General features: G+C 72.3%; 100 protein-coding genes, 1 pseudogene and 2 riboswitches (1 of these 103 only partly in view). Of the genes and pseudogenes, 36 read left to right on the forward strand and 65 right to left on the reverse strand.

Annotated features, from left to right (window positions below):
* From IH25_RS0124165 to IH25_RS0124175, 3 genes and pseudogenes are all read left to right on the forward strand, one after another.
* Positions 1-136, forward strand: a pseudogene (locus IH25_RS0124165) (ATP-binding protein); the annotation flags it as partial.
* 89 nt (positions 137-225) lie between these two features.
* A complete protein-coding gene (locus tag IH25_RS0124170; RefSeq protein ID WP_030614307.1) occupies positions 226-510 on the forward strand; it encodes a hypothetical protein in 285 nt (94 codons plus the stop codon).
* A 37-nt stretch (positions 511-547) separates the two neighbouring features.
* Positions 548-3,496, forward strand: coding sequence for an NACHT N-terminal Helical domain 1-containing protein (locus IH25_RS0124175; protein ID WP_078844388.1), 2,949 nt, complete (start codon positions 548-550; stop codon positions 3,494-3,496).
* A 61-nt stretch (positions 3,497-3,557) separates the two neighbouring features.
* On the opposite strand, the gene IH25_RS0124180 is transcribed toward IH25_RS0124175, so the two are convergent.
* From IH25_RS0124180 to IH25_RS0124195, 4 genes are all read right to left on the reverse strand, one after another.
* On the reverse strand, positions 3,558-3,749 hold the full coding sequence (locus IH25_RS0124180) for an acyl-CoA carboxylase epsilon subunit (RefSeq protein WP_030614315.1): 192 nt from the start codon (positions 3,747-3,749) through the stop codon (positions 3,558-3,560).
* Between the two features lie 21 nt (positions 3,750-3,770).
* Positions 3,771-5,366 carry an acyl-CoA carboxylase subunit beta gene (locus IH25_RS0124185; RefSeq protein WP_030614318.1) on the reverse strand — a complete coding sequence of 532 codons (1,596 nt, stop codon included), beginning with the start codon at positions 5,364-5,366 and terminating at the stop codon, positions 3,771-3,773.
* A 154-nt stretch (positions 5,367-5,520) separates the two neighbouring features.
* Positions 5,521-7,821 (reverse strand): polysaccharide lyase 8 family protein, encoded by a 2,301-nt coding sequence (locus IH25_RS0124190; RefSeq protein ID WP_030614321.1) that lies wholly within the window; start codon positions 7,819-7,821, stop codon positions 5,521-5,523.
* Positions 7,822-7,855: 34 nt separating this feature from the next.
* Positions 7,856-8,362, reverse strand: coding sequence for a hypothetical protein (locus IH25_RS0124195; RefSeq protein WP_030614324.1), 507 nt, complete (start codon positions 8,360-8,362; stop codon positions 7,856-7,858).
* Positions 8,363-8,576: 214 nt separating this feature from the next.
* On the opposite strand from IH25_RS0124195, the gene IH25_RS0124200 reads away from it, so the two are divergent.
* The 4 genes from IH25_RS0124200 to IH25_RS0124215 all read left to right on the forward strand — a co-directional run bounded on the left by IH25_RS0124200 (position 8,577) and on the right by IH25_RS0124215 (position 12,735).
* Positions 8,577-9,185, forward strand: coding sequence for a YceI family protein (locus IH25_RS0124200; protein ID WP_030614327.1), 609 nt, complete (start codon positions 8,577-8,579; stop codon positions 9,183-9,185).
* A 118-nt stretch (positions 9,186-9,303) separates the two neighbouring features.
* A complete protein-coding gene (locus IH25_RS0124205) occupies positions 9,304-10,056 on the forward strand; it encodes an ABC transporter ATP-binding protein (RefSeq protein ID WP_030614330.1) in 753 nt (250 codons plus the stop codon).
* A 5-nt stretch (positions 10,057-10,061) separates the two neighbouring features.
* Complete coding sequence (locus IH25_RS0124210; protein ID WP_030614333.1) at positions 10,062-11,432, forward strand: FtsX-like permease family protein; 1,371 nt, start codon at positions 10,062-10,064, stop codon at positions 11,430-11,432.
* Between the two features lie 79 nt (positions 11,433-11,511).
* Entirely contained in the window at positions 11,512-12,735 is a 1,224-nt protein-coding gene (locus IH25_RS0124215; protein ID WP_030614336.1) for a sensor histidine kinase, read from the forward strand.
* A gap of 3 nt (positions 12,736-12,738) precedes the next feature.
* Here the strand turns inward: IH25_RS0124215 and IH25_RS0124220 are convergent, their stop codons facing one another.
* Positions 12,739-13,407 carry a response regulator transcription factor gene (locus IH25_RS0124220; protein WP_037655538.1) on the reverse strand — a complete coding sequence of 223 codons (669 nt, stop codon included), beginning with the start codon at positions 13,405-13,407 and terminating at the stop codon, positions 12,739-12,741.
* A gap of 1,423 nt (positions 13,408-14,830) precedes the next feature.
* Between IH25_RS0124220 and IH25_RS0124225 the strand changes: the two genes are divergently transcribed.
* Together IH25_RS0124225 and IH25_RS0124230 are read left to right on the forward strand one after the other, a co-directional pair.
* Positions 14,831-15,652: a helix-turn-helix domain-containing protein gene (locus tag IH25_RS0124225; RefSeq protein WP_030614341.1), complete on the forward strand. Its 822-nt coding sequence runs from the start codon at positions 14,831-14,833 to the stop codon at positions 15,650-15,652.
* Positions 15,649-15,885: a DUF397 domain-containing protein gene (locus tag IH25_RS0124230; RefSeq protein ID WP_030614344.1), complete on the forward strand. Its 237-nt coding sequence runs from the start codon at positions 15,649-15,651 to the stop codon at positions 15,883-15,885. Before IH25_RS0124225 ends, IH25_RS0124230 begins: the two co-directional genes overlap by 4 nt.
* A gap of 2 nt (positions 15,886-15,887) precedes the next feature.
* Here IH25_RS0124230 and IH25_RS0124235 read toward each other — a convergent pair whose 3' ends face one another.
* Both IH25_RS0124235 and IH25_RS0124240 read right to left on the reverse strand, forming a co-directional pair.
* Positions 15,888-17,249: a hypothetical protein gene (locus IH25_RS0124235; protein ID WP_030614347.1), complete on the reverse strand. Its 1,362-nt coding sequence runs from the start codon at positions 17,247-17,249 to the stop codon at positions 15,888-15,890.
* 52 nt (positions 17,250-17,301) lie between these two features.
* Positions 17,302-20,319 (reverse strand): glycoside hydrolase family 3 N-terminal domain-containing protein, encoded by a 3,018-nt coding sequence (locus IH25_RS0124240; protein ID WP_030614350.1) that lies wholly within the window; start codon positions 20,317-20,319, stop codon positions 17,302-17,304.
* 145 nt (positions 20,320-20,464) lie between these two features.
* Here IH25_RS0124240 and IH25_RS0124245 point away from each other — a divergent pair, with 145 nt between their 5' ends.
* From IH25_RS0124245 to IH25_RS0124255, 3 genes are read left to right on the forward strand one after another with little or no spacing between them, the layout of a single operon-like run.
* Positions 20,465-22,330 (forward strand): lectin, encoded by a 1,866-nt coding sequence (locus IH25_RS0124245; RefSeq protein ID WP_030614353.1) that lies wholly within the window; start codon positions 20,465-20,467, stop codon positions 22,328-22,330.
* Between the two features lie 7 nt (positions 22,331-22,337).
* A complete protein-coding gene (locus IH25_RS0124250; protein WP_245172873.1) occupies positions 22,338-22,826 on the forward strand; it encodes a hypothetical protein in 489 nt (162 codons plus the stop codon).
* A gap of 55 nt (positions 22,827-22,881) precedes the next feature.
* Positions 22,882-23,490, forward strand: coding sequence for a GOLPH3/VPS74 family protein (locus IH25_RS0124255; RefSeq protein WP_030614359.1), 609 nt, complete (start codon positions 22,882-22,884; stop codon positions 23,488-23,490).
* Positions 23,491-23,503: 13 nt separating this feature from the next.
* On the opposite strand, the gene cimA is transcribed toward IH25_RS0124255, so the two are convergent.
* The 6 genes from cimA to ureA all read right to left on the reverse strand — a co-directional run bounded on the left by cimA (position 23,504) and on the right by ureA (position 30,924).
* Complete coding sequence (cimA, locus tag IH25_RS0124260) at positions 23,504-25,114, reverse strand: citramalate synthase (RefSeq protein WP_030614362.1); 1,611 nt, start codon at positions 25,112-25,114, stop codon at positions 23,504-23,506.
* A gap of 286 nt (positions 25,115-25,400) precedes the next feature.
* On the reverse strand, positions 25,401-26,723 hold the full coding sequence (locus tag IH25_RS0124265; protein WP_030614365.1) for an MFS transporter: 1,323 nt from the start codon (positions 26,721-26,723) through the stop codon (positions 25,401-25,403).
* A 95-nt stretch (positions 26,724-26,818) separates the two neighbouring features.
* Positions 26,819-27,424, reverse strand: coding sequence for a TetR/AcrR family transcriptional regulator (locus tag IH25_RS0124270; RefSeq protein ID WP_030614369.1), 606 nt, complete (start codon positions 27,422-27,424; stop codon positions 26,819-26,821).
* Between the two features lie 18 nt (positions 27,425-27,442).
* Positions 27,443-28,483, reverse strand: coding sequence for an agmatine deiminase family protein (locus tag IH25_RS0124275; protein ID WP_030614372.1), 1,041 nt, complete (start codon positions 28,481-28,483; stop codon positions 27,443-27,445).
* A gap of 12 nt (positions 28,484-28,495) precedes the next feature.
* A complete protein-coding gene (locus tag IH25_RS0124280) occupies positions 28,496-30,220 on the reverse strand; it encodes an urease subunit alpha (RefSeq protein WP_030614374.1) in 1,725 nt (574 codons plus the stop codon).
* A complete protein-coding gene (ureA, locus tag IH25_RS0124285; protein ID WP_030614377.1) occupies positions 30,217-30,924 on the reverse strand; it encodes an urease subunit gamma in 708 nt (235 codons plus the stop codon). Before ureA ends, IH25_RS0124280 begins: the two co-directional genes overlap by 4 nt.
* Before the next feature lie 164 nt (positions 30,925-31,088).
* Between ureA and IH25_RS0124290 the strand changes: the two genes are divergently transcribed.
* Positions 31,089-32,579 carry a cytosine permease gene (locus IH25_RS0124290; RefSeq protein ID WP_078844389.1) on the forward strand — a complete coding sequence of 497 codons (1,491 nt, stop codon included), beginning with the start codon at positions 31,089-31,091 and terminating at the stop codon, positions 32,577-32,579.
* On the opposite strand, the gene IH25_RS0124295 is transcribed toward IH25_RS0124290, so the two are convergent.
* The 6 genes from IH25_RS0124295 to IH25_RS0124320 all read right to left on the reverse strand — a co-directional run bounded on the left by IH25_RS0124295 (position 32,576) and on the right by IH25_RS0124320 (position 38,705).
* The gene (locus IH25_RS0124295; RefSeq protein WP_030614383.1) at positions 32,576-33,664 is read right to left on the reverse strand and encodes a branched-chain amino acid aminotransferase; all 1,089 of its coding nucleotides are present in this window, start codon (positions 33,662-33,664) and stop codon (positions 32,576-32,578) included. The genes IH25_RS0124290 and IH25_RS0124295 overlap by 4 nt on opposite strands.
* Positions 33,665-33,905: 241 nt before the next feature.
* Positions 33,906-34,949 (reverse strand): 3-isopropylmalate dehydrogenase, encoded by a 1,044-nt coding sequence (locus IH25_RS0124300; RefSeq protein WP_030614387.1) that lies wholly within the window; start codon positions 34,947-34,949, stop codon positions 33,906-33,908.
* A gap of 88 nt (positions 34,950-35,037) precedes the next feature.
* Positions 35,038-35,169 (reverse strand): hypothetical protein, encoded by a 132-nt coding sequence (locus IH25_RS42865; RefSeq protein WP_107058449.1) that lies wholly within the window; start codon positions 35,167-35,169, stop codon positions 35,038-35,040.
* 257 nt (positions 35,170-35,426) lie between these two features.
* Complete coding sequence (locus tag IH25_RS0124310; RefSeq protein ID WP_030614389.1) at positions 35,427-35,966, reverse strand: GNAT family N-acetyltransferase; 540 nt, start codon at positions 35,964-35,966, stop codon at positions 35,427-35,429.
* Between the two features lie 87 nt (positions 35,967-36,053).
* Positions 36,054-37,685, reverse strand: a complete 1,632-nt coding sequence (pruA, locus tag IH25_RS0124315; protein ID WP_030614392.1) for an L-glutamate gamma-semialdehyde dehydrogenase — start codon at positions 37,683-37,685, stop codon at positions 36,054-36,056.
* Between the two features lie 39 nt (positions 37,686-37,724).
* Positions 37,725-38,705 carry a proline dehydrogenase family protein gene (locus IH25_RS0124320; RefSeq protein ID WP_030614395.1) on the reverse strand — a complete coding sequence of 327 codons (981 nt, stop codon included), beginning with the start codon at positions 38,703-38,705 and terminating at the stop codon, positions 37,725-37,727.
* Positions 38,706-38,848: 143 nt separating this feature from the next.
* On the opposite strand from IH25_RS0124320, the gene IH25_RS0124325 reads away from it, so the two are divergent.
* Positions 38,849-40,153, forward strand: a complete 1,305-nt coding sequence (locus tag IH25_RS0124325) for a PucR family transcriptional regulator (protein ID WP_209445362.1) — start codon at positions 38,849-38,851, stop codon at positions 40,151-40,153.
* A 20-nt stretch (positions 40,154-40,173) separates the two neighbouring features.
* On the opposite strand, the gene IH25_RS0124330 is transcribed toward IH25_RS0124325, so the two are convergent.
* Positions 40,174-41,745, reverse strand: coding sequence for an FAD-dependent monooxygenase (locus tag IH25_RS0124330; RefSeq protein ID WP_037655523.1), 1,572 nt, complete (start codon positions 41,743-41,745; stop codon positions 40,174-40,176).
* A gap of 80 nt (positions 41,746-41,825) precedes the next feature.
* Positions 41,826-42,410, reverse strand: a complete 585-nt coding sequence (locus IH25_RS0124335) for a TetR/AcrR family transcriptional regulator (protein ID WP_030614402.1) — start codon at positions 42,408-42,410, stop codon at positions 41,826-41,828.
* A gap of 95 nt (positions 42,411-42,505) precedes the next feature.
* Between IH25_RS0124335 and IH25_RS0124340 the strand changes: the two genes are divergently transcribed.
* Positions 42,506-44,035: an MFS transporter gene (locus tag IH25_RS0124340; RefSeq protein ID WP_030614404.1), complete on the forward strand. Its 1,530-nt coding sequence runs from the start codon at positions 42,506-42,508 to the stop codon at positions 44,033-44,035.
* Positions 44,036-44,091: 56 nt separating this feature from the next.
* Here the strand turns inward: IH25_RS0124340 and serA are convergent, their stop codons facing one another.
* From serA to IH25_RS0124370, 6 genes are all read right to left on the reverse strand, one after another.
* Entirely contained in the window at positions 44,092-45,681 is a 1,590-nt protein-coding gene (serA, locus tag IH25_RS0124345; protein ID WP_030614407.1) for a phosphoglycerate dehydrogenase, read from the reverse strand.
* A 251-nt stretch (positions 45,682-45,932) separates the two neighbouring features.
* On the reverse strand, positions 45,933-46,931 hold the full coding sequence (gene ilvC / locus IH25_RS0124350; RefSeq protein WP_030614409.1) for a ketol-acid reductoisomerase: 999 nt from the start codon (positions 46,929-46,931) through the stop codon (positions 45,933-45,935).
* Between the two features lie 118 nt (positions 46,932-47,049).
* Complete coding sequence (gene ilvN, locus IH25_RS0124355; protein WP_030614411.1) at positions 47,050-47,574, reverse strand: acetolactate synthase small subunit; 525 nt, start codon at positions 47,572-47,574, stop codon at positions 47,050-47,052.
* Between the two features lie 30 nt (positions 47,575-47,604).
* On the reverse strand, positions 47,605-49,455 hold the full coding sequence (locus IH25_RS0124360; RefSeq protein ID WP_030614414.1) for an acetolactate synthase large subunit: 1,851 nt from the start codon (positions 49,453-49,455) through the stop codon (positions 47,605-47,607).
* 243 nt (positions 49,456-49,698) lie between these two features.
* The gene (locus IH25_RS0124365; protein ID WP_030614417.1) at positions 49,699-52,782 is read right to left on the reverse strand and encodes a putative bifunctional diguanylate cyclase/phosphodiesterase; all 3,084 of its coding nucleotides are present in this window, start codon (positions 52,780-52,782) and stop codon (positions 49,699-49,701) included.
* A 385-nt stretch (positions 52,783-53,167) separates the two neighbouring features.
* Positions 53,168-54,145 carry a 2-hydroxyacid dehydrogenase gene (locus IH25_RS0124370; protein ID WP_030614420.1) on the reverse strand — a complete coding sequence of 326 codons (978 nt, stop codon included), beginning with the start codon at positions 54,143-54,145 and terminating at the stop codon, positions 53,168-53,170.
* A 75-nt stretch (positions 54,146-54,220) separates the two neighbouring features.
* Between IH25_RS0124370 and IH25_RS0124375 the strand changes: the two genes are divergently transcribed.
* A complete protein-coding gene (locus IH25_RS0124375) occupies positions 54,221-55,219 on the forward strand; it encodes an aldo/keto reductase (RefSeq protein WP_030614423.1) in 999 nt (332 codons plus the stop codon).
* Between the two features lie 121 nt (positions 55,220-55,340).
* Positions 55,341-56,492, forward strand: a complete 1,152-nt coding sequence (locus tag IH25_RS0124380; protein WP_030614426.1) for a PQQ-dependent sugar dehydrogenase — start codon at positions 55,341-55,343, stop codon at positions 56,490-56,492.
* A 67-nt stretch (positions 56,493-56,559) separates the two neighbouring features.
* Here the strand turns inward: IH25_RS0124380 and IH25_RS0124385 are convergent, their stop codons facing one another.
* The 6 genes from IH25_RS0124385 to IH25_RS42460 all read right to left on the reverse strand — a co-directional run bounded on the left by IH25_RS0124385 (position 56,560) and on the right by IH25_RS42460 (position 62,162).
* Positions 56,560-56,784 carry a DUF6191 domain-containing protein gene (locus IH25_RS0124385; protein WP_394298447.1) on the reverse strand — a complete coding sequence of 75 codons (225 nt, stop codon included), beginning with the start codon at positions 56,782-56,784 and terminating at the stop codon, positions 56,560-56,562.
* A 24-nt stretch (positions 56,785-56,808) separates the two neighbouring features.
* Positions 56,809-59,850 carry a helix-turn-helix transcriptional regulator gene (locus IH25_RS0124390; protein WP_107058452.1) on the reverse strand — a complete coding sequence of 1,014 codons (3,042 nt, stop codon included), beginning with the start codon at positions 59,848-59,850 and terminating at the stop codon, positions 56,809-56,811.
* A gap of 200 nt (positions 59,851-60,050) precedes the next feature.
* The gene (locus tag IH25_RS0124395; protein ID WP_030614436.1) at positions 60,051-60,239 is read right to left on the reverse strand and encodes a hypothetical protein; all 189 of its coding nucleotides are present in this window, start codon (positions 60,237-60,239) and stop codon (positions 60,051-60,053) included.
* 197 nt (positions 60,240-60,436) lie between these two features.
* Positions 60,437-61,087 (reverse strand): hypothetical protein, encoded by a 651-nt coding sequence (locus IH25_RS0124400; RefSeq protein ID WP_030614439.1) that lies wholly within the window; start codon positions 61,085-61,087, stop codon positions 60,437-60,439.
* A 35-nt stretch (positions 61,088-61,122) separates the two neighbouring features.
* A complete protein-coding gene (locus IH25_RS0124405; RefSeq protein ID WP_030614442.1) occupies positions 61,123-61,698 on the reverse strand; it encodes a GNAT family N-acetyltransferase in 576 nt (191 codons plus the stop codon).
* 62 nt (positions 61,699-61,760) lie between these two features.
* Positions 61,761-62,162: a hypothetical protein gene (locus IH25_RS42460; RefSeq protein WP_030614445.1), complete on the reverse strand. Its 402-nt coding sequence runs from the start codon at positions 62,160-62,162 to the stop codon at positions 61,761-61,763.
* A gap of 76 nt (positions 62,163-62,238) precedes the next feature.
* Here IH25_RS42460 and IH25_RS0124415 point away from each other — a divergent pair, with 76 nt between their 5' ends.
* The gene (locus tag IH25_RS0124415) at positions 62,239-63,036 is read left to right on the forward strand and encodes an SAM-dependent methyltransferase (protein WP_394298448.1); all 798 of its coding nucleotides are present in this window, start codon (positions 62,239-62,241) and stop codon (positions 63,034-63,036) included.
* A 68-nt stretch (positions 63,037-63,104) separates the two neighbouring features.
* Here the strand turns inward: IH25_RS0124415 and gatB are convergent, their stop codons facing one another.
* The 10 genes from gatB to IH25_RS0124465 form a co-directional block, all read right to left on the reverse strand.
* Entirely contained in the window at positions 63,105-64,619 is a 1,515-nt protein-coding gene (gene gatB, locus IH25_RS0124420; RefSeq protein WP_030614452.1) for an Asp-tRNA(Asn)/Glu-tRNA(Gln) amidotransferase subunit GatB, read from the reverse strand.
* Between the two features lie 16 nt (positions 64,620-64,635).
* Positions 64,636-64,875 carry a hypothetical protein gene (locus IH25_RS0124425; protein ID WP_030614455.1) on the reverse strand — a complete coding sequence of 80 codons (240 nt, stop codon included), beginning with the start codon at positions 64,873-64,875 and terminating at the stop codon, positions 64,636-64,638.
* Positions 64,872-66,371, reverse strand: a complete 1,500-nt coding sequence (gene gatA / locus IH25_RS0124430) for an Asp-tRNA(Asn)/Glu-tRNA(Gln) amidotransferase subunit GatA (protein ID WP_030614458.1) — start codon at positions 66,369-66,371, stop codon at positions 64,872-64,874. Before gatA ends, IH25_RS0124425 begins: the two co-directional genes overlap by 4 nt.
* Positions 66,372-66,376: 5 nt before the next feature.
* On the reverse strand, positions 66,377-66,673 hold the full coding sequence (gene gatC / locus IH25_RS0124435; RefSeq protein ID WP_004925108.1) for an Asp-tRNA(Asn)/Glu-tRNA(Gln) amidotransferase subunit GatC: 297 nt from the start codon (positions 66,671-66,673) through the stop codon (positions 66,377-66,379).
* 93 nt (positions 66,674-66,766) lie between these two features.
* Entirely contained in the window at positions 66,767-67,261 is a 495-nt protein-coding gene (locus IH25_RS0124440) for a cupin domain-containing protein (RefSeq protein ID WP_030614464.1), read from the reverse strand.
* A 186-nt stretch (positions 67,262-67,447) separates the two neighbouring features.
* Positions 67,448-69,712, reverse strand: a complete 2,265-nt coding sequence (locus IH25_RS0124445; RefSeq protein WP_030614466.1) for a putative bifunctional diguanylate cyclase/phosphodiesterase — start codon at positions 69,710-69,712, stop codon at positions 67,448-67,450.
* 259 nt (positions 69,713-69,971) lie between these two features.
* Entirely contained in the window at positions 69,972-72,167 is a 2,196-nt protein-coding gene (gene ligA, locus IH25_RS0124450) for an NAD-dependent DNA ligase LigA (protein WP_030614469.1), read from the reverse strand.
* A 14-nt stretch (positions 72,168-72,181) separates the two neighbouring features.
* Entirely contained in the window at positions 72,182-73,189 is a 1,008-nt protein-coding gene (locus tag IH25_RS0124455; RefSeq protein WP_030614471.1) for a methionine synthase, read from the reverse strand.
* Positions 73,190-73,261: 72 nt separating this feature from the next.
* A complete protein-coding gene (locus IH25_RS0124460; protein ID WP_030614474.1) occupies positions 73,262-73,960 on the reverse strand; it encodes an SDR family oxidoreductase in 699 nt (232 codons plus the stop codon).
* Positions 73,961-73,967: 7 nt separating this feature from the next.
* Positions 73,968-74,507 (reverse strand): LOG family protein, encoded by a 540-nt coding sequence (locus IH25_RS0124465; RefSeq protein WP_030614477.1) that lies wholly within the window; start codon positions 74,505-74,507, stop codon positions 73,968-73,970.
* Positions 74,508-74,584: 77 nt separating this feature from the next.
* Between IH25_RS0124465 and IH25_RS0124470 the strand changes: the two genes are divergently transcribed.
* Positions 74,585-74,908, forward strand: coding sequence for a DUF427 domain-containing protein (locus tag IH25_RS0124470; protein WP_030614480.1), 324 nt, complete (start codon positions 74,585-74,587; stop codon positions 74,906-74,908).
* Between the two features lie 92 nt (positions 74,909-75,000).
* Positions 75,001-75,804: an alpha/beta fold hydrolase gene (locus IH25_RS0124475; RefSeq protein WP_030614483.1), complete on the forward strand. Its 804-nt coding sequence runs from the start codon at positions 75,001-75,003 to the stop codon at positions 75,802-75,804.
* Between the two features lie 10 nt (positions 75,805-75,814).
* On the opposite strand, the gene mnmA is transcribed toward IH25_RS0124475, so the two are convergent.
* Positions 75,815-76,948, reverse strand: coding sequence for a tRNA 2-thiouridine(34) synthase MnmA (gene mnmA, locus IH25_RS0124480; RefSeq protein WP_030614487.1), 1,134 nt, complete (start codon positions 76,946-76,948; stop codon positions 75,815-75,817).
* An 82-nt stretch (positions 76,949-77,030) separates the two neighbouring features.
* Between mnmA and IH25_RS0124485 the strand changes: the two genes are divergently transcribed.
* Positions 77,031-77,753, forward strand: a complete 723-nt coding sequence (locus tag IH25_RS0124485) for an N-acetylmuramoyl-L-alanine amidase (RefSeq protein ID WP_030614490.1) — start codon at positions 77,031-77,033, stop codon at positions 77,751-77,753.
* On the opposite strand, the gene IH25_RS0124490 is transcribed toward IH25_RS0124485, so the two are convergent.
* Genes IH25_RS0124490 through IH25_RS41730 form a run of 3 tightly spaced genes read right to left on the reverse strand, consistent with a single transcriptional unit; the run spans position 77,750 to position 79,455 of the window.
* A complete protein-coding gene (locus IH25_RS0124490) occupies positions 77,750-78,919 on the reverse strand; it encodes a cysteine desulfurase family protein (RefSeq protein ID WP_030614494.1) in 1,170 nt (389 codons plus the stop codon). The two genes, IH25_RS0124485 and IH25_RS0124490, sit on opposite strands and share 4 nt — an antisense overlap.
* Positions 78,920-78,977: 58 nt before the next feature.
* Positions 78,978-79,259: a hypothetical protein gene (locus tag IH25_RS0124495; RefSeq protein ID WP_030614497.1), complete on the reverse strand. Its 282-nt coding sequence runs from the start codon at positions 79,257-79,259 to the stop codon at positions 78,978-78,980.
* A gap of 31 nt (positions 79,260-79,290) precedes the next feature.
* Positions 79,291-79,455, reverse strand: coding sequence for a hypothetical protein (locus tag IH25_RS41730; protein ID WP_030614499.1), 165 nt, complete (start codon positions 79,453-79,455; stop codon positions 79,291-79,293).
* 145 nt (positions 79,456-79,600) lie between these two features.
* Here IH25_RS41730 and IH25_RS0124505 point away from each other — a divergent pair, with 145 nt between their 5' ends.
* Positions 79,601-80,227, forward strand: a complete 627-nt coding sequence (locus tag IH25_RS0124505) for a TetR family transcriptional regulator (protein ID WP_030614502.1) — start codon at positions 79,601-79,603, stop codon at positions 80,225-80,227.
* A 59-nt stretch (positions 80,228-80,286) separates the two neighbouring features.
* Here the strand turns inward: IH25_RS0124505 and IH25_RS0124510 are convergent, their stop codons facing one another.
* Positions 80,287-81,264 carry a helix-turn-helix transcriptional regulator gene (locus IH25_RS0124510; RefSeq protein ID WP_030614505.1) on the reverse strand — a complete coding sequence of 326 codons (978 nt, stop codon included), beginning with the start codon at positions 81,262-81,264 and terminating at the stop codon, positions 80,287-80,289.
* 163 nt (positions 81,265-81,427) lie between these two features.
* On the opposite strand from IH25_RS0124510, the gene IH25_RS0124515 reads away from it, so the two are divergent.
* On the forward strand, positions 81,428-82,009 hold the full coding sequence (locus IH25_RS0124515; protein WP_030614508.1) for a TIGR03086 family metal-binding protein: 582 nt from the start codon (positions 81,428-81,430) through the stop codon (positions 82,007-82,009).
* Here the strand turns inward: IH25_RS0124515 and IH25_RS0124520 are convergent.
* Positions 81,996-82,856 (reverse strand): thioesterase family protein, encoded by an 861-nt coding sequence (locus IH25_RS0124520; protein ID WP_030614511.1) that lies wholly within the window; start codon positions 82,854-82,856, stop codon positions 81,996-81,998. The genes IH25_RS0124515 and IH25_RS0124520 overlap by 14 nt on opposite strands.
* A gap of 148 nt (positions 82,857-83,004) precedes the next feature.
* Between IH25_RS0124520 and IH25_RS0124525 the strand changes: the two genes are divergently transcribed.
* On the forward strand, positions 83,005-84,255 hold the full coding sequence (locus IH25_RS0124525) for an alpha/beta hydrolase (protein WP_030614514.1): 1,251 nt from the start codon (positions 83,005-83,007) through the stop codon (positions 84,253-84,255).
* Here IH25_RS0124525 and IH25_RS39755 read toward each other — a convergent pair.
* From IH25_RS39755 to IH25_RS0124580, 10 genes are all read right to left on the reverse strand, one after another.
* On the reverse strand, positions 84,164-84,823 hold the full coding sequence (locus IH25_RS39755; RefSeq protein WP_078844390.1) for a trimeric intracellular cation channel family protein: 660 nt from the start codon (positions 84,821-84,823) through the stop codon (positions 84,164-84,166). The two genes, IH25_RS0124525 and IH25_RS39755, sit on opposite strands and share 92 nt — an antisense overlap.
* A gap of 46 nt (positions 84,824-84,869) precedes the next feature.
* A complete protein-coding gene (locus IH25_RS0124540) occupies positions 84,870-86,261 on the reverse strand; it encodes a M1 family metallopeptidase (protein ID WP_030614521.1) in 1,392 nt (463 codons plus the stop codon).
* 99 nt (positions 86,262-86,360) lie between these two features.
* Positions 86,361-87,899 carry a dipeptide ABC transporter ATP-binding protein gene (locus IH25_RS0124545; protein ID WP_051754099.1) on the reverse strand — a complete coding sequence of 513 codons (1,539 nt, stop codon included), beginning with the start codon at positions 87,897-87,899 and terminating at the stop codon, positions 86,361-86,363.
* A complete protein-coding gene (locus IH25_RS0124550; protein WP_030614528.1) occupies positions 87,896-88,987 on the reverse strand; it encodes an ABC transporter ATP-binding protein in 1,092 nt (363 codons plus the stop codon). Before IH25_RS0124550 ends, IH25_RS0124545 begins: the two co-directional genes overlap by 4 nt.
* The gene (locus IH25_RS0124555) at positions 88,984-89,991 is read right to left on the reverse strand and encodes an ABC transporter permease (RefSeq protein WP_030614531.1); all 1,008 of its coding nucleotides are present in this window, start codon (positions 89,989-89,991) and stop codon (positions 88,984-88,986) included. The genes IH25_RS0124550 and IH25_RS0124555 overlap by 4 nt, the downstream gene beginning before the upstream one ends.
* A 72-nt stretch (positions 89,992-90,063) precedes the next feature.
* On the reverse strand, positions 90,064-91,812 hold the full coding sequence (locus IH25_RS0124560) for an ABC transporter substrate-binding protein (RefSeq protein ID WP_455431023.1): 1,749 nt from the start codon (positions 91,810-91,812) through the stop codon (positions 90,064-90,066).
* A 56-nt stretch (positions 91,813-91,868) separates the two neighbouring features.
* Positions 91,869-92,867 carry an ABC transporter permease gene (locus tag IH25_RS0124565; protein ID WP_030614538.1) on the reverse strand — a complete coding sequence of 333 codons (999 nt, stop codon included), beginning with the start codon at positions 92,865-92,867 and terminating at the stop codon, positions 91,869-91,871.
* A 349-nt stretch (positions 92,868-93,216) separates the two neighbouring features.
* Positions 93,217-94,074: an enhanced serine sensitivity protein SseB C-terminal domain-containing protein gene (locus IH25_RS0124570; protein WP_107058453.1), complete on the reverse strand. Its 858-nt coding sequence runs from the start codon at positions 94,072-94,074 to the stop codon at positions 93,217-93,219.
* A gap of 106 nt (positions 94,075-94,180) precedes the next feature.
* Positions 94,181-94,960 carry an enhanced serine sensitivity protein SseB gene (locus IH25_RS0124575; RefSeq protein ID WP_030614543.1) on the reverse strand — a complete coding sequence of 260 codons (780 nt, stop codon included), beginning with the start codon at positions 94,958-94,960 and terminating at the stop codon, positions 94,181-94,183.
* A gap of 66 nt (positions 94,961-95,026) precedes the next feature.
* Positions 95,027-95,695 (reverse strand): AAA family ATPase, encoded by a 669-nt coding sequence (locus IH25_RS0124580; RefSeq protein WP_030614546.1) that lies wholly within the window; start codon positions 95,693-95,695, stop codon positions 95,027-95,029.
* Between the two features lie 177 nt (positions 95,696-95,872).
* Positions 95,873-95,977, forward strand: a riboswitch (glycine riboswitch).
* Positions 95,978-96,091, forward strand: a riboswitch (glycine riboswitch).
* 41 nt (positions 96,092-96,132) lie between these two features.
* Between IH25_RS0124580 and gcvT the strand changes: the two genes are divergently transcribed.
* The 8 genes from gcvT (at position 96,133) to IH25_RS0124620 (ending at position 103,796) form a co-directional block, all read left to right on the forward strand.
* Positions 96,133-97,251, forward strand: a complete 1,119-nt coding sequence (gene gcvT / locus IH25_RS0124585; RefSeq protein ID WP_030614549.1) for a glycine cleavage system aminomethyltransferase GcvT — start codon at positions 96,133-96,135, stop codon at positions 97,249-97,251.
* 136 nt (positions 97,252-97,387) lie between these two features.
* Positions 97,388-97,774, forward strand: a complete 387-nt coding sequence (gene gcvH, locus IH25_RS0124590) for a glycine cleavage system protein GcvH (protein ID WP_030614552.1) — start codon at positions 97,388-97,390, stop codon at positions 97,772-97,774.
* A gap of 4 nt (positions 97,775-97,778) precedes the next feature.
* Positions 97,779-99,044 carry a serine hydroxymethyltransferase gene (glyA, locus tag IH25_RS0124595; RefSeq protein ID WP_030614556.1) on the forward strand — a complete coding sequence of 422 codons (1,266 nt, stop codon included), beginning with the start codon at positions 97,779-97,781 and terminating at the stop codon, positions 99,042-99,044.
* Positions 99,045-99,147: 103 nt separating this feature from the next.
* Positions 99,148-100,515 carry an L-serine ammonia-lyase gene (locus IH25_RS0124600; RefSeq protein WP_030614559.1) on the forward strand — a complete coding sequence of 456 codons (1,368 nt, stop codon included), beginning with the start codon at positions 99,148-99,150 and terminating at the stop codon, positions 100,513-100,515.
* 70 nt (positions 100,516-100,585) lie between these two features.
* Complete coding sequence (locus IH25_RS0124605) at positions 100,586-100,993, forward strand: hypothetical protein (RefSeq protein WP_030614562.1); 408 nt, start codon at positions 100,586-100,588, stop codon at positions 100,991-100,993.
* Positions 100,980-102,122, forward strand: a complete 1,143-nt coding sequence (locus tag IH25_RS0124610; RefSeq protein WP_157847004.1) for a WD40 repeat domain-containing protein — start codon at positions 100,980-100,982, stop codon at positions 102,120-102,122. The genes IH25_RS0124605 and IH25_RS0124610 overlap by 14 nt, the downstream gene beginning before the upstream one ends.
* A 53-nt stretch (positions 102,123-102,175) precedes the next feature.
* Positions 102,176-103,207 (forward strand): phosphatidylinositol-specific phospholipase C domain-containing protein, encoded by a 1,032-nt coding sequence (locus IH25_RS0124615; RefSeq protein ID WP_030614568.1) that lies wholly within the window; start codon positions 102,176-102,178, stop codon positions 103,205-103,207.
* 37 nt (positions 103,208-103,244) lie between these two features.
* Positions 103,245-103,796, forward strand: coding sequence for a glycoside hydrolase family 25 protein (locus tag IH25_RS0124620; protein ID WP_030614570.1), 552 nt, complete (start codon positions 103,245-103,247; stop codon positions 103,794-103,796).
* A gap of 40 nt (positions 103,797-103,836) precedes the next feature.
* Here the strand turns inward: IH25_RS0124620 and IH25_RS0124625 are convergent, their stop codons facing one another.
* Positions 103,837-104,499 (reverse strand): NADPH-dependent F420 reductase, encoded by a 663-nt coding sequence (locus tag IH25_RS0124625; protein WP_030614572.1) that lies wholly within the window; start codon positions 104,497-104,499, stop codon positions 103,837-103,839.
* Positions 104,500-104,614: 115 nt separating this feature from the next.
* On the reverse strand, positions 104,615-105,607 hold the full coding sequence (locus IH25_RS0124630; protein ID WP_030614579.1) for a zinc-dependent alcohol dehydrogenase family protein: 993 nt from the start codon (positions 105,605-105,607) through the stop codon (positions 104,615-104,617).
* A gap of 104 nt (positions 105,608-105,711) precedes the next feature.
* Here IH25_RS0124630 and IH25_RS0124635 point away from each other — a divergent pair, with 104 nt between their 5' ends.
* Complete coding sequence (locus IH25_RS0124635) at positions 105,712-106,635, forward strand: AraC family transcriptional regulator (RefSeq protein WP_030614581.1); 924 nt, start codon at positions 105,712-105,714, stop codon at positions 106,633-106,635.
* Between the two features lie 128 nt (positions 106,636-106,763).
* Here the strand turns inward: IH25_RS0124635 and IH25_RS0124640 are convergent, their stop codons facing one another.
* Complete coding sequence (locus tag IH25_RS0124640) at positions 106,764-107,468, reverse strand: FadR/GntR family transcriptional regulator (protein ID WP_030614583.1); 705 nt, start codon at positions 107,466-107,468, stop codon at positions 106,764-106,766.
* Positions 107,469-107,674: 206 nt separating this feature from the next.
* On the opposite strand from IH25_RS0124640, the gene IH25_RS0124645 reads away from it, so the two are divergent.
* Both IH25_RS0124645 and IH25_RS0124650 read left to right on the forward strand, forming a co-directional pair.
* Entirely contained in the window at positions 107,675-109,360 is a 1,686-nt protein-coding gene (locus IH25_RS0124645) for a 2-isopropylmalate synthase (RefSeq protein ID WP_030614584.1), read from the forward strand.
* Positions 109,357-110,145 (forward strand): ABC transporter ATP-binding protein, encoded by a 789-nt coding sequence (locus tag IH25_RS0124650; RefSeq protein WP_030614586.1) that lies wholly within the window; start codon positions 109,357-109,359, stop codon positions 110,143-110,145. The genes IH25_RS0124645 and IH25_RS0124650 overlap by 4 nt, the downstream gene beginning before the upstream one ends.
* Positions 110,146-110,202: 57 nt before the next feature.
* Here the strand turns inward: IH25_RS0124650 and IH25_RS0124655 are convergent, their stop codons facing one another.
* Positions 110,203-110,415, reverse strand: a complete 213-nt coding sequence (locus IH25_RS0124655) for an EF-hand domain-containing protein (protein WP_030614589.1) — start codon at positions 110,413-110,415, stop codon at positions 110,203-110,205.
* A 59-nt stretch (positions 110,416-110,474) separates the two neighbouring features.
* On the reverse strand, positions 110,475-111,386 hold the full coding sequence (locus IH25_RS0124660; protein WP_030614592.1) for a MerR family transcriptional regulator: 912 nt from the start codon (positions 111,384-111,386) through the stop codon (positions 110,475-110,477).
* Between the two features lie 52 nt (positions 111,387-111,438).
* Between IH25_RS0124660 and IH25_RS0124665 the strand changes: the two genes are divergently transcribed.
* A complete protein-coding gene (locus IH25_RS0124665) occupies positions 111,439-112,080 on the forward strand; it encodes a GNAT family N-acetyltransferase (protein ID WP_030614595.1) in 642 nt (213 codons plus the stop codon).
* A gap of 96 nt (positions 112,081-112,176) precedes the next feature.
* Here IH25_RS0124665 and IH25_RS0124670 read toward each other — a convergent pair whose 3' ends face one another.
* Positions 112,177-112,269 carry the 3' end of an ATP-binding protein gene (locus tag IH25_RS0124670; RefSeq protein ID WP_030614598.1) on the reverse strand. The gene runs 411 nt beyond the window's last position, so the window shows 93 of its 504 coding nt (coding positions 412-504); its start codon lies off the right edge, out of view — the gene reads right to left on this strand; the stop codon is at positions 112,177-112,179.

A 112,269-nucleotide genomic window follows, 5' to 3' on the forward strand; every position in this document is an offset into this window, starting at 1 on the left:
CCCCGACGAAGTCCGCGAAGCACTCCAGATCGGCCCCGACACCCCCATCATCACCACCGACGCCCGCCACCGCGCCGACGCCAAGAGCGCCCTCATCACGCTCGTCGAACACGCCCTGATGGCGCGCCTGCGGTAACTCCGCCCCGCCGGGCAACCGACGCGGGCTCCTGTCGCTCTTCTCTGAGGACAGGAGCCTTTGTCGTGGTACGTACGGGTGGGTCCGGGATGCATGTGATCGAGGTCGACGGCTGGAGTGCGCTGCTGTGGGCGGCGCTGCTGCTGGTGCCGAGCGCGCTGGTGTCCTCGGCCCTGCTGTTCCCGCTGCGGGCGCGGCTGCGCAGCCCGCTGGTCCTCGGCTGGCTGACCACGTTCCTGACCGCCGTGCTGCTGCCGCTGTGGACCCCGGGCCTGCGCCTGACCTCCCTGTGGCCGGCGGTCTGCGTGGCCACCCTGTCCCTGCCGCTGGAGCCGTGGCTGCGAAAGCGGGACGAGACGCGGCACGACGGGTGACAATGCCCTCGTCCGGTGCGTGTCGAGGGGGCGGGAAGTGAGCGCTGAGGCGGCGGCCGCGTTACGGCTGGGTACGACCGTGGCGAAGGCCGCGGCACAGATGTGGCTGGGCGGCAGACGCCGCGAGCAGGAACGGCATCTGGACATGGCCGGGCTGATCCGGCTGCGGGTGTCCGGGCTGCGCTTCCAGCGGGGTGTGCACCGGCAGTTCGAGGAGATCGCGGACGCGGTGTACGACCGGCTGGCGCCGTACCTGGAGCGGGAGTTCCGCGGCTTGGACGACGGCGCCCGGCAGGCCGTGGTCGACGGGGTGTGCGACACCTTCGAGGCGGCGGACCTCTCCGACGAGGCGGTGCTCGCGGCGGACGTGAACCCGGCGGAGATCGTCCGCCGGATCACCCGGGCGGTACGGCCGCCGGCCGGCTTCGGCGAGATGGAAACCCGCCTGTACGAGCTGCTGTTCACCGAGTGCGTCGAGTACTACGTGCGGATCGTGCGCGGGCTGCCGGTCTTCGAGGAACGCGCGCTGACCGAACTCCTCGGCCGTACGACGTCGTTGGGCACGGAGATCGCCCGGGTACTGGAACGGCTCCCCGACCGCTCCCTGTTCGCCCCGGAGGGCACGGACCGGGACGGCGACTTCCGGCGCCGCTACCTGGAGCTGGTCAGCACGACGCTGGACGAGACGGAGCTGTACCGGCGCACCTCCGACCGGGCGGGCGCGCGGGTACGGCTGTCGGTGGCGTACGTGAGCCTGCGGGCCACCGGCGACGACGGCAACCGGCGCCGCCCGGCCCGCACCCTGCCCGTGCTGCGGCCCGACATGAGCGACTGGGAGGAGCCCGGCACGGAGAGCGCCGGCATGCGGGTGGAGGCGGCGCTCGGCGGGGCCACCCGGGTCCTGGTGCGGGGCGAGGCGGGCTCGGGCAAGACGACGCTGCTGCGCTGGCTGGCGATCACGGCCGCGCGGGGCGCGTTCACCGGGGAACTCGCGGACTGGAACGGTCTGACACCGGTGTTCGTGAAGCTGCGCGAGTACAGCGGCCGGGAGCTGCCGAAGCCGGAGGCGATGCTGGACTCGGTGGCCGGACAGATCACCGGGGTCATGCCGAAGGCGTGGGTGGAACGCCAACTGGCCGACGGCAAGGCCCTGCTGCTGATCGACGGCGTGGACGAGCTGCTGGACGGCGAGCGACGCGGGGTACGGGACTGGCTGCGGGGCCTGCTGACCGCGTACGGGTCAGTGCGTGTCGTCGTCACCTCCCGCCCCGCCGCCGCCCGCGCGGACTGGCTGCGCCACGAACGGTTCGCCTCGCTCCACCTGGACCGCATGACCCCGCCGGACCTGGCCGCGTTCGTCCGGCAGTGGCACCAGGCGGTACGCGAGCTGGACGACGACCTGCCCTGCGCGGCGGACGAACTCCCCCACTACGAACAGTCGCTGCTGACCAGCCTCAAGGACCGCCCGCACCTGCAGTCCCTCGCCGGTACGCCGTTGCTGGCGGCGATGCTGTGCGCGATGCACCTCGACCGGGGCAGCCGGCTGCCCCGGGACCGGATGGAGCTGTACCGCGACGCGTTGCACACGCTGGTCCACGAGCGGGACGCGGACCGGAACGTGCCGAGCGCGGTGGACGGCCGGCTGAGCCTGAACGACAAGCTGGTGCTGTTGCGGGACCTGGCCTGGCGGCTGTCCGACAACAACCGCAGCGAGATCGGTCTGGAGCAGGCCGCGGTGCACGTCGGGCGGAAGCTGCGGGGCATGCGGCACCTGGACGAACAGGACGGCGCGCGGGTCCTGCAACAGCTGCGCGACCGCGCCGGCATCCTGCGCTCCCCCGCCGAGGGCCGCGTCGACTTCGTCCACCGGACCTTCCAGGAGTACCTGGCCGCGGAGGAGGCGGCGGAGGAGGACCGCATCGGCAACCTGGTGGAGCGGGCCCACCTGGACCTGTGGCGCGAGACGATCATCATGACAGCGGGCCACGCGAACCGGCCTCAGCGGGAGGAGCTCCTGGGCGGCATCCTGGACCGGGCGTCCGCCGAGCCCCGGTACGCCCGGAAGCTACGGCTGCTGGCGGCGGCGTGCCAGGAGACGGTTCCGGAGGTCTCCGAGGGTCTGGCGGACCGGTTGGAGGAGGCGGTGTCGGCGTTGCTGCCGGCGCGACGGCCTACGGATCCTCCGGCGCTGGCCGCGGTGGGGCCGAGTCTGCTGCGCAAGATGCCCCGCTCGCTGGAGGAGCTGACACCGAAGGCGGCGGCCCAGACCGTACGAACCGTGGCGATGATCGGCGGCGAGACGGCGTTGGGGTTGCTGGAGGGGTATGCGGGGGACCGGCGCGCGGAGGTGGTCGATGCGCTCATTGAGGCGTGGGGGTATTTCGACGCGGAGGCTTACGTCGATCGGGTGATGAACGGGCTGGCGCTGGACAAGCACCAGGTGGTGCTCACACACTCGGCTCAACTGCGGACAGCGGGCCGGCTTACGTCACTGACCAAGTTGTGGGTCAGATACGCACTCGAGGACCTGTCTGACATCCCCGAGTTCCCGGCCCTCGAATGGCTGACGTGCTCCGAGATCAACACACTCGACCTGTCTGCGGTGACGCGCTTCCCCAAGCTCACACTCCTGCAATTCGTCGGTTGCGGGTCGTCTCGGCATCTGGAAGCACTGGCAGAGCTGCCGGCGCTGCGTGTCCTGCACTTGCCGCTGCCGGCCTTCGACGACCTCCCCGACCTCCCGAACCTGCACCAGTTGGGCTTCTCGAGCTTCACGGCGGAGACACGACTGGACGCTTTGGCCCCGTACAAGGGCATCGAGTACCTGTACATGGTCGGTGTTCCGGGCAGTCAGATCCCCGATCTCGCCCCTCTCTCCATGCTGCCCCGCCTACGTCACCTGGCGCTGTACAACTTCGGCGCCTTGGACCTGCCCCCGCAGCACTTCGCCAACCTGCTGCCCGGCGTCGAGGTCACCATCCGCTGAACGCACCGCGGCCCCGCCCTCCCAAAGGAGAACGGGGCCGTGGTCAAGCGAAGCGCGGCGCTCAGTGCCAGCTGTGCGGTGCACGGAAGCCCGGCTCGCGCTCCAGGCGGCGCCAGCCCGCTCGGGCGCGGAGGCGGTGGGTCGGGGCCGGGGCCGGCTGGGCGGCGGCTCGGGCGAGGAGGAGGGCCGTGAGGGCGGCGACCTCCTCGGGCTCGGCGTGGCCCTTTTCGACGCGGATGTCAGGAGTACTCATGGGTGTCGGTCTCCGTGAGGGTTACTGCGGCGGGTTGCCGTGCTTGCGGGAGGGCAGGTCGGCGTGCTTGGTGTGGAGCATCGCGAGCGACTTGATCAGCACCTCGCGGGTCTCGGCGGGGTCGATGACGTCGTCCACGAGGCCGCGCTCGGCCGCGTAGTACGGGTGCATCAGCTCGGCCTTGTACTCCTTGACCATCTTCTGCCGCATGGCCTCGGGGTCCTCGGCGGAGGCGATCTGCCGGCGGAAGATCACGTTGGCCGCGCCCTCCGCGCCCATCACGGCGATCTCGTTCGTCGGCCAGGCGTAGGTCAGGTCGGCGCCGATCGACTGGGAGTCCATGACGATGTAGGCACCTCCGTACGCCTTGCGCAGGATGAGCGAGATCCGCGGCACGGTCGCGTTGCAGTAGGCGTACAGCAGCTTCGCGCCGTGGCGGATGATGCCGCCGTGTTCCTGGTCCACGCCGGGGAGGAACCCGGGAACGTCCAGGAAGGTGACGATCGGGATATTGAAAGCATCACACATCTGGACAAAGCGCGCAGCCTTTTCGCTGGCCTCGATGTCCAGGACGCCCGCGAGGACCTGGGGCTGGTTGGCGATGATGCCGACGACCTGGCCGTCCAGGCGGCCCAGGGCGCAGATGATGTTGCGGGCCCAGCGCTCGTGGACCTCGAGGTACTCGCCGTCGTCGACGATCTCCTCGATGACCTTGGCCATGTCGTACGGGCGGTTGCCGTCGGCCGGGACCAGGTCCAGCAGGACGTCGCTGCGGCGCTCGACGGGGTCCGTCGACTCGACGCGGGGCGGGTTCTCGCGGTTGTTCTGCGGGAGCAGCGAGAGGAGGTAGCGCACCTCGGCGATGCACGTCTCCTCGTCGTCGTAGGCGAAGTGGCACACACCGGAGGTCTCGGCGTGCACGTCGGCGCCGCCCAGGCCGTTCTGGGTGATCTCCTCGCCGGTGACGGCCTTGACCACGTCCGGGCCGGTGATGAACATCTGCGAGGTCTCGCGGACCATGAAGACGAAGTCCGTCAGGGCCGGCGAGTAGGCGGCGCCGCCCGCGCACGGGCCGAGCATCACCGAGATCTGCGGGATGACACCGCTGGCCTTGGTGTTGCGCTGGAAGATGCCGCCGTAGCCGGCGAGGGCGGAGACGCCCTCCTGGATACGGGCGCCGGCGCCGTCGTTCAGGGAGACCAGCGGCGCGCCGGCCGCGATGGCCATGTCCATGATCTTGTGAATCTTGGTGGCGTGGGCCTCGCCCAGCGCGCCGCCGAAGATCCGGAAGTCGTGGGCGTAGACGAAGACCGTGCGGCCCTCCACCGTGCCCCAGCCGGTGATGACACCGTCGGTGTACGGCTTCTTCGCCTCCAGGCCGAAACCGGTCGCCCGGTGCCGGCGCAGCTGCTCGACCTCCTGGAAGGACCCGGGGTCGAGGAGCAGCTCGATCCGCTCCCGTGCCGTCAGCTTGCCCTTGGCGTGCTGCGCCTCGGTCGCCTTCTCACTCGGACCCGCAACGGCCCGCGCACGGATCTCGTGCAGCTCGGCGACCCGTCCGCGCGCGTCCGTCGGCTCGCCGGTCGGCTCACCCGTCGTCTCTTCCAAAACGGTCATGTAGCGACCTTACGAAGGACACCAAGAAAAGCGAGCCGTCGACTCTGTACAGTCTCCGGCCCGTTTTCCTGGTACGAGTGAACAGAACCACCGCGTGATGCAGCCGTTCCGACTGCTCAGCGGGCCATCTCGTTGTAGGGACGTCACAAACCGATCAGGCGAGAGCCACCTCACATTCGTGGGTGGCACATGCCATCCCTGGAGTGACACGGACCCTCAGACGGCGGCCTGCCTCCAGCACCTCGACGCCGTCGCCGGCCCGGGTGACCGCGCGCACGGGGTGGTCCCAGAGCAGTTCCAGGGGGGCTCCGGTGCGCGATGGCTCGCTGATCCGGAGGGCGGCCGTACGGCCCCGGCGCACGACGAGCACGCTCGCGCCGGCCGAGACGGTCAGTTCCCCCACCGTACCGGCCGTCCAGAAGGTGCACGCCGTCACCCCCGGCCGGGGTACGGCGACGGCCTGGACGGTGGTGTCGTTGGCGAGGACGGTCAGCCAGTGCCGGTCACCCGCGCGGGCGGCGGTCTCGGCGCGGGTGGCGCCGGGCAGCAGGACGTAGGCGTAACCGGCGTCGGCCGGGTCGGTGCCGTGGTCGAGCCAGAGGGTCTGCCAGCGCCGGGTGCGCCGTTCGGGGCTGCTGGTGGTGTTGATGTCGGCCCAGGCGCCGGTGCGGTCCTCGCGCAGGGTGCGCAACTCGCCGCCGTGGGGCAGGACCCAGCCGCCGTGCCCCTCCAGGTGGGCCCAGTTCCGGCCGCGTACGAGGGGCTGGGTGCCGTTCTCGCCCAGGTTGCGGTTGTCCACGACCGTCTCGACGGGTACGCCGTCGGCGCAGGTGATCCCGGCGCCGAGGCAGACCACGGCGTCGTCGAGGAAGAACCAGGACTTGCGGGCCTGGAGGGTGGAGCCGAGGCCCTTGAGATGCTGGCCGACGGCCGCGTAGGTGCCGTCGGTGGTGCCGCCGACCCAGCGCACGGCCGGTCTGGGGGCGCCCCACTCGCCGCCGGCCCGGTCGGCGAGCCGTCGGGTGGAGACGGTGGTGCCGGGCAGCCGGTACCAGTCGACGGTGGGCCAGTACCAGTCGGTGTACTGGTCTCCGCTCCCCCGCGGCCACCAGGAGAGCATGCCGGAGCCGGTGTCCCAGCCGCGCGGGTTCTCGCCGTTGCCGCATTCGTAGTGGGCGATGCGGTCGCTGGCCATGGCGAGGGCGGCGGTGAACCGGGGGGTGCGGTGGACGGCACGGTCCATGGCCGGGAAGAGCCGGTGCCCGAGGGGTTCGGGGGCGGCGGGAACGGGCGAGGCGGCGACGGCGTGCAGCCGCGCGAGATCACCGACACCGAACTGACGACTCGTCAGCATGGGTAATACGGTGTCCCGTTCTATCCACCCCTTGATGCGTCCGTACCACCGCTCCCGCTCCTCCGGGCTCGCGCCGTCGGCGAGGAGGGTGATGGCGGCGATCAGGGCCTGACCGTGGTAGTGGTCGCCGCGCATCACGCCCTGGTCGTCGGAGCGCAGGTAACCCCGGCTGATGGCACGGCCGTTGACGCAGTCCATGACCAGGCCGTCGTGGATCAGCGGGGCGTAGGCGTGCTCGACGCTGTCCAGGATGTGCTGCCGGCCGGGGTCGGTGATCTCCCACGGCGACCCGGCGAGCAGCGCGAACAGCCGCCCGAGGCCGTCGAGGAGGACTTGGCCGTAGGTGCCCGAGTAGGCGACCCAGGTGTGCTGGACGAAGGAGCCGTCGGCGTAGAGGCCGTCGCCCTGGGTGACGTACGGGAAGACGGGCGAGAGGGCGTCGCGGGCGAGGGCGATCTTCTGCGGGCTGCGGCCGAGGATGCCGCGCAGGGCGACCGAACGGCACAGGTCGACGCGGTTGGCGCCGGTGCTGGTGCCGGAGTAGTCGGTGAGCATCGTGTCCGGTATGAAGTGGTCGACGGCCGCGCAGGCCGCCGCGACCCGGTCCGGGCCCGCCTGCGCGTACAGCGCGGCGGTGATGTCCATCAGCAGGCGGGGGCTGCCGATCTGCCACTCCCACCAGTTGCCGTAGCGGGTGGTGGCCGGGTTGTAGACGGTGGCGGCGAGGTGGTCGAGGCCGCGTAACACGTCCGTGAGCAGGCCGGGGTCGCCGGTGACGCCGGTGCCGGTCTGCACGTACGCCTGGGTCATGGTCCACAGGCGGTTGTAGCTGAAGGTGACGCCGGACGGCGGGTCGAAGGGGTGGCCGGGCCAGAGGGTGCCGGGGCCGGGAAGCATGGCGGCCTGGAACTCCCGTGCCCGTGCTCCCAGTTGGGCGAGACGGGAGGCGTACGGTTCGGCGGCCGGGTCGTAGCCGGCGCCGAGCGCGATGCCGAGCCAGCGCCCGCGCAGCGTCTCGTACGGGTCGGGGCCGGCCGCCCGTGCGCGCCACCCGGGGGTGGCGGCGAGGGCGGCGGCCAGCAGCAGTGCGCGTCGGGTCATGCGGAGGGGCCCGGTCACCGCCGTCGCCGCCCGGTCAGCAGCCGCCGCAGTTGTAGTAGAGGACGTCCCAGTGGTTGCCCTCGTCGGCGTAGATGTTGCCGGAGCCGGACTGGTACTGCGGGGCGCCGTCGCCGCGCAGGCCGATGTACGTGAAGGTGTTCTTGACGTACGAGGTCACGCACGTGTTCTTGCCGTAGTCGAGCTTGTAGCCGTTCCAGTGGGAGTAGGTGCCGGAGGCGTGGCCGGTCTCGGTGCCGCCGGTGATGTTGAGCGCGCAGCCGCTGGCGCTCTTGAGGGTCTGGGCGCCCTGGGCGGTGGCGAGGTTGAGCTGCTCGAAGGATGTGCAGGTGGGGTTGTTCCGGTCGGAGCAGTTGCCGGAGGACGACCAGGTGATGCCGGACTGCCGGAACATCGACGTGGCGGTGGCGTGGCTGATCTTGGTGACGGCGGTGGTGGCGGAGGCGTCGGGGGCGGTGCCTACGAGGGCGAGGCCGGGGGTGGCGACGAGGGCGAGGGTCGTCAGCAGCGAGCGGATCTTCATAGGGGGCCTTCCTGCGATGGGCCGGGCTCTTCCGGGGCGGCTGTGCAGGTGGTGCAGGCCGCATCGTGCCCGAGGGAGAGGGGGGTGCACCAGAGGCACGAACGGGTGACTGTGCGTGTGCGCGGTGACACGGCGAGGTTTTAGTTGAACGCTAAACAGAATAGAGCTATGGTCGGAGGCGAGAGTTAGTTCAACGTTCAACCAGGAGCACGTCATGGGCATCTTCGGCCGCAAGAACACCACCCAGCCCACCGCCGCCGCGCCGGCCGTCGCCGGGCCTGACCTGACCGCGCTGACCGGTGACTACGCCATCGACCCGGCGCACAGCACGATCGGGTTCGTCGCCCGGCACGCGATGGTCACCAACGTGAAGGGCGGCTTCGGTGACTTCACCGGCACGCTGCACCTGGACGGGGCCGAGCCGGCGAAGTCCACGGCCGCGCTGGACGTGCGGATGGAGAGCATCGACACGGGTAACGCGGACCGGGACACCCATCTGAAGTCGGCGGACTTCTTCAAGACGGACGAGTTTCCGACGATGACGTTCCGGTCGACCGGGGTGGAGGTGCTGGGCGGGGAGGAGTACCGCGTCACCGGTGAGCTGTCCCTGCTCGGTGTCACCAAGCCGCTGACCATCGACCTGGAGTTCAACGGCTTCGCCAAGGATCCGTTCGGCAACGAGCGGGTGGGTTTCACGGGCAAGGCGGAGATTCTGCGGTCCGAGTGGGGTCTGACGTGGAACGCGGCGCTGGAGACGGGTGGGGTGCTGATCTCCGACAAGGTGAAGCTGACGTTCGACGTCTCTGCGATCAAGCAGGCGTGAGGGACGAGTAGTCCAGTACCCGCCGCCGGGCGGATCGGCCAGGGGTTCGGTTTTCCGAACCTCCGGTTCGGGGGTGGGCACGATCGATCGGTGTGCCTCGTCCGTCGAGGATGAGGACATGGCTGAGATGGCGATGGATGTCGCGGGGGGAACCGCCGTTCGGGCGGAGGGCCTGCACCGGGAGTACGGGCGTGGCGGCGCCGCCGTACGGGCGTTGCGTGGGGTGTCGGTGGCCCTCGCGTCCGGCACGTTCACGGCGGTGATGGGGCCGTCGGGCTCCGGCAAGACCACCTTGCTGCACTGCCTCGCGGGGATGGACCGGCCCACTCGGGGTGCCGTGTGGTGGGGTGGTACCGAGGTTTCGCGGCTTTCCGAGCGGCGGCTGGCGGCCCTTCGGCGCAGCCGGGTCGGGTTCGTGTTCCAGGCGTTCAATCTGATGCCGGGGATGACGGTCGCGCAGAATGTCGAACTTCCCGGCCGGCTGGCCGGTGAGCGGCCCGAGCGGGGCCGGGTTCTGGACGCGCTCGACCGGGTCGGACTGGCCGGACGCGAGCGGCACCGGCCCGGGCAGTTGTCCGGTGGGCAGCAGCAGCGGGTGGCGATCGCGCGGGCGCTGGTCTCCCGCCCTCGGGTGCTCTTCGCCGACGAGCCGACCGGCGCGCTCGACCGGGCCACCGGCCACGAGATCCTCGCCCTGCTGCGCACCGGTGTGGACCGGGAGGGCCAGACCTGTGTGATGGTGACCCACGACCCGGTCGCCGCCGGGTACGCGGACCGGGTGCTGCTGCTCGCCGACGGCCTGGTGGTGGACGAGCTCGACCGGCCCACCGCCGCCCGGGTCGGCGAGCGGCTGAGCCGGCTGGGCGGGTGACGGCGATGGTCTCGGTCGCCCTCGGGCAGATGCGCCGGCGTCCGGCGGCCTTCGCCGGCCTGGCGTGCGCGCTGTTCCTCGCGATCGCCACCCTGACGCTGTTCGGCTCGCTGTTCGCCGCCGATGTCACCGCGCCCGCGTCCGCCCGGAGGGCGGCAAAAGGGCCGGGAGTGGCGGTGATCGCCGGTGCCTTCGGTGAGATCGCCGTCCTGGTGGCGTTCTTCGTCGTGGTCAACGCGTTGGGTTTCGCCCTCCGCCAGCAGCACCGCGAGCTGGCCCTGCTGCGCACCATCGCGGCGACGCCCCGTCAGACGCGGCGGCTGGTCCGCGGCCAGGTCGTCATGACCGTGTTGTCGGTGGCCTTGCCCGGCTGGGTCGTGGGCGGGGCGGCGGCCCGTCGCTTCCTCGCCGAGCTACGGCGACTGGGGCTGGCGGCGCCGGGCGTGCGGGTGCCGGGGACACCGGTGCCGATGCTGGTCGCGCTGGCCGTCACACTCGCCGTCGGCCTGGCGGCCTCGGCCGTCGCGGCCCGGCGGATCTCGCGGATCGCGCCGTCGGCCGCCCTCACGGCCAGCTCGACCGAGCACGGGCGGACGGGCGCGCCACGCCTGCTCGCCGGGCTCGGCGCTCTGGTGGGGGGAGGTCTGCTGCTGCGACTGTCCGCGACGCGGCCGACCGAGGAGATGGACAAGGCGGGGCAGGCGGCACTGCTCGCCACGGTGGTCCTGCTGGTCGCGGTCGCCCTGCTCGGACCGCTCGCCATACGCTTCCTGGTGGCCGTGCTGGGGGTGCCGGTACGGGCTGTGGCGCCCGGTGCGGGGTGGCTGGCCCACGCCAACCTGAGCGGGTACGCGCGGCGGCTGTCGTCCGCGGTGGTGCCGGTCGCACTGCTCGTGGGGCTGTCGGGCACCATGCTGATCATGACGGAAACCGCCGAGCACGCCGCGCGGGCGACGGCCACCGGTGTCACCTCCGCCACGGACGTCTGGCTGCGCCAGGCCGAGGTGGCGCTGCTGACCTGCTTCGCCGCCGTGTCCACCGTCAACACCCTGGTCGCCGTGACCGCCGAACGGCGCCGCGAGTTCGCGCTGCTGCGGCTGGTCGGCGCGCACCCGTGGCAGCTGATGCGCCTGCTGGCCGTGGAGGCGGCGCTGACCACGGCGGTGGGTGTGCTGCTCGGCGCGGCGGTCGCGGGGGCCGCGTCGGCGGCGTTCAGCACGTCGTCGACCGGCTCGGTGGCACCAGCCGTCCCGGTGGCCGCCTCCTTGTACATCGTCGCGGGCGCGGCGGCGCTGACCTTCCTCACCGTCCTCGCCACCGGCCTGCGGGTGGTGCGCGGTCCGGCGGCGGAGCTGGTGAGCGGTGACCGTGACTGAACACGGCGGTGGACCGGCTGCCGAGAACGGCCGTAGTCACCCGACCGGCGCGGATCGCCCGGGCGCCCCCACTTCGGAGGTGGCCGAGCCCCGGCGGTATCTGTCCGTCCGGGGCGGCGAATGGGCGTTCGCGGTCGTCGGGCTGCCGTTCGCGCTGCTCGGCGGCGGCTACGCCCTGGCCGTCCTGTACGCGGGAGCGCTGCTGTCGCTCACCGTGGTCGGGCTGCCGTTCGTGGTCGCCGCGCTGCTGGGCGCGCGTCGTCTCGGCGCGCTGCACCGGTGGCTGGCCGGCCGGCTGCTCGGCGAGCACGTCGAGGCGCCGGCCGGGCTGCGCCGCCCGGCGGGCCTGTTCGCACGTGGCCGTGTCGTACTGACCGATCCGGTCGCCTGGCGGGCTCTGCTCTATCTGGTGCTGCGCCTGCCGCTCGGAGTGCTCGGCTTCACCGTGGCCGTGGCGCTTCCCCTCGGCTGCGGCTGGCTGGTCGCCTTCCCGCTCTGGGTCCGCGCCTGGGACGGCGCGCGGCCGGCCGGCTGGCTGGACGCGGCGTCCGTCGTCATCGGCCTGGTGGTGCTGTCCGCCGTGCCCGGCGCGGTGCGGGCGCTGAGCGGAGTGAACCGCCGGCTCGCCCGGCTGCTTCTCAGCCCGGCCCGTACCCAGCAGCGGGTCCGGGAGCTGGAGACCGCCCGGGCCACCCTGCTCGCGGACAACACCGACCAGCTCCGGCGCCTGGAGCGCGACCTGCACGACGGCACCCAGGCCCGGTTGGTCGCTCTGGCCATCACCCTCACGCTGGCCGAGGACGCGCTCGTGCCTCCCGCCGGTCCGGACCTCGGGCGGCTGCGCACCCTGATGAGCCGGGCCCGCGGCCAGACCGACGACGCCATCACCGAATTGCGGCGGCTGACCCGGGGAATTCATCCGGTGGCGCTGGACGGCGGCCTCGGCGAAGCGTTGCCGGGCCTCACCGCCACGTCGCCGGTGCCGGTCACCATCCGCCTGGACCTGGGAGAACGCCCGCACCCGGTGGTCGAGCGGGTCGTCTACTTCTGCGCCGCCGAGCTGCTCACCAATATCGCCAAGCACAGCGGTGCCCGCTCGGCCGAACTCACCGTGAGCACGGCTGACGGCCGCGTGCGTCTGCGTGTGCGCGACGACGGTCGTGGCGGTGCGGCGCTCGGTGGCGGTACCGGTCTGACGGGGCTGGCCGAGCGGCTCGCGGCGGTGGACGGAGTCCTGCGGGTGGACAGCCCGCCCGGTGGACCCACCGTGATCGTGGCGGAACTGCCGTCGCGTCTGCGGTGAGCGTCAACCCCGGGTCTCGGACAGGTAGTTGAGAACGGCTTTCACCCGGCGGTTGTCGGTGTCGGTCGCCCGCAGGCCGAACTTGGTGAAGACGGCGGCGACGTGCTTCTCCACCGCCCGCTCCGACACCACCAGCAGCGCGGCGATGGAGCGGTTGGAATGGCCTTGTGCCATCAGCTCCAGCACGTCACGTTCGCGCGGCGTCAGGGTGTCCACCACCCGCCTGCGCTGTCCGCCACGCATCAGATGAGTGACCACTTCCGGGTCGAGCACGGTGCCGCCGCCGGCGACACGGTGCAGGGCGTCGACGAACTCGCTGGTGCGGGCGACGCGTTCCTTCAGCAGGTAGCCGATGCCCGCCGCGCCGTCCGCCAGCAGCCGGGTGGCCCAGGCCGTCTCCACGTGCTGGGAGAAGACGAGGATGCCGACCTCGGCCGTCCTCGCGCGGATCTCGACGGCGGCGCGGATGCCCTCGTCGGTGTGTGTGGGTGGCATGCGGATGTCCACCACTGCCACGTCGGGTCGGTGTTCGGCCACCTCGGCGAGTAGGTCTGGTGCCGTTCCTGCGGTGGCCACGACCTCGCAGCCGCGGGCGCCGAGCAGTTCGACCATGCCGTCGCGCAAGATGACGGAGTCCTCGGCGAGTACGACGCGCAGGTGCCTGTTGATCACGGTCGCCATTATCGGGTGGGGTTGGGGGCGCCGCCGTGGGTGTGGGGACCGGTGTTCGTCAGTGGCCGTTGGGCCGCTCGCTTCTCGGTCAGTGTCGGGCTTCCGCGAGGTGAGTCAAGGGCGCTGCGCGTCGCCTTCGGCGATGGCCCTTCGGGCCACCCTTGACACACCTCGCTCCAGCCCGGGGTAGAAGCGAGCGAGCGGCCCGAAGGAACAGTGGCCCACCCCGGCACCGGACCCCTGGGCGAGCTATGAACCCCTGTCGGCAAGGGGGCGCGCTCGCGTCTCGCCAGCACGCCGGGCCGGTTAAGCGGCTTCCGGCCCGGTGGAGCATGATGCGCCTTCGCGTCTCGCCTGCACGCCGGGCCGGCTTAGCGACTTGCGGCCCGGGGGCGGGTGCGCGGTTGCCTCTCGCCTGCACGCCGGGCCGGCTCGGCGGCTTGCGGAGGGTGGGTGGGCTCGGGGGCGCGGACACGCGGGCGGCGCATGCCCCCGAGCCCACCGGCGTATCGGTCAGCGGCTCACCGGAACGCCGGGCCGGTGGCCTGGTGGTGGGGGCGGCACTCGGCGGCCAGGGCCAGGGCCAGGGGGTGGTTAGTTATGGGCAAGCAGTCCAAAACGAGCCCCTCGGCAGCCCGCGCCCACGGTTGCTTTCGAGGGGGCGATGCTGCTGGCTTGGCAGGGCTGGGGCCAGGGGGGGGTTGGTTATGGACAGGTATTTCCAGAACTAGCCACCGGCCGTATCGGCCAGCGCCCCGTGGCGAGGCCCCGGCCATCGAAGGACCGGAAGGGCACCGTGTGGCCGAGGCCCCTGAAGGGGGGCCTGTTTGGATGGTTGGTCCGCCCGCCGTGACGGCCGTCAGACGCCGAACCGGCCCGGCGTGCAGGCGAGACGCCAGCGCGCACGCCCCACCGGGCCGGAAGCCGCTAAGCCCGCCCGGCGTGCAGGCGAGGCGCGAGCGCGCATCCCCGACCCACGATGCGAACGCAGCCGACGGTAGAGGCCAACCAAGTCCAGCCGGCCACTTTCCCCTGGCCGCCCGCTCGCTTCTCCCCCGTGCTGGAGTGAGGTGTGTCAAGGGTGGGCCGCAGGCCCATCGGCGGGAGGAGAAAACCGCGGCCCGCCGGGACCCCGTGCAGAAGGGCGTTCGTCGCCAACTCGCTTACGCAGAGCAAGACGTCGTCTCCGCGCTCGGCCGCCGCCCAGTCGGTCAACGTCCGCCATGCGAACTTCCGTGCGAGCCCTACCGATCTACGGTCCCGACGGTAGAACGCCTGGCGTGTGTGGGGGTGTTGAGTTTGTGCATTCACAAGGCCACTGTCACTGAGCGTCACTACAGTGGGGCAGCGAGTGAAGTCGTAGTTCTCATTACTACGAGTCCACTACGACAGATCGGTGGGCACATGGGGGAAAGGAACGGCCATGCACGAGGCACCCAGGCCCAAGAAAGTCGGTTCGTGGTACGCGGTCGGCGCGCTCGTCGCCCACTACCGCAAGAAAGCACGCCTGACCCAAGAACAGTTGGCCGAGATGGCCAACATCTCCGTCGACACAGTGAGGTCCATCGAACAAGGCCGACTCGCCCTGCAGCCCGACCGAGCCGAACAGTTCGATGAGCTCCTGAACACGGGCGGTGCGCTGACGGTGGTCGTCGCGCGGCTGCCGGTACGAGACCGGATCGTCCAGTTCGCGCAGGGCTTGGTCGATCACGAGCAGGAGGCAGTAAGCGTCCTTTCGTACCAGAGTCTGGCTGTGCCTGGACTTCTCCAGACGCCTGAGTACTGCCGCGCAGTGTTCGACTACCGTTACCCGGCGCTCGGCAACGAGCGGGCAGAGCACTGGGTGCAGGCCCGCATGGATCGACAGTTGATCTGGCAGCGGGATCGCCCTCCCGTCGGACATTTCATCCTGGAGGAGAGCATCCTGCGGCGGCCGGTCGGCGGACCAGAAGTCATGCGGGCACAAATCCGGCAGATCCTGGAGTACACCCGGCCAGTCCATATGAGCTTCCAGATCATGGCCATGAAAAAGACGCCTCACGCGGCGCTCGACGGACCCATGGTGCTTTTGGAGACTCCCGAGCACGAACGGCTCGTCTACCTGGAGGTCCAGCGTGCGAGCTTCCTCGTGGATGATCCCGAAGAGGTCAGCGACTACTACCACAAGTATGGGATGCTGCGGTCACAGGCCCTCCCTTGTGACGAGAGCGAGGACCTTCTGAAGGAACTGCTAGGAGAGTCATGAGCACCGCAGCACTGGCATGGTTCAAGTCGAGCTACAGCGGTAGCGAGGGCGGCGACTGCGTCGAACTTGCGTACAAGTGGCGCAAGTCCAGCTATAGCAGCGACGAAGGCGGCAACTGCGTAGAGGTGGCCGCCCACCCCACCACCATCCACATCCGCGACTCCAAGACCCCTACTGGCCCCACGCTCAACCTCTCCCCCACCACCTGGAACACCTTCCTCAAGGGCATCTAGCCTCAGAAGTTGCCCCCACCGAAGTCCCCGCCCCCGCCACCGTCGAAGCCGCCCCCGTCGCCGAACCCACCCCCGAAGTCCCCGGGGTCGAAGTCGGTGCCGGACATGTCTCCGCCCTCGTAGCCGCCGCCGTAACCCGCCTGGTCACCGAAGTCCCCGTACCCGGCCCCGTAGTCGGCGGCATACGTGGGCGTCGCCATCAGGCCGCCGAGCATGGTGCCGACGAGGAGCCCCGGCAGCAGGCCGCCGCCGAAGTAGCCGCCTGCCCAGGGGCCGTAGGCGGGGCCCGCGTCCCAGTAGGGGCGGCGGCCGTAGTCGGTGTCGACCTCGCGGATCACGGGGTCGCGGCCGTCGGCCAGACGAGTGGCGTCCGCCGCGCAGACCGGGACCTGGCGCGGGGCACCGCCACGCGGGGTCCAGGTGGCGTCGGAGACCGAGGGGCCGTGGCGAGGGTCGAAGAAGCAGGGTGGGCGGCGCTCCGGGAGCGGGCGACCCTCGCGGCGGGCGGCCAGGCTGGCCAGGGAGAAGCGGCCGTCCTCCAGTGCCTGGGTGACGCCGCGTACGTCATCGGGGCGCTCCGCCATGGCCATGCGCTGTTTGGCGGTGTCGTAGGCGTCGAGCGCGTGCTCGTAGTCGGCGCGCATGGCGTCGTCCGCGCCGGGGGCCGCGGGCTGGAAGTCCAGGCGGTCCAGTTCCTCGCCGAACGCGGTGATGTCCTCGTCCACGACCACCCGCAGCCGGTCCAGCGCGGCCCGCTGCTCCTCCTCGCGGCGGCGGCGGTTGCGCCGGACGAGGGTGTACGCGCCCGCGCCGGCGATCACCAGGACCGCCGCCGTGGTGATCAGGGCCGTGCCGGAGACGCCGTCGCCCGTGCCGCCCCAGCTCTTGGGGGCGTGGCCGCCCATGTTGAGCAGGGCGCGGTCGGTGAAGTCGGCCAGCTGGGTCCTGGTGTCCTCGCCCTGGACGCTGCGGACGAGGTTCTGCCGGGCCGTGGGCGACATGACGGAGGAGTCCGCGCGGGCGTCGAAGCGGTCGCCGAGGCGGATGCCGTACAGGCCGGTGACGCCGGTCGCCGCGCGCAGGTCGGTGAAGAGGTTCGCGGTGGGGTAGCCGGCCGGCAGGACCGCGATGAACAGGGGTTTGTCCGCGCGTTTGATCCGGGCGGCGAGCGCCTCGGCGGTGTTGGCGGGGAGCTGGTCACGGGCCGCCGGGTCGACGTAGACGGGGCTCTTGCGCAGGGCCTGGGCGATCGTGGAGACGCTGGTCTCCGCGCTCGCCGGGGGTGCGTACAGGGTCGCCAGTACGAGGGTCAGGGCGGCCAGCAGCAGGGCGGGGAGGCTTCGGGTCCGCGGTACGGCCTTCATACCTAAAAATTACCCGAAACCTCCCCAAAGGGGGCGTTCTCCTGCCGTCGGATCAGGCGGCGCGGTACGCCTCCGCCAGCTTCTCCACCGCCTTTCCGTACCGGCCGGTCAGCAGCAGGTGGTCCGCGTCGGCGAAGGGCTTGGAGACCGCCTGGGTGAGGTGGCCGGCCGCCTTCTGCTGGACCAGGAGGCGGGCCCGGGTGACCAGGGCACGTCCCGTGCGGTCGTCGCCGTGGCGTTCGGCCCGCGCCGCGCCGGCCGCCAGGGCGCGCAGGGTGGACATGCCGCCCTGCGGGGGCTCCGCGAGGGTAGTCAGGCCCCAGCCGTACGGGAACTGCGGGTCGTACGCCGTGTCGCCCACGTTGATCGGGAGCTGCGCCTCGGACTTCGGCCAGCTGACCGGGAGCTGTCCGGTGAAGGGGCGCTTGCCGTACAGCACGTCCGCGACGCCGTCGCCCTCGGTGCCGGGCAGCCAGGAGGCCACCAGGGCGTCGATCTCGTCCAGGCGGTCCCCGACGAGCTGGGGGCGGCCGGAGACGACCAGGACCGCGCACTTCATGGCCGCGCAGACCTTGTCCACGGCGGCCTGGTCGGCGGCGGACAGGGTGAGGTCGTGGCCGTTGTTGCCGACGTCGCCGACGCCCTCGGCGTACGGGGTCTCGCCGACGACGACCACGCCGACGTCGTGGCCGCCGGTCGGGGCCGAGGCGTCCTTGGAGTAGGTGACCTGGCCGCCCGCCTTGCGCAGGCCCTGGAGGATGGTGGTGCCGGGGACGATGTTGCCGGAGGAGCCCTGCCAGGTGACGGTCCAGCCGCCGGTCTGGTTGCCGATGTCGTCGGCGTTGGACCCGGCGACGTACACCTTCTGGCTCTTCTTGAGCGGCAGCAGCCCGCCGGTGTTCTTCAACAGCACCTGCGACTCGGCGGCGGCCCGGCGGGCGACCTTGCGGTGCTCGGGGGAGCCGATGGCGGCGGCGTGGGTGGTGTCGGCGTAGGGGTGCTCGAACAGGCCCAGCTTGAACTTCTCGGTGAGGATGCGGGAGACCGCGTCGTCGATCCGCTTCCGGGTGATCCGGCCCGCCTTCGCCTCGTCGATGAGCGCGGTGCTGAACTCCTTGTACGAGGACGGCACCATCATCATGTCCACGCCCGCGTTCACCGCCGTGCGGACCCGGGTGGGCAGGTCGCCGGGGAGCTGGTCGACGGCGTTGTAGTCGCTGATCACGAAGCCGTCGAAGCCCATCCGGTCCTTGAGCACCCCGTTGATCATGTCGCCGCGGGCGTGCATCTTCACCACGCCCTTGCCGTCGCCGGTGATGTCCAGCGAGGAGTACGACGGCATGACCGTGCCGACGCCCCGGTCCACGGCCTCCTGGTACGGCGCGAGGTGGATGTCCTCCAGCTGCTCGCGGGTGACCGTGGTGACGCCCTGGTCGATGGTGTACGAGCCGGTGGTGGAGGAGCCGTACGCGGTGCCGCCGTCGGCGGCGAAGTGCTTGGCCGAGGCCAGTACCTTGTCGTTCCGGCTCAGGTCCTTGCCGTTCGCGCGGCCCTGGAGGCCCTGGATCACGGTCTCCATGGACTCCACGAGGGCGGGGTCCTCGCCGTAGGACTCGTAGGAGCGGCCCCAGCGTTCGTCGCGGCTCACGCACAGGCAGGGCGCGAAGTCCCAGGGGACGCCGGTGGCGCGGACCTCGGAGGCGGTCACCGCACCCGTCTCATAGGCCAGTTGGGGGTCGCGGGAGGCGCCGATGCCGATGTTGTGCGGCAGGATCGTGGCGCCGGTGAGGTTGTTGTGGCCGTGGACCGCGTCGACGCCGTAGACCAGCGGGATCTGGAAGCGGGTGGCCTGGGCGCGCAGCTGGAAGGCGTCGATCATCCTCGCCCAGGCCTCGGGGGTGTTGGGCGTGGGGGTGGAGCCGCCGCCGGACAGCAGTGAGCCGAGGGCGTAGGAGGTGATGTCGGCGCCCTGGCCGACGGCGCCACGCTCGGCCTGGGTCATCTGGCCGGCCTTCTCCGCCAGGGACAGCCGGCCGAGCAGGTCGGCGACCCGCTTCCGGACGGGCAGCTTGGTGTTCAGGTACGGCAGTCCGTGCGCGTCGATCACGACCTGCGGGGACTCCGCGGGGGCCTTGGCGCCGGTGACCGTGAGTTTCAGGGGGATGGTCTCGGCGGGTTCGGCCGCGCGGTCGCGGCGGGTGGGCACCTCGATGGTCCGGGTGGCGCCGGAGGCGGTGCCGGCCGGGAAGGTGAGGGTGCCGGAGACGGGGGTGTAGTCGGTGCCGGAGGTCGCGGTGCCGCCGGCCGTGGTGTAGGTGACGGTCACGGGGTCGGCCAGGGGTGCCTCGCCGGTGGTGGCGACCGACACCTTCACCTTCGCCGTGCCGCCCTCCTTGACCGGGCGGACGGGCGCGTCGGTGGTGACGGAGGCGCGCAGGGCCGGGTCCGCCGTGCCGTACAGCTCCACGCCGTCCAGGGCGAAGTCGCCCTTGGCGCCGGGCGGGAGGGTGATGGAGTAGCCCCACATCTCCTTCAGGCCGAGGACGTGGTCGATGCCGCCGACGGGCTGGTAGTCGGTGCGGTAGGCGAAGTCGGTGAAGGGGAGTTCGACCTGCTTCCAGCCGGTGAAGTCGTCGGTGAAGGAGGTCGTCCAGAGTTCGGAGGCCTCGCCGTGGGCGCCGCCGTCCTTGATCTCGACGGTGATCTTGCGGCCGTTGTTCCGGCCGTCCCACCAGAGGCGGATGCCCCGGTGGGCGGACCAGTCGTGGGCGGGGGCGGTGGCGGCGTAGTCGTGGGTGAAGCCGCCGTAGCCGCTGATGTCGTAGGTGCCGGTGAGGACCTTGGCGCCCTCGGGGGCGTCGGCGCGGTCGGCCAGCCGGAGGGCCGGCGGGTCGTCCGTGTCGCCGCCCCAGGTGAAGAGGCCCTCGGCGGGCTGCTTGGCGAAGGGCACCTCGCCCTCGAAGCGGTCGACGGTGGTGGGGGGCGACTCGTCGGCGGCGCGGGCGGTGGCCGCCCAGGGCAGCAGACCGGCGAGGAGCGCGGCGGAGGCGAGCAGGGCGGTTCGTCGCATGGACCTTCCCTTGACTCTCACGGTTCACTCATGGACTCTCGTGGTTCACTCATGGCTTAGCTCACGCCGTGAGTTAACTAGGGGCTCACACGCCCGTCAAGACGACCCGTCAGCCCTCCCCACACCGCAGAAAGGGCGACGCACCATGAGGAGAACCCCCCGCGCGCTCCGGCTGCTGCTGGCCGGACTGCTCTCCGCCGCCGGGTACGGCATGGCCGCACCCCCCGCGCACGCGGCCGGTGAGCAGGTCACCGCCTGGCTCACCACCACCGACGACTCCGCCGGCCGGCATGTCGTACGCGGCCTTCAGCCGCAGACCCCGTTCGCCTTCCAGTCCGGGGCGGGCGGGAGCGGCGAGAACATCACCGTGGACGAGAACACCCGCTATCAGACCTTCACCGGCGGCGGCGCGTCCTTCACGGACACCGCCGCCTGGCTGCTGAACAGCAGCGGGGCGCTGACGCCGGCGGCCCGGGACGCGGCCCTGCGCAAGCTGTTCTCGCCCACCGACGGCATCGGCCTGTCGTTCCTGCGCAACCCGATGGGCGCCTCCGACCTGGCCCGCTACGGCTACACCTACGACGACGTGCCCGCCGGGCAGAGCGACCCGTCGCTGGCGAAGTTCTCCCTGGCGCACGACCTGGCGGACGTCGTCCCGCTGACGAAGCAGGCGCTCCAGCTGAACCCGTCCCTGACCGTGATGGCCTCGCCGTGGACGGCGCCGGCCTGGATGAAGGACAGCGGCTCCCTCAACGGCGGCTGGCTGAAGGCGGAGGACTACGGCGCGTACGCCTCGTACTTCGTGAAGTACCTCCAGGCGTACAAGGCACAGGGCGTCGACGTCCGCTACGTCACCGCGCAGAACGAGCCGACCTGCTGTTCCGGCTATCCGTCGATGAGCTGGAACGCGAGCGGACTCGCCTACTTCACGAAGAACGAGCTGCTGCCCAAGCTCCAGGCGGCGGGGCTGGGCACGAAGGTGCTGGCGCACGACTGGAACTGGGACGTGTACGACTCCTACGCGGCGCAGACCGTGGACGACCCGGCCGTGCGCAGCCACCCCAACTTCGGCGGGATCGCCTGGCACGGCTACGGCGGTGACGTCGGCAAGCAGACGGCCGTGCACGACAAGTACCCGGCGCTGGACGCCTTCGGCACCGAGCACTCCGGCGGCACCTGGATCGCCAACCAGCAGCGCGAGGACATGGGCAACATCATCGACTACACGCGCAACTGGGCGAAGTCGGTGACCAAGTGGTCGCTGGCCGTGGACCAGAACATGGGCCCGCACAACGGCGGATGCGGCACCTGCACCGGGCTGGTCACCGTGCACAACGGCGACGGGGCCAGCGGCACCGTGGACTACACCGTCGAGTACTACGACATGGGCCACCTGACCAAGTTCGTCCGGCCCGGCGCCCAGCGGATCGCCTCCACCGCGTCCACCGCCGTGCCGAACGTGGCCTGGCGCAACCCGGACGGGAGCAAGGCGCTGATCGCGTACAACGACTCCGCCTCGGCGCGGACGGTCACCATCGACTGGGGTTCCCAGCACGCCACTTACTCGCTGCCCGGGAAGACCTCGGCGACCTTCACCTGGTCCGGCACCCAGTCCGGGGGCGGCGACCGGACCGGGGCCTTCGTCGGACTGGCCGGCAAGTGCCTGGACGTGGCGGGCGGTTCGAGCGCCGACGGGACGGCGGTGCAGCTCTACGACTGCAACGGCAGCACCGCCCAGCAGTGGACCGTCCAGGCCGACGGATCGGTCCGGGCGCTCGGCAAGTGCCTGGACGTGACCTCGGGTTCGACAGCGGACGGGGCCAAGGTCCAGTTGTACGACTGCAACGGAACCGGTGCCCAACGGTGGTCGTACAACGCGGCCACCGGTGATGTGGTGAACACGGCGGCCGACAAGTGCCTGGACGTCACCGACAACGCGTCGGCGAACGGGACCCGGGCCCAGATCTGGTCGTGCACCGGGGCCGCCAACCAGAAGTGGACACTGCGTTAGGCGGGACATGCGACACACGGGGGCCGTGGCGGCCGGGATCGCCGGCGGGATGCTGCTGCTGAGCGGCTACTCGGCCCTCGATCTGCCGCTCGCCGGGGTGCGGGCCGCGCCGGACGGGACGCCGTACGCGGTGTTCCGTCCGTGCGGCGACGACGGCTACCAGAACCCGTACCTGGACGGGCGGCCGCACGGTGGCGACGACGGGCCCGTCACCACCGGCTGGGACGTCGACAAGGAGGGGCTGCGCGGCGACGCCGACTTCCCCCTCTTCGCCCCGCCCGCCGGCTGGGACGCCCGGCACCGGGGCCCGCGGCGGCTGCTGCCCCGGCACCACTACGTCCTGCGGTTCGGGCAGTACAGCGGCGGCGACGCCCAGAACGGGACGGTCGAGTTCACCACCGAGCAGGTGGGGTGGCTGAAGCCGGGGCAGGTGTGGGCCGACGGGCGGGTGATGAGCGGGCGGGAGTTCGAGCGGCTCGCCGAAGACTCGTGCTGACGCCTGCCGGTGTGCCGTGCTGCGGATCGGGCGGGGGCGGACCAAGGTGGAGGGCATGACCACACCGCAGGATCTTTTCCTCGTCAGCCTGGACGTCCCCGGTGAGCACCCCGTCGAGCAGGGCGACCTGTCGCTGGCCCTGGCCGGGGCCGAGCTGATCGACCTGCTCGGCGCGCGGGCGCTCACCCTGGACGGCGAGCACATCGTGCCGGGCCCGGTGCCGACCACCGGTGACCGGATGCTGGACGAGGCCGGGGCCCGGCTCCGGCGCGAGCAGCCGTACGAGACGGTCGCGGACTGGCTGTGGCGGCGCGGCGAGGGGCTGGCCGTGGCCTACTACGACGTGCTGGAGGCGGCCGGGCAGCTCGCCGGGGAGCGGCGCCACCACTGGCTGCCCCGGCGCGGCGGCAAGGCCACGGCGCCGGCCGACACCGCCGCCCGGCGCCACGCCACCGACCGCTGGGAGTCCCGCGACCCGGTCCTCACCGGGCTCGCCGCTCCCCTCGGCATCGGCGCCGACCGCCCGGCCCGGGAGGCACCCGAGGACGAGGCGGTCGTCACCGTGCTGATCGCGGTCGGCGACGCGGTCACCGAACTGGGGGCCGTGCGCGAACGCCGCCGCATCGAGAACGTGGCGTTCGACAACATCTGGCGGGCGCCGTGAGCGCCCGGCGGGGCTACTGCGCCGGGTCCACGCCCGCGCGGAGCAGGCCGTAGGTGTAGGCGTCCTCCAGGGCCTGCCAGGACGCGGCGATGACGTTCTCCGCCACGCCGACCGTGGCCCACTCGCCGGAGCCGTCGGAGGTGGAGATCAGGACGCGGGTGGTGGAGGAGGTGCCGTGCTTGCCCTCCAGGATGCGGACCTTGTAGTCGACCAGTTCCAGCTTGGCGAGCTGCGGGTAGATCCGCTCCAGCGCCACCCGCAGCGCCCGGTCCAGGGCGTTGACCGGGCCGTTGCCCTCGGCGGTGGCGACGATCCGCTCGCTCTTGGCCCACAGCTTGACCGTGGCCTCGTTGGCGTGGGTGCCGTCGGGGCGGTCCTCCACGATGGCCCGCCAGGACTCCACGTCGAAGTACTTCAGCGGCCGGCCCTCCACCTCGGCGCGCAGCAGGAGTTCGAAGGAGGCGTCGGCGGCCTCGTAGGTGTAGCCCTTGAGTTCGCGTTCCTTCACGCGCTCGACCACGCGCCCGACCAGCTCCCGGTCGCCGCCCAGGTCGATGCCGAGCTCCTTGCCCTTCAGCTCGATGGAGGCGCGGCCCGCCATGTCGGAGACCAGCATGCGCATGGTGTTGCCGACCAGCTCGGGGTCGATGTGCTGGTACAGGTCGGGGTCGACCTTGATCGCGGAGGCGTGCAGCCCGGCCTTGTGCGCGAACGCGGAGACGCCCACGTACGGCTGGTGGGTGGACGGGGTGAGGTTGACGACCTCGGCGATGGCGTGGGAGATGCGGGTGGTCTCGCGCAGTTTGCCGTCGGGCAGCACCTTCTTGCCGTACTTCAGCTCCAGCGCGGCGACGACCGGGAACAGGTTGGCGTTGCCGACGCGCTCGCCGTAGCCGTTGGCCGTGCACTGCACGTGGGTGGCGCCCGCGTCCACGGCGGCCAGGGTGTTGGCGACCGCGCAGCCGGTGTCGTCCTGGGCGTGGATGCCGAGCCGGGCGCCGGTGTCGGCGAGGACGGTGGAGACGACGGCGTGGACCTGGGCGGGCAGCATGCCGCCGTTGGTGTCGCACAGGACGACGACGTCGGCGCCGGCCTCGGCGGCGGCGCGGACGACGGCCTTGGCGTAGTCGGGGTTGGCGCGGTAGCCGTCGAAGAAGTGCTCGCAGTCCACGAAGACCCGGCGGCCCTGGCCCTTCAGGTACGACACGGTGTCGCGGACCATCTCCAGGTTCTCGTCCAGGGTGGTGCGCAGCGCCAGCTCCACGTGCCGGTCGTGCGACTTGGCGACCAGGGTGATCACCGGGGCGCCGGACTCCAGCAGGGCCTTGACCTGCGGGTCCTCGGCGGCGGTGGTGCCGGCGCGGCGGGTGGCGCCGAAGGCGACCAGCTGGGCGTGGCGGAAGTCGACCTCCTGGCGGGCGCGGGCGAAGAACTCGGTGTCGCGGGGGTTCGCGCCGGGCCAGCCGCCCTCGATGAAGCCCACGCCGAAGTCGTCCAGGTGCCGGGCGATCGCGAGCTTGTCCGCGACGGTGAGGTTGATTCCCTCGCGCTGCGCTCCGTCGCGCAGCGTGGTGTCGAAGACGTGGAACGAGTCGTCGAGCTCGCTGGTTGCCGTCTCGGTCATGGTCTCAAGGCTCCTGTTATGGATCTTCGGTCTTACCGGAATGACCGGCTCCACCATCCCCCCAATACTCCCGCGCGCTCCGTTCCCGGCTGAAGGTGGGCCGGAAAACGAAAAAACCTCTCGCGGGTAGCGAGAGGTCTGCGCGCGGGTCGAGGACGACGATGGCCACCCGCACCTGGTCGTACGAGGTGGTCACTGCGGACCGGCGCGCCTGCTGCCAATAATCGTGGCGAACGAGAGCACGGGGGCAGTCTGGCACAGCCCCGCCCCCGGCTCGCGGACTGTCTCAGGATGCGGTCGTCAGGCTGGACTCCCCGTCGCCCGCCCCGGTTCCCTCGCCGGCCTTCACCCGGGCCAGGTCCAGGTCCTTCGTCTCGCGCATGGACACGTACACGACGAGGGAGACGGCGGCGCAGGCGGCCACGTACCAGTAGAAGCCGGACTCCATGCCGCCCTTCTTGAACCACAGGGCGACGTATTCGGCGGTGCCGCCGAAGAGGGCGTTGGCGATGGCGTACGGCAGGGCCACGCCGAGGGCGCGGATGCCGGTCGGGAACAGCTCGGCCTTCACGCAGGCGTTGATCGAGGTGTAGCCGGTGACCACGACCAGTGCGAGCAGGGCGAGGCCGAGGGCGGGCCAGTAGCCGTCCACGTGCTGGAGCAGCGTCATGATCGGCACGGTGAGGAAGGTGGAGCCGACCGCGAACGTGATCAGCAGCGGGCGGCGGCCGATGCGGTCGGACAGGGCGCCGGCGAGCGGCTGGAGGCAGGCGAAGACGATCAGCGCGGTGAAGGAGACCAGGGTGGCCGTCTGCTTGGACAGGCCCGCCGAGTTGGACAGGTACTTGGTCAGGTAGGTGGTGTACGTGTAGTAGGCCACCGTGCCGCCCATGGTGAGGGCGATGACCAGGAACGCCTCCCGCTTGTGCTGCCACAGGGCGCGCAGGGTGCCGCGCTCGGCGCTGTGCGAGGTGTCCTCCGCGTACACCTCGGTCTCCAGCATGGAGCGGCGCAGGTAGAAGACGACGGCCGCGCCGAGCGCGCCCACGATGAACGGGATGCGCCAGCCGTAGCTGTGCAGGGCGTCGTCGGACATGGTCCGCTGCAGGATGATCTGGAGGCCGAGGCCCACGATCTGGCCGGCCGTCATGGACACGTACTGGAAGCTGGAGGCGAAGCCGCGCCGGGCCGGGTCGGACGCCTCGGTGAGGTAGGTGGCGCTGGCCGCGTACTCGCCGCCCACGGACAGACCCTGGAGCAGGCGGGCGACGAGCAGGACGAGGGCGCCGCCGTAGCCGGCGACGCCGTAGGTGGGGGCCACGGCGATGAGGACCGCCGAGGCCGACATCAGGGTGACGGTCAGGGTGAGGGCCGCCTTGCGGCCCTTGCGGTCGCCGACCCTGCCCAGCAGCCAGCCGCCCACCGGGCGCATGAAGAAGCCGACGGCGAAGATGCCGGCGGTGTTCATCAGCTGCGCGGTGGGGTTGCCGCTCGGGAAGAACGCGCCGGCGAAATACGTGGCGAAGCTCGCGTACACGAACCAGTCGAACCACTCGACCATGTTCCCCGCCGAGCCGACCCAGATCTTCTTCCAGTGTTGACGTCCCATGGGCCGGTACATGCCCCGCGGCAGAGCCGACGATTCCTCTGCCGCGCCCCGAAGGGGCGCGGGGAACTGCGCGACCAGCCACGACGGCGCCGCGGCTACACGACGAGCAACGCGTCCTCGAAGAACTCCCGCACATGCCGAAGCACCTGCGAGCGATCGGTCCCCCGCAACCCGATGGCCACATGGATCGAGAACCCGTCAAGCAGCGCACGCGTCCTCGTGGCGAAGCGGTCCGCGTCCACCCCCCGGAACTCCCCCCGCGACACCCCCTCCGCGATCAGCGCGACCAGGTCCCGGTGCCAGGCGCCCTCGATCGCGGCCTGCCGGGCGCGCGCGTCGTCGTCGGCGTTCTGCGAGCGGTTCCAGACCTCCAGCCAGAGCGTCCAGTGCGGGTCCCGGTGGCCCTCGGGGACGTACAGGTCGACGTACGCCTCCAGCCGCTCCCGCGCGGTTACGGGCCCGGCCAGCAGCCGGCCGCGTTCCGCGCCGAGCCGGCCCTCGCTCCACTCCAGGGTCTGGAGCAGCAGCTCGTCCTTGGAGCGGAAGTAGTACAGCAGGTGGCCGCTGCTCATCCCGACCTCGCGGCCGAGCCCCGCCATGGTGAGCTTCTCCAGACCGCGCTCGGCGATCATGCCCATGGCGGCGGCGAGGACCTCCTCGCGCGGCGGCGCGTTTCGGCGCGCCCGGCCCGCACCGGCCATCTGCTGCTCCTGTGTGTGTCAGACCTTCGGCTGCTGCTGGGTGATGCAGTGGATGCCACCGCCACCGGAGAAGATCGTACGGGCGTCCACCAGGGTCACCGTCCGCTCCGGGAACAGGCGGCGGAAGATCCCGGCGGCGATCTCGTCGCGCGGGTCGTCGAAGCCGCACAGGACCACGCCGCCGTTGCAGAGGTAGTGGTTGATGTAGGAGTAGTCGGCCCAGTGGCCGTCGGCCTCCAGGACGGTCGGGGCGGGGACCTCGACCACTTCCAGGGCGCGGCCCCGGGCGTCGGTCGCCGACCTCAGCAGGCCGATGACCTCCTTGGTGACCTCGTGGTCGGGGTGGGCGGGGTCGGGCTGGTGGTGGGCGACGACGACGCCGGGGCGGGCGAAGGCGGCGACGATGTCGACGTGGCCGAGGGTGCCGTAGCCGTGCGGGGGGTAGTCGCCGGTCAGGCCGCGCGGCAGCCAGATCGCCTTCTCGGTGCCGAGGTGGGCGTGGATCTCCGCCTCGACCTCCGCCCTGGACCAGTGCGGGTTGCGCTCGGGGCCGAGCTGCACGGTCTCGGTGAGCAGGACGGTGCCCTCGCCGTCGACGTGGATCGCGCCGCCCTCGTTGACCAGCTTCGAGGCGTACGTCTTGGCGTCCGCGAGGCCGGCGACGAACGCGCCGATCCTGGAGTCGTGCTCCCAGCGGGCCCAGTGCTGGGCGCCCCAGCCGTTGAAGGTCCAGTCGACGGCGGCCAGGCTGCCCTTGCCGTCGGTGAGGAAGGTGGGGCCGATGTCCCGCATCCAGGCGTCGTCCAGCTGCCGCTCGACGGTGTCGATGCCGGGGCCGAGGAGCTCGCGGGCCTCGGCGGACTGGCCGGGGCCGCACACGACCGTCACCGGTTCGAAGCGGCGGACGGCGCGGGCGACGGACGCCCAGGCGGTGCGGGCGGCGGCGAGGTCGGCCGGGTCGTCGAAGGTGGGGTTGGGGCCCGGCCACGCCATCCAGGTGCGCTCGTGCGGGGTCCACTCGGCGGGCATGCGGAAGCCGTCGGCGGCGGGGGTGCTCATGGGAGGAGGTCCTTAGAGGAAGTAGAGGCGGTTGAGGGAGACGGAGTCGGCCGGTTCCGAGCGCAGCGGTTCGCCGTCGAGGGTGACCAGGCCGGTGCGCTGGTCGACGTCGACCGCGCCGGTACGGGCGTTCAGGCTCAGGTCGGCGGGGCCGATGCCGCGGGTGCCGCGCACGGCGACCCGGCGGCGCCGGGTGGGCATCGTGTCGTTGCCCTGGTCGACGGCGGCCTGGGCGACGAACGCCACGGAGATGTCCGCGGCCGTGGCGCCGTACGCCCCGAACTGCGGCCCGAGCACGAGGGGTTCGCAGGTGTCGGTGGCCGCGTTGGGGTCGCCGACCACGCCGTACGCCGGGAAGCCGGCCTTCAGCACGAGCTGCGGTTTGGCGCCGAAGTACTCCGGGCGCCACAGCACGATGTCGGCGAGCTTGCCGGTCTCGATCGAGCCGACCTCGTGGGAAAGGCCGTGCGCGATGGCCGGGTTGATGGTCAGCTTGGCCATGTAGCGCAGCACGCGGGCGTTGTCGTCGCCCTCGCCGTCGCCCTCCAGCGGACCCAGCTCGGCCTTCATCTTGCCGGCCATGGCGAAGGTGCGGCGGACCGTCTCCCCGGCCCGGCCCATGCCCTGGGCGTCGGAGGAGGTGATGCCGATCGCGCCCAGGTCGTGCAGCACGTCCTCGGCGCCCATGGTGCCGGCCCGGATGCGGTCGCGGGCCATGGCGGCGTCGCCGGGCAGGTCGGGCTTGAGGTCGTGGACGGAGACGATCATGCCGTAGTGCTCGGCGACCGCGTCCCGGCCGAAGGGCAGGGTGGGGTTGGTGGAGGAGCCGATGACGTTCGGGACACCGGCCATCTTCAGCACGTTGGGCACGTGTCCGCCGCCGCAGCCCTCGATGTGGAAGGCGTGGATCGTGCGGCCCTCCAGCACCTTCAGGGTGTCCTCGACCGACAGGCACTCGTTCAGGCCGTCGCTGTGCAGGGCCACCTGGACGTCGTGCTCCTCGGCGACCCTGAGCGCGGTGTCCAGGGCGCGGGTGTGGGCGCCCATGTCCTCGTGCACCTTGAAGCCGCTCGCCCCGCCCTCGGCCAGCGCCTCGATCAGCGGCGCCGGGTGGGAGGACGAACCCCGGCCCAGGAAGCCGATGTTGACCGGCCAGGCGTCGAAGGCGTTGAAGGCGTGGCGCAGCGCCCAGGGCGAGTTGACGCCGACGCCCCAGACGGGGCCGAACTCCTGCCCGATGATCGTGGTCACGCCGGAGGCGAGGGAGGCCTCCATGATGCGCGGCGACAGCAGGTGCACATGGGTGTCGACGGCGCCGGCGGTGGCGATCAGGCCCTCGCCGGAGACGATGGAGGTGCCGGTGCCGACGACGACGTCCACGCCGTCCAGGGTGTCCGGGTTGCCGGCCCGTCCGATGGCGGCGATGCGTCCCTCGCGGATGCCGATGGACACCTTGCGGATGCCCTGCACGGCGTCGATCACGACGACGTTGCTGATCACCACGTCACAGGTGTCGCGGACGGCGGCGGCCTTCAGGTGCAGTCCGTCGCGGGCGGTCTTGCCGAACCCGGCCAGGAACTCGTCGCCGTACTTCTGGGCGTCGGACTCGACCCGGATCGTCAGCCCGGAGTCGCCGAGGCGGACCCGGTCGCCGGCGCGCGGGCCGTGGGTGGCCGCGTAGGCGTGCGGGTCGACGTGGATCGACCGGCTCACCTCTCGTCCCTTCGAGCGGCTCATCGCTCCTCGTCTCCTTCCGGTCCTTGCGGGGTCACTCCCAGGTAGCCACAGGCGGCGGCCCTGCGCAGGGCCTCTTCCTTCGCGCCGGGCGCGTCCAGCGGCCCGTCCACCAGGCCGGCGAAGCCGATCGCGATCCGCTCGCCGCCGATCGGCACGAGGGGGACCTCGGCGCTCTCGCCGGGCCCGAAGCGGACCGAGGAGCCCGCGGGTACGGCCAGCCGCATGCCGTAGGCGGCGCGGCGGTCGAAGTCCAGGCGCGGGTTGGCCTCGAAGAAGTGGAAGTGGGAGGTGACGGAGACCGGCACGCCGGCGGTGTTGGTGACGCGCAGCCGGACGGCGGGTCCGGGGTCGGCGTGCTCGGGGCCGGGCAGCAGCGCGCCCGGGGCGTCGGCGCCCAGGCCACCCCCGATCGGGTCGGAGACGACCGCGAGCCGGGAGCCGTCGTCGAAGACGGCCTCGACCATCACCTCGGTGACGACGTCGGCGACGCCCGGCAGCACGTCGTCGGGGCCGAGCACCGACCGGGCGGCCTCGATGGCCTCGGCGAGCCTCCTGCCGTCCCGGGCCGCCTCGCAGACGGTGTCCGCGATCAGCGCGGTGGCCTCCGGCACGTTCAGCCGGAGGCCGCGCGCCCGGCGGGCCCGGGCCAGCTCCGCGGCACCGAAGAGCAGCAGCCGGTCACGTTCGGTGGGGGTCAGTCTCACGACGCGGCACCTCCTTGTCCTCCACGTCTTCCACAGATTAGAACACCACTCTAAACAGAGAATTCGTGCGGCCGAAGCATTGACCGACCAAGCTGCTTCACGTCACATTGAACGCCGCTCTAAATCTGCCGTACGCCCGTGGCCGCCGTCGAAGGAGACCAGCCATGCCGATAGAACAGCGCGGAGTCGACACCATCCCGGAGGCGGAGCGCACCAGCGGTCCGCGCGACCTGGTGTCGATCCTGCTCGGCTCCAACCTCTGTCTGGGCGTGATCGTCTTCGGCTGGCTGCCGCCGTCCTTCGGGCTCGGCTGGTGGGCGTCGGTGAGCGCGGTCCTGGCGGGCACGGCGGTCGGCACCCTGTTCACGGCCCCGCTCGCGCTGATCTCGCTGCGCACCGCGACCAACCTGTCCACCTCCTCCGGCGCCCAGTTCGGCGTGCGGGGCCGGCTGGTCGGCTCGGTCGTCGGACTGCTGCTCGCCCTCGGCTACACCGCGCTGACGGTGTGGGTCGGCGGGGACGTGATGCTGATGGTCCTCGGCCGGCTCCTCGACGTGCCGGCGGACGGGGTGTCGTACGCGCTGGTCTACGGGGTGCTCGCGGCGGCCACGGTGGCCGGGGCGGTCTACGGCTACCGGGTGCTGCTCGCCATGTCCCGGGTGCTGGCCGTCGGCATGACCGCCCTGCTGCTCCTGGGGATCGCCGCCTACGCGCCGCACTTCACCACCGCCGCGCTGCCGGAGGCGGGCGGCTATCTGCTGGGCTCCTTCTGGCCCACCTGGTTCCTGGCGGTGGTGGCCGCGGGGCTGTCCGGGCCCATCGCCTTCATCACCCTGCTCGGCGACTACACCCGCTACATCTCCCCCGCCCGGCACTCCGGCCGCCGGGTGCTGCACGCCACCTGGCTCGGGCTGGTCCTCGGGCTGCTGGTGCCGCAGCTGTTCGGCACGTTCACGGCGTACGCGGCCCGCGCGGCCGGCGACTACGCGGGCCCGCTGGTCGCGGCCTCCCCCGGCTGGTACCTGGTGCCGCTGCTGCTGGCGGCCTCGGCCGGCTCGGTCGGCAACGCGGGCCTGATGCTGTACTCCATGGGTCTGGACCTGGACGCGATCCTGCCCCGCGCCTCCCGCGCCCGCGCCACCTGCACGGTCGCCGTGGTGGCCACGGCCTGCGTCTTCATCGGGCACTTCACCTGGGACGCGCAGTCGGCGATGACGTCGTTCGTGCTCCTGCTGACCGCCATCGGCACCCCCTGGGCGGTCATCACCCTCATCGGTTTCGTCCGCTGCGGCGGGGTGTACGACGCCGACGCCCTCCAGGTCTTCAACCGCCGCGCGCGGGGCGGGATCTACTGGTACCGGGCGGGCTGGAACATCCCCGCCACCGTCGCCTGGGCGCTGGGCGCGGCGGTCGGCCTGCTGGCGGTGTCCCTGCCGTCGTACGAGGGCCCGCTGCTGCGCCTGACAGGCGGGGTGGACTGCAGCTTCCTGCTGTCGGGGGCGGTGGGTGGGGCGGTGTATCTACTGCTGGCTCCGCACCCCGAAGGGGCGCGGGGCCGTGTCCGATATGCGGCTACCGCCGCGGGGGCGCGATCAACCACGACGATCCCGCAGTCGCCCGACGCCCCCGAACGGCACATCGAACCGCGTGCTTAACCGATCCGGTGCATCCACCCGTGCTTGTCCTCCGTGAGCCCCCGCTGGAGGGAGAGCAGCGCCTCGCGCAGCCGCATGGTCACCGGCCCGGTCGAGCCGTCGCCGTGGGACCACTGGCCGGACTTGGTCTTGACGTGGCCGATGGGCGTGACGACCGCCGCGGTGCCGCACGCGAACACCTCGGTCAGCGCGCCGGACGCCGCGTCCTCGCGCCACTGCTGGAGGGTGATGGTGCCCTCCTCGGCGGTGTAGCCGAGGTCGCGGGCGACCTGGAGGAGGGAGTCACGGGTGATGCCCTCCAGGATGGAGCCGCTGAGCGCGGGGGTGACGATCCGGTCGCCGTAGACGAACGCGACGTTCATGCTGCCCGACTCCTCGACCTTGGTGCGGGTCACCGCGTCGAGGTAGACGACCTGGTCGCAGCCGTGCGCGGCGGCCTCGGCCTGCGGCAGCAGGGACGCGGCGTAGTTGCCGCCGGTCTTGGCGTCGCCGGTGCCGCCCGGGACCGCGCGGACGTGGTCCTCGGCGACCCAGATGGTGACCGGCTTCACGCCACCGGCGAAGTAGGCGCCGGACGGGGAGGCGATCAGCATGAACAGGTACTCGTTGGCCGGGTGGACGCCGAGCGCGGCCTCCGTGGCGAACATGAACGGGCGCAGGTAGAGGGAGGCCTCGCCACCGTGCGGCGGAACCCAGTCGGCGTCCTGGGCGAGCAGCGCGTCCAGCGCGGCGATGAACAGCTCCTCGGGCAGCTCGGCCATGGCCATGCGGCGGGCGGAGTGGCGGAACCGGCGGGCATTGGCCTCGGGACGGAACAGCGCGACCGAGCCGTCCGGCTGGCGGTAGGCCTTCAGCCCCTCGAAGATCTCCTGGCCGTAGTGCAGGACTGCCGTGGAGGGGTCCAGGGAGATCGGGCCGTACGGAACGAGCTGGGCGTCGTGCCAGCCGCGGCCCTCGGTCCACCTGATCGTCACCATGTGGTCGGTGAAGTGGCGGCCGAAGCCGGGGTCGGCCAGGATCGCCTCGCGCTCTGCGGCGGCGAGCGGGCTGGCGGACGGCTTGAGCTCGATCGTGGGCGTCGTCATCAGTGGTTGTCCTTCACCGGTTGTAGTGACGGGCCGCGCTCACGCCTGCACTCCCGGTCGTCGGTGATCGGACGTCCGAGCATTCCCTCATATCGCGGCTCCGCGTTCGATTATCGCGCGGGGGCGGCGGCGGACGGAATCGGGGTGAGGCGGCCCAGGGGTTGAGGATGACACCCGGCGGGACATGACAGAAGCCGCCGGGTGCGGTACGCGACCCGGCGGCTGGGTGTAGCCCGGCGGGTCAGCCGGCTACGCGTACGGCGAGCGCGTCGCCGATCTCGGAGGTGGAGCGGGCCGGCTTCCCGGCGCGCTCGGTCAGGTCGGCGGCCACCGCCGTGTCGATGCGGTCGGCCTCCGTCTCGTAACCCAGGTGACGCAGCAGCAGGGCGACGGACAGGACGGTGGCCGTGGGGTCGGCCTTGCCCTGGCCGGCGATGTCCGGGGCCGAGCCGTGGACCGGCTCGAACATGGACGGGAACTCGCGGCTGGGGTTGATGTTCCCGGAGGCGGCCACGCCGATGCCGCCGGAGACGGCCGCGGCGAGGTCGGTGATGATGTCGCCGAAGAGGTTGTCGGTGACGATGACATCGAAGCGGCCGGGGTCGGTGACGAGGTAGATCGTCGCCGCGTCGACGTGGATGTAGTCGGTGGTGACCTCGGGGTACTCCTCGGCCACCTTGGTGAAGATGTTCGTCCACAGGTGCCCGGCGAAGGTCAGCACGTTGTTCTTGTGGACCAGCGTGAGCTTCTTGCGCGGGCGGGCCTGGGCGCGCTCGAAGGCGTCGCGGACGACGCGCTCGACGCCGTAGGCCGTGTTGACGGACACCTCGGTGGCGACCTCGTGCGCGGTGCCCTTGCGGATGGTGCCGCCGTTGCCCGTGTACGGGCCCTCGGTGCCCTCGCGGACCACGACGAAGTCGATCTCCGGCTGGCCGGCCAGCGGGGTGGCGACACCGGGGAGCAGCTTGGACGGGCGCAGGTTGACGTGGTGGTCGAAGGCGAAGCGGAGCTTCAGCAGGAAGCCGCGCTCCAGGACGCCGGACGGCACGGACGGGTCGCCGATCGCGCCGAGCAGGATGGCGTCGTGGCCCTTGAGCTGCTCCAGGTCGGCGTCGGTGAGGGTCTCACCGGTGGCGTGGTAGCGCTGGGCGCCGAAGTCGTACTCCTTGGTCTCCAGCTTCACATCCTGCGGAAGGACGGCGGAGAGGACCTTCAGACCCTCGGCCACGACCTCCTGGCCGATGCCGTCACCGGGGATCACTGCGAGATTGATGCTGCGAGACATGTCGGCACCCTACTCCTCGTCCCAGGTGATGACACGACCTGTCCGCGATGCGGACGACGGGAGGTCGTTCGGCGCGCGCCGGTCCGGCTCAGTGGCCGGTCTGGCCGCCGTTGTCCCGGCGGTCGAGGGCGCGCTGGAGGGCGGCGGCGGCGTTCTTGCGGTCGGATTCGCTCGTACGGGACGCGTGGCGGACTCGGCGGCGGACGGTGGTCTCGGCCATGGCGATCGACTCCTTCGGCATACGGGGAGCACGGCAGTGGGGGGTGCAAGACGCCGGAAGGGGCGGGGAGCGCTTGGCCGCAGGGGTTGCCTGCGCGGGCCGGCTCACGACCGCCATTCGCTGGATGGAGCGAGACGTTCGGCTCCTTTCACGTTAAGGGAGCGGCCCGCGCCTGTCTGCACAATTACTCGGACTTCCTACTATCTGAGACGACGGCCCCGCTGAGCTGGGCTTTCCCCCGGCCGCCCGACACGGCGTCAGGTGACGTCGCCGTCCCGCCAGTCGAGGACGAGTTCGCCGGCGAGGTCGAGCGGAGCGCCCGGAGCGGGCCGTACGTACACCCCGCCCTCCTCGTCCGGCAGCCGGACGATGCCCTCCGGGGAGAGGGCGTGCACCTGTCCGGGCCAGCACTGCCAGCCCCGGGCGGCGTACAGCAGGGCGCCCTCGTCGCTCGCCGACAGCGCGCCGAGGTCGTAGGCCCGGTCGAGCACCCGCTCCAGCCCGTCCATCACCCGCCCCCCGAGCCCGGTGCGCCGTACGTCGGCCCGCACGGCGACGGCCTCGACGTACCCGGTGCGCAGCCACCGCCCCCGGTGCCGCACCCGGCGCATCACGAGGGCCCCGTGCGCGGCGAGACCCTCTGCGTCCTCGATCAGCGCGTGCACTCCGCCGAGCCCGTGGTCCCAGTCCTCGTCCGAGAAGTCCCCGTCGAAGGCGTGGTCCAACAGGGCGCGTATCTCCCTGAGTCCGGCGGCGTCGAGATCGGCGGTGTGGACGATGCGGCAGCGAGGAGTCATGGGGGCAGTATCGCCCGCCGGACATGGCGACGGCCCGGGAGGCCCGCTGCGAGGAGCGGGCGTCCCGGGCCGGGATCGCGGGGGCGGTCAGCCCATGTGCGGGTAGCCGTAGTCGGTCGGCGGGACCAGGGTCTCCTTGATGGCGCGGGTCAGGGTCCAGCGCAGGAGGTTCTGGGGGGCGCCGGCCTTGTCGTTGGTGCCGGAGGCACGGCCGCCGCCGAAGGGCTGCTGGCCGACGACGGCGCCGGTCGACTTGTCGTTGATGTAGAAGTTGCCCGCGGCGAAGCGGAGCTTCTCCATCGTGTACGCCGCCGCCGCGCGGTCGTTCGCGATGACCGAGCCGGTGAGGGCGTAGTCCGACACCGACTCCATCTGGGTCAGCATCTCGTCGTACTTGTCGTCCTCGTAGACGTACACCGCGAGGATCGGGCCGAAGTACTCGGTGGTGAAGACCTCGTTCTCCGGGTCGGTGCACTCGATGACGGTCGGGCGGACGAAGTAGCCCACCGAGTCATCGTAGGAGCCGCCCGCGACGATCGTGCAGGTGGGGTCGGCCTTGGCGCGGTCGATGGCGGCCTTGTTCTTGGCGAACGCGCGGTCGTCGATGACGGCGCCCATGAAGTTCGACAGGTCGGTGACGTCACCCATGGTCAGGTAGTCGACCTCGGCCGCGAACTCCTCCTTGAAGCCCGAGTTCCAGATGGAGGCCGGGATGTAGGCGCGGGAGGTGGCGCTGCACTTCTGGCCCTGGTACTCGAAGGCGCCGCGGGTCAGGGCGGTCTTCAGCACCGCGCGGTCGGCCGAGGGGTGGGCGACCAGGAAGTCCTTGCCGCCGGTCTCGCCGACCAGACGCGGGTAGGAGCGGTACTTCTCGATGTTGTTGCCGACCGTCTTCCACAGGTACTGGAAGGTCTTGGTCGAGCCGGTGAAGTGGATGCCCGCGAGGTCCCGGTGCTCCAGGGCGACCTCGGAGACCGCGATGCCGTCGCCGGTGACGAGGTTGATGACGCCCTTGGGCAGGCCCGCCTCCTCCAGCAGCTGCATGAGGAGAACGGCGGCGTGGGTCTGCGTCGGGGACGGCTTCCAGACCACCACGTTGCCCATCAGGGCGGGGGCGGTGGGCAGGTTGGCCGCGATGGCGCTGAAGTTGAAGGGCGTGATCGCGTAGACGAAGCCCTCCAGCGGGCGATGGTCCAGACGGTTCCACACGCCCGGGGAGTTCGCCGGGGGCTGCTCGGCGATGATCTGGCGGGCGTAGTGGACGTTGAAGCGCCAGAAGTCGACCAGCTCACAGGGCGAGTCGATCTCGGCCTGCTGGGCGGTCTTGGACTGGCCCAGCATGGTGGACGCGGCGATCGTCTCGCGCCACGGGCCGGCCAGCAGCTCGGCGGCGCGCAGGATGATCGCGGCGCGGTCGTCGAAGGACATCGCCCGCCAGGCCGGGGCGGCGGCCAGGGCCGCGTCGATGGCGTCCCGCGCGTCCTGCTGGGTGGCGTGCCGGCCGGTGCCGATGACGGCCTTGTGGTTGTGCGGCTGGACCACCTGGAACGGCTCGCCGCCGCCCAGTCGCTTCTCGCCGCCGATGGTCATCGGCAGCTCGATCGGGTTCTCGGCCAGCTCCTTGAGCTTGGCCTCCAGCCGGAGGCGCTCGGGCGAGCCGGGGGCGTAGCCGTGCACCGGCTCGTTGACGGGGGTGGGGACCTGGGTCACAGCGTCCATGAGATCCGTAACTCCTTGTACGTGAGCGGGTGGTGGGGCTCAGCCCTTGCTGACCATGGAACGGAGGAAGAACCGGAGGTTCGCCGGCTTCTCCGCGAGACGGCGCATGAAGTAGCCGTACCAGTCGGTGCCGTAGGCCGTGTAGACGCGCATGCGGTGGCCCTCGGCGGCCAGCCGCAGGTGCTCCTCGCTCCGGATGCCGTAGAGCATCTGGAACTCGTACTCGTCGAGCTTGCGGCCGGCCTGGTGGGCCAGCTCCTGGGCGATGGCGATCAGGCGGGGGTCGTGGGAGCCGATCATCGGGTAGCCCTCGCCCTCCATCAGGATCCGCAGGATGCGCACGTAGGCCTTGTCGATCTCGTGCTTCTGCTGGTAGGCGACCTCGGCGGGCTCCTTGTAGGCGCCCTTGACCAGGCGGACCCGGCTGCCGGACGCGGCGAGGCGGCGGGCGTCGGCCTCGGTGCGGAAGAGGTAGGCCTGGATGACGCAGCCGGTCTGCGGGAAGTCCTTCCGCAGCTCCTCGTGGATGGCGAACATCGAGTCGAGGGTGGTGTGGTCCTCGGCGTCCAGGGTGACCGTCGTGCCGATGGCGGCGGCGGCCTCGACGACCGGGCGGACGTTGGCGAGGGCCAGCTCGTGGCCGCCGTGGAATGTAGGGGCGGGCCCGGAGGGCCCTTCCTTCAGGGTGGTGGTGGGCGACGGGAGGGCTTGGCCGAACATGGAGAGCTTGACCGACATCTCGACCTTCTCGCCCAGTTCCAGGCCCTTGAGGTGGTCGATCAGCGCCAGGTAGGCGTCCCGGGCGGCGGTGGCCTGCTCCGGGGTGGTGATGTCCTCGCCGACGACGTCCATCGTCAGCTCCAGGCCCTTGGCCGTCAGGTCCTCGATGATCGGGACGATGTCGGCCACGGTCTCGCCGGGTATGAAGCGGTCGACGACCTGCTTGGTCACCGGGGCCGCCGAGATCAGGCGTCGCATCCGGTCGCTGCGCGACGCGGCGAGAATCACGGGACCCAGCACGGGGCACCTCCACAGACAAGCACCAAAGGGGCCGCTACCCGACGATTCGGGTACGGCACGGAGAACCACCGTGAAACCTAAGGATCTCTCCGATCCTGGGCCACCGACAGCTGTCACGCATCCGTGCCCGGGATCTCAGACAGATGTATGAAGGCGGCCCGGGAATGGGGGAGAATGCCCGGGTGGCGGCTGAATTCAAGGCGGACTACCAGGAGCTGGTGGACGAGATCTCCGAGTTGCTGGGCGTGCCCGCGACCCTGGAGAACCGCGACTTCGAGCTGATCGCCTTCGGGGCCTACGACAGCGAGGACGAGCTGGACCCCTCCGCGCTGGACCCGGTGCGCACCCGTTCGATCCTGACCCGGCGCTCGACGGCGACCGTCCGGGCCTGGTTCGAGGGGTTCGGCATCACCCGGGCGACCGCGCCGGTGCGCATCCCGCCCAGCCCCGAGGCCGGTGTCTACCGGGGCCGGATCTGCCTGCCCGTACGCCACCGGGGCGTCGTCCTCGGATACGTCTGGCTGCTGGACGGCGACCCGGGGCCGACCGACGCCCAGCTGACCGCGGCCATGCGGGTGGCGGACCGGATCGGCGCGCTGCTCGCCGGCGAGGCGGAGGCCGGGGCGGGGCTGAGCCGGGAGCTGCGGGCGGTGCTCACCGCCGACCGGGGCTGGCAGCGGGACATGGCGGTGGCCGACCTGCGCACCGCGCTCGGCCCCCGCGCCGACGGCCCGCACACGCTGGTCTGTGTCGCGCCCTGGCCGTCGGCCGACCCGGACGACGTCCCCGCGCCGCGCACGGTCCCGCATGCCACGGCCCTGTGCACGCTGCCCTGGGGGGCGGCCGGTCTGAGCCTCGCGGTCCTGGTGCGGCTGCGCACCCCGGACACGACGGCCCCCGCGGTGGCCGCCGCGACCCGGTTGCTGAAGGAGGCCGAGGAGTCCCGGGGGGCGCGGGCGCGCGGCGCCGGGGCGCGGGCGGCGGCGGCCGTGGCGGCGCGGCCCGGCGGGGCGGCCGGGCTCGCCGCCACGGCCGCCGGGCACGCCGCCGGTATCGGGGAGCCCGGCGCGGGCCTCGCGGAGCTGGGCACGATGTGGCAGCAGGCGTTCGACGCGGCCCGCGCCGCGCTGGCCGAGCCGCGGCTCGGGCCGGTCGCCCAGTGGGCGCGGATCGGGGCGTACCGGCTGCTGACCGCGCTGCCGCCGGAGACCGCGCGGGACCGGGTGATCGGCTCGCTCCTCTCCCCCGCCCACGCGGAACTCGCCCGCACGGCGGAGGTCTACCTGGACTGCGCGGGCCAGGCCGGGCGCACGGCGTCCGAGCTGAGCATCCACCGCCAGACGCTGTACTACCGGCTGTCCCGGGTGGAGCAGCTGACCGGCCTGGACCTGGACGACGGCGAGGACCGGCTGCTGCTGCACATGGCGCTGAAGCGGGCCCGGCTGTGAGCCCCGCCCGACCGGCCGGGTCACGCGGGCGGGGCCGTGCCGGTGAGCGCGGCGAGGTCCCGGTGGAGGGCATCGGCGCCGGCGGGGCGCCCGTCGTGGCGGGCGGCGACATGGCCGTCCGGGCGGACGAGCAGCGTTCCGCGCGGGCCGAGGCCGAGGGCGTCGGCGGGCCCGGCGGGCAGGGGCGCCACGCGCAGCGGCCAGGGGGCGGCGGAGGGGGGTGACCGGCGGGCCGGGTCCGCGGTGACCAGGGTGAACCACTCGCCGCAGAGGTCGAGCGTGGAGCGGCCGGGGCCGAGCCAGAGGTGGGGCATACGGCGGCCGGGGTCGGCGGTGGGGACGTAGTCCGGGCCGGTGTCGTCGGCGCGGCCACCCGCGTGGAGGACGGCGCCGGAGCGGTAGGTGACGCCGAGTACGAGGCCCAGTTGCGCGAAGTACCGCTCGGACCAGGGAGCTTCGGCCGGCGCCGGCGCGACCGTGCCGGTGCGCAGCTCTTCCCGGCGCCGGTCCAGCACCCGGGCCGCCCGCCTGCTGTTGGCCACCGCCTGACGGAGTGTCGCTCGGGCGACGGGCCGGCGTTCCGCCGCGCAGCTGTCCAGCAGGGCCGGGGAGGCCCACCCCTGGAGCACTCCCGCCAGCTTCCAGCAGAGGTTGTGCGCGTCGGCGATGCCCGCGTTCATGCCCAGCCCGCCGATGATGGGGACCGTGTGCGCGGCGTCACCGGCCAGCAGGACGCGGCCGCGCCGGAAGAGGTCGGCGACGAACGCGGTCATCACCCAGTGCTGGACGCGCAGCACGTCGGCCCGGACACCGGCGCCGGGGCCGAGGGCGCGCGCGACGACGGCCGGCCAGTCGGCGGTGTCCGGGTCCTCGGGCGTGGGGCCGAACCAGGCCCAGCCGCCCTCCGGGTACAGCGGCAGGAACGAGCCGTGCGCGGTGAAGTAGACCCCGGCGGGCTGCCGGGCGCACCAGCGGCCGAGGTCGGCGTCGAAGACGACGGTGGTGAAGGCGCCCAGCTCGCCCGGTCCGGTGGTGCCGATGCCCAGCAGCCGGCGGACGGTGGAGTGCGCGCCGTCGGCGGCGAGGAGGTAACGGGCCCGGATCCGGGTCCGGGCACCCGGGCCGGGCCCGTCGAGCAGCGCCACGACACCGTCCGGTTCCTCGGTGATCCCGACGAGTTCGGTGCCGAAGCGCACGGGGGTGTCCGCCGCGCCGAGCAGGATGGGCTCCAGCCGGTCCTGGGAGGTGACGACACCGGTCACGGGGCTCTCGGGCACCGGCGCGCGGATTCCGGTCATGGCGGCGGTGGCGAAGTCGGGGCCGCCGAGGGTGTCGCGGAAGCGGACCCGGCCGTACTCCGGCGGGAAGGCGCGGGCGGCGATCCGGCCGGCCAGTCCGAGGCCGCGGAAGATCTCCATCGAGCGGACGTTGACCAGCCGGGAGCGGGGAAACGGCGACAGCTCCCGGCGCCTCTCGACGAGCAGGGCGGGCACGTCCCACCGGGCCAGCAGGGCCCGCGCGGTGAGCCCGACCGGCCCGCCGCCCACGATCAGCACCGCCGTCTCCGCGTCCGCCGCGTCCGCTACGGGCATCCCGGACGCCGTTCCGCGCGGCGGGTCCGCTCCATGCGGCCACTCTCACGCGCCCGCCGGCCGCCCGCAATCCGGCCGGATCAGCGTCCCCCGGCCGCGTCGATCACCCGCCGCAGGCCCTCCGTGAGCTGTTCGGCGGTGGTCGCCGTGTCCGGGTCGAAGAGCCACTGGACCATCAGGCCGTTGAGCAGGGTCTGGTAGAGGCGGCCCTCGGTCTCGGCCCGCTCCGGGTCCACATCGGCCTCCGGAATGCCGCCGAACAGGGCGGCGAGCCCGCCACGGCCCTCCCCCTGGGCTTCGGCGAGCAGCTTGCGGACCTCGGCCAGCCGCTCGTCCTGGAACATCAGCTCGAAACTGAGCAGCCAGATCGGCCGGGCCTCGGGAACGGTCCGGATGACGGCGGCCCACACCTCCTGGAAGCGTTCCAGCGAGCCGGGCGGCTGGGTCATCTCCTCGGCCGGCGCCGGGGCGAAGCGCTCGCCCACGCCCTCGATGAGCGCGATGTACGCCTGCGCCAGCAGCTCGTCCTTCGAGCCGTAGTGGTAGCCGATCGACGCCAGGTTGGTGCCCGACTCCTTGACGATGTCCCGCGCGGTCGTGCGCCGGAAGCCCTTCTGCAACAGGCAGCGCTTGGCGCCTTCGAGCAGATCCTCACGGTGTCCCATGCCGACACCCTAGCCGTCTTCATACAGCCGTCCTAGACGGCTGACTTATACAAACGTTCTAGACAAGCGTTTAGGACGTCCGTACAGTCCTCGCCATGACCAACCCGACGAGCACCCTCCCCCTCGGCGCCCAGGGCGCCCCCGTCCGCGCCGGGCGCCGCGAGTGGACCGCGCTCGGTGTGCTGATGCTGCCGCTGCTGCTGGTCTCGATGGATGTCTCGGTGCTGTATTTCGCGACCCCCGCGATCAGCGCCGACCTGCGGCCGACCGGCACCCAGCAGCTGTGGATCTTCGACGTCTACGGCTTCGTCCTGGCCGGTCTGCTGCTGACGATGGGCTCGCTCGGCGACCGCCTCGGCAGCCGCCGGCTGCTGCTCTGCGGGGCCGCCGCCTTCGGTGCCGCCTCGCTCCTCGCGGCCTACGCGGACAGCGCCGAGACCCTCATAGCGGCCCGCGCGGTGCTCGGCGTCGGCGGCGCGACCCTGATGCCGTCCACGATGGCCCTGGTGCGCACGATGTTCACCGACCCGGCCCAGCGCGCCAAGGCGATCGGACTGTGGTCCGGCGTGATGACCGGCGGCATCGCCCTCGGCTCGGTGCTGAGCGGCATCCTGGTGGAGCACTTCTGGTGGGGCTCGGTCTTCCTGGTCAACCTGCCCGCGATGGCGCTGCTGCTCGTCCTCGGCCCGGTGCTGCTGCCCGAGTCCAGGAACCCCGCGCCCGGCCGTTTCGACTGGCCGGGCGTCCCGCTGTCGATGGCCGCCGTGCTCCCCGTCGTCTACGGCCTGAAGGAGATCCCCTCCGAGGGCTGGCACCCCCGGTACGTCACCGCGCTCGCCGTCGGCCTGCTGTGCGCGGCCCTGTTCGTGCGGCGCCAGCGCACCTGCGCCGCCCCGCTGATCCCGCCGGCGCTGTTCCGCGGCCCCGCCTTCACCCCGGCGCTGCTGCTGACCCTGGTCTGCGCGTTCGGGATGATGGGCTCGGCCCTCTTCACCACCCAGTACCTCCAGTCGGTCCTCGGCAAGAGCCCGCTGGCGGCGGCCCTGTGGAGCCTGCTCCCGTCGGTGCTCATCGGGCTCGCCGGACCGGTCGCCGCCGGGCTCGTCCAGCGGGGCGTCCACCGCGGGTACGTCGTCACCGCCGGCTTCGCGACCGGCGCCGCCGGGTACGCCCTGCTCGCCCTCGCCGGCACCGACTCCCTGTGGCTGGTGCTGGCCGGGGCCGGCGTCCTGGCCTCCGGGGTGGTCATGGTGATGTCCCAGCTGACCGACCTGGCGATGAGCGGCGCGCCGGCGGAACGGGCGGGCACGGCGTCCGCGCTGCTGGAGACCGGCACCGAGTTCGGCGGCGCGCTGGGCATGGCGGTCCTCGGTTCCATCGGCACGGCGCTGTACCGCCACGAGATGCCGGCCGGCGCCTCGGCCCAGGCCCGCGAGACCCTGGGCGGGGCGCTGGCCGACGCGTCACGGCTGCCGGGCGGGGCGGGCGAGTCCCTGCTGGCGGCGGCGCGGGAGGCGTTCACCGGCGGGATGCGGGGCGCGGCCCTCGCGGGAGCGGTGCTGCTGGCGCTGGCGGCCGTGGGGGCGGCGGTGACGCTGCGCCGGACCGACGGCGCACGCAAGTAGGAAAAACGCCGGACGGGCCGAGGAGACCTCGGCCCGTCCGGCGTTTCACGCGTCGCTCAGACCAGGTTGACCGACCGGGCCGACGTGGCCCCGATCTCCGCGGAGAGCTCGGCCAGTACGGCGGAGCCCACCGTGTCGTCGACGGTCAGCACGGCCAGCGCCTCGCCGCCCACCGCCGCACGGGCGACCTGCATACCGGCGATGTTGATGCCCGCCTCGCCGAGGATGCGGCCGACAGTGCCGACGACACCCGGACGGTCCTCGTAGCGCAGCACCAGCATGTGGTCGGCGAGCGCGAGGTCGACGTCGTACTCGCCGACCGCGACGATCTTCTGGACGTGCTTCGGGCCGGCCAGCGTGCCGGAGACCGACACCTCCTCACCGGTGCCCAGCGTGCCGCGCACGGTCACCACGTTGCGGTGGTCGGCCGACTCCGAGCTGGTGGTCAGGCGCACCTCGACCCCGCGCTCCTGCGCGAACAGCGGCGCGTTGACGTAGGACACGGTCTCGTCCACCACGTCCTCGAAGACGCCCTTGAGCGCCGACAGCTCCAGCACCTTCACGTCGTGCTGGGTGATCTCGCCGTAGACCTCGACGTCGAGGCGGACCGCGACCTCGCCGGCGAGCGCGGTGAAGATCCGGCCCAGGTGCTCGGCCAGCGGCAGGCCCGGCTTGACGTCCTCGGCGATGACACCGCCCTGGACGTTGACCGCGTCCGGCACCAGTTCGCCGGCGAGCGCGAGGCGGACGGACTTGGCGACGGCGATGCCGGCCTTCTCCTGCGCCTCGTCGGTCGACGCGCCCAGGTGCGGGGTGCAGACGACCTGGTCCAGCTCGAACAGCGGGGAGTCGGTGCACGGCTCCTTCGCGTACACGTCCAGGCCGGCGCCGGCGACTCGGCCCTCCTTCAGCGCCGCGTACAGCGCCGCCTCGTCCACGATGCCGCCGCGCGCGGCGTTGACGATGCGCACGCTCGGCTTGACCTTGCGCAGCGCCTCGTCGCCGATCAGGCCGAGGGTCTCGGGGGTCTTGGGCAGGTGGACGGTGATGAAGTCGGAGACCTCCAGCAGCTCGTCCAGGGACAGCACCTTGACGCCCATCTGCGCGGCCCGCGCGGGCTGCACATAGGGGTCGTAGGCGACGACCTTCATGCCGAACGCGGACATGCGCTGCGCGACGAGGGCACCGATGCGGCCCAGGCCCACGACGCCCAGCGTCTTCTCGGCCAGCTCCACGCCCGTGTACTTGCTGCGCTTCCACTCGCCGTTCTTCAGCGCGGCGTTGGCCTGCGGGATGTTGCGGGCGGTGGACAGGAGGAGACCGCAGGCCAGCTCGGCGGCGGTCACGATGTTGGAGGTGGGGGCGTTGACGACCATCACGCCGGCCTTGGTGGCGGCGGAGACGTCGACGTTGTCCAGGCCGACGCCGGCTCGCGCGACGACCTTGAGCTTCTTCGCGGCGGCGATGGCCTCGGCGTCGACCTTGGTGGCCGAGCGGATCAGGATCGCGTCCACTTCGGCGATGGCCGGCAGCAGCTCGGAGCGGTCCGCTCCGTTGCAGTGCCGGATCTCGAAGTCCGGGCCGAGTGCGTCGACGGTTGCGGGCGACAGCTCTTCAGCGATGAGTACGACGGGTTTCGAGCTCACGTGAGTCCTCACATGTGCGATGCGGACGGCCGTCCCGACGGCCGCAGGCGGTGGAGGGGGGCTAGCCGCGGAAGACGCACGACGCTGTGGGCCTGACGCGTGTTGTGCAGAAGTGTAGTGGCGCGGCGCGTTCTGTATTACGCCTCCGCGGAAGGATCACCCGGATGAGAGGCTCCACTTTGTACGGAGCCCGGGCGGGAAGCCGTGTGGCGGTGTCCCCCGGCCGGGGAACACCGCCACACGAGGCGAGGTCAGGCCTCCTCGTCCACCCACGACATCAGCTTGCGCAGCTGCTTGCCGGTGGTCTCCAGCAGGTGCTCGGAGTCCTGCTTCTTGTACTCGTCGTACTTCTTCAGGCCGCCGTGGTACTCGTCCATCCAGTTCCGGGCGAAGGTGCCGTCCTGGATCTCGGCGAGGACCTTCTTCATCTCCGCCTTGGTGGCGTCGGTGATGATGCGCGGGCCGGTGACGTAGTCGCCCCACTCGGCCGTCTCGGAGACCGACCAGCGCATCTTCTCCAGGCCGCCCTCGTACATGAGGTCCACGATCAGCTTCAGCTCGTGCAGGCACTCGAAGTAGGCGATCTCCGGCTGGTAGCCGGCCTCGACCAGGGTCTCGAAGCCCGCCTTGACCAGCGCCGAGGTGCCACCGCACAGCACGGCCTGCTCGCCGAAGAGGTCGGTCTCGGTCTCCTCGGTGAAGGTGGTCTTGATGACGCCGGCACGGGTGCCGCCGATGCCCTTGGCGTACGACAGGGCGAGCGCGAAGGCGTTGCCGGAGGCGTCCTGCTCCACGGCGGCGATGCACGGAACGCCGCGGCCCTCCTCGTACTGGCGGCGGACCAGGTGGCCCGGGCCCTTCGGGGCGACCATGCAGACGTCCACGCCGGCCGGGGGCTTGATGAAGCCGAAGCGGATGTTGAAGCCATGGCCGAAGAACAGCGCGTCGCCGTCCTTGAGGTTGTCCTTGATGGACTCCTCGTAGACCTGGGCCTGGATCGGGTCCGGGACCAGGATCATGATGACGTCGGCCTCGGCGGCGGCCTCGGCCGGGGTCACCACGCGCAGGCCCTGCTCCTCGGCCTTGGCCTTGGACTTCGAGCCCTCGTGCAGACCGACACGCACGTCGACACCGGAGTCGCGCAGCGACAGCGCGTGGGCGTGGCCCTGGCTGCCGTAGCCGATGACCGCGACCTTGCGGCCCTGGATGATGGACAGGTCGGCGTCAGCGTCGTAGAACAGCTCGGCCACTTTGGGTTCTCTCCTTGTGTGCAGGTGGTGCGTCCCACCGTATGACGGCGGGCGGGAAGGAAGTTCGGGGGTCTCGGGATACGGGCGGCCGTTGATCGCCGGCCGCCCGTGACGGTGCTTATGCCGACCGGTCGAGGGCGCGCAGTGAGCGGTCCGTGATCGAACGGGCGCCGCGGCCGATCGCGATCGTGCCGGACTGCACCAGTTCCTTGATGCCGTACGGCTCCAGCATCTTGAGCATGGCGGACAGCTTGTCGCTCGAACCGGTGGCCTCGATGGTCACGGCCTCCGGGGAGACGTCCACGGTCTTGGCGCGGAACAGCTGGACGATCTCCACGATCTGGGAGCGGGTCTCGTTGTCGGCGCGGACCTTCACCAGGACGAGTTCGCGCTGCACGGCCTGACCCGGCTCCAGCTCGACGATCTTCAGCACGTTGACGAGCTTGTTGAGCTGCTTGGTCACCTGCTCCAGCGGCAGGTCCTCGACGTTCACCACGATGGTGATGCGGGAGATGTCGGGGTGCTCGGTGACGCCGACCGCGAGGGAGTCGATGTTGAAGCCGCGCCGGGAGAACAGGGCGGCGATCCGGGCGAGGATGCCCGGAGTGTTCTCCACCAGGACGGAGAGCGTGTGCTTGGACATGGTGTTCTGCTCTTCCTTGCCTGTTGACGGTCAGTCGTCTTCGCTGTCGCCGAAGTCGGGGCGGACGTCCCGGGCGGCCATGATCTCGTCGTTGGAGGTGCCGGCGGCGACCATCGGCCACACCATCGCGTCCTCGTGGACGATGAAGTCGACCACCACCGGGCGGTCGTTGATGGAGTTGGCCTCCTCGATGACCTTGTCCAGGTCCTCGGGGCGCTCGCAGCGCAGGGCCACGCAGCCCATCGCCTCGGACAGCTTCACGAAGTCCGGCACCCGGGTGCCCCGGGCGTCCGGGTCGACGTCGTCCGGACCGCTGTGCAGCACGGTGTTGGAGTAGCGCTGGTTGTAGAAGAGGGTCTGCCACTGGCGGACCATCCCGAGGGCGCCGTTGTTGATGACGGCGACCTTGATCGGGATGTTGTTCAGGGCGCAGGTGGTCAGCTCCTGATTGGTCATCTGGAAGCAGCCGTCGCCGTCGATCGCCCATACCGTCTGCTCCGGGCGGCCGGCCTTCGCGCCCATGGCGGCGGGGACCGCGTAGCCCATCGTCCCGGCGCCGCCGGAGTTGAGCCAGGTGGCGGGGCGGTCGTACTGGATGAAGTGCGCGGACCACATCTGGTGCTGGCCGACGCCCGCGGCGAAGATCGTGCCCTCGGGGGCGAGCTTGCCGATCCGCTCGATGACCTGCTGCGGGGACAGCGAGCCGTCCTCGGGCAGGTCGTAGCCGAGCGGGTAGGTCTCGCGCCACCGGTTCAGGTCGCTCCACCAGGCGGTGTAGTCGCCCTGGTGGCCCTCGCTGTGCTCCTTCTGCACGGCCTGGACCAGGTCGGCGATGACCTCGCGGGCGTCGCCGACGATCGGCACGTCCGCGGCCCGGTTCTTGCCGATCTCGGCCGGGTCGATGTCCGCGTGGACGATCTTGGCGTAGGGGGCGAAGCTGTCCAGCTTGCCGGTGACGCGGTCGTCGAAGCGGGCGCCGAGGGCCACGATCAGGTCGGCCTTCTGCAGCGCGGTGACCGCGGCGACGCTGCCGTGCATGCCGGGCATGCCGACGTGCAGCGGGTGGCTGTCGGGGAACGCGCCGAGCGCCATCAGCGTGGTGGTGACCGGCGCGCCGGTCAGCTCGGCCAGCACCTTCAGCTCGGCCGTGGCCTGGGCCTTGAGGACGCCGCCGCCGACGTAGAGGACGGGGCGCTTGGCGGCGGTGATGAGCTTGGCCGCCTCGCGGATCTGCTTGGCGTGCGGCTTGGTCACCGGGCGGTAGCCGGGCAGGTCCATCACCGGCGGCCAGGAAAAGGTGGTCTTCTTCTGGAGGATGTCCTTGGGGATGTCGACCAGGACCGGTCCGGGGCGGCCGGTGGAGGCGATGTGGAACGCCTGCGCGATCACCCGCGGGATGTCCTCGCCCTTGGTGACCAGGAAGCTGTGCTTGGTGATCGGCATGGTGATGCCGACGATGTCCGCCTCCTGGAAGGCGTCCGTGCCGATCGCGGAGGACACCACCTGCCCGGTGATCGCGACCAGCGGCACGGAGTCCATGTTGGCGTCGGCGATCGGGGTGACCAGGTTGGTGGCGCCGGGGCCCGAGGTGGCCATGCAGACGCCGACCTTGCCGGTGGCCTGCGCGTAGCCGGTGGCGGCGTGGCCGGCGCCCTGCTCGTGCCGGACCAGGATGTGCCGCACCCGGGTGGAGTCCATCAGCGGGTCGTACGCCGGCAGGATCGTGCCGCCGGGAATGCCGAATACCGTGTCCGCGCCGACCTCCTCGAGGGAGCGGATGAGGGACTGCGCACCCGTGACGTGCTCGACGGGGGCGGACTGCTGTCCTCCGGAACGGGGCCGCGGCTGCGGATGGTGGGCCCCGGTGGCCTGCTCGGTCATCGGCATTCTCTTCTCGATGCTGAGGGTTTTTGCGAGGTTCGGGCGGATCTGGGGCGCTGCACGAAGGGCGCTCGTGCAACAAAAAACCCCTCGTGCCACAAGGCAAGCGAGGGGAGCGCGCCGGTGAGGTCGCTGGGGATTCCGGATCGTCCTCCGGTGGGTCCCAGCTCAGCCGACGCGCTGTCCAAGTACGAGAATTCGGGTGCGCATGGAACTGACCCTCCCCCCGGCACGCACCACGTGTCAAGTGGGTGGGACGGGCGTCTCAGAATGTGAGCGAAGGGCACTGCCGCCTCCGAAGACAGCGGGAACACCCCCTGTGTACACCCCGTTCGGTTCCCTCGCACTGCCCGCGAACGCGGGCTCGGCCGCGCCGTGCGGCACCGGGTAGTGGCCGGAACCGAGCGCCCGGCGCAGCCGGTACTCGTCCAGCGGACCGGCGAACGCCATGCCCTGGCCGTGGGTGCAGCCCATGGCGCGCAACGCGACCACCTGCTCGGGCAGGTCGACGCCCTCGGCCACCGACTGCAGGCCCAGATCGCCGGCGATCCGCAGCAGACCGCTGGTGATCTTGTGCAGCCGCGCGGACTCCACCACGCCCTCGACCAGGCCGCGGTCGAGCTTGAGGATGTCCACGGGCAGCCGCCGCAGCGCCGTGATGGCCGCGTAGCCGCTGCCGAAGCCGTCCAGCGCGATCCGCACCCCGAGCCGGCCGAGCGCGGTCAGCCGCCGTTCCAGCTCGTCCAGCGGGACGCGGGGGTCGGTGTCGGACAGCTCCACGACCAGCGCCCCGGGCGGCAGCCCGTACCGGTTCAGCAGCGCCTCCACCGAGCCCAGCGGGGACGAGCGGTCCAGCAGCCGCCGGGCGCTCACCCGGACCGTGACCGGCACGGCGACCCCGGCGGCGGCCCGCTCGGCCGCCTGCTCGACGGCCTGCTGGAGGATCCAGCGGTCCAGCTCGGCGGTCTTGTCGGCATCGTCGGCCACCCGCAGGAACTCCGCCGGGGTGAACAGCACCCCCTGGGAGGAGCGCCAGCGGGCCTGCGCGGAGACGGTCGTGATCCGGCCGCTCTCCAGGCACACCACCGGCTGGTGCAGCAGCGTGAACTCGCCGTCGTGCAGCGCGGCGCGCAGGCGCGTGGCCAGCTCCGCCTTGCGGACGACGTCCTGCTGCATCTGCGGCTTGTACAGCTCGACCCGGCCCTTTCCGGCCGACTTCGCGCGGTACATCGCCAGGTCGGCGTTCCTCAGCAGCTCGCCCGCGCCGAGGCCCGGTTCGGCGAAGGCGACGCCGATGGAGGCGGCGACCCGGACGTCGTTGCCGTCGATGGCGTACGGCTGGGAGAGGGTGACCCGCAGCCGGTCGGCCAGTTCCAGGATGTTGCGCTCCCGGGCGGCGCGGTCCCGGGTGCCGTCGCCGACGATCAGCGCCGCGAACTCGTCCCCGCCCAGCCGGGAGGCGGTGTCGCCCTGCCGGACCGCCTCCTGGAGTCTGCGGGCGGCCTGGATGAGCAGCTCGTCCCCGGCCTGGTGCCCGATCGTGTCGTTGACCGCCTTGAACCCGTCCAGGTCGATGAAGAGCACCGCCGTGCCGCGCAGCGCGGCGCCCCGGTCGGTGGCCCGGCGGCCGGCCAGAGCCTGCTGCACGCGCCGGGTGAACAGCGCGCGGTTGGGCAGGTCGGTCAGCGGGTCGTGCTCGGCGTTGTGCTGCAACTGCGCCTGGAGGCGGACCCGCTCGGTCACGTCCCGGCTGTTGAAGATCAGCCCGCCGTGGTGGCGGTTGACGGTCGACTCGACGTTGAGCCAGCCGCCGTCGCCGGAGCGGAACCGGCACTCGATGCGGGTGGTGGGCTCCTCCACGGGGCTCGCGGCCAGGAAGCGGCGCACCTCGTGCACCACGCAGCCCAGGTCCTCCGGGTGGATGAGGGCGGCCAGCTCGGTGCCCACCAGTTCCTCGGCGGGCCGGCCGTACACCCCGGCGGCGGCCGGGGAGACGTAGCGCAGGACGCCGTTGGGCGCGGCGATCATGATGACGTCGCTGGAGCCCTGCACCAGGGAGCGGAAGTGGTTCTCCTTCTGCGCCAGTTCCTGGGTGAGGGTGATGTTGTCCAGCAGCATGATGCCCTGCCGGATGACGAGCGCCAGCACCACGGCGCCCGCCGTGATCAGGACGACGTGGTCGGGCCTGCGGCCGTTGAGGACGTTGTACAGGATCCCCAGGGTGCACACGGCCGCGGCGAGGTACGGGGTGAGTGCGGCGAGGGAACCGGTGAGCGGCCGGCCGGCCGGGTACCGGAGGTGCTCGCCGCCCGGCGCGGGCAGCGGGGGCGCGGGGTGGTGCCCCGTGCTCCACTGACCCGTGCCCCACTGCGCAGCGCCCCACTGTCCCGTGCTCCACTGGCCGGGGCCGCGCTGGCCCGGCACGTGTTCGTGGACCACGCGGGTGTGCCCGTCGGACGCGTGCGCCCGCGGCCCGCTCTGGCGCCGGGGCGCGGCCCACGGGGCGTAGGCGAGCAGCAGGGAACCGGCGAACCAGCCCGCGTCCAGCAGCCGCCCGGAGCGGTAACTGCTGTGCAGCAGCGGCGAGGTGAACAGCGCGTCGCACAGCACGGTCAGCGCGAGCGCGCCGATCGCGGTGTTGACCGCCGTGCGGTTGCCCGGGGCACGGCGGAAGTGCAGCGCCAGCACCATGCTGACCAGGGCGATGTCGAGCAGCGGGTACGCCAGCGACAGCGCGGCGTGCGCCACGCTCGACCCGTCGATGCGGGCGGCCTGGGCGAGCGCGAGGCTCCACGAGAGGGTGAGCAGCGAGCCGCCGATCAGCCAGGCGTCCAGCCCCAGGCAGATCCAGCCCGCCCTGCTCGCCGGGCGCTTGGCCAGCACCAGCAGGCCCACGATGGCGGGCGGCGCGAAGCACAGGAAGAACAGGTCGGCGTAGCTGGGGCTGGGCACCGGGGCGCTCAGGGCGACCTCGTACCAGCCCCAGACCGCGTTGCCCAGCGAGCTCATCGTCGCCGAGAGGGCGAACAGCAGCCAGGCGGACCGGAAGCGCACCCGCGGGCCGCGGGCGTACAGGAAGCAGGAGACGGCGGCGGCGGCCGCCGCCGCGCTCAGTCCGAAGTCGCCCATCACGTCCGCGACCCGGTCCGAGCCCCAGCCGAAGGCGGATCCGCCGGCGTAGGCCGCGCAGACCAGGGCGAGGACGAGCTGCTCCACCAGGCGCCTGTTCTCCCCGGCCACCGGCCGGCGCGGCTGCGGCGCCTCGTGCGGGTGCGGTGCGCGCACCGCGCTGTCCAGGGGGGTCGTCACCGAGGTCGGGGCGCTCACCGGGGCCTCCCGGTGCGTGCCGTTCCCCGGTCCTGACGGTCCCGCTGCGCCGGGTACGCCGGCCGGCGACGGCCGCTGTACCTGCGGTGGTGGTGGCTGTGGTGGCTGGTGTGATGGCCGCGTCTGCGCGTGGCCGTGCGCCAGGGTCGCCGTCGGCGGCTCCGCCGCGTCGGATCGTTCGTCCATAGGCCGTGCATCGCCCGTCGCCCCCCTCACAGATCTGAAATGTCCATCCCCAGCGCCGAACGTCAGCGGCGCAGCCCCTGCCCGGGACGATACACCAGGATCGTCACTCAGGGACATAGCGTCTCTACGCTCCGTGACGACCAGGGCGTATACCGGTACGGCATGCGTCCGAAAGATTGCGGAGGGTGCCGGAAGGCGCCTAGCGCCCGGTTGCTCCCGCCGTTTCGGGACCGGTCGTAAGGATCACGTTCCGCAGGGGTTCGTGGTTCACGAACCGGGTCAGCTGGTCGGCGATCAGCCGCTCGGCGCGCGGCAGGAAGGCCGAGGAGGGCCCGCCGACATGCGGGCTGATCAGCACGCCCGGCGCCTGCCACAGGGGGTGGCCGGGGGGCAGCGGCTCGGGGTCCGTCACGTCCAGGGCCGCCGTGATCCGGCCCCGTTCCAGTTCGGCGAGGAGCGCCTCGGTGTCCACGACGGCTCCGCGCGCGACGTTGACGAGCAGCGCGCCGTCCTTCATGCGGGCGAGGAAGTCCGCGTCCACGAGTCCCCGGGTGTCCTCCGTCAGGGGGGTGCAAAGGATCACGACATCAGCGTGTGGAAGCAGGGAGGGCACATCGGTGATCGGATGCACGGGACCGCGCGCTACCGTGCGACCGGAGCGTGCGACCCGTGCGACCCGCGCGACCTCGAAGGGCACGAGCCGGTCCTCGATGGCGGCGCCGATGGACCCGTACCCGACGATCAGCACGCTCTTGTCGGCGAGCGAGGGGTGGAATCCGGCCGCCCAGCGCTCCTGCCGCTGGGCGCGGACGAACTCCGGGATGCCGCGCAGCGCGGCGAGGGTCAGGGTGAGCGCCAGCTCGGCCGTGCTGGTCTCGTGCACGCCCCGCGCGTTGCACAGGCGTACGCCCGGCGGGAGGTCCGCAAGCCGCGCGGTGATGTCGTCGACGCCGGCGGTGAGCGTCTGGACGACCCGGACGTTCGTCAGGTGCGGCAGCGGGCCCACCCGGACCGACAGCCGTTTCATGTACGGCACCACGTAGACCGCGCACCGCGCCGGGTCGCCGGGAAACGGCTGGTCACCGTCCGCGCCGCCGTCCCAGAACAGGTAGCGCGGTCCCGCGGGCAGCCCCTCGATCTCCTCGGGCGGAATGGGAAGCCAGACCTCTGCACTCATGCCAGGAGGCTATGTCAGGGCCGCGCACGCGCAGAGGTTAGGTTGGGGGCCGGGCAGAGGGAGGTTCACGAGCAGGTGGAGCGCAGGACGATCGGCGCGGGGGGACTCGCGGTGGGGGCCGTCGGACTCGGGTGCATGCCGATGAGCTGGGCGTACACCGCATCCCGGCGACGGGGTGAGGAGTCGGTCAGAGCCGTGCACCGGGCGCTGGACCTCGGCTCGGACCTGCTGGACACCGCGGACATGTACGGCCCGTTCACCAATGAGCTGCTGCTGGGCCGGGTGCTCAGGCAGCGGCGCCGGGACGCCTTCGTGGCCACGAAGGTGGGGCTGCTGGTGGGCGAGCAGCACATCGTGGCCAACGGCCGCCCCGGCTATGTGCGGCGGGCCTGCGACGCCTCGCTGCGCCGGCTCCAGACGGACGTGATCGACCTGTACCAGCTGCACCGCCCCGACCCCGAGGTGCCCGTCGAGGAGACGTGGGGCGCGATGGCGGACCTGGTGCGGGCCGGGAAGGTGCGGGCGCTGGGCCTGTGTGCGCTGGGGGCGCGCGGCGGGCGCCGCTCGGGCGCCGGGCTGTACGACGCGACGCTGCGCCGGTTGCAGCGAATACAGCAGGTGTTCCCGGTGAGCGCGGTGCAGGCGGAGCTGTCGGTGTGGTCACCGGAGGCACTCCAGGCGCTGCTGCCGTGGTGCGAGGCGCGCGGGGTCGGTTTCCTCGCAGCGATGCCCCTGGGCAACGGCTTCCTGACCGGGACGCTGACGCCGGGCGAGGGGTTCGAGCCGGACGACGTGCGCGCCCGGCATCCCCGGTTCACGGCCGAGATGATGGCGGCCAACCAGCCGATCGTCGTGGGGCTGCGGCGCATCGCCCGGCGGCACGGCGAGGGGGTCACCCCGGCCCAGGTGGCGCTGGCCTGGGTGCTGGCGCAGGGCCGTCATGTGATCGCGCTGCCGGGCACCAAGCGGGAGCGCTGGGCCGCGGAGAACGCGGGGGCGGCGGGGCTGCGGCTGACCGCGCGGGACCTGGCGGAGGTGGCCCGGCTGCCGGCGGCGCAGGGTTCCTGGGACTGAGTTCCCGGAAACCCGGCCGGGTGCGGGCCGGAGCAGCGTGCGGGCCCGGCCGGGTGTGGGCCCGGAGTAGCGTGCGGCGTGGGGCCGCTGTGGTGTCCGCCGTTCGGAAGGGACCGTGATCGTGCGACGTCGAGCCGTACCGGCCGTGCTGGCCGTGACCGCCCTGCTGCTCACGGCGGGCTGCTCCTCGGGGGGCGGAAACGCGCCGGAGCGGACGCCGGCCGCCTCGGGCTCCGGAAGCTCCGCCGCTTCCCGGGGCACCGGACCAGCCGCGCCCGCCAAGGGGTCGGCCAAGGTGCTGCGCACGGTGGCCGAGGGACTGAAGTCACCGTGGGGACTGGCCGCGCTGCCGGGCGGTGATCTGCTGGTCTCCTCGCGGGACGAGGGCACCATCGGCCGGATCGACGCGAAGACCGGCCGGACGACGGTGCTGGGCACGGTCTCCGGGGTCGCCCCGGCCGGCGAGGGCGGACTGCTGGGCATCGCGCTGTCCCCCGGCTTCGCCTCGGACCACATGATCTACGCCTACTTCACCTCGGCCTCGGACAACCGGATCGTCCGCGTGCGCTACGACGAGCGGAAACCGGCCGGTGAGCGACTGGGCGCTCCCGACACGGTGTTCAAGGGCATCCCCAAGGGCACCATCCACAACGGCGGCCGGATCGCGTTCGGGCCGGACGGCATGCTGTACGCGGGCACCGGCGAGACCGGGCGGCGGGGCCTGGCGCAGGACCGGTCCTCGCTCGGCGGGAAGATCCTCAGGATGACCCCGGACGGCGAACCGGCGCCCGGCAATCCCTTCCCCGGCTCCGTCGTGTACTCCTACGGCCACCGCAACGTTCAGGGGCTGGCCTGGGACGGCCATCAGCGGCTGTTCGCCTCGGAGTTCGGGCAGGACACCTGGGACGAGCTGAACGCGATCAAGCCCGGCGGCGACTACGGCTGGCCCGAGGCGGAGGGCCGCTCCTCCGACGCCCGTTTCCAGAACCCGGTCGCCCAGTGGCACACCGACGACGCCTCCCCCAGTGGGATCGCCTGGGTGAATGGCGCGATCTGGATGGCGGGACTGCGCGGCGAGCGGCTGTGGCGCGTCCCACTGGACGGCATCTCGGCCTCGGCCGCCCCGCAGGCGTTCCTCGCCGGCACCTACGGCCGGCTGCGCACGGTGGCCGCGGCGGGCGACGGCCGGCTGTGGCTGGTGACCAGCGAGACGGACGGCCGGGGCACGCCGAAGAAGGGGGACGACCGGGTGCTGGAGCTCCAGGTCCGCTGAGCCCGCCCGCCGGCCCGTCGGCCCCACGCTCCTTCGGCCCCACGCTCCTTCGGTCCTTCGGCCGAGGTCAGTCGGGCTCGGGCCCGGGTTCCTCGTCGGCCGGTGCCGGCGGTTCGGGCGAGGACAGCCGTATGACCGCCTTGCCGGAGGCCAGGTCTATGGGACCGCGACCGGGGTCGTTGTCGCCGACGTCCTCCCGGGACAGCTCCAGCCGCTTCTGTTCGTCCCGGGTGTGTTTGCGGCCGGGTGAGAACAGTTCCTCGAAGACGTTGAACACGGCTTCCCCCCTCATCGCCGGTTTTCTCCAGCGTAGGTCTCACCCGGACCGTTCGGCAGCGGGTGTCCCGGCCATGAGGAGGCCGAGCCGGTGCGCCACCGCCGCCGCCTCGCCCCGGCCCGAGACACCGAGCTTGCCCAGGATGTTGGAGACATGGACGCTCGCCGTCTTCGGCGAGATGAACAGCTCCTCGGCTATCTGCCGGTTGGTACGGCCGGCCGCCACCAGGCCGAGGACGTCCCGCTCCCGGCTGGTGAGACCGAACGCGGCGGCCGGATCGGCGGCCGGGTCCCGGCGCTTGCCGCCGCCGAGGGTGAGCCGGGCCCGCTGGGCGAGCCGGGCGACGGCGTCGGCGAGCGGGCGGGCCTTCAGGTGCTCGGCGACCGCCGCGGCCAGCCTGAGCAGTTCCACGGCGCGGTCGCGCTCGTCGTCGCCGCCCTCGGCCAGCAGCGCCCCGGCCAGGCGGTGCCGGACCCGGGCGAGGTCGTAGGGGCGGTCCAGGCACTCGAAGGCGGCGACGACCGGGGCCCAGGTCTCGATGGTGTCCCGGCCCTCGGCGCGCAGCAGTTCGGCCCGGGCCCACCGGCTGTGGGCCTGCCACAGGGGGACGCCGGTGGTCAGCGTCCGTACGGCCGTGGAGAGGCGGTCGAGGATCTCGGCGCGGCCGGGCCGGGCGGCGGGCAGGACGCGGGCGTCGGCCTCGGCGGTGGCGGCGGCCAGCAGCAGCGGCCAGCCGTAGCGGTGGGTGCCGGGCGGGAAGCCGGCGTCCAGGACCGGCAGGACGAGCGCGCGGACGTCGTCGGTCCTGCCCTCGGCGGCGGCTATGCCGACGGCGGTGCGGATCAGCGGCAGGGACTGCTGGGGCCGCGGGTCGTGGGTGCCGTACCAGGAGCGGGCGGTGGCGAGCTGCCGGGCGGCCTCGGCGAGGTCGCCGTGGGCCAGGGCGAGATGGGCCAGGCGCAGGGCGCCCCCGGCGCGGGGCTTGGCACTGTGGCCGACGCGGGTGGCGTGCGCGGCGGCCTCGGCGGCCTCGTCCCAGCGGCCGAGCGCGTAGAGCGCCTCGGAGAGGTTGCCCCAGGCCCAGGCCCCGGAGTCCAGCAGTCCGTACCGGCGGCAGAACTCGATGCCCTCGCGCAGCAGCGGGACGGCCTCCCGGTCCCGGCCGACGCTGCGCAGCGCGGACGGCAGGTTGACGTAGGCCCGGCCGGCGACCGGGTGCACGCCCTCCGCCAGGGTGTCCCGCAGCACCTGCCGCATCTGCGCCAGGCCCGCCTCCGGGTCGCCGGACTCCACCGTCAGCCCGCCCAGGGTGAGCAGGGCGTGCAGTTCGGTCTCGCGGGCGCCCACCATGCGCGCGTACTCCACGGCCCGTTCGGCGGCGGCCAGCGCCTCGGGACCGGGCCGGTGCTGCATGGACCAGTTGGCGACGACCGCCAGCACCTCGGCGTGCACCTCCGACGGCGGCAGACCGCGCACCAGCTCCTGCGCGGTGGCCAGTTCCTGCCAGCCGTCGCCGCGGGCCTGGGCCTGCACCAGCCGGGAGCGCTGCACCCAGAACCAGGCGGCGCGCAGCGGGTCCGGGTCCTCCTCCAGCAGGCGCAGGGCCCGCTTGGTGATCTTCAGTGCGCGTTCCCGTTCGCCGCCGAAGCGGCCCGCCACCGCGGCCTCGGCCATCAGGTCGAGGTAGCGCAGCGGGGTGGTGGCCGGGTCGCAGCCGCACGGGGGATACACCTCCGCGTAGTCGACCGGGCGCAGGGCGGCGCGCACCTCGGCGGGGGCGTTGTCCCACAGCTCCATCGCCCGTTCCAGCAGCCCGAGTTGTTCGGTGTAGGCGTGCCGGCGGCGGGCGACGATGGCGGCGGCGAGGACGGCGGGCAGGGCCTTGGCGGCGTCGTGCGCGTGGTACCAGTAGCTGGCCAGGCGCATCACCCGGGCGTCGGCGGGGACGAGCGTGGGATCGGCCTCCAGGGCCTCGGCGTAGCGGCGGTTGAGCCGGGAGCGTTCGCCGGGCAGCAGGTCGTCGGCGACGGCCTCGCGGACCAGGGAGTGCCGGAAGCGGTAGCCGTCGCCGGCGGGGGTGACGGTGAGGATGTTGGCGCCGACGGCGGCCCGCAGCGCCTCGATGAGGTCGTCCTCGGCCAGCCGGGCCACGGCGGCGATCAGCCGGTACTCCACCGTGGAGCCGCCCTCGGCGACGATCCGGGCGACCCGCTGGGCGCGCTCGGGCAGCGCCTCGACCCGGACGAGGAGCAGGTCGCGCAGGGAGTCGGTGAGACCGGTGCAGTTTCCCTGGCAGGTGGCGACGGCGAGTTCCTCGATGAAGAAGGCGTTGCCGTCGGAGCGTTCGTAGATCTCGTCGACCCGGGCGGGGTCGGGTTCGGCGGCGAGGATGCCGGCGATCTGGCGGCAGGCCTCCTCGCGGGTGAAGCGGGCGAGTTCGATCCGGCGGACGGTGCGCAGCCGGTCCAGTTCGGCGAGCAGGGGGCGCAGCGGGTGGCGGCGGTGGATGTCGTCGCTGCGGTAGCTGGCCAGGACCAGGAGGCGGCCGGCGCGCAGGGTGCGCAGCAGATAGGCGAGCAGGTGGCGGGTGGAGGCGTCGGCCCAGTGCAGGTCCTCCAGGACCAGGACGACGGTGTGGTCGGCGGCGACCCGCTCCAGCAGCCGGGCGGTGAGCTCGAACAGCCGGGCCATGCCCTGTTCGTCGTGGCGGCCGGCGCCGGCCTCGCCGAGGTCGGGCAGCAGCCGGGCCAGTTCCTCCTCCTGGCCGGCCGCGGCGTCGGCGAACGCCTCGGGCAGGGCGTCGCGCAGGGCCCGCAGCGCGGCGGAGAAGGGGGCGAACGGCAGCCCGTCGGCGCCGATCTCCACGCAGCCGCCGACGGCGACGACCGCGTCGCGGCCGGCGGCGGCCGCGGCGAACTCCTCCACGAGGCGGGTCTTGCCCACGCCTGCCTCGCCGCCGAGCAGCAGCGCCTGCGGCTCGGCGGCGTCGGCGCGGGCGAGCGCGTCGCGCAGCGTGGCCAACTCGGCGGTGCGGCCGACGAACACGGGACTGACGGACCTGGTCTCCACGGGCCCGAGCATCGCACGCGTTCCCGAGAGCCCGGCACTGGTTTTCCACAGGTCCCGTGTGATGGTCGTACTTACATCCGGGAGGGCCGTACCGACGTCCGGGAGGGCCGTACCGACGGGCGGGAAGGCAGCCGTACGGTTCCGTGGGGAAGTTTCACGGTCCCGGTACCGCGAGCGGCCGACCCCCGTCCGGCCGCTCCGCTCCCCCGGCGTCACGCGGTGTGCGGCAGTCCGCGCCGGCGGGAGCCGTCGGTATGCGACTCGGCGGCCGGGGCGGCGTGGCCGGTTCGCTCGCGGCGGGCGGCGCGGCGCGAGCGGACGACCTCGCGGGCCAGGCGCTCCTCCCGGGCCGTGCGGCGCAGCTCGGCGGAGCGCAGGCGGTGCAGTTCGAGCTCGTACATGGCGGGTCCCTTCGAGGGATTCGGTGGCAAGTGCCGCTTTCCGCGACGCATCCCACTCTCGTCCCGCGGCCGGGTCCGCCGCATCGGGTAAGTGCCGCATCTTCGCGCGTCCGGCGGGCCGTACGCGCGCGTAAGGGGCCTTAGGGCGTCCGCCCACCGGACGGGGACGCCCTAAGACCCCCGGGATCCGCGTCCGCTCAGCCGGCGGAGGGCACGGCCAGCAGGGCGTCGGAGTACTTCAGGACGGCCAGCAGCAGGCCGATGACGCCGAGCGAGAGGCCCGCCCAGGCCACCGACCTGATCCAGGCGGCCTGCGGGCGGCCCGGGGCGCCGAACGCGGGCCGGACCAGCACCACCACGGCGGTGACCAGCGCGGCCAGCGCGAACAGCCCGGCCCACAGGGCGGTGGTGTGCCAGGCGTCGCCGTAGACCTCCTTGAGCTGGGTGCCGACGCTCGCGCTGGTGGACGTGCGCAGCTGGCCGATGAGCTGCTCGCGGGCGGAGGCGACGGTGCCGACCCAGCCACCGGTGAGCGAGACCAGGCCCAGCGCGGCGGAGACGACGGCACCGGCGCCCTGGCCGACCCCGGAGGACACCTTGTCACCGGCGCCGTCCGCCTCGCCTTCCGCGGCGCCCTCGGCGTCCCCGTTCTCCCCGGTCTCCCCGCGCTCCCCGTCTTCCTCGCCGGCCGTCTCCGGCCCGGCCTCCCCGGCCTCCCCGGCTTCCTCAGCCTCCGCCGTCTGCGCCACGCCCCCGGGGCCGGCCGTGGTCGTCTCGTCGTCCTTGCGCGTCTCGGTACCGGTACCGGTGCCGGCGGTCTCGGCGCCTTCCGCTGTCTTCGTTGCCATGCCCGGCACCGTACGGACGCTGTCTGAGAGGTCTCTTAACGATCGTTTCGCTCGGTACGCGCGCGTGCCGCACGCCACTCGGGTGCCAGCACCGCCCAGATCTCGGTGCTGGTGCGCACACCCCCGTGCGGGTAGTTCTCGCGGAGCACGCCCTCGCGGGTCATGCCGAGCCGCCGGGCCACGTTGATGCTCGGCTCGTTGGCCGAGGACACCTGCCACTCCACCCGGTGCATGCCGCGCTCCTCGAACGCCCAGTCGAGCAGGATCCGCATGCCGCGCGTGACCAGCCCGCGTCTCGCCGCGGCCGGCTCCAGCCAGCAGCCGGCCTCGCAGACCCCGCTCGGGGTGTCCCAGACGCGGAACAGCAGCCCTCCGACGAGCTTGCCGTCGAGCCGGATCCCGTGCAGGCCACCGGCGTCAGCGGCGCGCTTGTCGGCGTACGACTTCAGCCAGGCACGGGCCCCGTCGAGATCGCGGACCGCGTCCGCGAGCCCTATGTGCCGGCCGATGAACTCCCGTCCCCGGTCGATGTTCTCCAGCAGCTCCCCGGCGTGCCACACCTCCAGGGGCCGCAGTTCGGCGCCGTCGTCACCGAGCGATATCGCGTACATGAAGCCGCACTTTCCTTCCCGCAGTTCGTCCGCCGGGACCCGGTCGGTACGGCAAAAATACGTCAGTCGAACTGGTCCCCGATCGCCATGATCATCACGCCCGCGATCAGCAGCCACAAGGCCCTGCGGGTACGGCCCCTGGCGCCCAGCACCGCCGCGAGCGCGCACACGGCGGCGCCGAGGGCGTAGGCGGCGGGCACGAGCGCCGGGGCGGCGCCGGCGGACCTCAGCAGCGCCGCGCCCAGCCCCGCGCAGGTCAGCAGCGCCCCGGTCCCGACGGCGGCCCAGCGGGCCCGCCGGGCGTCCGTCACGTACTCCTCGGCGCCCCCGGCGTACTCCTCGTCGGCTCCCGCGTACTGCTCGGCGCCCCCGGCCGGCTCCTCGGCGTCCCCGGCGGCTTCGTGCGCTTCGGCGGCCTCCTTCGTCGCGGGCTCGGCATCGGATTCGGTGGTGCTTCCCCTCATGGCGGGCGAGCGTACCTCCCACGGCGGCGAAAACCCGGTGCGGGGCGGCCGTCCCGGCTGCTAGGGATGGTTGCTTGTGAACAGCTCACCGACCACACCGGACGCGCTCACCCGCCGTGTCACCCACCCGCGTTACCCCCGCAGCAACGGCTACGACGCCCGCTGGACCGTCGAGAACCAGATGGGCCCGCACGCGCTGTGGCTGCTGGAGTGGCTGGCCCCCGCCCTCGGGCTGGACGCGCTGCCGCCGGGCGCGCGCGTGCTCGACCTGGGCTGCGGACGGGCGATGACCTCCGTCTTCCTGGCCCGCGAGTACGGCCTCCAGGTCACCGCCGCCGACCTGTGGGTGGAGCCCGGCGAGAACGCCGTACGGCTCGCCGAGGCGGGTGTCGCCGACCGGGTGCTGCCCGTGCGCGCCGAGGCCCACGACCTACCGTTCGCCGAGGGGACCTTCGACGCGATCGTCTCCATCGACGCCTACCAGTACTTCGGCACCGACGACCTGTATCTGCCGTCCCTGACCCGTCTGTTGAAGCCGGGCGGGCGGATCGGGGTCGTCGTCCCGGCGCTGCGCGAGGAGCCGGCGGGCACCGAGCCGCCGAAGCACCTGGAGCCCTGGTGGGAGCCCGCCTTCTGGTGCTTCCACACCGCGGACTGGTGGCGGCGCCACTGGGGCCGCAGCGGGGCCGTGGAGGTCGAGACGGCCGACTGGCTGGAGGACGGCTGGCGGGACTGGCTGCTGTGGTGCGACGTGGTCGCCGAGGAGAGCACGGACGACTTCCACGTCCGCATGGCGGGCCGGTCCGCGGAGATGCTCCGCGTGGACCAGGGGCGCGCGCTGGGCTTCGTACGGGTCGTGGGACGCCGGGCCTAGCAGGACGTACGACACCATGCGTACGGCCCCGGAGGCGGTCGTGCCTCCGGGGCCGTGCGCGGGTGGGGTCAGCCCTCGGTGACGCCCAGCTTGTCCAGGATCAGCTCCTTGACACGGGCCGCGTCGGCCTGGCCGCGGGTGGCCTTCATGACCGCGCCGACCAGGGCGCCGGCCGCGGCCACCTTGCCGCCGCGGATCTTGTCCGCGATGGCCGGGTTGCCGGCGATGGCCTCCTCGACGGCGGCGGTCAGCGCGCCCTCGTCCGAGACGACCTTCAGACCTCGCTTGTCGACCACCTCGTCGGGGGTGCCCTCGCCCGCGAGGACGCCCTCGATGACCTGGCGGGCCAGCTTGTCGTTCAGGTCTCCCTTGGCGACCAGCTCGGTGACCCGGGCCACCTGCCGCGGGGTGATCGCCAGCTCGTCCAGCGCCGTGCCGGACTCGTTGGCGCTGCGCGCGAGTTCGCCCATCCACCACTTGCGGGCGGCGGCCGCGTCGGCACCGGCGTCGATCGTGGCGACGATCAGGTCCAGCGCGCCGGCGTTCAGGATGGCCTGCATGTCGGTGGCGGAGATGCCCCACTCCGCCAGCAGGCGGGTGCGGCGGGCCAGCGGCAGCTCGGGCAGGGCCGCGCGGATCTCCTCGACCCACTCGCGCGAGGGCGCGACGGGGACCAGGTCGGGCTCCGGGAAGTACCGGTAGTCCTCGGCCTCCTCCTTCACGCGGCCCGAGGTCGTGGACCCGGTGTCCTCGTGGAAGTGGCGGGTCTCCTGGACGATCGTGCCGCCGCCGGAGAGCACGGCCGCGTGGCGCATGATCTCGTAGCGGGCCGCACGCTCCACCGAGCGCAGGGAGTTGACGTTCTTCGTCTCCGAGCGCGTGCCGAACTTGTCGGCGCCCTTGGGCATCAGCGACAGGTTCACGTCGCAGCGCATCTGGCCCATCTCCATGCGGGCCTCGGACACGCCGAGGGCGCGGATGACCTCGCGCAGCTCGCGGACGTACGCCTTCGCCACCTCGGGGGCGCGCTCGCCGGCGCCCACGATCGGCTTGGTGACGATCTCGATGAGCGGGATGCCGGCGCGGTTGTAGTCCAGCAGGGAGTGGGACGCGCCGTGGATACGGCCGGTGGCGCCGCCGACGTGCGTCGACTTGCCGGTGTCCTCCTCCATGTGGGCGCGCTCGATCTCCACGCGGAAGGTCTCGCCGTCCTCCAGCTGCACGTCGAGGTAGCCGTTGAAGGCGATCGGCTCGTCGTACTGGGAGGTCTGGAAGTTCTTCGGCATGTCCGGATAGAAGTAGTTCTTCCGGGCGAAGCGGCACCATTCGGCGATCTCGCAGTTCAGCGCGAGACCGATCTTGATGGCGGACTCGACGCCGGTCGCGTTGACGACCGGGAGCGCGCCGGGCAGGCCGAGGCAGACGGGGCAGGTCTGGGAGTTCGGGTCGGCGCCGAGCGCCGTCGAACAGCCGCAGAACATCTTGGTCTTGGTGCCGAGTTCGACATGGACCTCAAGGCCCATGACGGGGTCGTACGCGGCCAGCGCGTCCTCGTACGACACCAGGTCGGTCGTGGTGGTCACGGTGAAAACTTCCCTCTCAGCCCAGCAGGACGTCGTCGTCGCCCAGCCGCTTCAGCTCGCGGTAGAGGATGGCGAGGCCGGTGACGATGCCTGCGGCGGTGACGACGGCGTCGACGAGCCTCAGCGTGTCGTTCTCGGCGCGGGCCTTCTTGATCTGCTTCGCGGCGCCGACCGCGCCGAACGCGGTGGCGGCCATGGACAGGTACGTACCGGACTTGGACTTCTTGAAGTCCTTGGCCTTCGACAGCTTGCTCACAGCGACGGTGCCTCCTCCAGCAGCGGGTGACCCCACTTTTCCACGAAGGCGGCCTCGACGGCGGCGCCCACCTTGTACAGCCGGTCGTCCTTCAGCGCCGGGGCGATGATCTGCAGGCCCACCGGGAGGTTGTCCTCCGGGGCGAGACCGCAGGGCAGGGACATGGCCGCGTTGCCCGCCAGGTTGGTCGGGATGGTGCACAGGTCCGCGAGGTACATCGCCATCGGGTCGTCGGCGCGCTCGCCGATCGGGAAGGCGGTGGTCGGGGTCGTCGGGGAGACGATCACGTCGACCTGCTCGAAGGCCTTCTCGAAGTCCTGCGTGATGAGCGTGCGGACCTTCTGCGCGGAACCGTAGTACGCGTCGTAGTAACCGCTCGACAGCGCGTACGTGCCGAGCATGATCCGGCGCTTGACCTCGGGGCCGAAGCCGGCCTCGCGGGTCAGGGAGGTGACCTCCTCGGCGGAGTGCGTGCCGTCGTCGCCGGTCCGCGCGCCGTAGCGCAGGCCGTCGAAGCGGGCCAGGTTGGAGGAGCACTCGGACGGGGCGATCAGGTAGTACGCCGACAGGGCGAGGTCGAAGGACGGGCAGTCCAGCTCGACGATCTCGGCGCCCAGCTCCTTGAGCAGCTCCACCGACTCGTCGAAGCGCTGGATAACGCCGGCCTGGTAGCCCTCGCCGCGGAACTGCTTGACCACGCCGACGCGCATGCCCTGGACGCTGCCGTTGCGGGCGGCCTCGACCACCGGCGGGACGGGAGCGTCGATGGACGTGGAGTCCAGCGGGTCGTGGCCGGCGATCACCTCGTGCAGCAGGGCCGCGTCCAGGACCGTACGGGCGCAGGGGCCGCCCTGGTCGAGGGAGGAGGAGAAGGCGACCATGCCGTACCGGGACACCGCGCCGTAGGTCGGCTTCACGCCGACGGTGCCGGTGACGGCGGCCGGCTGGCGGATGGAGCCGCCGGTGTCGGTGCCGATGGCGAGCGGGGCCTCGTAGGCGGCGAGCGCGGCGGAGGAACCGCCGCCGGAGCCGCCGGGGATCCGGGTGAGGTCCCAGGGGTTGCCGGTCGGCCCGTAGGCGCTGTTCTCGGTGGAGGACCCCATGGCGAACTCGTCCATGTTGGTCTTGCCGAGGATGACGACGTCGGCGGCCTTCAGCCGCTTGGTGAGCGTCGCGTCGTACGGCGGGATCCAGCCTTCGAGGATCTTCGAGCCGACGGTCGTGGGCACGCCCTCGGTGGTGAAGATGTCCTTGAGCGCGAGCGGGACGCCGGCCAGCGGGCCGAGCTTCTCGCCGCGCTCGCGCTTGGCGTCCACGGCACGGGCCTGGGCGAGGGCGCCCTCGCGGTCGACGTGCAGGAAGGCGTGGACCTTCTCGTCGACGGCCTCGATCCGGGCGAGGTGGGCCTCGGTGACCTGGACCGCCGTCAGCTCGCCGGAGGCGATCTTCTCGGCGATCTGCGCGGCCGTGAGCTTGATGATGTTGCTGTCCGTCATGGTGGTCACTCCTCCCCCAGGATCTGCGGCACCTTGAAACGCTGCTGCTCCTGGGCCGGGGCGCCGGAGAGCGCCTGCTCGGGGGTGAGCGAGGGACGGACCTCGTCCGGCCGCATGACGTTCGTCAGCGGGAGCGGGTGAGAGGTCGGCGGTACGTCTTGGTCGGCGACCTCGCTGACGCGGGCGACCGCGCCGATGATGTCGTCGAGCTGTCCCGCGAAGTGGTCGAGTTCTTCGGGCTTCAGCTCCAGACGCGCCAGCCGGGCGAGGTGGGCGACCTCCTCGCGCGTGATGCCAGGCATGCAGCGATCCTCTGGGTGAGTGTGTGTGGTTTGGGCCCAATCCTATGGGGCGGGGCCCCGTGCCCGTGAAACGGTTTCCCCCGGGGGGCCGCCTCAGCGGTGCCGGCCGTCCCAGGCCGCGCTCTTCAGGAAGTGGTTGTCGTACAGCTCCTGGATCTCCAGCAGGCTCTCCGGCGCGGCCTCGCCCAGGCGGACGCGCTGGAGGTGGCGGAAGTAATCGAAGCGCTCGACGCCCGGTGCGATGACGATCAGCAGGTCGGCGGTGGCGCCGGGCGCGGCGGCGAAGGCATGGGGGCGGTCCGGCGGGACGATGATCAGGTCGCCGCGTGCGGCGGTGACGACGTCGTCGCCGGAGAGGACCTCGGCCTCGCCGTCGAGCAGGTAGAACATCTCGGCCGAGTTGTGGTGGACATGCGGGCGGGCGCCGTCGGCCCCCTCGGCGAGGGTGACCCGCACGGTGGACAGCGCACCGCCGCTCGCGCTGCTGTCGGCCAGCAGCCGTACGGCCACGGGGGTGTCCCCGACCACCTCGGCCTCGGCGTCCCGGACCAGTACGGTGTCATCGAACCTGGGCACGAACAGCGACATGGCGCCTCTCCCTCGTCGCGGCGCCCGCCGGTGGGCGCCTGCTGGTGTGGCGCCCGGGCCGCGAAAGAGCGGGCCGGCGCCGGTCGCTACAACGATCTTGGTCGCGAAGCCCATTCCGCACCCGGCGGCCTTCGTACCGCCGTACCGCAGACCTTGCCGGCCGGCCCCCGTCCGGGGAGCGGGCGGCTACTCGGCCGCGGGCAGTACGGCGGGTGCGGCGGGGGACCTCTGCCAGCCTCGGGAGCCCCGGGCCAGCAGCCAGGTGGTGGCCTCCTCCGGCGGCATCGCCGCGGCGACCAGCCAGCCCTGCACCGCGTCACAGCCCAGGTCCCGCAGCCGCTCCCAGGTCTCGTCGTCCTCCACGCCCTCGGCGACGACCAGCAGCCCCAGCGAATGGGCCAGGTCCACCGTGCAGCGGACGATCTCGGCGTCCTCGGTGTCGACGGCGAGCCGGGCCACGAAGGAGCGGTCGATCTTCAGCTCGCTGACCGGCAGCCTGCGCAGGTGCACCAGGGACGAGTACCCGGTGCCGAAGTCGTCCAGGGACATCTTGACGCCGTGCCCGGTGAGCCCGGCGAGGGTGTCGGCGGCCCGCTGCGGGTCCTCCAGCAGCACGTGTTCCGTGATCTCCAGCTGGAGCGCCCCGGCCGGGACCCCGTGCCGGGCCAGGCGGGCGGCGACGGAGCCGGCGAAGCCGGGCGTGTGGACGTCGCGCGGGGAGACGTTGACGGCGACCGGGACCCGCAGGCCCTGTGCGCGCCACCGGGCGACCTGGCCGAGCGCGGTCTCCAGGACGTACTCGGTGAGGTGGGGCATCAGCCCGGAGGACTCGGCTATCGCTATGAACTCGTCCGGCGGCACCTTGCCGCGCTCGGGGTGCACCCAGCGGACCAGCGCCTCCAGGCCGGCCACCTGTCCGTCGAAGCGGACCTTGGGCTGGTAGTGCAGCTGGACCTCGTGCGCGTCGAGGGCCCGGCGCAGATCGCCGAGCAGGCCGAGGCGGTCGGGGGTGTTGGAGTCCCGCTTGGACTCGTAGACCTCGACGCCGGTGCGGTCCCGCTTCGCCTGGTACATGGCGACGTCGGCGCGGCGCAGCATCCCCTCGGCGTCGAGGGCGTGATCGGGGAAGACCGCCACACCGGCGCTGGCCTCCAGGACGAGGGTGAGGCCGTCCAGGTCGAGCGGGGAGCTGAGGGCGGTGACGAGAGAACGGGCAACGCGCGTCGCCGACGTGGTGGAGTCGGCGACGGGGAGTAACACGGCGAACTCGTCCCCGCCGAGCCGGGCGGCCTCGGCGCCGCGCGGCAGGGCGAGCCGCAGCCGGTCGGCGATCTGGAGCAGCAGCCGGTCACCGGCCAGATGACCGAGGGTGTCGTTCACCGAGCGGAAGCGGTCGAGGTCGATCAGCATGAGCGCGGAGCGGGCCCCGATGCGGTCGGCGTCGTCCAGCGCGGTCCAGATGCGCTCCAGCAGCCACTGCCGGTTGGGCAGCCCGGTCAGCGGGTCGCGCAGCTGCTCCTCGGCGCGGGCGCGGGCCATCCACAGCGTGGAGTCCAGGGCGATGAGCGGGATGGCGAAGAGCGGGAGGAGGATCGGCTCGGCGTCGGCGACGACGCACAGCAGCGGCGCGATGCCGAGCAGCGCGACGGCGACCAGGCCCTGTCGGACCAGGGCGGTGCGGGTGATGGTGGGCAGCCCGCCGTCGCGCGGCGCGGTCAGGTACCACAGCAGGCCGCGGCCGACGGCGAGGTAGGCGACCGCGACCAGGACGACCTCGGGGGCGGTGGCGATGCTCCAGTTGTCGGGCCGCCAGGGGTCCTCGACGCTCGGGACCCGGCCGAACGCGCCGAGCAGCAGGGCGCCGACGCCGATGCCGAGGATGTCCACCGCGCCGTGCAGCACCCCCTGGCGCCAGCGGTGCCGGCGGGCGGCACCGACCAGGACGACGACGGTGAGGCTGACCAGTCCGGCCGGCACCCAGCCGTACAGCAGCAGGACGGCGAGGGTGAGGGCGGCGCCCGAGCCGGTGCCGCCCCACCAGCGGGCCCGGCCCAGCATGACGAGGTGGCCGACGATGACGCCGGTGAGCAGGGCCAGCGCCCAGCCGACCGTGCCGTTCGGGAAGAGGGCGTGGCCGCCGGCGCAGGCGCCGTAGAACCCGGCGGCCAGGGCGAGTCCCGCGGCGGCGACGACGGCCGCGGGCAGCGCCGGCCAGGACGGGTGCCGCTCGGTGCCGGCGCCGGCCAGGCCGGGCGCGGACCGGGCGGCCGGCGGCAACGGGGCGGCGTGCTGGAGGGCCGCGCCCGGGCCGGCGGGACGCGGGGTGACGGGGCGCGGCCGCACTCCCGTACGGCCCTCGGCCCACCCGGTCCACCGGTTCTCGCGCCAGGCCCCCGCACGGCGGCGCGGGCGCAGCCGTGCGTTGGGGGCGGCGCTCTCGGTCGGTTCCATTCCCGTCCCTCTCACAGCCGGCGGTGCCCACGCCACGCGGCCCGATGCCCGACAACCATCAGCGGCTCCGCGTCGAAGAAACCCTCCCCGGGCCTGTCGAGGGCACGGAGATGCCCCAGCCGCAGCTGGGCACGGCAGGCGCACACCTCAACAGTAGGCCGCGGAAGGCATCCACGGGCAGCGGTCTCCGACGGTTGCCCGAATGCGCCCGGGCCACCCGTATGCAACTGATATGCGCCGAACGGGTGGCCTTCAACCGCTACTCCTCGGTCGGAAGCGCGACTTCGGCCGCCGCTTCGGGGCCCTGCTCCAACAGGACGCCGAAACCGTCCTCGTTCAGAACAGGCACCTTCAGCTGCATGGCCTTGTCATATTTCGATCCAGGGTTGTCACCCACGACGACGAAAGATGTCTTTTTCGAAACCGAACCGGTCACCTTGGCGCCCCGGGTCTGCAGTGCCTCCTTGGCGCCGTCCCGGGTGTAGTGCTCCAGCGTGCCGGTGACGACGACCGTGAGCCCCTCCAGCGGGCGCGGCCCCTCGTCCTCGCCGGACGCCTCGTCCTCCAGCGGCACCCCGGCGGCCTTCCACTTGCGGACGATCTCGCGGTGCCAGTCCTCGGCGAACCACTCCTTGAGCGCGGCGGCGATGATCGGGCCGACCCCGTCGGTGGCCGCCAGCTCCTCCTCGGTCGCCTGCTCGATGCGGTCGATGGAGCGGAACTCGCGCGCGAGGGCCTGCGCGGCGACCGGCCCCACGTGCCGGATGGACAGCCCGTTCAGGAAGCGGGCCAGCGGGCGGGACTTGGCCGCCTCGATGTTCGCCAGCAGGGCGAGGGTGTTCTTCTTCGGCTCGCCCTTCTGGTTGGCGAAGACCGTGACGACCTTCTCCTCACCGGTCTTGGGGTCGTGCTTGGGCAGTCCGCTGTCCGGGTCCAGCACATGGGCCTTGATGGGCAGCAGCTTCTCCACCGTCAGGTCGAACAGGTCACCCTCGTCCACCAGCGGCGGGTCGGCCGGCTCCAGCGGCCGGGTCAGCGCGGCGGCGGCCACCGCACCGAAGTGCTCGATGTCCAGGCACTCGCGGCCCGCCAGATACGACACCCGCTCGCGCAACTGGGCCGGACACGTACGGGCGTTCGGGCAGCGCAGGTCGACGTCGCCCTCCTTCATCGGCCGCAGCGGCGTACCGCACTCCGGGCACTTCTCCGGCATCACGAACTCCCGCTCGCTGCCGTCCCGCAGGTCCACCACCGGACCGAGGATCTCCGGGATGACGTCACCGGCCTTGCGCAGCACGACGGTGTCCCCGATGAGGACGCCCTTGGCCTTGACGACCTCCTGGTTGTGCAGGGTGGCGAACTCCACCTCGCTGCCCGCCACCGTGACCGGCTCCACCTGGGCGTACGGCGTGACCCGGCCGGTGCGGCCGACACCCACCTTGATGTCGACCAGCTTGGTGTTGACCTCCTCCGGCGCGTACTTGTAGGCGATCGCCCAGCGCGGCGCCCGCGCGGTGGAGCCGAGCCGCCCCTGGAGGCGGATCTCGTCCAGCTTGACCACGACACCGTCGATCTCGTGCTCGACGGAGTGCCGGTTCTCGCCGTAGTACGCGATGAACTCGCGCACCCCGTTAAGGCCGTCGACCACGCGGTTGTGCGGGGAGGTGGGCAGGCCCCAGGTCTTCAGCAGGTCGTACGCCTGGGAGAGCCGGGTCATGCCGGTGAAGCCCTCCAGGGCGCCGATGCCGTGCACCACCATGTGCAGCGGGCGGGTCGCGGTGACCCTCGGGTCCTTCTGGCGCAGGGAACCGGCGGCGGCGTTGCGGGGGTTGGCGAACGGCTTGTCGCCGGCCGCGACCAGGCGTTCGTTCAGTTCGAGGAACTTCTCCATCGGGAAGTACACCTCGCCGCGGATCTCCACCAGGTCGGGCACCTCCGCGCCGCCGAGGCGGTCGGGGATCTCCGCGATGGTGCGCACGTTCGGGGTGATGTCCTCGCCGGTGCGGCCGTCGCCCCGGGTGGCCGCGCGGGTCAGCCGGCCCTTCTCGTAGGTGAGGTTGACCGCGAGGCCGTCCACCTTCAGCTCGCACAGGAAGTGGTACGTCTGGTCGCCCAGTTCCCTCGCGATGCGGTCGGCCCAGGCGGCCAGCTCCTCGTCGTTGAACGTGTTGTCCAGCGACAGCATCCGCTGGCGGTGCTCGACGGCGGTGAACTCCGTCTCGTAGGACCCCGCGACCTTCTGGGTGGGCGAGTCCGGGGTGCGCAGCTCCGGATACCGCTCCTCCAGCTCCTCCAGGGACTTCAGGAGCCGGTCGAACTCCGCGTCGCTGACGACGGGAGCGTCCTTCACGTAGTACCGGAAGCGGTGCTCCTCGACCTGCTCCGCCAGGCGCGCGTGGGTCTCGCGGGCCTCGGCGGGCACCGCTGTCGTCTCCGCTTGCTTGTCGCCGGCCACCGTGTTGTCCTCCGTTACTCAGGGTTGTCCGCGAGGGATCTCGCCGCCCGGACGCAGTGGGCGAGCACCCGGCGCGCGTAGGCGGGGGAAGCGCCCGCCAGACCGCACGCCGGAGTCACCGTGACCGCCTCCGCGAGCAACCCCGGATGCAGCCCCAGCCTGCGCCACAGCGTCCTGACACCCATGACGCTACCGGCAGGGTCTGACAACGGGCCGTCCGTGCCCGGCACGACACCGGCGAACAGCCGGGTCCCCGCCTCGACGGCCTCGCCGATCGCCTCGTCGTCACGCTCGGTGAGCAGCGCGAAGTCGAAGGAGACGGCCGCCGCGCCGGCCCGCCGCAGCAGCGCGAACGGCACGTCCGGAGCGCAGGAGTGCACGGTCACCGGGTCGCCGTCGGCCGCCGCGACCACGTCCCGCAGCGTGGCCTCCACGACCTGCCGGTCCACGGCGCGGTGGGTGCGGTAGCCGCTGGCGGTGCGGACGTGCCCGCGCAGCACGGCGGTCAGGGAGGGCTCGTCGAGCTGGAGGACGAGCCGGGCGCCCGGGACGCGCCGCCGCACCTCGGCCAGGTGCAGCCGCAGCCCCTCGGCGAGCGAGGCGGCCAGGTCCCGGCAGGCACCGGCGTCCGACAGGGCGGCCTCGCCGTTCCTCAGCTCCAGCGCGGCGGCCAGCGTCCACGGCCCGACGGCCTGCACCTTCAGGTCGCCCTCGTAGCCCTGGGTGAACTCCTCCAGGGCGTCCAGGTCCTCCACCAGCCAGGACCGCGCCCGCCTGGTGTCCCGGCCCGGCCGGTCCCCGAGCCGCCAGCCGCTGGGCTCCACGCGCGCGTACAGCTCGACCAGCATCCCGGCGGTCCGGCCGATCATGTCGGCGCCGGGACCGCGCGCGGGCAGCTCGGCGAGGAACGGAAAGTCCTCGAAGCTGCCGGTGACGGTCTTGGCGGCCTCCCGCGCGTCGGTACCGGGCAGGGAGCCCACGCCGGTGGCCCCCGGGAACCTGAACTGGCTGTTTTCGCTCACCAGGGAAGCCTACGGAACCCGGAACCCCGAGTGGTACGGGCCCGGCCCCGGAGCAGCGGCCCGGGACCGGGGTCAGCGTCCCGGGCGTACCGACAGGTCGTGGACTTCCGCGTCCCGCGGCAGGTCCAGGGCCATCAGGATCGTCGTGGCGACCGACTCGGGGTCGATCCACTTCTCCGGGTCGTACTCCTTGCCCTCCTGCTGGTGCACCTTGGCCTGCATGGGGCTGGCGGTGCGGCCGGGGTAGACCGAGGTGACGCGGACGCCGTTCGCGTGCTCCTCCTGGCGCAGGGCGTCGGCGAGGGCCTTCAGGCCGTGCTTGGAGGCGGCGTACCCGGACCAGCCGGCACTGGCGTGCAGCCCGGCTCCGGAGTTGACGAAGACGACGTGGCCGCGTGCGGCCCGCAGCTGCGGCAGGAAGTGCCGGGTCAGCTCGGCCGGGGCGATCAGGTTGACGTTCAGCTGGTGGTGCCAGGACTTCGGGGTGAGGTCGCCGACCCCGCCCAGCTCGACGACCCCGGCGATGTGCAGCAGGGAGTCCACCCGGTCCGGGAGCGACTGGTGGGAGAACGCCCAGGAGAGCTTGTCCGGGTCCGCGAGGTCGCCGACCAGGGTGCGGGCGCCGGGGAAGGCGGCCGCCAGCTCCTTGGCGCGGGCCGCGTCGCGCGCGTGCAGCACGAGTTCGTCCCCGCGCGCGTGCAGCCGGCGGGTCACGGCCGCGCCGATGCCGGAACCGGCCCCGGTGATCACATGTGTAGCCATGGGGCCCATGCTCGCATCACCGCCCGGCGAGCTGCTCCTCCAGGTAGGCCAGGGCCCCGGCGGGTTCGTCGGCGAAGAACACCAGCTCGGCCAGCGGGCGGGGCAGGAAGCCCTCGGCCTCCATGCGGCGGAACTGCTCGCGCAGGCCGTCGTAGAAACCGGCCGTGTTCAGCAGCACGACCGGCTTGGCGGTGCGGCCGTGCTTCTTCAGCTCCAGGATCTCGGTGGCCTCGTCCAGGGTGCCGGTGCCGCCCACCATGATCACCACGGCGTCGGCCTTCTCCAGCAGCAGCTTCTTGCGCTCGGCGAGGTCGGCCGCGATGATCATCTCGTCGGCGCCGGGCCGCGCCTTGTTCGCCAGGAACTCCACGGAGACGCCCAGCAGCCGGCCGCCCGCCTCCTGCACGCCGTCGGCGACCACCTTCATCAGACCGCTGTCGGAACCGCCCCAGACCAGGGTGTGACCGGCCTTGCCGATCAGTTCCGCGAACTCGCGCGCGGGGCGCGTGTAACGCTCGTCGAGGTCGGCGGCGGACAGGAAGACGCAGATGTTCATGGCCTATACCGTACGGTGCCCGCGCCGCGCGGGAGGAAGCGCGGGAAGAAGCGCGGTCCGTCCGGTGCTGTTCCGGTATGACCGATGGACACACGATCACGATCCACCAGAGCGAGCGGCACGTGCGCGCGGTGCACGACGGCCAGGTGCTCGCGGAGACCGACCGTCCGCTGGAGCTGCGCGAGACGGGCTGTCCGGTGCGGTACTACATCCCCGCCGAGGACGTACGCCTCGATCTGCTGACCCCCTCCGACACGCACACCGTCTGCCCCTACAAGGGCACGGCGTCCTACTGGTCGCTGCCGGACGCGGCCGACCTCGTCTGGGCGTACCCCGAGCCCAAGCCCGACATGGCCCGGCTCAAGGACCACTACTGCTTCTACGACACCGAGGTTTCGTGACCGGGGTTTCCTGACCGCGGTCGCATGACCGAGCCGGGTGTCGCCGTGTCGTGACCGGTGAGCGAAGGTGCCGTGCGGCAGTCTGCACGGCCATGGACAAGAAGACGACTTCCCGCGACGGCACCTCTCTCGCGTACCACGTGACCGGCCACGGGCCCACGGTGATCCTGGTGAGCGGCGCGATGTCCACCGGCGGCACCGTGCTGCCCCTGGCCGAGCGTCTCGCGGAGCGCTGCACGGCCGTCGTCTACGACCGCCGGGGCCGCGGCGAGAGCGGCGGCACGGCGCCGTACGCGGTCGACCGCGAGGTGGAGGACCTGGCCGCGCTGGCCGACGCCGTGGGCGGCGACGCGGCGCTGTTCGGGGTCTCCTCGGGCGGCGCGCTGGTCCTGCGCGCGGTGGCGGGCGGGGTGCCGGCGACCCGGGCGGCGGTGTACGAGGTGCCGTACGCCGACCACCTCGCGGACGGCGCCGCGCGCGCGGCGGCCTACAAGGAGCGGCTGACCGAGGCGCTGGCCGGGGGCCGGCACGGGGACGCGGTGGAGCTGTTCCTGCGCCAGACGGGCCTCGGCGAGGAGATGATCCAGCGCGCCCGCCAGTCCCCGATGTGGGCCGGTCTGGAGACGCTCGCGCCCAGCCTCGCCCACGACGACGCGGTCATGGCCGACGGCCTGCTCCCCCGGGACCTGCTCGCCCGGATCCCGGTACCGGTCCTCGCGCTCGCGGGCGGCGCGAGCCCGGAGTGGATGCACCGGGCGGGCCAGGCGGTCGCGGAGGCCGTGCCGCGGGGCACGTACCGCGTCCTGCCGGGCCAGACCCACATGGTGGAGCCGGACGTACTGGGGCCGGTGCTGGCGGAGTTCTTCGCGGGGCGGCCCCGCGAAGAACAGGGCTGACCCGTGCGGCTCAGACCGCCGTCGCCGCCGTCGCACGCGTGGTGGACGCGATCGTCGCCGACCCCACCACGCGCGTGCCGTCGTACAGCACGATCGCCTGGCCGGGGGCGACGCCGCGGACCGGCTCGGTGAAGGTGACGCGCAGCTCGCCGTCGACGAGTTCGGCGGCGACCTCGGTCTCGCCGCCGTGCGCGCGCAGCTGGGCGGTGTAGGTGCCGGGGCCGGTGGGGGCGGTGCCGCACCAGCGGGGCCTGATCGCGGTGAGGGCGGTGACGTCCAGGGCCTCGGCCGGGCCGACGGTGACCGTGTTGGTGACCGGGGAGATGTCCAGGACATAGCGCGGCTTGCCGTCCGGGGCCGGGGTGCCGATCCTGAGGCCCTTGCGCTGGCCGATGGTGAAGCCGTAGGCGCCCTCGTGGGTGCCCAGCTTGCTGCCGGACTCGTCCACGATGTCGCCCTCGGCCTTGCCGAGGCGGCGGGCCAGGAAGCCCTGGGTGTCGCCGTCGGCGATGAAGCAGATGTCGTGCGAGTCGGGCTTCTTGGCCACGGCCAGGCCCCGGCGCTCGGCCTCCGCGCGGATCTCCTCCTTGGTGGTGACCGTGTCGCCGAGCGGGAACATCGCGTGCGCGAGCTGCTTGTCGTCCAGCACGCCGAGGACGTACGACTGGTCCTTGGCCATGTCGGAGGCGCGGTGCAGCTCGCGCGAGCCGTCCTCCTTCACGATCACCTTGGCGTAGTGGCCGGTGCACACGGCGTCGAAGCCGAGGGCCAGCGCCTTGTCCAGCAGCGCCGCGAACTTGATCTTCTCGTTGCAGCGCAGGCACGGGTTCGGGGTGCGGCCGGCCTCGTACTCGGCGACGAAGTCCTCCACGACGTCCTCGCGGAAGCGGTCGGCGAGGTCCCAGACGTAGAACGGGATGCCGATCACGTCGGCCGCGCGGCGGGCGTCGCGCGAGTCCTCGATGGTGCAACAGCCCCGCGCGCCGGTTCGGAAGGACTGCGGGTTCGTGGAGAGCGCGAGGTGGACGCCGGTGACGTCGTGGCCGGCCTCCGCGGCACGCGCGGCGGCGACGGCGGAGTCCACGCCGCCGGACATGGCGGCGAGGACGCGGAGGGGGCGGGTGCGCTGCGGGGTGTCAGTCATAACCCTTCCAGGGTACGGGGGCGCGCGAACCGGCGTGCGGGGGTGCGGGAACCCGGCCGGCCGGTCGTCCGTTGTCGGTGGCATGGGGGCGACTTCGGGTTCGGCGGCGGGGGCGGGCACGGGGCCGCCGACGGGTGACGGGGACCGGCGGCTGGGGCGGCGGGCCCTGCTGGTCGGCGGGGTCGCGGCGGCCGTGGGCACGGCGCTGCTGGCCCGCGAGGAGCTGTCCCGGTCGTGGTGGCGGCTGCCCGGGGTGGACAAGCCGCGGACGGCGGGCGCGGTGGACTTCCCCGGGGCGCGCTGGGTGGCGGCCTCGGCGGCGAACTACCGCCGCGCGGACCGGCCGGCCGACTACCCGGTGGACCGGGTGGTCGTCCATGTCACCCAGGGCGGGTACGCGTCGGCGGTGCGGGCCTTCAAGGACCCCGGGCACGGCGCGGCGGCGCACTACATCGTGCGCCGGGACGGTCGGATCACCCAGCTGGTCCGCGAGCTGGACGTGGCCTTCCACGCGGGCAACCGGGAGTACAACGAACGCAGTGTCGGCATCGAGCACGAGGGCTTCGTGGAGGACCCGGCCTCCTTCACCGACGCCCTGTACGCGGCCTCGGCCCGGCTGGCGGCCGCGATCTGCGGGCGGTACGGCATCCCCGTGGACCGGGAGCACCTCATCGGGCACGCCCAGGTGCCGGGCACGGACCACACGGACCCGGGGCGGCTGTGGGACTGGGAGCGGTACATACGCCTGGTCGGCGCCGAACGCGCCAAGTCCTCCCCGGCCGGCCCGGCCGCGCGGACGGCCTAGGTGAGCCCGGCCGCGCGGGCGCGTTCCACCGCCGGGCCGATCGCCTTCGCCACCGCCTCGACGTCCGCCTCGGTGGAGGTGTGGCCGAGGGAGAAGCGCAGGGTGCCGCGGGCCAGGTCCGGGTCGGTGCCGGTGGCGAGGAGGACGTGGCTGGGCTGGGCGACGCCCGCGGTGCAGGCGGAGCCGGTGGAGCACTCGATGCCCTGGGCGTCCAGCAGGAGCAGCAGGGAGTCGCCCTCGCAGCCGGGGAAGGTGAAGTGCGCGTTGGCGGGGAGCCGGCCGCCGGGGGCCGGGTCGCCGCCGAGGATCGCGTCCGGGACGGCGCCGCGCACGGCGTCGACCAGCCGGTCGCGCAGGCCGCCGACCTCCCGCGCGAACCGCTCCCGCCGCTCGGCGGCGAGCCGGCCGGCGACGGCGAAGGAGGCCACGGCGGGTACGTCGAGCGTGCCGGAGCGGACGTGCCGCTCCTGGCCGCCGCCGTGCAGGACGGGTACGGGGCTGTACTCACGGCCCAGGAGCAGGGCGCCGATGCCGTACGGGCCGCCGATCTTGTGGCCGGAGACGGTCATGGCGGCGAGGCCGGAGGCGGCGAAGTCGACGGGGACCTGCCCGAAGGCCTGCACCGCGTCGGCGTGCAGCGGGACGTCGAACTCGCCTGCCACGTCGGCGAGTTCGCGGACCGGCATGAGCGTGCCGATCTCGTTGTTGGCCCACATCACGGTGGCCAGGGCGACATCGCCGGGGTCGCGGGCGATGGCCTCGCGCAGCGCCTCGGGGTGGACGCGGCCGTAGGCGTCGACGGGGAGGTACTCGACGGTGGCGCCCTCGTGCTCGCCGAGCCAGTGCACGGCGTCGAGGACGGCGTGGTGCTCGACGGGGCTGGCGAGGACGCGGGTGCGGGCGGGGTCGGCGGCGGTGCGGGACCAGTACAGGCCCTTGACGGCGAGGTTGTCGGCCTCGGTGCCGCCCGAGGTGAACACGACCTCGCTGGGGCGGGCGCCGAGCGCTTCCGCGAGGGTTTCGCGGGCTTCCTCGACCGTGCGGCGGGCTTGCCGGCCGGACGCGTGGAGGGAGGAGGCGTTGCCCGTGATGCTCAGCTGGGCGGTGAGCGCCTCTGCCGCCTCCGGGAGCATCGGGGTGGTCGCGGCGTGGTCGAGGTAAGCCATGGTGAGGCCGATTCTACGGCTCCCCCGTGGCCGGCCCGGCGGGGCGGAGTCCGGCTCCTCACAGGCTCCAGGACACCGTCCCCGTGACCTGCATCGTCACAACCAGGACCACCAGGTCGGCGACGCCCAGGGCGAGGCCCAGGAAGGCGCGGCCCCGGCGGGCCGTGCCGCGCCAGAGGGCGGCCACGGCGAGGACGATGGCGATCGGGCCGAGGAGGAGGTTGAGGACGAGCAGGCCGAGGAGGCCGAGGATGAAGGACGCGACGGCCATGCCGTCGGCGTCCCGGGTGCGCGGACGCGGGGCGGTGCGGCCGGTGCCGGCCGGTGCGGTGAGGTGCATGGTGCTCAGCTCCCGGAGAACTGCGGGGCGGTCAGTCGGACGACGTGCGGCGGCGGCCGTGGCGCTCGCGGAGCGCGAAGACGCCGAGCCAGACGGCGATGACGGCGGCCAGGACGGCGCTGACGGTCAGCGGCGCGTGGGCGACGGTGCCCAGCACCACTCCGAGCAGCATGAGCGCGGCGACGAGGAACAGCATGGGATGGAATCCCCCCTCCGGTATGCCTCGTGTTCAGCCGGTGTGAAGTTTGGGTGAACAGTTGTAGTAACAGTTGTTCACTGACTTCGAGTCTAGCGCTTCCGACGGCTTTTCAATTCCAGAGAACAGTTGTTAACTGGATGACATGAGTCACACCCTCGGCATCCGGCAGGCCCAGAAGCAGAAGACCCGGCAGGCGTTCCTCGACGCGGCGCTCGCCCTGCTGGAGGAGCAGAGCCTGAGCAGCCTGGGCCTGCGCGAGGTCACCCGGGCCGTCGGGGTCGCCCCGACCGCCTTCTACCGGCACTTCCGCTCCACCGCCGACCTCGGGGTGGCCCTGGTCGACGAGGCGCTGGGCAGCCTGCATCCAATGGTGCGGACGACGGTGTCCACCACGGGCGACCCCGAGGAACGCATCACGCGCGCCGTCGAGTTGATCGCCCGTCATGTGACCGAGTACCCCGCACACGTCCGTTTCATCGCCCGCGAACGGCACGGCGGCGTCCAGCCCGTGCGGGAGGCCATCCGGGCCCAGCTGCACCGGTTCGCCGAGGAGGTGCGGGCCGAACTGGCCAAGGACGAGGAGGCCGAGGGGTGGAGCGAGGACGACCTGCTGATGCTCGCGCACCTCTACGTCGACCAGATGCTCATCACCGCCTCGCTGTTCCTGGAGGCGCTGGAGGCCCCCGAGGACGAGCGGGAGCGGGTGACCCGGCTCGCCACCCGCCAGCTGCGGCTCATCACCCTCGGCCGCTCCCACTGGCTGGACTGAACCGCCCCGCGCGGCAGGCCCTTCAGCCCTTCCGGTCCCGCCCGCCGGTACGGCCCCGCTCAGCCCTCCCCCGGCCCCGCCTCCCCGTACAGCGCCAGCACCGAACGCGCCCCCGCCACCAGTTCCGCACGCGCTTCGGGCGGGTCCAGGACCTCCACCCGGTCGGAGAAGGCGAGGAGTTGGCGTACCGCCCGGAGTGTCGGGTAGGCCAGCCGCGCGGTGACCCACGGGCTCTCGCCGTCGTCCTCGGGCTCCGCCGTCAGCTGGGCGGCGGCCATCCGCCGGAACATGTCGGCCAGCTCGCGCCGGACCCGCACGGTCACCTCCACCCCGGCCTCCCGTTCCTCCACCCGCCGCCGCAACTCCTCCCAGGCGTCGGCGAGTTCCACGCCGGGCCGGCGCCGTACGGGCTCGTCCAGCAGCCGTGCCCGGCGCACCCGGTCGGCGCGGAACAGCCGGGGCCGGCCGCGCCGGTCGGCGACCAGGTACCAGACCCCGGCCTTGGCCACCAGGCCGTAGGGATCGACGGTGTACGTGCGCGCCTGTCGCTCCCCGCTGTGCCGGTAGCGCAGCCTCAGCCGCCGGTCGGAGAAGACGGCGTCCTGGAGCACCGCGAGGTCGGCGGCCCGCTCCGGGCCGCTGTTCCAGCGGGTGGCGTCGACCAGGACCCGGCGGCTGGTCACCTCGGCGGCGGGGCGGTGCGGCGCCGGCAGCGCGGCCATGACCTTGCGCAGGGCCGAGGCGAGGGCCGCGTCCAGGCCGAGCGCGGCGTGCGCGCCCTGGGCGGCCAGCACGAACAGGGCCCGCGACTCGTCGGCGGTCAGCCCCGTGACATCGGTGCGGAAGCCGGCGAGGAGGCCGATGCCGCCGTGCCGGCCGCGCTCGGCGTAGACCGGGACCCCGGCGGCGGACAGCGCCTCGACGTCCCGGTAGATGGTGCGCACCGACACCTCCAGCCGCCCGGCGAGTTCGGGCGCGGGCACCCGGCCCCGGGTCTGCAGGAGCAGCAGGATCGACAGCAGCCGGTCGGACTTCACGGCGCCAGGGTCCCGCCGGGCGGGCGACCGTGGCAAACCTGACGGCGGATGTCAGGTTTCGGCGGGACCGTACTCCCGAGCCGTCCCGGTGCGGCGGGCCGGCACGCAGCCGCCCGCGCCGCCACCGCGGGCACCCGCCACCCCTGTGAAGGAAGGCCTGGTCATGACCACCGATCCCCGCCCGCTGCACACCCGCGCCACCGCCCAGGCGGCCCGGCTGATCCGGACCGTGCGCCCCGAGCAGCTGACCGCGCCCACCCCGTGTACCGAGTACGACGTGCGCGCGCTGCTCGGCCACATCGTCGGCGGCACCCGCCGGATCGCCGTCGTCGGCGAGGCCGGTGAGGGGCAGGGCGAGCCGATGACCGCGCCCGACGTGCCCGACGACGGCTGGGCCGAGGCCTACGACGAGGTCCGGGAGCGGGCGCTGAAGGCGTGGCGGAGCGACGAGCGGATGGCGTCGTCGGTGACGGTGCCGTGGGGGGAGATCCCGGGGCGGGCCGCCCTGTCGGCGTACGTCATGGAGATCGTGGCGCACACCTGGGACCTGTCGGAGGCGATCGGCCGGCCGCTCGCGCTCGATCCCGAGCCGGCCGAGTTCGCGCTGGCCGCCGCGCGGCAGGCGCTGCCCGAGGGGCCCAGGGAGGGCCGCCCCTTCGACGCGCCGGTGCCGGCCCCCGAGGGAGCCGGCGCCTACGAGCGGCTGGCGGCCTGGCTGGGGCGGGTGCCGCTCAGCCGAGCCTGACCCGGGCCAGCTGGCGGGACTGCGCGACCAGCCGGTCCGCGCTGTCCCAGACCTCGGCGTCCTCCTCCAGGAAGCCGCCGGCCAGGTTGCGAGTGGTGATCGAGATCCGCAGCGGGCCGGGGGCCGGGCGCCGACGCACGTGGACGGTGAGTTCCACGGTCGGCACCCAGCCCTTCAGACCCAGCTCGAAGGCGGTGGGCGGCAGGGCGTCCACGGCGAGGAGCAGCGACAGCGGGTCGGCGTCGCGGCCGTCGGCGAGGCCGAACCAGGCGCGCATCTCGCCCTTGCCGGAGGGGGTGCCGAGGGCCCAGCCGGTGGTGGCCGGGTCCAGCTTGATCATCAGCCGGTCGGCGATGGCGTTGCTGCCGTCGATCGGAGCCGGGCCGTCCTCGGGGCCGAAGCACCGCTCCAGCGGCGGGATCGGGGGCGGGGTGGCCGTCGTACGGACGTCGTCGGGGAGGGCGGCGAGGTCGCCGTAGGAGGCGAGGACGCGGATGCGTTCGACCTCGCCTCCCTCGTCGTCGTACTGGAAGAGCGAGGCCTGGCCGGTGGAGAGGGTGCGGCCGGTGCGGACGGTCTCGGTACGGACGACCGCCGGGCCGGGCCGCGAGGCGGTCAGGTAGTGGGCGGTGATGGAGAAGGGGTCCGGGTGCGGGAGGGTGTCCGCGAGCGCCCGGCCGAGCACGGCCAGCAGATAGCCGCCGTTGACGGCGCTGATGATGGTCCAGCCGGCCGAGAGGTCGATGTCGTAGACGCCGGGCTCGCGCCGGGTGACCGCGGTGTCGCGGTCGAACTCGCTGTCGCCGATCGCGGCCGGCGAGGCGGGGACGGTAGCTGCTTCTGCCATGCGCGAACGGTACAACATGTAAATACTAAGCGGTAGCTTTTCTTGTGTCGGTCCCGTGCCCCGCACTCCGCGTGACGATCGGGCAATTTCTCGGCACGTGTCCGGACACGTCCACAACCCACTCCCCCGGATTGCCCTCTATGAGGACATGAGCCTCACCGGGACTCCGTTCCTCTGCACCGCCGTCGTGCTGTCCGTGGTCGCCCTCATACTGCCGCTGGCGCTGTGGTCGCGGATGCGCGGGCCCAGACCGCTGCGGGCGGCGGCCCGCGTGCTGATGCTGCTGTTCGCCCAGGGCACGGCCGTCACCCTGGTCTTCGTGCTGGTCAACAACCAGAACAACCTGTACGACACCTGGGGCGACCTGCTCGGCACCGGCAACCACGTGCAGCGGGCCGCCGACCTCGGCCGGGACGGCACCGGAGGCATCCCGGTGGGGCGGCTGCCCCGGGTCCGGCAGACCTTCCGGCCCGTCGGCGGGCCCGGCATGCGCGCGGCCGGCCCCGTGCGCGTCACCCAGCTCAAGGGCCGCGTCTCCGGGGTGGACGCCGAGGTCTACGTCTGGCTGCCGCCGCAGTACGACGACCCGGCCTACCGGCACCACGAGTTCCCGGTGGTGGAGCTGCTGCCGGGCTACCCGGGCTCGGCGAAGGCCTGGTTCGGCTCGCTGCACGCCGCCGAGCAGCTGCTGCCGCTGATGCGCGACGGCCGGGTGGCGCCGTTCGTCCTGGTCGCCCCGCGCACCAATCTGCTGCCCGGCGTGGACACCGGCTGCGCCAACATCCCCGGCCGGGTCAACGCCGACAGCTGGCTCAGCATCGACGTGCCCAAGATGGTCAAGGACAACTTCCGGGTCCAGCCCGCCCCGCGCGGCTGGGCGGTGGCCGGGTACTCGGCGGGCGCGCACTGCGCGGTCAAGCTGGCCGTGGCGCACCCCGACCGGTACCGGGCCGCGGTGAGCATGTCCGGCTACAACGACCCGATCGGCGAACGCGACTCCCTCGCCGCCCGGACCCCGGCCCTGCGCGCCGCGAACAACCCCTGCCTGCTGCTGCGCAAGGCGGCCACCCCACCGCCGGTCGCGCTGTACCTCTCCGGCCAGCCCGGCGACGGCTACCAGGCGGGCATGGCGCTGGAGTCGGCCGCCGAGGCGCCCACCACCGTGCGCGTGGTCTTCCTGCCGCGCAGCGCGGGCGGGCACACCATGGCGCTGTGGCGCCCGCAGGTCACCACCGTCTTCCGCTGGCTGACCCTCCAGCTGGGCCAGAGCCCCGCCAAGGGGCGGGACACCTCCGTCACCGGGGCCGCTACTCCTCCGTCACCGTCGAGCGCCGGTTCCACGCACGCGGCGCCCGCCAGTGGAACCGCATCGCGAGCAGGCGCAGCACGAATGCCGTGAGCGCCGCGAAGGCGCTGGTGAGCGGGGTGAGGACGTCGTAGCGGATGCACAGCACCACCATCGCGGAGCCCACGATCGCCGGGACCGCGTACAGGTCGCGGTCCCAGCGCAGCAGCGAGGGCACCTCGTTGGCCAGCACGTCCCGCAGCACACCGCCGCCGACGGCCGTGGCCAGGCCCAGCGTCGCCGACGCGGTCAGGCCGAGGCCGTAGCTGTACGCCTTCGTCGTTCCGCTGACGCAGAACAGGCCGAGGCCGGCCGCGTCGAAGACGAGCACCGCCGCCTGGATGCGCTCCACGTGCGGGTGCAGGAAGAAGACGACGAGCGCGGCGAGCAGCGGGGTGACGAAGTACCCCAGGTCCGTGAAGGCCGCCGGGGGGACGGCCCCGATGACCAGGTCCCGGAACAGCCCGCCGCCCAGCGCGGTGACCTCGGCGAGCACGGCGATGCCGAACACGTCGAAGTTCTTCCGGACGGCCAGCAGGGCGCCGGAGATCGCGAACACGAAGATCCCGATCACATCGAGCGTGTGCTGGACGGAGGGACTGAAGAGTTGCTGGAGCTGCACCCTGACATTGTCTACCGTCAGGGTGCCCGAACCTTACAAAGCCAGGTCAGAGAGCAGGTTTCCCTGGTGTGAACAGCCAGGTGTCGAAGAGGTCGTCCAGCTGCTGCCCGCTGACCCGCTCGGCGAGGCGGATGAAGTCGGCGGTGGAGGCGTTGCCGTACCGGTGGAGCGTGGTCCAGGTGGGCAGCAGCCGGAAGAAGGCCGGGTCGCCGATCCGCTCGCGCAGCATCTGGAGCGTCATCGCACCGCGCTGGTAGACGGCGGAGGCGAACATGCTGTCCCGTTCCGGGGCGCCCGGCTCGACCTGCCAGAACGAGGAGTCGGCGGGCCGGGAGTCGTATCCGGCGCGGAAGGAGTCGTGGGCGGAGCGGGTGCCCTGGTGCTCGGCCCACAGCCACTGGGCGTAGGTGGCGAAGCCCTCGTTGAGCCAGATGTCGTTCCAGTGCGCCACGCTCACCGAGTCGCCGAACCACTGGTGGGCCAGCTCGTGCACGATCGTCGTCTCGCTGCGCACCGCCGAGTACGCGGGCTTGGACTGCACCTCCAGCGAGAACCCGGCCTCCGGCATGTCGTCCACGATGGCACCGGTCTCCTCGAACGGGTACGGCCCGAAGACCTGCGACCAGTAGTCGGTGACGGCGGAGGTGACGCCGTAGACGTCGACGCTGCTCGCGCCCTTCAGCACGGGGTCGATCGCCACGTACACCGGGATGCCGCCCGGGGTCCGCCCGGTGCGCACGTCGAACTTGCCGATGGTGGCGGTGGCCAGGTAGGTCGCCATCGGCTTCGACTCCCGCCAGTGGGTGTACGTCGAGCCGCCCTTGTCGTACGTCGACACCAGCCGGCCGTTGGAGACCGCGGTCAGCCCCTTCGGCGCCTTGATCCGGATGTCGTAGGTGGCCTTGTCGGCCGGGTGGTCGCTGGACGGGAACCAGGTGGAGGCGGCGTTGGGCTCGCAGGCGACGAAGACGCCGTCGGGGGTCTTCATCCAGCCGTAGTCGGAGCCGAAGACGATGGGTCCGCCGAGGGCCTCGGGTACGCCGCCGTAGGTGACGGAGACGGTGAAGTCACGGCCCTTGGGCAGCACCCGGCGCGGGGTGACGGTGACCTCGTCGCCGTCCCGGGTGAACTCCGCCCGTCTGCCGTTCACCTCCACCCGCGTGATCTCCAGCTTCTGGAGGTCCAAGTCGAAGGAGGAGAGGGTCCGGGTGGCGCGCGCGGTGAGCGTGGTACGGCCGTCCAGTCGCCCGGTGTCGGGGGCGTAGGCCACGTCCAGGTCGTAGTGGCGGGCGTCGTAGCCGCCGTTGCCGAGCCGGGGGAAGTAGGGGTCGCCGATGCCGGGGGCGCCCTGGGTCGGGGGCGCGGAGGCGGCGATGGCCAGGAAGGAGGCCGCCGCGGTGACGAGGACTCCGAGACGTGCCGAACGGGAGAGTGCCATGGGTCGTCCCTTTCGAGCGTGCCGATCTAGTGGTCGGACACGGACGACTCTGCACTCTCCCGCTCAGGCATGTACATGACTTTGCTTAGTCGTCATGCGCTACTCGTCGGACGACTCCTCGGCGCCGCTGCCGGCCGCCGGCTTGCCGGTCGTCTTCCCGGTCGCCTTCGGCGTGGACTTCGCGCCCGGGCCGGTCTTCTCCTCGGCCGGTTCCGCCGCCGCGGCGGCCTCGGCGGCTTCGGGGGCCGGGGCGGTGTCGGCGGCCTCGGAGACGGCTTCGGCGGTCGCGGCTGCCTCGGCCGGTTCCGAAGCGGTCGCCTCGGGAGCGTCTTCGGAGCCGGCCGCCTCGGAGGTGGACGCCTCGGAACCGGCCGCCTCGGGGGCCTCTTCGGAAGCGGTGTCCTCCGTGGCGGGTGCCTTCCCGGCCACCGGCTCCTTCTCCGCCACCGGCTTCTTCTCCGCCGCCGGTGCCTTCTCGGCCACCGGCTCCTTCTCGGCCGGGCCGTCGGAGAGCGCCGCGTCCGGGACCAGTTCCGACGCCTTCTTCGCCGCCGACAGCAGGACCGTGTCCTGCGGCGCCTGGTCGGCGAAGTTCTCCGGGTGGTGGCAGGCGACCCGCTGGCCCGGCCTCAGCTCGACGAGCTGCGGCTCGGTCGTCCGGCAGATCTCCGTCGCCTTCCAGCAGCGGGTGTGGAACCGGCAGCCGGAGGGCGGGGCGATCGGGGACGGGACGTCGCCGCGCAGCAGGATGCGCTCGTTCTTCTGCCCCCGGCGCTTCGGGTCCGGCACCGGCACCGCCGACATCAGCGCCTTGGTGTACGGGTGCATCGGCGCCTCGTACAGCGAGGTGCGGTCGGCCAGCTCCACGATCTTGCCGAGGTACATCACCGCGATCCGGTCCGAGACGTGCCGGACCACCGAGAGGTCGTGGGCGATGATCACATAGGTCAGGCCGAGTTCCTGCTGGAGGTCGTCCATCAGGTTCACGACCTGCGCCTGGATCGACACGTCCAGCGCGGAGACCGGCTCGTCCGCCACCACCAGCTTCGGCTTCAGGGCGAGCGCGCGGGCGATGCCGATGCGCTGGCGCTGACCGCCGGAGAACTCGTGCGGGTAGCGGTTGTAGTGCTCGGGGCTGAGGCCGACCAGGGAGAGGAGCCGCTGGACCTCCTTCTTCACCCCGCCCTCGGGTTCCACGCCCTGGAGCCGGAAGGGCGCCGAGACGATCGAGCCGATGGTGTGGCGGGGGTTCAGGGAGCCGTACGGGTCCTGGAAGATCATCTGGATGTCGCGGCGCAGCGGACGCATCTGCCCGGTGCTCAGCCGCGTGATGTCCTGGCCCTCGAAGGTGATCTTCCCGCCGGTCGGGTCCTGGAGGCGGGTGATGACCCGGCCCATGGTCGACTTGCCGCAGCCCGACTCGCCGACCACGCCGAGGGTCTCGCCCTTGCGCACCTCGAAGTCGATGCCGTCGACGGCCTTCACGGCGCCGACCTGGCGCTGGAGGATGCCCTTCTTGATCGGGAAGTGCTTCGTCAGGCCCTCGACCCTGAGCAGCACCTCACGGTCCGCCGAGCCCTCGGAAGCCGGCGTCTGCTGGGGGATCGCGGCCTCGTCCGTCTTCTTGGTCTCACTCACAGCTTCGGCGCAATCTCTTCGGTCCAGATCCGCTGGCGGTCCTCGGTCGGGAGGTGACAGGCGGACCAGTGCCCGGTGCTCACCTGCTCCAGCTCGGGGCGCACCGTGCGGGTGACGTTCCCCTTGGGGATGTCCGCGTACGGGCAGCGCGGGTGGAAGGCGCAGCCCGAGGGGACGTTGATGAGGCTCGGCGGCTGGCCCTTGACCGGGATGAGCCGTTCGGAGGTCTCGCGGTCGATGCGGGGCATCGAGCCGAGCAGGCCCCAGGTGTAGGGGTGCTGCGGCTGCTCGAAGACCTCGCCGGCCGGTCCTCGCTCCACGCACCGGCCGCCGTACATCACCAGGACCTCGTCGGCGATCTCGGCGACCACGCCGAGGTCGTGGGTGATCATGATGACCGCGGAGCCGAACTCCTTCTGCAGGTCGCGGATCAGGTCGAGGATCTGCGCCTGGACGGTCACGTCGAGGGCGGTGGTCGGCTCGTCCGCGATGAGCAGCTCGGGGTTGTTGACCAGGGCCATGGCGATCATGGCGCGCTGGCGCATACCGCCGGAGAACTCGTGCGGGTAGCCGTCGACGCGCTTGGCGGGCTCGGGGATGCCGACCCGGTCGAGCATCTCGATGGCCCGGGCGCGGGCGACCTTCTTGCTGACGTCGTGGTGCACCCGGTAGGCCTCGACGATCTGGTCGCCGACCTTGTAGTAGGGGTGCATCGCGGACAGCGGGTCCTGGAAGATCATCGCCATCTCCCGGCCGCGCAGCTTGCGCACCTCGTCCGGGGAGGCGGAGACCAGTTCCTTGCCGTCCAGCCAGATCTCGCCGGACATGCGCACGTTCTTGCCGCGCGCGCCGAGCCGGTGCAGGCCCATGATGGCCAGCGAGGTCACCGACTTGCCGGAGCCGGACTCGCCCACGATGGCGAGGGTCTTGCCCTTCTCCAGCGAGAAGCTGACCCCGTCGACGGACTTGACCAGGCCGTCGTCGGTCGGGAAGTGCACCTTGAGGTCGCGGACCTCCAGGAAGGCTTCGGAACGCCGGGCGGCGGCGGGCTCGCCCACCGCGGCACCGGTCTTGGAGAGTTCGGTCACGAGAGCCTCACCCGCGGGTCGGCGGCGGCGTAGAGGACGTCCACCACAAGGTTTGCGATCACGACGAAGAAGGCGGCGAGCAGGGTCACGCCGAGGATCTTGGGCAGGTCGTTGTCGGTGATGCCCTGCACCGCGTACTCGCCGATGCCGTGCAGCGAGAACACGGACTCGGTGATCACGGCGCCGCCGAGCAGCAGACCGAGGTCCATGCCGAAGACGGTGACGATCGGGGTGAGCGCGGAGCGCAGTCCGTGCTTGACCACCACTGTGCGCTCGACCAGGCCCTTGGCCCGGGCCGTGCGGATGAAGTCCTCGTTCATCGTCTCCAGCATCCCCGAGCGGGTCAGTCGCGCGTAGATGGCGGAGTACAGCAGGGCGAGCGAACACCAGGCCAGGAACAGGGTGTTGGCCCACTGCGCCGGGTTCTCGGTGAGCGGGACATAGGTGCGTCCGAAGATCGGGATCTGCACGGTGAAAAGCAGCTGCGCCAGCTTGCCCGTGAAGAACATGGGCAGCGAGACACCGGCGAGCGCGACGCCCATGAAGAGGCGGTCGAAGAACGAGCGGGGCTTCAGCGCGGAGATCACGCCGACCACCACACCCGAGATGAGCCACAGCACGGCGGCGCCCGCGGCCAGCGAGGCCGTGACCGGGATCCGGGAGGTCATCTCCGGCCAGACCGCCTGGTGGTTCTTGAAGGAGTAGCCGAAGCACGGGGCGTCGCAGTGCACCGTGGTCGGGCCGAGGTCGTACGTGGCGCCGGCCACGATCCCCTTGATGAAGTGCCAGTACTGGACGTAGACGGGCTGGTCCAGACCGAGGTTGTGCTTGACCGCGGCGATGTCCGCCTTCGACGGGCTCTTGCCGATGTACTGCTGTGCCAGCTGGTCCGCCGTCTGGCCGGCGATGCGCGGCAGCAGGAAGAAGATGGCGAAGGTGACCGCGGAGACGACCAGCAGCAGGATCACTGCCGCGAACGTCCGGCGGAGGATGTACGAGATCACGGGGGCCGGCGCTGGTGCCCGCGGGGGATGAGACCCGCGGGCACCAATGCCTTCACCTGCCTTCCGGGGCTGCTACTTCGACGCGACGCCGATGTTGAGGTAGTCGTACTGACCGCTGAAGGCCGCCGTGGAAACCAGGTTGGTGTAGTTCTGCGGACGGCCCAGCAGGACCTTGAAGTAGGTCAGCGGGACGAGGACGGCGTCGTCCATGGTCTTCTTGTCGATCTGGGTGTACAGGCTGTTGCGCTCGCCGGTGTCCTGGGTGGCGATCGCCTTGCCCAGCAGATCGTTGACTTCCTTGCTGTCGTACTGCGACAGGTTGGTGTTGCCGGACTGGCTGATCGCCTTGCCGTTCAGGATCTGCTGCAGGAAGCCGTAGCCGGAGGGCCAGTCGGCACCCCACTGCATCATCATCAGGCCGACGTTCTGCTTCTCGTCGAACTTCGGCACACCCGCGTAGTCGGTGAAGTACTTGCCGGACGGGTACTGCTTGAGGCTGGCGTTGATGCCGATCTTCTTCAGCGAGTTGATGATCGCCGTGGCGGCGTCCACCTCCTGCTGACGGTCCGAACGGGCCGTGATGTTGGTCGTGATCGACGTCTTGCCGCAGGCCTTCATCAGGTCCTTGGCCTTGGCGATGTCGCCCTTGTTGTCCTTGGTGGCGTAGGTGTCGGCCTTCGCGTAGCCCGGGATGTCCGGGGGCAGGACGGTGGAGGCGACCTCACCGCGGACCGGGCCGCCCTCGGCGGTCTGCACCGAGACCTTGTCGACGGCGTACTGCACGGCCTTGCGGCACTCGGGCTTGTCGAACGGCTTCAGCTTGCTGTTGATCGCCAGGTAGACGAGACGGCCACCGTAGGTGTTGTCCGTGTTGGCCTTCTTGGCGGGGTCGGTGAGGACCTCGGCCTGGGTGGAGGCCTGGACGCCGGTGCCGGCCAGGTCGATGGCGTTGCCGGCCATGACGTCCTGGTCGATGGTCTCCGAGTTGACCTTCAGCTTGATGACGATCCTGTCCGGCAGCTGCTTGCGCAGCGGGTCGGTCTTCGGGTCCCAGTTCTCGTTGCGCACGAGCACGGCCTGCTTGCCGTCCTCGTAGCTCTGGAACTTGTAGGAGCCGGAGGACAGGATGTGCTTGACGTAGTCGACGCCGGTGTCCTTGGACTGCGGGACCGGGGCCGTCTGCGGCGTGGCGACCAGGTAGTCGAACTCCTGGAACGGCTGCTTCAGGTGGAAGACGATCGTGGTGTCGTCCGGGGTCTCGATGGAGGACAGCCCCTTGGGGTTCTTGTCCTTGTACGGGCCCTTGTACTTGTCGCCGTCGGCCATGAACTGCTGGAAGTAGTTCGGGCCGAGGGAGAGCACGTCACGCGCGAAGTTGGAGCGCTCGACGGCGTACTTGACGTCCTTCGAGGTGATCGGCGTGCCGTCCTCGTACTTCAGGCCCGTACGCAGCTTGTACGTCCAGGTCTTGCCGCCGTCGCTGGGCTGGCCCTTGCTCGCCGCGAGGTCCGGGACCAGGGTGTTGCCCTCGTCGCCGGGACCGGGCTTGAAGGTCATCAGCGGACGGGCGTACAGCCGGCTGAGGTTGTACATGTACGCGTAGTACGTGTTGCCCGGGTCGAAGGAGTCCGGGACGTCGGACATCTCGTAGGTGACCGTGCCGCCCTTCTTGTCCGACACGTTCACGACGCCCTTGGTCGCGGCGTTGGCCCCGGCCGACTCGGTGCCGTTGTTGGTGTTGTCATCGGCCTTGCTGCAACCCGAAAGAAACAGGCTGGCGGAGCCGATGGCCGCGATCGCGGCCAGCGCTGACCTTCGCATGATGGGCGCTTTCCCCTCCATTGATTGAAAACTTGTCGGGCTCTCCGCGGCAGGCGTCAGCGGCTGCGCGGGTCGAGAGCGTCTCGGAGACCGTCACCGAGCAGGTTGAACGCCAGCACGGTGACGAAGATGGCGAGTCCGGGGACGATCATGTACTGGGGGTCGACCTGGTAGTAGGTGACCGCCTCGCGGAGCATGCCGCCCCAGGACGCCTGCGGGGGCTGGATGCCGACGCCGAGGAAGCTCAGCGACGCCTCGAAGATGATGTTGGTCGGGATCAGCAGCGTCGAGTAGACGGTGATCGGGCCGACCAGGTTGGGCATCAGTTCCCGGAACAGGATGTACGGGGCCTTGGCGCCCATGCCCCGGGCCGCGTCGACGAACTCGCGCTCGCGCAGGGCGAGGGTCTGGCCGCGCACGATCCGGCCCAGATAGGGCCAGTTGAAGAAGCCGATGACGAAGATCAGCACGCTCAGGTGGAGCGGCAGGCCGGTGAGGCCGAAGGCACCGCCCTGGAGGGTGGCGGAGATGGCGATCGCGAAGAGCAGGAGGGGGAAGGCGAGGAAGGTGTCCATCAGCCGGCTGATGATCGAGTCCACCCGCCCGCCGTAGTAGCCCGCGACGACACCCATGATCGCGCCGATGACGTTGGACAGGATGGTGGCGCCGAAGGCGACCACCAGCGACACCCAGGAGCCCTCCAGGATGCGGGTGGCGATGTCCCGGCCGAACTTCGGGTCCACGCCCAGCGGGTGGTCCGCGCTCATACCGCCCCAACTGCCCGTGGGCAGCGAGGTGTCCGGGGTGATCAGGTCCTGGTGGAAGGCGTTGGGGTCGAGGCCGAACAGGGCCTGGATGGGGCGCGAGAGGACGGCGAGGAGGATCAGCAGGATCACGATGACGCCGCCGGCGACGGCGGCCTTGTCCTTCTTGAACCGGGTCCAGGCGATCTGGCCCAGGGAACGACCCTCGATCTGCCCCTTACCGGCACCCTCCAGCACAGCCTCCGGCTGCGCCTCGGCTGCCGCCCCGGTGGTCTCGATCGGTGCGGTCACGGTGAGCGACCCCTCTCGCCGGTGGTGACCGGCCTGCGCCTGCCGCGGATTGCGGCTTTGTCGACTTGCCATCGATCACAAGGCCTCGGCCTCGTGTCTGAGTCGCGAGTCTTCAGCGTCGTTGCGATCACCCGCCAGAGCTGGCGGCGAAAGTATGCGCAACCGTGATGCAGTGCGGGGGATTCCGTTATCCGAACAGTGGGTAACGGCCCTCGGACGCGGGCCAGTTGGGGCAGATGGGCGAATCTACGCGGTTCGGGAGGTTCGGCCGATGTCTACGCGCGAAGAAGCGTCCCGGTGCCGTGGATTGTGCGGGCCGGTCAACAAACCTGCCGTCGCCTGTCGTTGGTCAGTAGCCGCCGTGCGCCGGCGGATAGCCGTATCCGCCGGCCGGGGCCTGCGGCGGGGCCGGCACCTGGAGCGGGGGCTGCGGCGGGGACGCCGGGGCGTGCGCCTCGCGGTCGTAGAAGGGGCGCGCGTTGGCCCGCATCCACATCACCACCGGGTCGTGGTCGTCGGTCATGGCGACCGTCGAGACCGGCAGGCCCTCCGGGACCGCGCCGATGGACTGCTGCATCATCGCACGCACCGAGTCGACCGCGGCGGGCGAGGTGTCGTACACGTCCAGGCCGATGGCGAGGTAGGGCGCCCCGAGCGCGGGCTGCACCCAGGCGCGGCGCAGCGAACGCAGCGCGGGCGTGCGGTGCGCGTTCTGCGCGAGCAGGGCGTAGAACTGCGGGATCTCGATGCCGGGCTCGGACAGCCGCAGCGGGCCGGCGGGCTGCCGGTCCAGGCCGGTGGCGATGCGGCGCAGGTCCGGCCAGGGGACGCCGACACCGCCGCCCGGCGCGTGCGGGTTGAGCCAGAGGCCGTAGTGGTCGGGGTAGAGGGTGCGGGCCACGTCCAGGCCGTCGGCCACCTCGTAGGAACGGTTCCAGCCACTGGCCGACAGCTCCTGGGCGGAGGTCACGCAGGGGGCGTAGCGGAAGCCGTCCACCTCCATGTTCCCGTACTGGGCGTCCGGGGCGCCGGCCTGGCCGTGCCACAGGAGCATGAAGATCTGGCCGGTGGTGGGGGTGGCGAGGGCACGCAGCAAGGCCTCGTAGGCGTCGTAGCGTCCGGGCGTGACCTGGCGCAGCATGTGCTCGACGCTGCCGCTGTGGCTCGCGCTCACCTGGTGTGCCCCTTCTTTTTTGTGACCCGGCATTGGGGAACAGCTTATGCGCCTAGCAGCTCGGGGCCTTTTGTTCGATCGCGTGTGCGGGTGCGTGGGGGTTGCTCGCGCAGTTCCCCGCGCCCCTTTGGGGCGCGTTTCAGTGGGCGTATGTGTAGAACGGGCGGACGTTCGCCTTCAGCCACGTCGCCACCGGGTCGTCCGTCACGTCCAGCAGGACCAGGTTGACCGGCCAGTCGACGGGGACCTTGGCCAGGGCCTTGCCCAGGGCCTGGAGGGGGAGGGCGCGCAGATCGCCTTCCCACTGGGAGAGTTCGACGCCCACGAACATCGCCGGGTCGGCCGTCTCGACGGCGGCCAGGCAGCGGCGGGCGGTGAGGACCACGCCGGTCTCGGCGAACTCGGCGGAGGCGGCGGCGAGGAAGTCCACCGGGTCGTCCTGCCAGTCGGGCTCGAAGAGGCGGACCCGGCCGCCGGAGTTGGGGCCGTCCAGCGGGGTGCGGCCCACCCGGCACAGCTCGGCCACGGCCTGGGGCGGCAGCGGTATGCCCACCACGCCCTCGGGGTTGACGACGATGCCCACCTGCGGGGGCAGGCCGCGGGCGAACTCCACCGCCGGGGCGATGGTGTACGCCATGTGGGAGCCGGCCACCTGGCGGAACTGTTCCTCGGAGCTGAACACCGGGACGTACGCCTGGCCGTCGATGTCGAGCGTCGGCAGGTCCAGCGGGCCGCTGTCCGGGCCCCCGCCGCCCGGCAGCGGGATCCACAGGAAGCTGCGGCCGAGGACCTCGACGATCCGGCCGCCCGCCGCGGGGATGCCAAGGGAGGCCGACAACACCTCCTCCAGCTCGTTGCCGGGCCAACCGCCGTGCGGGTGCGGGTGCGCCTGTGCCGGGAAGTCCGCCGGGAAGTCCATGTGCCTACCGCCTGCTGGGAACCACTGCTGTGACCATGAAGGCTAGCGGGTGGCACCGACAGCGCCTCACCGAGTGAAGCCGACGCGGGCGAGGACGTCCGCCGCGTCCCGGTCCAGCAGCACCGCCGCGCCGCAGCCGCCCGGCAGCTCCCCCCGCTCCACCGCGCGCAGCAGCCGGGCGGTGGCGCGGCGGTGGCGGCGGAAGGCGTAGCGGGAGACGCCCCGGCCGCGCTCGCGCTGGCCCTGGCGGGCCGTCTCGGGGCTGACGTCGAGCAGGAGCAGGTGCAGGGTGCCGCCCCGGCGCCGGGCTTCGCGGGCCAGCCAGGCGCGCACCCACGGCTGGGTGCCGCAGTCGTGCACGACGAGCCCCTCCCCGGTGCGCAGGGCCCGGCGCAGTCCGGCGTAGTGGGCGAGGCGGACCAGGGGGCGGTAGAGCGCGTACGGCAGGAAGCCGGGGACGCGGGCCTGCCAGCGGTCCCGGGTGTCCTGGGAGTCGACGCGGCGCCCGGTGACCGCGCGGTGCATCAGGGTGGACTTGCCGCTGCCGGGCAGGCCGGTGACGACGACCACGTCCCGGGGGCCGAAGAGCAGGGCGTGCGGGCTGCGGCCGGCCCGGTCGCGCAGATCGCGGACGACCGGCGCGGGGCGGTCCGCGCCGCGCTCGCGGACCGCCGGGGAGGGCTGTCCCGGCACCGTCAGGCCGGCGTGGGCGGCGTAGGCCGAGGTCCTGTTCACCGTGATCGTCCTCCCGAGGGCTCGGTCAATCCTCTGCCCGTTCTATGTAAAGGGAAGGTAATGGAGAAGGGTCGGCGGTTCGTGTGCGTACGGCCACAGGTCGGTCACAGCCGGCGGGCTCTGGATGGCCGGGGTGTGGCGTGCAATGATGAGCCCGCCAACTGCATACCGGCCGTTTGAATCCGCGCGGGAGAGTTCCCGGGCCCCCTCGGGGCCGCCTGGGGCGCCGAAGGAGCAAGTCCCTCCCTTGAATCTCTCAGGCCCCGTTACCGCGCGGGCGAGGCACATCTGAAAAGCGGGCCGCCGTCGCCGGCGGCTCCACCCAAGGTGCAAGCCGTGATCGTCCTCGTGGCGGTGGCGGCGAACCTCTCAGGTTCCGATGACAGATGGGGAGGAACGTTCCTCGCCCGTCCTTTGCCCTGGGAGACGACCGACCGATGAGCAGTACCGAACCCCGTCATACCGCGCTCGACGCCGTGCACCGCTCGCTGGGCGCGACGATGACCGACTTCGCCGGCTGGGACATGCCCCTGCGCTACGGCTCCGAGCGCGACGAGCACCTCGCCGTGCGCACCCGGGCCGGGCTGTTCGACCTCTCCCACATGGGCGAGATCACCGTGACCGGCGCCGAGGCCGCCGCGTTCCTGAACTTCGCCCTGGTCGGCAACATCGCCTCCGTCGGCGTCGGCCGCGCCCGCTACACCATGATCTGCCAGGCCGACGGCGGCATCCTGGACGACCTGATCGTCTACCGGCTGGCCGAGACCGAGTACATGGTCGTGGCCAACGCCTCCAACGCCCAGGTGGTGCTGGACGCCCTCACCGAGCGCGCGGCCGGCTTCGCCGCCGAGGTCCGCGACGACCGGGACGCCTACGCCCTGATCGCCGTGCAGGGCCCGGAGTCCCCCGGCATCCTGAAGTCCCTCACCGACGCCGACCTGGACGGCCTGAAGTACTACGCCGGGCTGCCCGGCACGGTCGCCGGCGTCCCGGCGCTGATCGCCCGCACCGGTTACACCGGCGAGGACGGCTTCGAGCTGTTCGTGAAGCCGGAGCACGCCGTCGGCCTGTGGCAGGCGCTCACCGAGGCCGGCGAGGGCGTCGGACTGGTCCCGTGCGGGCTGTCCTGCCGGGACACCCTGCGCCTGGAGGCGGGCATGCCGCTGTACGGGCACGAGCTGAGCACCTCCCTGACCCCCTTCGACGCCGGGCTGGGCCGCGTGGTCAAGTTCGAGAAGGAGGGCGACTTCGTGGGCCGCGAGGCGCTCACCGAGGCCGCCGAGCGGGCCGGGCAGAACCCGCCGCGGGTGCTCGTCGGCCTGGTCGCCGAGGGCCGCCGGGTGCCGCGCGCCGGGTACGCCGTGGTGGCCGGCGGCGAGGTCGTCGGCGAGGTCACCTCCGGCGCCCCCTCCCCCACCCTGGGCAAGCCGATCGCCATGGCCTACGTCGACGCGGCGCACGCCGCGCCGGGCACCGAGGGCGTCGGCGTGGACATCCGGGGCACCCACGAGCCGTACCAGGTCGTGGCGCTGCCGTTCTACAAGCGCCAGAAGTAACCGCCGGGCGCGCTCCCGCCGGCCCGGACGCCGGTCCCGGGGCGGCGCGTGACCCTGCGCACATTCGCCCGCTCACCAGCGGTTTCCCCAGTCCCCCCGTCACCATCACTCCCGCGCGTACAGGAGAATTCAGGCCATGAGCAACCCCCAGCAGCTGCGCTACAGCAAGGAGCACGAGTGGCTGTCGGACGCCGAGGGCGGCGTCTCGACGGTCGGCATCACGGAGCACGCGGCCAACGCGCTCGGCGATGTCGTCTTCGTCCAGCTCCCCGAGGTCGGTTCCACGGTGACCGCGGGCGAGTCCTGCGGCGAGCTGGAGTCCACGAAGTCGGTCTCCGACCTGTACTCGCCGGTCACCGGTGAGGTCACCGAGGTCAACGAGGACGTCGTGAACGACCCGTCGCTGGTGAACTCGGCCCCCTTCGAGGGCGGCTGGCTGTTCAAGGTCCGCGTCACGGAGGAGCCGGCCGAGCTGCTCTCCGCCGACGAGTACACCGCCTTCAGCACCGGCGAGGAGTCGTAGCCCCATGACTGTCCTGAACACGCCCCTGCACGAGCTGGACCCGGAGATCGCCGCCGCGGTCGACGCCGAGCTGAGCCGCCAGCAGTCGACGCTGGAGATGATCGCCTCCGAGAACTTCGCGCCGCTCGCGGTCATGGAGGCGCAGGGTTCGGTCCTCACCAACAAGTACGCCGAGGGCTACCCGGGCCGTCGCTACTACGGCGGCTGCGAGCACGTCGACGTGGCCGAGCAGATCGCCATCGACCGGGTCAAGGAGCTGTTCGGCGCCGAGTACGCCAATGTGCAGCCCCACTCCGGCGCCTCCGCGAACCAGGCGGCCCTGTTCGCGCTGGCCCAGCCCGGGGACACCATCCTCGGCCTGGACCTGGCGCACGGCGGCCACCTGACCCACGGCATGCGGCTGAACTTCTCCGGCAAGCAGTTCGACGTGGTCGCCTACCACGTGGACGCCGAGACCGGCCTGGTCGACATGGCCGAGGTGGAGCGGCTCGCCAAGGAGCACCGGCCCAAGGTGATCATCGCGGGCTGGTCGGCGTACCCCCGGCAGCTGGACTTCGCGGAGTTCCGCCGGATCGCCGACGAGACCGGCGCGTACCTGTGGGTCGACATGGCGCACTTCGCCGGCCTGGTCGCCGCCGGTCTGCACCCGAACCCGGTGGAGTACGCCGACGTGGTCACCTCCACGACCCACAAGACGCTCGGCGGCCCGCGCGGCGGCATCATCCTCGCGAAGAAGGACTTCGCGAAGAAGCTGAACTCCTCCGTCTTCCCGGGCTTCCAGGGCGGTCCGCTGGAGCACGTGATCGCGGCCAAGGCGGTGTCCTTCAAGGTCGCGGCGGGCGAGGACTTCAAGGAGCGCCAGCGCCGTACGGTGGAGGGCGCCCGCATCCTCGCCGAGCGGCTGACCGCCGCCGACGTCCGCGAGGCCGGGGTGAACGTGCTGTCCGGCGGTACGGACGTGCACCTGATCCTGGTGGACCTGCGCGAGAGCGAGCTGGACGGGCAGCAGGCCGAGGACCGGCTGCACGAGGTCGGCATCACGGTCAACCGCAACGCCGTCCCGAACGACCCGCGCCCGCCGATGGTCACCTCGGGCCTGCGCATCGGCACCCCGGCGCTGGCCACGCGCGGTTTCGCGGCCGAGGACTTCGCCGAGGTCGCGGACGTGATCGCCGAGACGCTCAAGCCGTCGTACGACGCCGAGGCGCTCAAGGCGCGCGTCCAGGCGCTCGCCGACAAGCACCCGCTGTACCCGGGTCTGAGCAAGTAAGTCACGTTTCGCGGGGCACCGCGCACACTGGAAGTACCGGCGTGCGCGGTGCCCGCGCCCCTGTACCGCCCCTTTCGCACCACCCCGTATTGAGGAGTCCTCCGTGGCCATCTCGGTCTTCGACCTGTTCTCGATCGGCATCGGCCCGTCCAGCTCCCACACGGTCGGCCCGATGCGCGCGGCGCGCATGTTCGCCCGCCGGCTGCGCAACGAGGACCTGCTCGGCTCCGTCGCCTCCCTGCGCTGCGAGCTGTACGGCTCGCTCGGCGCGACCGGCCACGGGCACGGCACCCCGAAGGCGGTGCTGCTCGGCCTGGAGGGCGCCTCGCCGCGCACGGTGGACGTGGAGACGGCCGACGAGCGGGTGGAGAGGATCCGCCAGGCGGGCCGGATCGCGCTGCTCGGCACGCACGAGATCCCGTTCTCCTACGACGACGACCTGGTCCTGCACCGCCGCAAGGCGCTGCCGTACCACGCGAACGGCATGACCCTGTGGGCGTACGACGCCTCGGGCGCCGAGGTGCTGACGAAGACGTACTACTCGGTCGGCGGCGGTTTCGTGGTGGACGAGGACGCGGTGGGCGCGGACCGGATCGTGCTGGACGACACGGTGCTGAAGTACCCGTTCCGCACGGGTGACGAGCTGCTGCGCCTGACGAAGGAGACGGGCCTGTCGATCTCCTCGCTGATGCTGGAGAACGAGCGGGCCTGGCGCACCGAGGAGGAGATCCGCGCGGGCCTGCTGGAGATCTGGCGGGTGATGCGCGAGTGCGTCCAGCGCGGCATGTCCCGGGAGGGAATCCTGCCCGGCGGGCTGAAAGTGCGCCGCCGTGCGGCCGTCTCGGCCCGGCAGCTGCGCGCCGAGGGCGACCCGCTGGCGCACGCCATGGAGTGGATCACGCTCTACGCCATGGCCGTGAACGAGGAGAACGCGGCCGGCGGACGGGTGGTGACGGCCCCCACCAACGGCGCGGCCGGCATCATCCCGGCGGTGCTGCACTACTACATCAACTTCGTGCCGGGCGCGGACGAGGACGGCGTGGTCCGCTTCCTGCTCGCCGCCGGCGCGATCGGCATGCTCTTCAAGGAGAACGCCTCCATCTCCGGTGCCGAGGTCGGCTGCCAGGGCGAGGTGGGCTCCGCCTGCTCCATGGCGGCGGGCGCGCTCGCCGAGGTGCTCGGCGGCTCCCCCGAGCAGGTGGAGAACGCGGCCGAGATCGGCATGGAGCACAACCTGGGCCTGACCTGCGACCCGGTCGGCGGCCTGGTCCAGATCCCGTGCATCGAGCGCAACGGCATGGCCGCGGTGAAGGCGGTCACGGCCGCCAAGATGGCGATGCGCGGCGACGGCTCCCACAAGGTGTCCCTGGACAAGGTCATCAAGACCATGAAGGACACCGGCGCCGACATGAGCGTGAAGTACAAGGAGACGGCCCGGGGCGGGCTCGCGGTGAACATCATCGAGTGCTGAACCGGTACGATTTCCGACCACACCGTCGCAAATAGCTTTTTTCGCGTCACTCAGCGCTACGATCCCTAGCGTGATCGACCTGTACCCCGCGCTGTGGGGACTGCTCGGCAGCAGTGTGGCCGAAGCGCTCAACCTCTCGGCGCTGATGCGTCCGGCGGGTCCGCGCAGCCGGTGGCGCTGGCCCTGGCGCACCCGTGCCGACCGGCCGGTGATGCTGGTGGCCATCGGGCTGCGGCTGTTCGCCGGGTTCGGTCTCACCGCGGCGCTGGGGAACTCCGGTCAGCTGCCGAACGCGACCGCCGCGTTCGCCGTGGGGGTGACCACCCCGCTGGTCGTGGCGAAGTTCTTCCAGGCGATCCCGATCACCGGCGCGGGCGCGGGTCAGCAGCCCGAGCCCCCGCTGCCCACCGCCCGGCAGGCCGGCGCGGATGCCGAAGAGGCGCTGTCGCAGCCGAGGGGGTCCAGTGCTGCGAGCTGACAGCGCGCTCGGCCGTTTGGTGCTGGCGCTGGCCGCGCGCCCTGCCGACCTGCGGCCGGTGCGGCGCGCGGGCCCCGGCACGCGGCTGATCGCCGCCCTGGGGACGCGCCCGGTGCCGGTGGCGACGGCGCCGGTCCCGGCGCGGCACCGGCTGGGGTCCCGGGGCCGGTGGTTTCCGGGGCTGCTCACCGCCTGGCTGGCCGCCCTGACGTGCCTGACGGCCGCCGCCGTGCTGCCCGGACCCTGGCGGGAGCTGACGCCGGGGCAGGCCCAGGCGCCCGGCCCGGAGCACTGGAGGCTGACCGCGGCCGGCCGGCTCGGTCCGCGCGGGCGGGCCGAGGCGCTGGCGTTCACCCCGGACGGGCGGCTGCTGGTGACGGTCACCCGGTCCGCGGCCAGCACCTGGGACGTGGCGGATCCCGGGCATCCGAAGCGGGTCCCGGTCCAGGCGGGCGTGCGCCGGGTGACGGCCGCGACGACGAGTCCCGACGGGAGCACGCTGGTGGCGGCCGGGGGGGCGGACGTGCGGGCGCTCGCCGTCGGCTCGGGAGTGACCCGGTGGTCCGTCGACGGTGCCCCGATGGAGGTGAAGGCGGTGGCGGCGGACCGGGACCGGGTCGTCTTCGCCGACTCGGGCACGACCGGCTCCGCCCGGCTGGCGGAGCTGCGCCTGGACACCGGACGGCCGCTGCGGCTGACCACCCTGAGCCGGCTGCGCCAGGCGGTCGCCGCCGCCCAGTTCTCCGCCGACGGCCGCACCCTCGCCGTCGCCGGCGCCGAGGGGGCGGTGCGGCTGTGGGACGTGTCGGATCCCCGGCACCCCGAGGCGGCGGGACCCGCCTTCGGCGGTCCGGAGGGGGGCACCACCGCGCTCGCCTTCAGTCCCGACGCCCGGCTGCTGGCGACCGTCGACTCCGCGCGGACCGTGCGGCTGTGGGACGTCACCGACCGCGCGCGTCCGCGCCCGCTGGGCCGTCCGCTCGGGGACGGGGCCGAGCCCGTCACCGCGCTCGCCTTCAGCCCGGACGCCCGGCTGGTGGCCACCGTGGGGGCCGATGGAACGGCGAGCCTGTGGTGGCGCTCGCCGGTTATGGAGGCCGATGTTCCTCCAGGGGCTACCACGCGGTAACCGATCAGCCCTAGGCTGCCGCCAACTCGGCGTCGGCGAAGGGGAGTTCGGTTATGCGTGGTGTGATACGGCTGGTGGCGCTCGCGGGGGCCGCCGCGGTGCTGGCGGTGGCGCCGGTGAACGCCCAGGCGGCGTCACCGAAGTTCTCCCAGACGACGGCCATCGGCACGCACAACGCGTACGAGAAGGACAAGTACCCGTACTTCGCGCAGGCATTGGACTCCGGGGCCTCGCTGCTGGAGCTGGACGTGTACGTCGACAGCGTCAGCCACCGCTGGCGGGTCAGCCACGGCAACCCGCTGGGCAACGACAACAACTGCGAGGCCGCCAAGACGCCGAGCGAGCTGTACGGCAAGAGCCGTAACCAGGACCTCGGCAGCTGTCTGGACAACATGGCCGCCTGGAACCGGCTCCACCCCGACCATCCGCCGATCGTCGTCAAGGTGGAGATGAAGGTCGGCTTCAACGACAAGGCGGGCATGGGTCCGGACGAGTTCGACACGCTCGTCGCACAGAAGCTGGGCGGTGACGTCTACAAACCGGCGGATCTGCTCGGCGGCACCTACGCCACGCTGGACGCGGCGGCGAAGGCCGACGCCTGGCCGGCCCGGGACGCGCTGAAGGGCAAGTTCCTCTTCGACCTGATCCCCGGCACGGTGGAGCAGGCCAACCCGTTCGACAGCTACTGGACGGACGAGGAGTACGGCGACCATCTGCGCGACCTGTCCGCGGCCGGGAACATCTCCGCTGCCCAGGCCTTCCCCGCCGTGCTGGGCGCGGCGAACGGCGACCCGCGCACCAGCCGCTACGACGCCTCGATCCGCCCCTGGTTCGTGTTCTTCGACGGCGACGCGGCGACCTACGTCAACAACGGGTACGACACCTCGTTCTACTCCGCGAACCACTACATCCTGATCGCCACCGACGCCCACAACGTGTCCCCGGCGATCTCCTCCACCACCCCCACGGACGCCGAAGTCGCCGCCCGGCTGGCGCTGTTGGCCAAGGGCCATGCGAGCCTGATCACTTCGGACTGGTCGGCGAAGTCCGCGTCCGTACTCGGTTCGGTGACGACCCGGGGCTGAATGTTCCGGCCACGGGCGCACAGGGCACAACCCCTGCATGCTCCATGGCATCGACGTCAGCGCCTTCCAGTCCTCCTATGCCACGGACGGCCTCTCCTTCGTCTTCATCAAGGCGACGGAGGGCCGTTCGTACGTCAACCCCAGGCTCGCCGCCCAGACCAAGCGGGGGCGCGACGCGGGCCTGGTCGTCGGCTTCTACCACTTCCTGTGGCCGGGCCACATCACCGCCCAGGCCGAGTACTTCCTGCGCCACGCCCCGGACCGCCCCGGCGACGTCCTCGCCGTCGACTGGGAGAACACCGGCGAGGGGACCCACGCCAGCAACGCGGAGAAGGACCGCTTCATCCGCAAGCTGAAGGACCTGCGGCCGGACAACCGGGTCGTGCTCTACTGCAACCGCCACTTCTGGCTGAACATCGACACCACGTCCTACGCCGGGGACGGGCTGTGGATCGCCGACTACGTCGCCGCGGGCAAGCCCCGGATCAAGGCCAAGTGGCGGTTCCACCAGTACACCAGCGAGCCCCACGACAAGAACGTGGCCCATTTCACGGACAGGGACGACCTGCGCGACTGGGCCACGCCCTAGCTGCCGGGCGGCGGGCTCTCCCGGTGCCTCCGGGTACCTCTCAGTACCGGAAGTCCGCCGGGCGCTGCGGGGACGCCTCGCGCAGGGCCTTCCGCACCGCGTCCACGCCGGCCCGCAGGCCGTAGACCGGGGTGTCCGGCTGCTGGCGCCAGGAGTCGTCGATGCCGCCGGCGTCGACCGTGTCGAAGCCGAGTTCGTCGATCAGGGCCCGCACCTTCGCCTTGGCGGCCTCGTCGTCCCCGGCGACGGGCAGCGCCATGCGGTCGGGGTGACCGGCGGGCAGCGGGCGGTCCAGGATGTCCTGGGCGTAGGTGCCGTTGAACGCCTTGATCACGGGGTGGCCGAGGTGCTGTTCGACCCAGCGGCTCTCGGTCAGGCCCCCGTCCTCGATGGCGTCGATCCGGCCGTCGCGCTGCTTGGGGTAGTAGTTGTTCGTGTCGATCACCGCGACCCCCTCGGCCGCCCCGTCCAGCAGGCCCGCGGACAGGCCCGGGACCGCCTTCAGGGGGACGGTGACGACGACGACCTCGGCGCCCTCGGCCGCTTCCTCGGCGCGCACCGGGGTCGCGCCGGTCTCCTGCGCCAGGTCCTTCAGCGTCTCGGGGCCGCGGGAGTTGGCGACGGAGACGTCATGGCCGAGGGCGGTGAGCCGCCGGGTGAGGTTGCCGCCGATGTTCCCCGCGCCGATGATGCCGATCTTCATGGCCGACCTTCCGACTATTTAATGCATGTGCATCTTCTGTCGTCCTGGTCAACCGTGCGGGCGGCCGCCCTATTCCGGCCGCCGGACCGCCGAGGACAGCGACCGTCGGGCGCCCTCAGACCCGTACGACGATCTTGCCCGTGTGGGTGTTGGACTCCATCAGCCGGTGGGCGTCCGCCATGCGCTCCAGGCCGTCGAAGACCTCCCCGATCACCGGGCGGAGGCTGCCGTCGGCCAGGCCCGCGGCGAGGTAGCGGGCGGCGCGCCGGCGGCCTTCCGGGCTGCCGGTGAGGATGAGGTTGTTGTAGCCGTGGACGGTCAGCGGCCACTGCATGGGCAGTTCCGTGGGGCGCTCGGACAGCCAGCCGTAGCTGATGAACAGGGCGTCCTCGGCCGCTGCCGGGCCCAGTTCCCGCAGGTACGGCCCGCCGATCGCGTCCAGGACGATGTCGGCGCCCCGGCCGCCGGTCAGCCTCCGGGTCGCCTCGGTCACCTCCTCGCGCCCGGTGACGACGACGTGCTCGGCGCCGAGGTCGAGCAGCGCCTGCCGCTTGTCGGCGGTGCGGGTGGTGGCGATCGGCACCGCCCCGGCCCGCCGGGCCACCTGGATCGCGGCGGTACCGACCCCGCTGGACGCTCCGGTGATCAGCACCCGCTGTCCGGCCGCCAGCCGGCCGCGCTCGACCAGGGCGCCGTAGGCCGTGGTGTAGGTGAGCCAGACGGCCGCGGCGGTGACCGCGTCGAGGCCGGCCGGGCGGGGGACCAGAGCGGACTGCGGCAGCAGGACGTGGTCGCCGTACACGCCGTGGGTGTCGAGGCGGAAGTTGGCCGCCGACAGCACGAGGTCGCCCGGCGCGAAGGCGGTCACCTCCGGGCCGGCCGCCGTGACCACACCGGCCGCCTCGTAGCCGTTGCGGGCGCCGGGCAGCGTCGGCTGGTAGAAGTACGTGCCGGAACGGAGCATCGCCTCGGCGCGGTTGAGGCCCAGCGCCTCGATGCGCACCAGGACCTCGTCCGGGCCGGGAGCGGGCAGGACGGTCTCCTCGACGGTGAAGACGTCGGGGCCGCCGATTTCATGAAAAAGCACTGAACGTGCGGTGGTTGGCATGCCGTCGACGCTACGGGGGCCCGGGGAGACGTTCCATGTCCCTCGGTCTCGGTTTCCTGTCCGATCGTCTTCCACCGGTGGACCCCGGCGGCTAGGGTCGCCGCATGGACGTGCTGAGCGATGTCGTCGCCGCCATGCGCACCGGCCGGCCGCACTCGGCGCGCCGCTACAAGTACGCCCCCTGGGGCCTGCGCTGGGGGGACTCCGACGAGGCCGGGTTCCATGTGATCCTGCGCGGCTCGGCCTGGCTGCTCCCCCGGGACGCCGAGCCGGTGGCGCTGGCACCGGGCGATGTCGTCTTCCTCGCGCACGGGCAGGGGCACGGGCTGGCGAGCAATCTCGACGTGCCGCTGCGGGACGCCCGGCTGCTGCCCGACGGCACCTGGGACGGCCCGCCCGAGGTGGCGGGCGAGGGCTGCCCGGACACCATCACCCTGTGCGGGACCTACCGGCTGGACCGGGAGCGCTCACACCGGCTGCTGGCGGAGCTGCCCGAGGTGGTGCACCTGCCCGCCCGGGTGGGCGGCCACCGCTCGCTGCGGGCGGCGGTCGAACTGCTCGGGATGGAGCTGGAGGAGCAGCGGCCGGGCACCGACGCGATCGTCACCTCACTGCTGGACACCCTGCTGCTGTACATCCTGCGGGCCTGGTGGGAGAGCGAATACGCGGCGGGCCGGGTGCGGGGCTGGGCGGCGGCGCTGGCCGACCCGGCGGTCGCGGCGGCGCTGCGCGCGATCCACGCCGACCCGGCCCGCCCCTGGACGGTGGCCCGGCTGGGCCTGGAGGGCGGGCTGTCCCGCGCGGCGTTCGCCCGCCGGTTCACGGAGCTGGTGGGCGAGCCGCCGCTGACGTATCTGACCTGGTGGCGGATGACCACGGCCGACCGGCTGCTGCGCGACGAGGGCCTCTCCCTGCGCGAGATAGCCGAACGCACCGGCTACACCTCGGAGTTCGCCTTCGCCAAGGCGTTCAAGCGGGAGTACGGGGTGTCCCCGGGCCGGCACCGCCGGGCGGCCGCGGCGGGGTGAGCGGACGGGCCACGGCGGGCGAACCGGGGCGCCCCCAGCGGACGGACTGCGGCGGGTGAACCTGGACGCGCCGAGCCGGGGCCCCGGAGCGGACCGCCCTACGCGCCGGCCGGGAACACCCGCACCGGCTACGCCCCCTCCGCGCTCCCCTCCCGCAACAGCCGCAACGTCGACTCCAGTTCGGCCTCCAAGACGGCCGCCGCCGTCTCCGGGTCGCCGGCGACGACCGCCTCGACCAGGCCGGCGTGGGCGTGGTCCCCGGTGCCGGGATCGGTCTCGCGCAGGCTCGTGAGGTCCAGGACGGCGATCAGGCCCTCGCGCAGGACGGGGACGAACTCGGTGAACAGGTCGGACAGGACCGGGTTGTGGGCGGCGGTGACCACGGCCGCGTGCAGGGCGATGTCGGCCTCCACGAACGCCGCGTCGTCGGCGGTGGCGGCCGCGCGGCGGCCCTCCACCGCGGCCCGCAGCGCGGTGACGTCCTCGGGGGTGCGGCGGGCGGCGGCGAGCCGGGCGGCCTGCACCTCGACGCCCATGCGGACCTCGTACACATCGGTGACCGCGGCCCGGCGCAGCCGGGTGGGCCAGTCCTCGGCGGGCTCGGTGGCGATGACGAAGACGCCGGCGCCGTGCCGGGACCGGACCAGCCCCGCGCCGGCGAGGGCGCGCAGGGCCTCGCGGACCGTGGAGCGGCCCACCCCCAGCTCCTTGGCCAGCGTGGTCTCGCCGGGCAGCTTGCCGCCGACCGGCCAGTGTCCGGCCGCGATCTGCTCGCGCAGGCGCTGGGTGGCCTGTTCGACCAACGGGCTGGGGCGGAGGGCGCCGAGCGGCATCGAGGTCACCAACTTGTGCGGGGGGTACGGGGCTTGCACAGCGATTCTGACTTGTCTGAGGAGCTGAGGAGTCGCTAGCGTACCCCGCATGTTCCGCGGTCTGCTTCTTCTCGGCTGCCGCGGCGGGGTCTGACGCGACCGGCGCCCCGCCGCGGGGCTCCGTGCTGCCGGTCACCGTCCGACCGAGCCGAAGGCCACAGCCGACGATGACCACCGCCCCCGACCTCTTCAATCCGCAACGGCCCAGCCGCATGCCGTACCACCGCTACCGCCCCTACCAGGACCGCGTGCACGTCCCCGCCGGGGACCGCCGCTGGCCCTCCGCCCGTATCGAGCGCGCCCCGCTGTGGGTCCCCGTCGACCTGCGCGACGGCAACCAGGCGCTCGCCGAACCGATGGACACCCCCCGCAAGCGCCGCTTCTTCGATCTGCTGGTGGCGACCGGCTTCAAGGAGATCGAGGTCGGCTACCCCTCCGCGAGCCGGACGGACTTCGACTTCGTACGGCACCTGGTTCAGGACGGGGCCGTACCGGACGACGTGACGCCCGTGGTGTTCACGCCCGCCCGGACCGACCTGATCGACCGGACCTTCGACGCGATCGCCGGGCTGCCCCGGGCGGTCGTGCACCTGTACATCGCGACCTCGCCGGTGTGGCGGGACGTGGTGCTCGGGCGGGGCCGGGACGAGGTGTGGCGGACCGTGCGGGAGGCGGCCGGGCACATGGCCCGGCGGGCCGGTGACACCCCCGGCATCCGCTTCCAGTTCTCCCCCGAGACCTTCAACCTCACCGAGCCCGACTTCGTGCTGGAACTGTGCGACGGACTCACCGATCTGTGGGACGCGAGCCCCGACCGGCCGGTGATCCACAACCTGCCCGCCACGGTGGAGATCGCCACCCCGAACGTCTACGCCGACCAGATCGAGTACATCCACCGCAACCTGTCCCGTCGGCGGTCCGTCATCCTCTCCGTCCACCCGCACAACGACCGCGGTACGGGCGTGGCCTGTGCCGAACTCGCCGTGCTGGCCGGGGCGCAGCGGGTGGAGGGCTGCCTGTTCGGCAACGGCGAGCGCACCGGCAACGTCGACCTGGTGACCCTGGCCCTCAACCTCTACGCCCAAGGGGTCGACCCGATGGTGGACTTCGGCGACATCGACGCCGTACGGGAGACGGTGGAGCACTGCAACCGGCTGCCCGTGCACCCCCGGCACCCGTACGCCGGCGAGCTGGTCCACACCGCCTTCTCCGGCACCCACCAGGACGCCATCAGCAAGGGGCTGGCCCACCACGCCCGGCGGGCGGCCGAGGCGGGGCTGAGCGAGCGGGAGGCCCCGTGGGAGGTGCCGTACCTGCCCGTCGACCCGGCCGACCTCGGGCGGTCCTACGAGGCGGTGATCCGCGTCAACTCCCAGTCCGGCAAGGGCGGGGTGGCGTACCTGCTGAAGCGGTACGCGGGGATCGACCTGCCGCCGGACATGCGGCCGGAGTTCGCGCGGATCGTGCAGGAGGCGACGGACGACAGCGGCCGGGAGGCCACGCCGAAGGAGCTCCACGAGCTGTTCCGGGCGGCCTATCTGACCGAGGGCGCGGTACGGCTGCACGCCTGGTCGGCGCACGAGGAGGCGCCCGGCGTCCACCGCTTCGTGGGCACGCTGGAGGCCGGCGACCGGGTCGGCGACCACGAGGGCACGGGCGCCGGTGTGGCGACCGCGTTCGCCGACGCGCTGGCCGGTGCCGGTCTGGAGGTGGAGATCCTGGACTTCGCCCAGGGTCCGGCGGCGTCCTTCGCCCGGTGCCGGGTCGCCGGGGTCACGGCCTGGGGCGCGGGCACGGGACCGTCGGCCACGGTGCGGGCGGTGCTGTCCGCGGTGAACCGGGCGGTGCGGTGAGGGAGGTACTGCGCGCCGAGGACGTCCATGTCGTCCGGGACGGGCGGCCCCTGCTCCAGGAGGTGTCGCTGACCGTGCGGGCCGGTGAGCACTGGGCGCTGCTCGGCCCCAACGGGGCGGGCAAGTCCACGCTGCTCGGGCTGCTCGGCGCGGTGGTGCATCCGACCCGGGGCACGGTGGAGGTGCTCGGGCACCGGCTGGGCCGGGTGGATCTGCGGGAGTTGCGGACGCTGGTCGGACATGTCGACCCGCGCCATCCGCTGACCTCGCCGCTGCGGGTACGGGACGTGGTGCTGACCGGGGCGACGAACTCCGTCGAGCCGGTCCCCCGGTGGCGGCCCACCCGGGAGCAGCGGGAGCGGGCCGAGGCGCTGCTGGCCACGCTGGGTCTTGGCGGGCTGCGGGACGCGCGGTGGCCGACGCTGTCGCAGGGGCAGCGCGGCCGGACGCTGATCGCGCGGGCGCTGATGCCCGAGCCGCGGCTGCTGCTCCTGGACGAGCCGGCGACCGGCCTGGACCTGCCCGGCCGGGAGCTGCTGATCGAGGCCCTGGAGGAGGTGCGGGCGGAGCGTCCGGAGCTGGCGACGGTGCTGGTCACGCACCATCTGGAGGAGTTGCCCGCGGGCACCACGCACGCCGTGCTGCTGCGCGGGGGGCGGGTGCTGGCCTCGGGTCCGGTGGGCCCGGTGCTCACCGGCGACCGGGTCGGCGCGTGCTTCGGGCTGCCGCTGACGCTCCAGCGGCACGAGGGCCGCTGGAGCGTGCGGATCAGGCGCGCGCGGTGACGGGGTGACGCAGGGGTGCCCGGTCCGCTCGGACGGGCACCCCCCGCCGCCTCGGGGTCACTTGTTCAGGTAGGCCCAGAACTCGTCGAACGACAGGACCTTGTCGCCGTTGAGGTCGCGGGACTTGATGATGGCCTCCGCGACCGTGTCGGTGACGTTCCAGTCACCCTGCTGCGCCAGGGCGGACTTGAACTCCGCGGCGGTGATGAATCCGTCACCGTCCGCGTCTATCCGCTGGAACTGCTTGCGTGCTTCCTCGATGTCCGCCACCGATCCGCCCCTTTTGCTCGTGTTTCTCATGCCGTGCTGGCGTACTGACGCTGGTCAGATTAACGGCCCGCACGAGCGCGGAGTGCGGCGACCACCCACGCGAAGTCCTCGGCGTGCGGCGGGGCGGGCTGCCGGTTCACCACGGCGAGCAGTTCCCGGTAGCGGGCCACGCGCTCGTCGAAGCCTGCCGTCATGCGCTCCAGCACCTCGGCCCGGTCGGCGTCGCCGAACAGGTCGTCCAGCACCTCGTCCGCGCCGGGGCCCGTGGGGTCGGTGCCGCGCTCACGGGCCGGCGCCACCAGCTCCACCAGCCTCCTGGCGAACCACAGGGACCGCCCGCGCGGCTCCCCGGGCCGCCGGTCGGCCGCGTTGAACTCGACGGCCCGGCGCATCAGCGCCCGGAACTCCGGGTCCTGGAGCATCTCGGCCAGCTCCACCCAGGCGTCGACCTCCTCGGGCGTGGGGTCGTCCGCCAGGTGGACGGTGGTGCGCCGGATCCGCTCCTGGATCTCGGGATCCACGGTGTCCAGTCCGTGCAGCGTCTCCGTCACGAACTCCTCCATGATGCGCTGCCGTTCGGCGGCGGACAGCCGCGCGAGCTTGTTCACGATGGTCGTCTCCTCTGCCTCGGCGCCCCGTCGGGCCACGGTCGACAGCACCGCGCGGGTCACCTTCAGCGCCCGGATCCGCGCGTCCAGCGCCGCCACGTGGGTGGCCGCTACCTCCGCCACGGTCCGCTCGCCGGCCAGCACCGTGCGCACCTCGTCCAGGCCGAGCCCGAGTTCGCGCAGGGTGCGGATCAGCTCCAGCCGGGCCGCGCCCGCGGCGTCGTAGAGCCGGTAGCCGCCCAGGGAGCGGGCCGCCGGGGCGAGCACGCCCTCGTCGGACCAGAAGCGGATGGTGCGCACGCTCAGCCCGGTCGCCCCGGCCAGCTCGCCGATGGTGAACAGCCTGGTGCCGTCGTCGCTCATGTCTGGGAGTCTGGGCCTTCCAGTGGGTGGAGACTCAAGGGAGGACGGGGACGTGGAGACCCTGCGGGACATTCTGGACGCGGCGGCTGCGGGCCGCTTCCCGCCGGCGGACGGCGCCACGACGGTGCTGCCGCAGCCCTCGCCCCGGGACGCCGGGGTGCTGTCCTTCACCGCGCACACGGTGGTCTTCACCGACGAGGATCCGGCGTGGGTGTACGAGACCCTGCGCGCGGTGGACTGCGACCCGCTGGCCGCGTCGATGAGCCCGCGCTTCCTTGCCGCCCTGCTGGAGCGGACCGGGCGCACGGCGGAGACGATCGACGCGGTGCTGGTGGGCGACCCGCTGCCGGGCGAGCCGTCGTGCGCGCTGCGCGAGATCGAGGACCCGGCGCATCCCCGGATCGCCTACGCGCGCCGGCGCCGGGACGGGGTGCGGGCCTGGGCCGCCGACGGCGGGGTGCTGGCGCTGGGGCGCGGGGTCGCCGGGCGGCTGGAGGTGTCGGTCGAGGTGGACGCGGGCGCCCGGCACCGGGGGCTCGGTCGGCTGCTGGTGACCGCCGCCCGGCAGCTGGCCGGGGAGCCGCTGTGGGCGCAGGTCGCCCCCGGGAACGCCCGTGCGCTGCGGGCGTTCCAGGCGGCGGGGTACCGGCCGGTGGGCGCGGAGCTGCTGCTTCAGCGCGAGACGCCGGTGTGACCGGCCCCGCCGGGGGCGCGCGCCGGTGCGGGTGCCGGCGGCGTTCGCCGCGGAGTCGTAGCCGCCGGGCAGGCCACAGCCGCCGTGCCGTCGGCTCTACCGGTCGGCGACGCGCATCTCGAACCACGTGGTCTTGCCGCGCGGCAGCAGGTCCACGCCCCACCGGTCGGACAGCTTGTCCACGAGGAA

This window comes from Streptomyces achromogenes subsp. achromogenes, from assembly GCF_000720835.1.
Taxonomy (GTDB): Bacteria; Actinomycetota; Actinomycetes; order Streptomycetales; family Streptomycetaceae; genus Streptomyces; species Streptomyces achromogenes.

What these genes read in the sequence shown, in the direction of transcription:
- IH25_RS0124645 (WP_030614584.1), top strand. Translation starts at nt 107,675, where the DNA reads ATGACCACCGCCCCCGACCTCTTCAATCCGCAACGGCCCAGCCGCATG.
- pruA (WP_030614392.1), bottom strand. Translation starts at nt 37,685, where the DNA reads ATGGACGCTGTGACCCAGGTCCCCACCCCCGTCAACGAGCCGGTGCAC.
- IH25_RS0124325 (WP_209445362.1), top strand. Translation starts at nt 38,849, where the DNA reads ATGTATGAAGGCGGCCCGGGAATGGGGGAGAATGCCCGGGTGGCGGCT.
- IH25_RS0124440 (WP_030614464.1), bottom strand. Translation starts at nt 67,261, where the DNA reads ATGTCGCTGTTCGTGCCCAGGTTCGATGACACCGTACTGGTCCGGGAC.
- IH25_RS0124635 (WP_030614581.1), top strand. Translation starts at nt 105,712, where the DNA reads ATGGACGTGCTGAGCGATGTCGTCGCCGCCATGCGCACCGGCCGGCCG.
- IH25_RS0124575 (WP_030614543.1), bottom strand. Translation starts at nt 94,960, where the DNA reads ATGGACTTCCCGGCGGACTTCCCGGCACAGGCGCACCCGCACCCGCAC.
- IH25_RS0124195 (WP_030614324.1), bottom strand. Translation starts at nt 8,362, where the DNA reads ATGAAGATCCGCTCGCTGCTGACGACCCTCGCCCTCGTCGCCACCCCC.
- IH25_RS0124230 (WP_030614344.1), top strand. Translation starts at nt 15,649, where the DNA reads ATGAGCACCGCAGCACTGGCATGGTTCAAGTCGAGCTACAGCGGTAGC.
- IH25_RS0124460 (WP_030614474.1), bottom strand. Translation starts at nt 73,960, where the DNA reads ATGGGCCCCATGGCTACACATGTGATCACCGGGGCCGGTTCCGGCATC.
- IH25_RS0124290 (WP_078844389.1), top strand. Translation starts at nt 31,089, where the DNA reads ATGCCGATAGAACAGCGCGGAGTCGACACCATCCCGGAGGCGGAGCGC.
- IH25_RS0124505 (WP_030614502.1), top strand. Translation starts at nt 79,601, where the DNA reads ATGAGTCACACCCTCGGCATCCGGCAGGCCCAGAAGCAGAAGACCCGG.
- IH25_RS0124340 (WP_030614404.1), top strand. Translation starts at nt 42,506, where the DNA reads ATGACCAACCCGACGAGCACCCTCCCCCTCGGCGCCCAGGGCGCCCCC.
- IH25_RS0124235 (WP_030614347.1), bottom strand. Translation starts at nt 17,249, where the DNA reads ATGAAGGCCGTACCGCGGACCCGAAGCCTCCCCGCCCTGCTGCTGGCC.
- gcvH (WP_030614552.1), top strand. Translation starts at nt 97,388, where the DNA reads ATGAGCAACCCCCAGCAGCTGCGCTACAGCAAGGAGCACGAGTGGCTG.
- IH25_RS0124250 (WP_245172873.1), top strand. Translation starts at nt 22,338, where the DNA reads ATGCGACACACGGGGGCCGTGGCGGCCGGGATCGCCGGCGGGATGCTG.
- IH25_RS0124330 (WP_037655523.1), bottom strand. Translation starts at nt 41,745, where the DNA reads ATGCCCGTAGCGGACGCGGCGGACGCGGAGACGGCGGTGCTGATCGTG.
- IH25_RS0124400 (WP_030614439.1), bottom strand. Translation starts at nt 61,087, where the DNA reads ATGGCAACGAAGACAGCGGAAGGCGCCGAGACCGCCGGCACCGGTACC.
- gatA (WP_030614458.1), bottom strand. Translation starts at nt 66,371, where the DNA reads ATGACGGACAGCAACATCATCAAGCTCACGGCCGCGCAGATCGCCGAG.
- IH25_RS0124240 (WP_030614350.1), bottom strand. Translation starts at nt 20,319, where the DNA reads ATGCGACGAACCGCCCTGCTCGCCTCCGCCGCGCTCCTCGCCGGTCTG.
- IH25_RS0124280 (WP_030614374.1), bottom strand. Translation starts at nt 30,220, where the DNA reads ATGAGCCGCTCGAAGGGACGAGAGGTGAGCCGGTCGATCCACGTCGAC.
- IH25_RS0124485 (WP_030614490.1), top strand. Translation starts at nt 77,031, where the DNA reads ATGGGGGCGACTTCGGGTTCGGCGGCGGGGGCGGGCACGGGGCCGCCG.
- gatC (WP_004925108.1), bottom strand. Translation starts at nt 66,673, where the DNA reads ATGCCTGGCATCACGCGCGAGGAGGTCGCCCACCTCGCCCGGCTGGCG.
- IH25_RS0124445 (WP_030614466.1), bottom strand. Translation starts at nt 69,712, where the DNA reads ATGGAACCGACCGAGAGCGCCGCCCCCAACGCACGGCTGCGCCCGCGC.
- IH25_RS0124210 (WP_030614333.1), top strand. Translation starts at nt 10,062, where the DNA reads ATGGTCTCGGTCGCCCTCGGGCAGATGCGCCGGCGTCCGGCGGCCTTC.
- IH25_RS0124170 (WP_030614307.1), top strand. Translation starts at nt 226, where the DNA reads ATGCATGTGATCGAGGTCGACGGCTGGAGTGCGCTGCTGTGGGCGGCG.
- IH25_RS0124205 (WP_030614330.1), top strand. Translation starts at nt 9,304, where the DNA reads ATGGCTGAGATGGCGATGGATGTCGCGGGGGGAACCGCCGTTCGGGCG.
- IH25_RS0124310 (WP_030614389.1), bottom strand. Translation starts at nt 35,966, where the DNA reads ATGACTCCTCGCTGCCGCATCGTCCACACCGCCGATCTCGACGCCGCC.
- IH25_RS0124185 (WP_030614318.1), bottom strand. Translation starts at nt 5,366, where the DNA reads ATGACCGTTTTGGAAGAGACGACGGGTGAGCCGACCGGCGAGCCGACG.
- IH25_RS0124370 (WP_030614420.1), bottom strand. Translation starts at nt 54,145, where the DNA reads ATGAGTGCAGAGGTCTGGCTTCCCATTCCGCCCGAGGAGATCGAGGGG.
- mnmA (WP_030614487.1), bottom strand. Translation starts at nt 76,948, where the DNA reads ATGACTGACACCCCGCAGCGCACCCGCCCCCTCCGCGTCCTCGCCGCC.
- glyA (WP_030614556.1), top strand. Translation starts at nt 97,779, where the DNA reads ATGACTGTCCTGAACACGCCCCTGCACGAGCTGGACCCGGAGATCGCC.
- IH25_RS0124660 (WP_030614592.1), bottom strand. Translation starts at nt 111,386, where the DNA reads ATGAGCGACGACGGCACCAGGCTGTTCACCATCGGCGAGCTGGCCGGG.
- IH25_RS0124295 (WP_030614383.1), bottom strand. Translation starts at nt 33,664, where the DNA reads ATGACGACGCCCACGATCGAGCTCAAGCCGTCCGCCAGCCCGCTCGCC.
- IH25_RS0124335 (WP_030614402.1), bottom strand. Translation starts at nt 42,410, where the DNA reads ATGGGACACCGTGAGGATCTGCTCGAAGGCGCCAAGCGCTGCCTGTTG.
- IH25_RS0124560 (WP_455431023.1), bottom strand. Translation starts at nt 91,812, where the DNA reads ATGCGAAGGTCAGCGCTGGCCGCGATCGCGGCCATCGGCTCCGCCAGC.
- IH25_RS0124520 (WP_030614511.1), bottom strand. Translation starts at nt 82,856, where the DNA reads ATGGCAGAAGCAGCTACCGTCCCCGCCTCGCCGGCCGCGATCGGCGAC.
- ilvN (WP_030614411.1), bottom strand. Translation starts at nt 47,574, where the DNA reads ATGTCCAAGCACACGCTCTCCGTCCTGGTGGAGAACACTCCGGGCATC.
- IH25_RS0124275 (WP_030614372.1), bottom strand. Translation starts at nt 28,483, where the DNA reads ATGAGCACCCCCGCCGCCGACGGCTTCCGCATGCCCGCCGAGTGGACC.
- IH25_RS0124390 (WP_107058452.1), bottom strand. Translation starts at nt 59,850, where the DNA reads ATGCTCGGGCCCGTGGAGACCAGGTCCGTCAGTCCCGTGTTCGTCGGC.
- IH25_RS0124405 (WP_030614442.1), bottom strand. Translation starts at nt 61,698, where the DNA reads ATGTACGCGATATCGCTCGGTGACGACGGCGCCGAACTGCGGCCCCTG.
- IH25_RS0124615 (WP_030614568.1), top strand. Translation starts at nt 102,176, where the DNA reads ATGCGTGGTGTGATACGGCTGGTGGCGCTCGCGGGGGCCGCCGCGGTG.
- IH25_RS0124465 (WP_030614477.1), bottom strand. Translation starts at nt 74,507, where the DNA reads ATGAACATCTGCGTCTTCCTGTCCGCCGCCGACCTCGACGAGCGTTAC.
- IH25_RS0124300 (WP_030614387.1), bottom strand. Translation starts at nt 34,949, where the DNA reads ATGTCTCGCAGCATCAATCTCGCAGTGATCCCCGGTGACGGCATCGGC.
- IH25_RS42865 (WP_107058449.1), bottom strand. Translation starts at nt 35,169, where the DNA reads ATGGCCGAGACCACCGTCCGCCGCCGAGTCCGCCACGCGTCCCGTACG.
- IH25_RS0124385 (WP_394298447.1), bottom strand. Translation starts at nt 56,784, where the DNA reads ATGAGGGGGGAAGCCGTGTTCAACGTCTTCGAGGAACTGTTCTCACCC.
- IH25_RS0124180 (WP_030614315.1), bottom strand. Translation starts at nt 3,749, where the DNA reads ATGAGTACTCCTGACATCCGCGTCGAAAAGGGCCACGCCGAGCCCGAG.
- IH25_RS0124570 (WP_107058453.1), bottom strand. Translation starts at nt 94,074, where the DNA reads ATGCCGGGTCACAAAAAAGAAGGGGCACACCAGGTGAGCGCGAGCCAC.
- IH25_RS0124265 (WP_030614365.1), bottom strand. Translation starts at nt 26,723, where the DNA reads ATGGGACGTCAACACTGGAAGAAGATCTGGGTCGGCTCGGCGGGGAAC.
- IH25_RS0124475 (WP_030614483.1), top strand. Translation starts at nt 75,001, where the DNA reads ATGGACAAGAAGACGACTTCCCGCGACGGCACCTCTCTCGCGTACCAC.
- IH25_RS0124245 (WP_030614353.1), top strand. Translation starts at nt 20,465, where the DNA reads ATGAGGAGAACCCCCCGCGCGCTCCGGCTGCTGCTGGCCGGACTGCTC.
- gcvT (WP_030614549.1), top strand. Translation starts at nt 96,133, where the DNA reads ATGAGCAGTACCGAACCCCGTCATACCGCGCTCGACGCCGTGCACCGC.
- IH25_RS0124540 (WP_030614521.1), bottom strand. Translation starts at nt 86,261, where the DNA reads ATGGCACTCTCCCGTTCGGCACGTCTCGGAGTCCTCGTCACCGCGGCG.
- IH25_RS0124470 (WP_030614480.1), top strand. Translation starts at nt 74,585, where the DNA reads ATGACCGATGGACACACGATCACGATCCACCAGAGCGAGCGGCACGTG.
- IH25_RS0124515 (WP_030614508.1), top strand. Translation starts at nt 81,428, where the DNA reads ATGACCACCGATCCCCGCCCGCTGCACACCCGCGCCACCGCCCAGGCG.
- IH25_RS0124620 (WP_030614570.1), top strand. Translation starts at nt 103,245, where the DNA reads ATGCTCCATGGCATCGACGTCAGCGCCTTCCAGTCCTCCTATGCCACG.
- IH25_RS0124255 (WP_030614359.1), top strand. Translation starts at nt 22,882, where the DNA reads ATGACCACACCGCAGGATCTTTTCCTCGTCAGCCTGGACGTCCCCGGT.
- IH25_RS0124360 (WP_030614414.1), bottom strand. Translation starts at nt 49,455, where the DNA reads ATGACCGAGCAGGCCACCGGGGCCCACCATCCGCAGCCGCGGCCCCGT.
- IH25_RS0124640 (WP_030614583.1), bottom strand. Translation starts at nt 107,468, where the DNA reads ATGCCGCTCGGCGCCCTCCGCCCCAGCCCGTTGGTCGAACAGGCCACC.
- IH25_RS0124225 (WP_030614341.1), top strand. Translation starts at nt 14,831, where the DNA reads ATGCACGAGGCACCCAGGCCCAAGAAAGTCGGTTCGTGGTACGCGGTC.
- IH25_RS0124200 (WP_030614327.1), top strand. Translation starts at nt 8,577, where the DNA reads ATGGGCATCTTCGGCCGCAAGAACACCACCCAGCCCACCGCCGCCGCG.
- IH25_RS0124190 (WP_030614321.1), bottom strand. Translation starts at nt 7,821, where the DNA reads ATGACCCGACGCGCACTGCTGCTGGCCGCCGCCCTCGCCGCCACCCCC.
- IH25_RS0124625 (WP_030614572.1), bottom strand. Translation starts at nt 104,499, where the DNA reads ATGAAGATCGGCATCATCGGCGCGGGGAACATCGGCGGCAACCTCACC.
- IH25_RS41730 (WP_030614499.1), bottom strand. Translation starts at nt 79,455, where the DNA reads ATGCTGTTCCTCGTCGCCGCGCTCATGCTGCTCGGAGTGGTGCTGGGC.
- IH25_RS0124630 (WP_030614579.1), bottom strand. Translation starts at nt 105,607, where the DNA reads ATGCCAACCACCGCACGTTCAGTGCTTTTTCATGAAATCGGCGGCCCC.
- IH25_RS0124525 (WP_030614514.1), top strand. Translation starts at nt 83,005, where the DNA reads ATGAGCCTCACCGGGACTCCGTTCCTCTGCACCGCCGTCGTGCTGTCC.
- IH25_RS0124395 (WP_030614436.1), bottom strand. Translation starts at nt 60,239, where the DNA reads ATGTACGAGCTCGAACTGCACCGCCTGCGCTCCGCCGAGCTGCGCCGC.
- IH25_RS0124495 (WP_030614497.1), bottom strand. Translation starts at nt 79,259, where the DNA reads ATGCACCTCACCGCACCGGCCGGCACCGGCCGCACCGCCCCGCGTCCG.
- cimA (WP_030614362.1), bottom strand. Translation starts at nt 25,114, where the DNA reads ATGACCGAGACGGCAACCAGCGAGCTCGACGACTCGTTCCACGTCTTC.
- IH25_RS0124490 (WP_030614494.1), bottom strand. Translation starts at nt 78,919, where the DNA reads ATGGCTTACCTCGACCACGCCGCGACCACCCCGATGCTCCCGGAGGCG.
- IH25_RS42460 (WP_030614445.1), bottom strand. Translation starts at nt 62,162, where the DNA reads ATGAGGGGAAGCACCACCGAATCCGATGCCGAGCCCGCGACGAAGGAG.
- IH25_RS0124270 (WP_030614369.1), bottom strand. Translation starts at nt 27,424, where the DNA reads ATGGCCGGTGCGGGCCGGGCGCGCCGAAACGCGCCGCCGCGCGAGGAG.